The sequence below is a fragment of the Flavobacterium limnosediminis JC2902 genome (assembly GCF_000498535.1).
Classification (GTDB): Bacteria; Bacteroidota; Bacteroidia; order Flavobacteriales; family Flavobacteriaceae; genus Flavobacterium; species Flavobacterium limnosediminis.
Map to the genome: position 1 here is coordinate 1 of NZ_AVGG01000012.1, position 113,354 is coordinate 113,354.

Genomic DNA, 113,354 nt, shown 5'->3' on the forward strand with positions numbered 1-113,354 from the left:
GCCTGAGCAAATTGAGGTACTGCCGGACAATCGATGGTTGATGGTGCTGGTAGCGCCGCAATAACCGGAGCCGTTACATCCTGCACATTAATAGTTTGTGATTTCGTTGATGAATTATTACAGGCATCAGTGGCAGTCCATGTTCTGGTTACAGAATAGGAGCCGGCACATTGTCCGGGAGTTGTCACGTCATTAAAAGTCAATGTGAACGCTGAACCGCAGGCATCTGTAGCCGTTGCCTGAGCAAATTGAGGAACTGCAGGACAGTTTATAGTTGATGGAACCGGTAAATTCGCGATTACCGGAGCCGTTACATCTTGTACATTAATAGTTTGTGATTTGGTTGAAGAGTTTCCGCAGGCATCAGTAGCAGTCCATGTTCTGGTTACAGAATAGGAGCCGGCACATTGTCCAGGAGTAGTTACATCGTTGAATGTTAGTGTGGTGGCAGCACCACAATTATCAGTTGCTGTAGCCTGTGTAAATTGAGGAACCGCCGGACAATTAATGGCTGAAGGAGCTGGCAATGCATCAATTATAGGAGGAGTTGTGTCCTCTATTGTGATAAGTTGTTGATCAGTACCCATGTTACCACAAACATCGGTCAATCTAAATGTTCTGGTAACTACGGTTGGACAACTTCCTGATGCAATATCTTGATAAGTAATTGAATTTAAAGAAGATACATCAACATAGCTTCCTCCAGCTGTCGTAAACTGTTGTAGTGTTATAACAACCGGAGAGGCTGAAAACGGCAATAGTCCTTGCGAAGCCATAGAAGCAGTTCCGCAACCTTCTATAGTTACATCATTGGGAGCATTGACTGAAGGATTACTGGTATCACCTGCTCCGATTACAAACGACTGACTTTTAATACATCCAAAAGCATCGGTTACGGTAAGAGTGTAGGTGCCGGGTGATAAACCTGAAATGTCTTGGGTGGTAGGCCCATTACTCCACGAATAGGAATAAGGAGGCGTTCCTCCACTAACAGTTGCATCGATAGCTCCATCATTCTGATTTGAACAGCTTGCAGAAGTAGCTACCCCTGTTATTGTAATTGGAGCAGGGGGAGTAATGATTTGCGTATAGGTGCTAACGAGATGATTTGGAAGATTTGAATCCGTTACCGTTAAAGTAACTGTATACGGACCTCCGGGATAGGGGAAATTATGCGTTGGATTCTGTAGTGTTGATAATGGAGAACCATCACCGAAATTCCATGAGTAAGTATATGGTTGAATACCACCGGAAGTTTCATCATTGAAAGTTACAACAGATTGATTTCCAGTTGTACAAACAGTGTATGTGTATTCCACAGCTAACGGAGCCGCTACAATCATGCAACTTCCAAATTCACATTGTGATTTACTGTAGGTATTACAAGTGTACGAATTAAGTTCGGGATCGTTTGGACCTCCGTTAGTTTGCCATACAGCTAAAATTCGGCACAAAGCCAATTCTTGACCACAAACCCAATTAAAAGGGCCGTAAATTTGACGCTGACCAGTTCCCGGTGCAACAGTTCCAAGATAAATATTTAAAGGGGTGACAACACCGTCAATAGATAAATCCGCAAAAATACGGGTTTGGCCAATACTGCTGTTGGCATTGGATGTATAATTTAGCATGACATACATTGGCTGACTTGAGCCAGGGGTACAGGTAGTGTTTGATAAAGGGACACCATTGACGTTGGTAAGACTAAGGAAAACCCTGTTTAACGTATAATTATTAGAAGTACAATTAAAGTAATCTTCATAGTAATTGGGAGCAGTACCACATAAACGTAAGTCTGGTTTTTGAGACGTAAACTGAGAAAAAACGTTATTGATTCCTACCAGGAAGAATAACAATAATAAGGTAATTTTTGGTTTCATGGACATTACTTTATTAATTTCATTTTAATAAATCCGTAATTTTGAAATACACTAATTTCAGAGGACAAACCTCTGTTTAGCATTACAAAAGAGTAAGCAAACAGAACCTTGAGCCCTAAAATTTACACGGCAATAAAAATCTGTCGGAAAGAATAGACACGACTCTGCTCTCAATTCTTCAATGAGAACAAAGCACAAGTTGATTGAAAGGTTATTAATAAATCTTGGTGTGGTATTAAGATTTAAAATGACCCGATGATTTCAAACAAAATGTAATTCGATAATTTGTTAAGCCTAAATTATTTAAATAAAATCTTGCATCAATAATAATTGATTACATTTTCGATGAAAGTGAGCGTTTTATCTGTGAATTAACATTTATTTGACAATTCTTCTCTGGCTTTTCTGGATTTTTTTTTCTTACTTTATAAAGCTAAATTGTTAGTTATGAAAAACTTAATTCTCATCCGTCATGCCAAATCAAGTTGGGATACACCACAGAAAGATATAGACAGACCTTTGTCCAGGAGAGGTATCGGAGACGCTCATCTGACTTCTCATGCTGTCGATCAATTTTTACCGAAAACATTCATCGTTTGGAGTAGTCCTGCAAAAAGGGCAAAGGAAACCGCAATAATTTACGCTCAGAATCTGTCCATCCCTTTAGAAACCATATTGTACAAGGAAGATTTATACACCTTCGACGAAAAAAGTTTAGAGAAAATCATAAAAAACTGCGAAAACAAGTATGATAGCCTAATTCTTTTCGGACATAATGAGGCAATCACAAATTTTGTTAATAAATTTGGGGATTGTTACATAGATAATGTTCCCACATCGGGCTTTGTCTCATTAAAGTTTGAAGAAGAAGATTGGAAAAACATACAAAAAGGAAAAATTATAAAGACGATTTTTCCGAGTCAATTAAAATCATGAGCAGTACGCAGGAAAACAGATATATAGACAGAGAAAAAAGTTGGTTAGCCTTTAACGCCAGAGTACTTCAGGAAGCAGCGGATGAAACCGTACCATTACTAGACCGGTTACGTTTTTTAGGAATTTTTTCTAATAATTTAGATGAATTTTTCCGCGTGCGCTATGCCGCTATCCGCAGATTAAATTCGGAAGGTATTTCCGGGGAAAAAATACTCGGAGGAATTTCTGCCGAACAATTACTTAAAGATATTACTGAAATCGTTATTGAACAGCAGTCGGAAAGTTTGAGAACGCTGAGTGTTATCGAAAAAATGCTGGAAAAAGAAAGTATTTTCATCATTAACGAAAATGAAATCAATAAGGAGCAGCAAAACTTTATCAGGGATTTTTTCATTCAGAAAGTCAGCCCCGAACTGGTTACCATTATCCTTAATGATTTGGACGAATTCCCATTGTTAAAAGATACTTCAGGATATTTAGCCGTTAAATTGGTAATGAAACCGAAGCCGCAAAACACAATTCTTTCAAAAATTGTTCAGAAGAAAGAAATGCGTTATGCCGTTATTGAAATCCCTAAAACCATCAACCGTTTCGTGGTACTTCCATCGAGTACAGACAAGCAGTACATTATTCTTTTGGATGATGTTATCCGCTATAACCTGCATAATATTTTTAATATTTTCGATTACGAAAGTATTTCGGCACACATGATCAAAATCACCCGTGATGCCGAACTGGATATTGATGCCGATCTGAATAAAAGTTTCATGGAGAAAATATCGTCGAGTGTAAAAGACAGACGAATAGGGGAACCTGTGCGATTTGTATACGATCAATCCATCGAAAAAGATACCCTGGCTTTTTTCCTTACCCGAATGGGAATTGATGCAACCGACAGTTTAATTCCGGGTGGCCGTTATCATAACCGCCGTGATTACATGGATTTTCCGAATCTGGGACGCTACGATCTATTAAAAAAACAAAATCCACCGTTACCTGTTGTGGGATTAAATCTTGAAGGAAGTATTCTGGAAAAGATAAAACACAAAGATTATTTGATTAATGCGCCTTATCAGTCCTTTTCCTATGTGATTAAATTCCTTCGCGAGGCGGCTTTGGATCCGAAAGTGGTTTCCATTAAAATTACACTTTACCGTCTGGCCAAAAATTCCCAGATAATAAGTTCGCTTATCAACGCTGCAAAAAACGGAAAAAAAGTAGTGGTTCAAATCGAATTACAAGCTCGTTTTGATGAAGCCAGCAATATTTCTTATGCAGAAATGATGCAAACGGAAGGAATCGAACTGATTTTCGGGGTAAAAGGCCTGAAAGTACACAGCAAGATTTGCGTTATCGAACGAATGGAGGAAGGTAAAATCAAGCGTTACGGAATCATTTCCACAGGAAATTTTAACGAAAGCACCGCCAAAGTTTATACCGATGTCACGTTATTTACAAGTCACGTTCAGATTATGCGCGACGTTTCTAAAATTTTCGAATTTTTTGATGTGAATTACCGTGTGTACCGTTACAAGCATTTATTGGTTTCGCCGCATTATACCCGTTCCAAATTCTATAAACTTATTGACACGGAAATCCTGAATGCATCGGTCGGAAGGGAAGCTTTTATAAAGTTAAAAATGAACAGTCTGACCGATTTGAAGATGATTGATAAATTGTATGAGGCCAGCAGAGCCGGTGTAAAAGTACAATTAGTCATAAGAGGAATCTGTTCGCTTATTCCGGGTGTACCGGGCATGAGTGAGAACATCGAAGCCATCAGTATAGTAGATAATTATTTAGAGCATTCCCGATTGTATATTTTTGCCAATGATGGGAATCCGCACATCTATATTTCTTCTGCCGATTTTATGACCCGAAATCTGGATGCCAGGGTAGAAGTGAGTTGTCCGATTTATGATGAAGATATTAAGCAGGAAATGCTGGATACCTTTGAAATAGGATGGAAAGCGAATGTTAAAGCTCGTCTGCATTCCGAAAAATTAGACAATCAGTACAGAAAACAACCTAACGAAAAGATGTTCCGTGCACAACACGAAATGTATAAGTATTACTGCGATAAATTGGAAGTTGTTGCCGAAACAATCTAACTGTTTAAACCGGCCTTAAATTTCTGATTAACAAATAACAGCGTCAATTAAGATGATTTCAATTAAAAAGTATGCAGCTATAGATATTGGTTCCAATGCCATGCGATTGCTGATAATGAATATAATAGAGCAAGAAGGAAAAGAAACGCAGTTCAATAAAAGTGCCTTGATTCGTGTGCCGATCCGTTTGGGACAGGATGCATTTACGGTTGGTGAAATTACGGAGGAGAATATCGACCGGATGATTGACGCCATGAAAGCGTTCAAATTACTGATGAAAGTATATAAAGTGGAACGTTATATGGCATGCGCTACTTCTGCTATGCGTGAGGCTTATAACGGAAAAGAAGTTACTGAAATAGTTAAGAAAAAAGCCGATGTGAAAATCGAAATCATCGATGGTAAAAAAGAGGCGGCCATTATCGCTTCTTCCGATTTACATCACTTCATAAAAACCGATCAAACGTATTTGTATGTGGACGTAGGTGGTGGAAGTACAGAATTCTCGCTGTTCTCCGAAGGAAAAATGATTACCTCAAAATCTTTCAAAAACGGAACCGTGCGTTTGCTGAACAATATGGTAAATGAGGTTGTTTGGCTGGAAATTGAAAAATGGATTAAAACCAATACAGAACCGTATGAAAACGTCACGCTCATCGGTTCCGGCGGTAACATCAACAAGATTTTCAAATTATCCGGAAAAGTACAGGAAAAACCACTGTCCTATATTTACCTGAATGCCGAATACCAAAAACTGAACGCACTCACTTATGAACAACGCGTTGCCGAATTAGGATTAAATACAGACCGCGCCGACGTAATCATTCACGCTTTACGTATTTACTTAAATGCGATGAAGTGGAGTGGTGCAAGAAACATCTACGTACCGAAAATAGGACTTTCCGATGGTGTGGTTAAGGCGATGTACAGCGGGAAAATTTAGTTTTTTTGGAGGTACTGAGGTTCTGAGGTACTGAGGAACTAAGGTTTTAAAGAATACTTGATTAACTGTTAAACAGGTATTTAAGTTTCAGTTAGTAAAATTAAGGTTAACAAAAAAAAACAAAATTTAAAAATACACATGATAAATCTGAAACTATATTTTTCTCTGCCAAAAATGATTAAGTTGTTAATGATATCTGTTCTTATAGTATTGATAGGGCTGTATTGCTTTAAATCGGATATCCATACTGTCAGAATGGTAGGTGTATTGGAGCTTATTTTAGGAGCAGTAACTTTGTTTGTTGCATTGAAAAGCTTATTGGACAAAAATCCACAAGTAGTTATGGATGAAAGTGGAATTATGGATAACAGAATTTTAAAGAATTCAATTGCCTGGCATCAGATACAAAAAATGGAACTGACGGTAGTGAACAATCAGAAGGTTTTAAAATTGAATGTATCTGATAAATTTAAGAATGAAAATTTTAAATGGTTGTTCGCAAAAACAGCTGCGGTAAGGCTCAATCAAAATCCAAAAACCGTATTATTGAACCTCGATCAGTTGAAAATAAATTACAGTACTTTAAACGGGTACTTAGCTTCCAGGGATAGTGATTTTATTCCGAATGATGTAAACAAGAACTTAACCGGCTTGGAAAAATTTCTAAATAAATTGCTTTACTGATTTTGATCATTATATAGCAATTAGGGTATATATAATAAGTTAGCCGTAATTTTAACCCAAAAAAAGGATCTAATTGAAAAACAAGCTATTGAAAGGATTAAAATATTTATGTATCACTTTACTTTTATGTTTACTTTATAGTTTCACCGTCAAAAAATATGACAACTATTCAGGTGAAACATACAATCAATATTGGGAAGAAAATAAAAATTTGTTTGAGTCGGTTAATCAGAATGAAAATTTAACTTTTAGACATTTGGATTATTATATAAAAACAAATGATCTATTTCTTTACGGAGAATTTCACGGAATAAAAGAAACAACAAAGATTGATTTTGAACTCATCAAATATTTCAATAAAAAGGCAGGAATGAAAATTCATTTAGCAGAAATTGATTTTAGTCAAGCGTATTTTCTGAATGAATATTTAAAAAGTGGAAATGAGAAACTAATTGACTACGTTTTAAACAGTTGGATAATATATCATGGACACAATAACCTTGATTACAAAAATAAATGGATTCAAATTTATAAATTAAACGAGGCAAATTCTGAAAATTCACAAATTAAAGTTTATGGAATTGATAAAATTCAAAATATAGATGTTACCAAAAACCACTTAAAAATACTGTTAAGTAAAATAAATCTTTCATCCGACTTTCCAAAAGATGAGAATTTATTTTTAGAATGGGTAAAAGATAAATTACCAAAACTTATTTCTTCAATAAATCTAAATTCGACAAACATAAATTATGCAATAGATATTGAGCATATTAGAAAAAATATAATAGATTATAAAACTACTGCTAGAGAAGATGTAATGTTTTTAAATTTCAATGACTTATATAAAAGATATAATTTTGAAGGGCAAAAAATTTATGGCTATTTTGGTGAAGCACATGTTTTGCAAAAAGAAATGAATGGCAAGAAAGATTTTGGAGCACTTATGCAAAATCAAAATTCACCTGTTAAAAACAAAACATATACTATTATATCCAGATATTTAGACAGCTACATGGATGCTCCTTCTAAATATTTACCTTTCTTTTTAAGAAGCAATAAAGAACACACAAAAACAGGTGTTTCTTGTGACAATACTTTTTCGCTTTATCACTTCGGAATTAGCGATTTAAAAAATGTAACAAATAAAAACACAAATACTTTTTTTGATATAAACAAACCAAAATCACCTTACAAAAAATCATTAAGACTAATTAAAAGCACAGGTTTTTTAAGTCTCATTTCTGGAATGAAAATTACAGATAAAAACACTTCAACGACAGACTATGCTCAAGGAATAATTTTAATAAGAAATTCAGATTGGGCTAAACCGATAAAATAAAAAACTAAGGCTAACAGTGGTTTTGCTAAATTTGGGCTTTAAGGCTTAAAATTATGGTAGTTTTGTATTTGTAAACTTTATCTTAAATTTATACATTTGGCTAATCGTTCCCCAAACTTCACAAAGCCACGGGAAGTTAGCCACAATTAAACCAGAACGAAACCGAATGACAACTTTCCCTGTAATTGCTTCTACATTATCAGAAAAAGATTTAGGCAATTTTATATTAGAAAAATACAACCTAAACAGCAATTTTGAATGTAAATTATTCAGAACTGGAGTAAATCATACTTATTTTATCTCAGACTCAGACACAAAATATGTTGCTAGAGTTTACTGTTATAATTGGAGAAGTAAAACTGAAATCAAAGAAGAATTAGAACTCTTGCAACTACTCAAAAACAACAGCCTTTCTGTTTCATTTCCAATTTCTGATAAAAACGGTGAATTAATTCAAGAAGTTAATGCTCCTGAAGGAATTCGTTATGTTGTGCTTTTTTCATTTGCAAATGGTGAAAAAAAACGATTTATGACAAATGATAATTGCTTTGCTATTGGTTCTCTTATTGCTAAAATTCATAATATAACGGCAAGCAAAAAAATCGATAGAGTGAATTATGATTCTGAAATACTTTTAAAAAAATCATATAACTATTTAAAACCATTTTTCACCGAAGATTTGAGTGAAATGAAATTCTTAAAAGAAATTGGTGAAAAAATATCGAAAACCTTTCAAGAGAGCAATTTAACAGATAACCAAAAAGGAATTGTTCATCTTGATATTTGGTATGACAATTTCAGCATAAATGCAGAAAATGAAATAACGATATTCGACTTTGATAATTGCGGAAATGGATTACTTATTTTAGATGTTGGGTATTTCTGCAAACAATTATTTTTCATTGAACAAGACAAAAATCAATACGAAGTAAAAGTCAAAAGTTTTCTTGAAGGTTACAAAGAATTTAGAGAATTATCAGATAAAGAGGTAAATTTAATCCCAGAAACAGGAGCATCAATTTTTATTTTTTATCTTGGTGTTCAAGCTCAAAGATTTGATTGGTCTAATATATTTCTGACTGAAAACTATCTTAAAATGTTTGTTGGAAGAATAAAAGATTGGGTTGATTATTATGAAATCGAAAAAAATTAACTGCTGCCAACAACGGTTTTGAACACGCGTAGTCATAGAACATCCGGATAGTTTATAGGGACTGAAACTTCATTTTGAACCTTGGGTTTAGTGGTAAAACAAACAAAAAAAATCTCCATCTGCTAAAAAATGATCAGAATCTTAGCAGGTTTTGTAACAGAAGACATGCAAACTATAAATATATCTGCAAAAATTTGATATTTATGGCAAAAAATAAAACAAACGAAACAGAAGCCAATGTAATTGATTTCATCAATTCCTATGTGGATAATGACCAGAAGAAAGAAGATAGTTTTCGCTTAATTGAGTTAATGCGTGAATGGTCCGGATTTGAACCCAAAATGTGGGGGTCAACAATTATTGGATTTGGAAGTTACCATTACAAATATGCAAGCGGACACGAGGGTGATGCCCCACTTATAGGCTTTTCACCACGAAAAGCTGCATTTTCACTTTATGTACATTGTCAGGAACAGGACAGTGAACATTTGTTTAATGAATTGGGAAAATTCAAAATTAGTAAAGCCTGTATTTATGTAAAGAAACTATCAGATATAAATATTCCGATCCTTGAAAAACTTTGCAAGACAACGATTGAATATGTCAAAAAAAATAACGATTGTGCTTGTTAAGGAAATAAAAACCAACAGTCTTGAGTAAGTAGAGATTTTATATTTCATGAAGAAATGAAGACTTACTACGTTCAACCTTTCTTTTCTTTAAAAGAAAAACCTCAGAACCTTAGCTTCTCAGCACCTCAGAACCTTTTCTTCTATACATCCAAATCAAAAGTCTTACGCAACAACTCCATTGCCGGGTTGAGGCTTTTTAGTTTTTCGTATTTTTCCATCGGAGTAAACGCATATTTGGTTTCGGTAACTTCGTTTACGTGAACGTCAATTACGATGTCGTGATTATGCAGTTTTCCGCGCAAGTAGCCTACTAATTCATTTTTGCTGGCATCAAAATCCACTTTTGAGCCTTCATTTGGCAATTCCAGTTTTATGGTAAACCCATCCAAAGTCGGATCGTTGATAAGCATGTAGGTTGCCATGATTTTCTGGCCTTTGTCACTCAGTTTCTGGGCAAAGTTAGTCCATTGCAGCAACATTTCCGTTTCCGTGAAAGGCTCTTTCGGCAACTCATCATAGTGTTTTACATTCGCTTTCTGACTTGCTTCCAGTTCGCGTTTGGCCTTGATACTGGCCAATGATAATGCGGAAACTTTAGGTCCGGTTGAGAGTTCCGACAGGACTACAGGTTTAACTTCAGGGGTGAGTGGTTTGGCAATTTCAACAACAGGTGCCATATTTTGAGAAATAGCATTGTTTTCTGAAACTTCAATTGTACTCGGAATTTGTCTTTCTATAGATTCTGACTGAGTAGTACTAACCGGAATTTCACCCTTAGGTTTAACTTCGGTAATGGAATAAGCAGAATTTCGATAATACGTGGGCGGAATTATAAAGGACTCAGCTTTTTTTTTTCTCCATCAAAAGTGATAGAGGCAAGCTGCATAAGGCAAAGTTCAACCAAAAGGCGTTGGTTTTGCGATACTTTATATTTTAAATCACAATCATTGGCGATTTCAATTCCCTGTAAAAGAAACTCCTGTGATGTTTTTTGTGCCTGTTCACGGTATAAATTCTGAGCATGTTCCCCGGCTTCCAGTAAAATCAAAGTGGCCGGATTTTTACAAACCCATAAATCCCTGAAATGCGAAGCCAAACCGGCTACAAAATGATGTCCGTCAAAACCTTTCGCCAAAATATCATTGTAAGCCAGCAGTAATTCCGGAATCTTATTCTCCAGAATCAAATCGGTTACTTTTATATAATATTCGAAATCAAGTACGTTTAGATTTTCCGTTACTGCCTGACGCGTAAGATTGCTTCCGCAGAAGGAAACCACACGGTCAAATATCGATAAGGCATCACGCATAGCACCATCCGCTTTTTGGGCGATGATATGTAAAGCATCGTCTTCAAAAGTGATATTCTGACTTGCAGCAACTTCCGCCAAATGATCTTTAGCATCTTTAACGGTAATTCGCTTGAAATCAAATATCTGACAACGTGATAATATCGTTGGTATGATTTTGTGCTTTTCGGTAGTAGCTAAAATGAATATGGCATGACGCGGCGGTTCTTCCAGTGTCTTAAGAAACGCATTGAAAGCGGCCTGAGACAGCATGTGTACCTCGTCAATAATATACACTTTGTATTTTCCTGTTTGTGGTGGGATACGAACCTGATCGATCAGATTTCGGATATCGTCAACCGAGTTATTGGAAGCGGCATCCAGTTCGAATACGTTGAATGCAAAATCCTCATACGGATCGTCATAACCTTCCTGATTGATTTTTCGGGCTAGAATACGCGCGCATGTCGTTTTTCCAACACCACGAGGCCCTGTGAAAAGTAGTGCCTGAGCCAGGTGATTATTATCTATGGCATTCAGTAACGTATTTGTAATTGCCTGTTGCCCAACCACGTCCTTAAACGTTTGGGGTCTGTATTTACGGGCTGATACGACGAATTGTTCCATAGATTTTTAATCGATTACAAATATAGAATTTTTGCTGATTTTCTTATTCTGTAATTCGATTATTTGAAGAAAAGTTATTCACAAATCATCAACGGCTTCTTTTTATGGAAAGATCAATTAAAATTTTAGCAGCTTCACTCTCTGAATTTGCCGAAAATCCGGTTACAAAAACACCTTTTTTACCGTTTTTAATCGATTTTATTCCGTAAACCGTAGCTTCATCATCCGGACTACTATCGCCTTCATAGCGGTAAATGTGTACAATTTCATAATTTTCAGGATGGGACACGATATCCTTTTCATTAATGTTGAAATCATGGGTAAAACCATTTTCATTCAATTCGTCCAAAGCTTCGGAAACGGTTGCGTAGTGGTATGTATGAGCCATAATTAGGTGTTTTTGATTAAACATTTGAACAATTGAGTACTAACAATGAGATTTATTGATTTGAATGTGTAAAAATTATTTCCGTTTCCGACTTTCAACTCACAGTCCTTTTCGTGATTTAATAGAAAGTCCTATCAAAAAACGGGCAGAATCAGATTCGGAATTAGCAGCATATCCGGACACGAATACCCCTTTTTTGCCTGATTTGGATTTAATACCATAAACCGTCGCTTCGTCGTCAGGATTGGAATCCCCCTCATAACGATAGATATGTACAATCTCAAAATCATGCGGGTTACTTTTGAATTCACTGTTATTTATATTGAAATCAATGACAAAGCCCAATTCCTTGAGTTCCTGTAATGCCTTGGAAACACTTCCATAATTATAAGTATGTATCATGATTTGAAAAAAATTGGATTTAGGGATATTAAATTTACGATTTTTATCCACTCTTTTTACAGAAACTAATGTTAAAGTGTTTTTGAGAAAATTGATTTTGGCCATTTTTTTATCGTAAGTTTGCAGTGCAGACCGCCTTATCGTCGTCTCGTCTTTTGTGACGAGAGGGAGGAAAGTCCGGACACCAAAGAGTAGCATAGCGGGTAACGCCCGTCCGTCGAAAGGCGAGGACAAGTGCAACAGAAAGTATGTACAGGTAATGCTGTAGTGAAACCAGGTAAACTCTATGCGGTGAAATGCCAAGTATATCAGCATTTAAGGGCGACTCGTCCGTTGTTGAAGGGTAGGCAGCTTGAGTTATTCAGTAATGGATAATCTAGATAAATGATAAGGTATCATCAGTAATGATGAGAACAGAATCCGGCTTATAGGTCTGCATTTTTTATTTTTAATTCCAAACCAATATTTCGGATACTTTCAATGGAGATATTAGCATCATTGCATAAATATTTCCTTAGTTTACTGATATATACATCCATGCTTCTCCCGGAGAAAAAATCATCTGTACCCCAAAGTGATTTTAAAATTTCCTCCCGCTTTAACAGACGGTTTTTATTTTGGAAAAGGAAAAGGAGTAAAGCAGCTTCTTTTTCGGTGACTCTTTGAATTTCGGTATTGAAATGTAACTCGAATCGTAATGTATCAAAAAGATAAGAACCGATTTTAATTTTTTCCGATATTGAAACATCGTTTTTTCCTGTTCTTTTCAGGATATTATTTATTCTTAGAACCAATTCATCCGCTTCAAACGGTTTTACGATATAATCATCAGCGCCGAGTTTTAAACCTTTGATTTTGTCCTCTTTCATTTTTTTTGCCGTGAGGAAGATAAAAGGCGTTTCAGGATTTACTTTAATGATCTTTTCAGCCAGCGTAAATCCGTCTATCTTCGGCATCATCACATCAAAAATACAAATACTGAAAGCCTCATTTTGAAACATCTGCAAAGCTTCTTCTCCGTCTTTTGCCCAAACAACGGTATAACCGTACAATTCAAGATATTGCTTCAGGACAAGTGCAAAATCGGTGTCGTCTTCAGCTAAAAGTATTTTTTTCATAGGAAACTAAATAGAAGGAATGCTTATGGTAAAAGTCGCACCTTTTCCTAAATCACTGATGACTTTAACGGAGCCCTTATGCGCTTTTATAATTTGATCTACATAATAAAGTCCTAAACCCAAGCCTTTTGTATTGTGAAGGTTGCCTTTTTCAACTCTATAGAATTTATCAAATAAAAGGGTATGCTTTTCTTTTGAAATACCAATTCCGTTGTCCTGAATGCTGATTTTAAGGTTATTGTTTTTCAGTGAAGTTGTTATTGATATTTCCGTACAACCATATTTTACAGCATTTTCCAAAACATTGTTTATGGCCGTAGTCAAATGAAATTTGTCAAGATCTAACGAAAGTTCCGGAGTATTGAATACTGTTGAAATTAATGCCTTCGGATGTACAACTTTAAAATCATCAACGATAGTCGTTAAAAATGAATTTAAGTTTATCTTTTCTTTCTGAAGTTCAATTTCATCATGACCTAAGGAATTAGTCATTACCTGATCTATAAGATTCTGTAAACGAATATTTTGACGATTTATCGTATCAAGAACCGCATTGAAGGTGTTCTCATTCTCTTTAATTTCCGGTCTTTCTAAAATTCTAGTGGAAACGGATAGAGTGGTTAATGGTGTTTTCAGTTCATGCGTAATATTGTTGATGAAATCAGTTTTTATATCGCTTACTTTTTTTTGCTTTATCAAAGCTTTGATTGCAATAACAAATAAGCTAATCAAAATAAGCATTGATGCTATTGAGAAGATGAATATCAGAGCCATTCGTTTGAGGATGATTATTTCCCAATTCTCAATCGAGACATAAAGCGTATCTTCCGTAAGTAGTCTGTAAGGAGAATTTATGTGTTGCCTAGTTGTAAAATCACTCGTTGTCCCTACATAACTCCGAACCAGAAAAGCATTGTCAAGCGATTTCAAATTACCGTAAATTTTATTTTTTATAAAAGGTTTTTCAGAAAACAGCGTATCTGTTTTTTGATTGTTACCGTAAATGACAAATTTGTCTAAAACTATGGCAAAATCAATATCATTATCAGGGAATTCCAGTTCAAGTTTACGTTTTAATTTTGATGTCAATTCACCTTTGAAATCATTCTCTAATATTCTTTCTTTTATACTTGACCGGCTTTTTGGATCTGTAAAGTAGTTTTCAGCCAATTCCTTGTAAAGGAGGTCTTTTTTATTGAAAGTAGTAGAATCAATATCGCTGAAATTATTGGTGATTTTTGCTATTTTTTCTTTGACTTCGCCTCGGAATTGGGCTACTTTATAGTCATAAGTGGTTTTAACCAAATAAAATTGTATTGCCGAAAGCGCCACCAGAACAATTGCGGAAAGACCTATTAAAAAATTTACTTTGAGTTTCATTTACCTTATTTCAACATTTCAAAATTAGCTTTTTTATCCAAAAGAAATCTTATTAACCCTGCATTAACCTTCAATTAACTTTCGGTGTGAAACTTTAGAATCAAATTTGCGCTCAAATAAAAATAATGAGAAAGCAAACGATAATTATTCTGGCCTTATTCTTCACATTTCACTTTGGAAACGCTCAGGATTCTTCCAAAAATTTAGAGGAAGTAGTGGTGAAAACAAATCTTAGAACATTTTCGAATAAAAACGGAACGATAAAAATAGATGTGGCCAATTCGGTGTTGAATGGAGTTTCAAATACGCTGGATTTATTAGCTAAATTACCTAAAATTCAGATAAGTCCAAACAAAGAAAATATTACTGTAGCAGGCAAAGGAAGCCCGTTGATTTACATTGATAATCAGAGAGTCGAAATCAATGATTTAAATTCGTTGTCTGTGGAAGACATAAAAACGATTGAAATCATTGACAATCCTTCTTCAAAATATGAAGCTAATGGAAGAGTTGTCGTTTTAATAACGCTAAAACTGAGTAAAAAAGAAGGCTTTAAAATAGTTGTTACTGAAAATGCTTCTTTCAAAAAATATTTCAACAATTATTTTGGAGTCAATTCAACCATCAAGAAGAACAGATTTGAATACAAAGTAAATTTCAATTACAACCAATTAACGCTTTGGGAAAGTAACGGTAATGATTTTACGATTCATAACGAAGGTATTACATCTAATTATTTGACGGAAGCTGTAACCAAAAGACCTCAGTTTATTTTCGGGAGTGGTGTTTTTTATAAAATCAATGAAGACGATTATCTCTCATTCAATTTTAACGGAAATACTCATAAGGATCAATTTGATATCAACACAATAACTTACAATGCGGATCTAAATGCAGAAAACAGCATTGAAACATCAAATGAAAATAAGGAAAAGAGGCAATTTTATAATGCATTTATAAATTACAATCATAAAATTAAAAGTATAGAAGGAATTGTGTTTACCGGATTTCAGTATTCCAATTTCGATAAGAAAATGGAAAGCTTTATTTCCAATAATTATAATGATACTGAATTTGAAATATCGCAAAATAGAGATCAGAAATTCAGTATAACCGTTTTTTCCGGAAGGTTGGATTTTGTAAAAACATTTCGAAATCAAATGAAATTGGAACTCGGAGCACTTTCTTCACAAGCAAATTCGAACTCAGATTTCTTTGCTGAAAATTTTAATCCTCCAAGCACCACAACGTCAAGATATAATTATAAAGAGAAAAACAACGCAGGATATTCACAACTATCCGGAGCGATTAAAAAAATGAGTTATTCTATTGGATTGAGAGGCGAAAATACCGTTATAAAAGGTAAATATGAAAATGAAAACGAACTATCAATCGATAAGGATTATATTAATTTCTTTCCTAAACTGCAACTCGAAATCCCGATTGACAGCACCAAAACAATCACTTTTAATTATGCAAAAAGTATTTTGAGACCCAATTTTTCATCAACGAATCAAATTTCGACTTATATCAATCCGTATTTAGTTTTTACCAATAACATTAATTTGAATCCGACAATTATTGATGAAGTTGCTGTGAGTTTTCAACACAACGAAAAATCGGTAAGGTTGAGTTATAATAAGAAAAAAAATCCTGTTTATTACGGAATTTCATATGATGAAACACAAAATCTTCTAACTTTTAAACCTACGAATTTTGAAAAAGAAACAGGTTTTAATTTAGAGTTTACCTTACCATTTCATTATAAATCCTGGTCAACAACAAACGTTTTGAGTGCGACAATAAATAAAATTGAAGATCCATCAGCTGCAATGATGACTTCAAAACCATACTTGTATTATTATTCCAATCACTCTTTTAAATTACCTAAAGCTATAGAATTGGCTGTAACTGGTTGGGGTTTAACCGAACAAAAAGAAGGTGTTTTTGAAAGGAATGCTTTATTTACGATAGATCTGGCGGTCTCAAAAACTTTTTTAAAACATTTTGATTGTACTTTGAGTTACAATGACATTTTTAAAAAACTGAAATACTATGAAAACTTTACAATGAATTCAATTACTGCTAACGGGAAATATTTTACGGATGTGCACATGCTTTCACTATCGATAAAATATTTCTTTGGAAAGATTAAAAATTCGGAATTTCAGGAAAAAAGTATAGATGAAAATTTAAACAGGATCAAATAGTTAACTGTCAAATTCATCATCGTCATCTTCTTCGTCGATTTCTTCCTCATTTGGTTCAAATTCAAAGAAAGTAAACACGGAACCGCCATAATTTCGGTTAAAGGCGAAGTTTTCCATGTGATCCAGTTTGGTGTGTTTGGAATGTTCAATAACCATCATACCGTCTTCTTCCAAAAGCTCGTTGTCAAAAACCAGTTCAATGATTTTTTCAAATTCTTTTTGCTCCATTCCATAAGGAGGATCGGCAAAAATAATGTCGTAACTCGCTTTGCATTTTTCCAGAAACTTGAAAACATCACTTTTGATAGGTGTAATGTCGAATTCGAATTCCTGTGCAGTTTTCTTGATGAAATTCACACAACCCATATCACCATCAACACTTGTGATGGGTTCACAACCGCGTGATGCAAATTCATAACTTATATTTCCGGTACCGGCGAACAAATCCAGTACTTTTAATTCACTGAAATTGAAATTATTGTTCAGGATATTGAACAACGCTTCTTTAGACATATCCGTAGTAGGACGAACAGGCAGATTTTTTGGCGGACTGATGCGTCTTCCTTTGTATTTTCCGGAAATTATTCTCATGAATTCAATAGGATATAATGTTGTAATGCTTCCGTTTGTGAAAGCGAATAGTTGGTTGCTAAAGCCGAAACATCCAATAATGAAATGTTGCGGATATAGCGGTAGGCGATTTCAAAACATGGATTGTCTTCTGAAATTTTCCCAAGTAAAAATACCGAAACCGTTTCGGGATTCAGTTGCAGTTGTTCCAAGGTAAAAAGCAGGTAGTACACAAAATCTTCCGGGGTTTTGTACTCGAAAGAATTGTATAACAACAACTTTAGATTATGCGTTATAACGATTTCAAAATGAGTTTCCTGCAAATGAACATAAACCTGTTTTTCTTCTTTGTTTTTGGATAAATCCAGTAATCTTGAAACCAAGACAGTATTCACATTTTTATAATCGAATTCCCCAAACTGATCTATCAGAAAGTTGTTTACGTTGACAAACGGTACATGAACGTTATTCATGTCATACGTACTCATTTCGTCGTAAGCAAAGAAATCGGATTCAAAAACTTTGGTATTGTATTGCAGGTAACCGCCCAGAAAATCCTCTTCGAAAAGCGGTTTCGGCACAAACGTACTTAGACTGTTGTCGTGTAATACCATGACTTCATCGTAGGGTTTCGTTAAAGTGGAAAAATCTACAAAAGTGCGCCACAACTGGTCTTCCAGCGATTGTGTATAATTGAATTTCACTTCCTGGATGTCGAGCACATTTCCGTTCAAAGTATCAAAAACGCAAAAAGAAAGTCCGTTCAGGGCAACCTGAACCGATAGTTTTTTATAATTTTTTGAAGCAATTGTAGCTGTAGTCATACGTTTAATCCGATTAAGGCAAATTTACATTTTTTTTCCTGCGGAAACCAAGTTTGTGTTTAAATTCATTGTTATCTTTGAATCGTTGCACCTTGTAATACCTGACAGGTTTTTTAAAACCTGTCAGGTATGGACGTTTAAAAGAAGCTAAAAAGTTTTTCCTTAGCCCTGTCCCGATAGCTATCGGGAGCAACGGTATCCTTTTATCCCGTTTAAAAAAAAACGGGATAAAAGATATAGCGGAAAGCAGGAAAATGGATTAATTCATGCCAAAAGTGATGCTCCAAAAATTCAAAAAAAGAAATGATTTCAGCCAAGTTTTATTCCTTACTCAAACAAAATTTTCCTTTTCAGACGACTGCCAAACAGGATATTTTTTTTCAGCAGATCGCCGAGTTTACCACCAATGAAAATCAGGATGAGATTTTTGTTTTGAAAGGATATGCCGGTACAGGAAAAACAACTGTTATTTCCACCATCGTGAATCAGTTGAAAGACATTAATAAAAAGTATGTTTTGTTAGCACCTACAGGACGTGCGGCAAAAGTAATTGCCAATTATTCCGATAAACCGGCGCATACGATTCATAAGCGCATTTATTTTCCGAAAAAGAGTGGAGGCGGAGTGACATTTACGATGCAGCCGAATAAATTCAAAAACACCATTTTCATAGTCGATGAGGCTTCGATGATTTCGGATTCACCCACAGAATCAAGCATGTATGAAAACGGTTCGTTGTTAGACGACTTGATCATGTATATTTATTCGGGTCACAATTGTAAGATGATTTTGGTCGGAGATACAGCGCAGTTGCCACCGGTGGGAATGGATGTGAGTCCGGCTTTGGACATGAATAAACTTTCGATGAATTACAACATGGAAGTGCCTCATATTGAGCTGGATGAAGTAATGCGTCAGGCTGAAAAATCTGGTATTCTATTCAACGCTACCGAATTGCGGGAAGTTTTAAAATCACAATTTATTGACACGTTTCAGTTTCAGCTAAAGGGATTTAAGGATATCATCCGACTGACCGACGGATATGATATTCAGGATGCGATTCATAATGCTTATTCCAATTACAGCATAGAAGACACTTGTTTTATTGTGCGTTCCAACAAGCGGGCGAACCAATACAATCAGCAGATCCGGATGAAAATCCTGGATAAGGAAAGTGAACTTTCGGCAGGTGATTTTTTAATGGTTGTTAAAAACAATTATTTTTGGCTGAAAGACAATGACGACGCGGATTTTATTGCCAATGGGGATATCATAGAAGTATTGGAAATTTTCCGGTTTGTGGAGCTGTACGGATTCAGATTCGCCAAAGTAAAAATCAGAATGATTGATTACCCGGACCAGATTCCGCTTGAAACAGTTTTAATTTTAGATACTTTGACCAGCGAATCCCCGTCATTAACCTATGAACAATCCAACCTGTTGTATCAGGAAGTGATGAAGGATTATGAAGACGAAACCAGTAAATACCGCATGCTGCAGAAGGTCAAGAGTAATGAATATTTTAATGCGCTTCAGGTGAAATTCTCTTACGCGATAACCTGTCACAAATCTCAGGGTGGACAATGGAATACAGTTTTTATTGAACAGCCGTATTTACCGGATGGCATCGACAGGGATTACATTCGTTGGTTATACACTGCCATTACCCGTGCGAAGGATAAATTGTATTTGATTGGTTTTAAGGATGATAGTTTTGAAAATTAGAAAATAGATGATAGAAAAAGAGAATAGAGTCAAGAAGCAAGATTATTGAGTCAAAAAAAATGACACAGAGATTCACAAAGTTTTTAAAAACCTTAGCGCCTTAGTAACTCAGAACCTTAGCGCCTTATTAAAAAAAAACTCAGTAACTTAGCCACTTTGCAACTCAGCTACTCAAAAAAATGAAAATAATAGCCGTAATTCCAGCCCGATATGCCTCCACACGTTTTCCTGCGAAACTTATGCAGGATTTAGGAGGTAAAACCGTGATTCTAAGAACCTATGAAGCCGCCGTTGAAACCAAATTGTTTGACGATGTTTTTGTGGTAACCGATTCCGATTTGATTTACAATGAAATTGTGAATAACGGAGGGAAAGCCATCATGAGTATAAAAGAACATGAATCGGGGAGTGACCGTATTGCAGAAGCCGTTGAAAACATGGAGGTTGACGTGGTAATAAATGTTCAGGGCGATGAGCCTTTCATCAATAAAAAACCGTTGGAGCAGGTTATTGAAATCTTTAAAAATGATGCTGAAAAGAAAGTCGATTTGGCTTCGTTGATGTTTGAAATCAAAGACAAATCCGAAATTGAAAATCCGAATAATGTAAAGGTTATCGTTGATCAACAGGGATTTGCGTTGTACTTTTCACGTTCGGTGATTCCGTATCCGAGAGAAGAAAATGTGGGCGTTCGTTATATGAAACATATCGGGATTTATGCTTTCCGAAAAGAGGCTCTGATGGATTTTTACAGATTACCGATGTTGGCATTAGAAGCTTCCGAAAAACTGGAGCAACTTCGCTATTTAGAGTACGGAAAACGCATCCGAATGGTGGAAACCGATCACGGAAGCATTGGAATCGATACTTTGGAAGATTTGGAAAAAGCGAGAAAATTGATATCCTAAATGAGTAATTCTGAATATAGTATCCGAATAGCTAAAATAGAAGAGTTTGAATCGATAGGCAAACTGATGGTTCAGGTGTATGCCGCATTGGATGGATTTCCAAAGCCTGACGAACAGCCTAAATATTATGAGTTCCTTGCGAATGTTGGAGAATTAACAAGCAAACCAGGTACTGAAATTTTGGTGTCGGTTTCATCCGATGAGACTATTGCAGGGGCTGTTGTATATTTCGGAGACATGCAATATTATGGTTCCGGAGGGACCGCTACACAGGAAAAAAATGCTGCAGGTTTTCGACTTTTGGCAGTAGATAACAGCGTAAGAGGGAAAGGCATCGGTAAATCGTTGACTTTGGCCTGTTTGGATAAAGCAAAAAATCAGAAGCAAAAACAAATGATAATCCATACGACCAACGCCATGAAACCTGCCTGGAAAATGTATGAGGCGATAGGATTTAAGCGTTCGGAAGATTTAGATTTCAAACAAGGTGATTTGGATGTTTTCGGCTTTCGATTACAGCTGTAACTACTTCAGTTTCTTTATCGTAAACAATTCGTTGTGATCTTCCACTTTCGGATACATTCGTACCGAATAATCACTATTAAATCGTAATCGATAGCTTGCATTTCGCTCTTTGTCCTTTTTATTTAACGTCATGGTGTTGAATAAAATAAATCCGTCAACATTCAACAAAAAATTGATTCGGTTAATAAAGAAATCCTCAAATAAGAAGTTGGGCATTTTGGTATCCTGAAAGATGTCGATGATAATCAGATCGTATTTTTCTTTGGTTTTTAATACGAATTCAAACGCGTCATCGTTTATGATTTTAAGATTCGGAATCTGATTTAATCCAAAATAGGTATTGGCAATTTCAATTACGTTTGGATCCAGTTCCACGCCGGTAATTTCTCCTTTAAATTTGATTTCATCCACCAGGGTTTTAATCACACTTCCACCTGCAACGCCGAGTACCAGAATGCTTTCAAATTTACGAACACGTTCAAAACCAATGTAATGCAATCCTTTTCGTAGAATGCGTTGCAGACTGCCATAAGAATAATTAGTATTTTTAGAGTCCAATACTAACTGCCCGTTGGTCCAGGTTACTTCAAGGCTTTTGTTGATTTCGGAATTTTTTCGGTAGATATTTATAGGTATAAAATAACTCAGAATCTTTTTAATCATCGCGCTTCGCATTTCATTCGTAAATATAATGCTATTTTTGAACCAAAGTTTTTATAATGAAACAAAAAATATACACGTTTATATTCTTCCGATTAATGGGATGGAAAATCACGGGAACAGTTCCGACGGACATTAAGAAATGCGTTATGATCGTAGTGCCCCACACCAGCTGGCATGATTTCTATTTGGGTATTTTTACCCGCGGAATTACCGGTTTGGAAATCAATTGGGTGGGTAAAAAAGAACTGTTCAAATTTCCGTTTGGTGCCTATTTCAAATGGATGGGGGGTGCGCCTTTAGACCGTCAGAAAAATGAGAACAAAGTAGACGCCATTGCCAAAGTTTTTGAAAGTAATGAAGTTTTCAGATTGGCGATAGCTCCGGAAGGCACAAGAAAGAAAGTGACCGAGTGGAAAACCGGTTTTTATTATATCGCACTTAAAGCTAACGTTCCGATTGTACCCGTAGCTTTCAACTGGGGCAAGAAAGAAGTCAGATTGTTTGATGCATTTCAGCCAACTGGAAACAAGGATGCCGATTTTAAAATCCTGCAAAGTAATTTTAAAGGAGTGCTCGGTAAAGTTCCTCAAAATAGTTTTGAACCTGAAGCCTAATTATTCAGGCCTATAGTTCTTAAAAGTTCCGTTTTTATAGAATATGACAATTCGATCAATTTCCAGGTTGTCTTGTACACTGTCCAAATTTCGCGTATTTGAAAAAAAATCTTTTTGATTTTCAAATACGCGATTTTTTTCGATACTTGGTTCAGCGGAAAATAAATCGGGTTGATTTTCATTTTTTATTTCTTCCGATTTGATTTCTGAAAATAGGGTAGCTGTTGGAACCGGATTTTCAATTCTTGAAGATTTCTCAATCATATCACTTTTAGGAAAATCTCCTCTTCCGTTTAAAATCCAATACAGATCCACATCTGGAAATTCCTGAATTATTTTCAGGATAAAATCCAGACTTGGTTTATTTCTGCCGGAGAGTAAGTGAGACAAACTGGAACGCTGTACGCCAATTTTATCTGCAAATCCTGAGGCCGATAAACCGTAATAATCCAGTATTTTTTCAAGCCTTTTTACAAAATCATCAGTGTTTACCATTGTAAATTATATCAATATGAAGTAATGATTACAAATGTAAATAATTTAAATCAATACGCAAATATTACAATTGTAAATAAGTAAAATATATTAATCTAAAACTTAATGTAAATAAATTTAACTTCTTGATTTAATGTATTTTTAAATTAAATATTAACAAATAGATCGACCAAAGGTATCAGTAAATAAAAAGAAAGTTCTTTAAACATAAGTCCTGTTTACAATCGTAAATTTTGATTAATTTTTCAATGTTTACAAATGTAAAAAATAAGATGTTTACTTTTGTAAATAGAAAATTAAGCCATGAATTTTAATAATTTATTTGATACTTATAAAGAAGAGAACCTCTTCGGGAGATATGTTACCAACAAACATATTGAGCCACTTTTAAAAAAACTGAATACTGATTTTGAGGTTTCAGTTTCTGGCAAATCTGTAATGGAAAAACCTATTTATACTATTAAAGTAGGAACCGGAAAATTCAAAATTTACATGTGGTCGCAAATGCACGGTAATGAAGCGACTACCACAAAAGCACTTTTTGATTTCTTTAATCTTCTCAATTCGGATTCGGAATTGGCGACAGATTTAAAAAAGTCCTTTACTTTTTTGTGTATTCCGATATTAAATCCGGACGGAGCGGAGGCCTATACACGTGTAAATGCCAATGAAGTGGATTTAAATCGGGATTCTCTCGACTTAACACAATCGGAAAGCAAGCTGCTTCGTAAAATTTTTGAAGAATTTCAGCCTGATTTCTGCTTTAATCTTCATGATCAGCGCACGATATTTGCCGCCGGAAACACGAATAATCCTGCTACGGTTTCCTTTTTGGCACCATCATACAATGAAGAGCGCGAAATAAATGAGGTTCGTCAGAAAGCAATTAATGTTATCGCTGCCATGAATACCGATTTGCAAAAGCATATCCCTAATCAGGTTGGGCGTTTTGACGATTCCTTTAATATTAATTGTATAGGGGATATGTTTCAGTCGCTTGGTGTACCTACTATTTTATTTGAAGCGGGGCACTTTCAGGATGACTACCAACGCGAAACAACGCGAAAAATGATTTTTATTTCCTATTTATCGGCTTTAAGAGCTGTTTCAGAAAATCGTATTCTTGACAACAAAACTCTTGATTATTTCAATATTCCTCAAAATAAATCTATTTTTTATGACTTTCTTTATAAAAATGTCAAAGTAATTCTTGATAATGCAGAAAAAAGCATTACTTTTGCAGCCCATTACAACGAAATCCTTTTGAACGAAACAATTGCTTTCAAAGCGACTATTCGACAAATAGATGGATTGGAAGATAATTTCGGTCACTATACCTATGATTTCCAAAACCAATTGTTTGAAAATCAGGTAGGTGTTTTACCGCAAGTTGATTCGGAAGCAAATTTTATTATAGGTATGCATAATAAAATCGTTAATGGATTGCTAAAAAAATAATAAATTAATTGTTTTATTGATAAATAATTAATTTTTATTCTTAATTTTGACTTTTTAAATAATATAGATAGATTTTATTATGAGTAAGTTTCGTTTAGATGAAGTAGATCATCAAATATTAGATATGTTAATTGATAATACAAGAGTGCCTTTCACTGATATCGCAAAAAAATTGTTGATTTCGGCAGGAACGGTTCACGTGCGTGTTAAAAAAATGGAGGATGCAGGAATTATCCAAGGTTCTTCTTTAACATTAGACTATGAAAAGCTGGGGTATTCCTTTATTGCTTATGTTGGTGTTTTTCTTCACAACACTTCACAAACTAAATTTGTTTTGGAAAGAATAAATGAAATTCCGTTTGTTACTGTTGCTCACGTTACTACAGGTAAATTTAATATTTTCTGTAAAATCAGAGCTCGTGATACTAAACACGCAAAAGAGGTAATTTACATGATTGATGATATCGACGGTGTATACAGAACCGAGACAATGATTTCTCTTGAAGAGAGCATTAATGATAAAAAACGATTAATGCATACTATCTTCAAGGATATGTAATCGCATGAAAAAATAATAGAACCCGGAGTTAACGCTTCGGGTTTTTTGTTTTAATTTTAACCGTAAATCAAATCTGTAATTTATGAACCCGAAACAACTTACCTCAGACGAATTCGCTCCTTATTACAAAACATACATTGATGCATTGAAAGATGACACTGATTTATTGGATGAATTGGAAATCAGTCTGCATAAAACCATAAAGTTCGTTCAGGATATACCGATGGATAAATTTGATTATCGCTATGCGGAAGGAAAGTGGACAATTAAAGAGATATTGCAACACATTATTGATGCAGAACGGGTTTTTGCTTATAGGGCTTTGCGTTTTTCAAGAAGTGATGAAACGCCGTTACCGGGTTTTGATGAAAATAAGTATGCGGAAGTAGTCAATCCGACAGCCAACAAGCGTCATTTAAAAGATCTGCTTACCGAACTGACTGCTGTGCGCCACGCAACCATAACACTTTTCAAAAGTTTCACGGAAGAGGATTTGCTGAAAAAGGGAATCGCTTCAAATAACCCGATGTCGGTTAGGGCAGTTGGTTTTATTATTATTGGGCACCAAAATCATCATTTGGCTGTTTTTAAAGAGAGGTATTTATAAAATAAAAGAGGAACCCGTCGAGTTCCTCTTTTTGTATTTAATCTTCTTCGTCTGTGTCGTCTTCGTCAACAGGTTCGTCATTTTTATCATCATCTTCTTCATCATCAGCATCGTCTTCGATAGCCAATTCTTTTAATGCGTCTAATGAATCTTCTCCTGCATCGATGTCTTCATCATCTTCGTCAAAATTCTCAATTCTGTCAGCCAATTTCATGCTTACTTTCACTAAGTAGATAGTGTCTTCTGTACGTACTTCCACTGCTTCAATAGTCTCATTCTTAGCGTTTTTAAAACGGACAATATCAGAATCATCATATCCGTCAGGAAACTTCTCAACCAATAAGGTTAAGATCTCATTCGTTAATTTAGCGTAATCTACAATTACTCTTTTCATTCGTTGTGTTTTAATCTTTGTATATGCTCAAATGTAATATCCTAAATTGTATTTTTCAAATAAAAAATCACTTTTTTTTCAAAAAATTACCATCCTAAAATGTAGGCAAACATCAATGGTGCCACGATGGTAGCATCTGATTCCACAATGAATTTAGGCGTAGTTATGTCTAATTTACCCCATGTGATTTTTTCATTCGGAACGGCTCCTGAATACGAACCGTAACTTGTAGTCGAATCGGAAATCTGACAGAAATAGCTCCAAAACGGAACATCGTGCATTTCCATATCCTGATACAACATCGGAACCACACAAATAGGAAAATCACCTGCAATACCACCACCAATCTGGAAGAAACCGATTCCTTTCCCGGCACAGTTTTTAGGGTACCAGTCTGCTAACCACATCATGTATTCGATTCCGCTTTTCATTGTAGTGGCCTTGAATTCGCCTTTGATACAGTAAGAAGAGAAAATATTCCCCATAGTACTGTCTTCCCAGCCTGGAACTACAATCGGAAGGTTTTTTTCTGCAGCAGCCACCATCCATGAATCTTTAGGATCAATTTCATAATATTGTTCCAATACGCCAGAATTGATCATTTGGTACATGAACTCATGCGGGAAATAACGCTCTCCTTTAGAATCCGCATTATTCCAGATGTTAAATAAATGCGATTGTAAACGACGGAAAGCTTCTTCTTCCGGAATACAAGTATCGGTTACACGATTATAATGATTTTCCAATAAATCCCATTCTTCCTGCGGACTCAAATCACGGTAATTCGGAACTCTTTTGTAAGAGTTGTGTGCAACAAGGTTCATGATATCTTCTTCAAGATTGGCCCCTGTACAGGAAATGATGTGTACCTTATCCTGACGAATCATTTCGGCTAATGATTTTCCAAGCTCGGCAGTACTCATGGCACCGGCAAGTGTAATCATCATTTTTCCGTTGTCTAATAAATGCTCCTCATATCCTTTTGCCGCATCTACAAGTGCTGCAGAGTTAAAATGAAGATAATGTTTTTCAATAAACTGACTGATAGGTCCTTTACTCATTTTGGTTCTGTTATGAAATTATTTTTTCTTGTTGTATCCTAAGATTTCTAATACTTCTTCGACTCTTTGCTGTTCTGAGAAAACTTCAGTAGCAAAAATTCCATTTTTATCTTTATCAATAAGAATGTGTTTCGGTTGCGGTAAAATACAGTGGCTCAAACCGCCAAATCCACCAATGGTTTCCTGGTAAGCTCCAGTATTGAAGAAACCGATATATAGCGGTTTTTCTTTATTGTATTTTGGCAGATATACCGCATTCATGTGTTGTTCTGAATTGTAGTAATCATCACCATCACAAGTTAATCCTCCTAAAAGTACGCGCTCATAAGTGTCATTCCATCTGTTTACAGCCATCATAACGAAACGTTTGTTGATAGCCCAGGTGTCCGGTAAAGTTGTGATGAAGGAAGAATCAATCATGTTCCAGTTTTCACGGTCATTTTGTTTCTTCTGATATAAAACCTGATACAAAGCGCCCCCGGATTCTCCAACGGTAAAAGATCCGAATTCGGTAAAGATGTGTGGAACCGGAACTTCGGCTTCATCACAGGCAATTTTAATCTGATTCAAAATTTCGTCAACCATGTATTGGTAATCATAATCAAAAGCCAATGAATTTTTGATTGGGAAACCACCACCGATATTTAAACTGTCAAGTGTAGGGCATTCTTTTTTCAGAGCAATGTACACTTTCATACATTTTAATAACTCATTCCAGTAGTAAGCCGTATCACGAATACCGGCATTAATAAAGAAGTGAAGCATTTTTAATTCCACTTTCTTATTGTCCTGGATTTGTTTACGGTAAAACGGAACAATGTCTTTGTAACCAATCCCTAAACGAGAAGTGTAAAACTCGAATTTAGGTTCTTCCTCAGCCGCAATACGGATTCCGATTTTGAATTTGCCTTCAATTTGCTCCTGTAATAAATCCAATTCTTCAAAATTGTCAATTACGGGAACGGTATTTTTATGTCCGTTGTTGATTAAACGCGCAATGTTTGTAACGTATTGATCACGTTTGAACCCGTTACATACAACAAACGTGTTTTTATTGATTTTTCCTTCCTCCATTAAGCGCTCAATGATATCAATATCAAATGCAGAAGAAGTTTCAAGATGGATATTATTTTTTAAAGCCTCGTTAAGAATAAATTCGAAATGAGAACTTTTGGTACAATAGCAGTAATAATACTTAGCCTCATAATGGTGTTTTTCCATCGCATTTCTAAACCACATTTTGGCTTTATTAATGTTCTCGGAAATTTTAGGTAAGTAAGTGAATTTTAACGGAGTACCGTATTGTTCTACTAATTTCATTAGGTCGATTCCATGAAATTGCAGATTGTCTTTATTTAAAGTGAATTCTTCCTGAGGAAAATAGAATGTTTGATTGATTAAGTCGTAATATTTAGTATTCATCTGAATAATAGGTTGTTAGATTATAAAATTACTATTTTTTATTAAAACAACTTACTTTTCAAACCCTAATATTTGCGTATACTATCTGAAGTTCATCATGTAGTGGATTGGTAAATTCAAAAACATCAAAATTCTGAATACTTTTCACGGAAAAAACAATACGCTGCAAACGCAACAGTAGTCTGCTTTGTCTGTTGTTTCTGTCGGAACGGAATTGTGTATTCTGTGTTTTTTTCATTGGCGCAAATGTAGAAAATAATAAAGCGTATTAAAAAAGATTTTTATAAAAAAATATTAGATTTTATAATCTGCAAAAGCCTTAAAAATAAGCTCATCCGACACAGATTGATTGATTTTTACATCTCCGATTCCGTCTAAGAGTGCAAACTGTACTTTTCCGAATTCATTTTTCTTGTCGTGAATAAGTAAGGTTATGATTTGTTCGATATCCTTCTGTGTGAATTCAACCACGCCGTACATCGCAAGGATAACCGATTTAATCTCGTGATATTCCTCTTTTGAAATTAATTCTTTTTCCATCGAAATATAACTTTCCAAAATCATTCCGACAGCGATTGCTTCTCCGTGAAGCAGCGTGATTTTTTCTTCGTTTTCCAGAAAATAGCTTTCGATGCCATGACCTAATGTGTGTCCGAAATTAAGTGCTTTACGAATACCGTTTTCGGTAGGATCCTGTGAAACGACATTGTTTTTTATATGAACTGATTCATAAATTAAACCATCCAGATCCTCTGTATCTAAGTTATTTAGATTTTTAAATTTGTTCCAATAAGACTTATCCCGAATCAATCCGTGTTTCAACATTTCCGCCAAACCCGAACGCATTTCATTTTGCGGCAAGGTTGCTAAAAACTGTGTATCAATCAGAACAGCTTTCGGAGTGGTAATGGTTCCGATCTGGTTTTTCAGATTCCCTAAATCGACTCCGTTTTTACCGCCAATGGAAGCATCAACCATCGCCAAAAGGGTAGTGGGTACATTTATGTATTCAACACCTCTTTTGAATGTGGAAGCCACAAATCCGCCCAAATCGGTAACAACGCCACCGCCCAGATTAATAATGATACTTTTTCGATCTGCTCCAAGTTCGGTCAAAGCCGACCATATTTCAAAACAGGTTTCAATATTTTTAAACTCTTCACCCGATTCGAATTCGATAATTTCAAGCGGAACTTCAGTGGCTAAATTCGCAAGGAAATTAGGCAGGCAGTAATCACTTGTTTTACTGTCAACAATGATGATTAATTTTGAATAAACGTCCGGATGAAGCGTCGTACTTAAATAAGTATAAATAGAATCATTGAAATAAACCGAATATCCGTTGGCGTTTATGGTGTGCATTTTTTTTCAATTATTGTTAAAGGAAGAGCAAAATAAGGTATTTTTTATCAATTATTCTCAAACCCTGCGTATATTTGTAAGCCGAATTATAAATATACCATGGAAAAAATATTCAACAATACGCAAGTAGCCTTTTCATTAAAAAATAACAGGGAATTAAACAGGGCTCATTTTCTTTTTAAAATGATTGGAAACCCATCATTAGTGAAAATAGGAACTTCGTTAACCAATTTTGCTCTAAATTTTCATCTTCCGGTAGAGGGAATTATCAGAAGTACCGTTTTTGATCATTTTTGTGGTGGTGTCAGCGAAAATGACTGTCTAAAAGTAGTCGATAATATGTATACCAAAAGAGTTTCTTCCGTTCTGGATTATTCTGTGGAAGGAAAAGAAGAAGAGGCTCAATTTGATGCCGCTTTGGAAATGACTTTAAAAACCATTGATTTTGCCAAAGCGAAAGAAGCGATTCCTTTTGCAGTTTTCAAACCAACCGGTATGGGGCGTATTGCTCTGTATGAAAAAATAGGAGAGAAGAAAGAGCTGACGGAAGCGGAAAAAACAGAATGGAACAGGATTGTATCCCGTTTTGAAACTATCTGTAAAACAGCTTTTGAGAAAGATGTGATGATACTGATTGACGCCGAAGAAAGCTGGATGCAGGAAGCTGCTGATGATTTGGTTACCGACATGATGCGTAAATACAACAAAAGCAAAGCTTTGATTTTTAACACATTACAGATGTACCGTTGGGATCGTTTGGATTATCTTAAAAAATTAAACGAACAAGCAAAAGCTGAAGGTTTTCATATCGGAATGAAAGTGGTACGTGGTGCTTATATGGAAAAAGAAGCCGACAGGGCAAAGGAAAAAGGTTATAAGAATCCGATTTGTGCTTCGAAACAGGCTACCGATGATAATTACGACGCTTGTATCGCTTATATGATGGAAAATATCAGTACGATGGCCATTTTTGCAGGAACTCACAATGAATTGAGCTCGTATAAGTTAATGGAATTGATGAATCAGAAAGGAATATCTAAAAACGATAATCGCATCTGGTTCGGTCAGTTGTATGGTATGAGTGATAACATCAGTTACAATTTAGCGGAAAACGGCTATAATGTTGCAAAATACCTGCCTTTCGGTCCGGTTCGTGATGTAATGCCGTACCTTATCCGTCGTGCTCAGGAAAATACTTCTGTTGCCGGACAAACCGGAAGAGAGCTGATGCTTCTGGAAACCGAAAAGAAAAGAAGAAAATTATAAGAATACTGAAAAACTCCGAAGCGATTCGGAGTTTTTTATTTTAAAGATAATTGAACATCATTAACAAAATGATCGGAAAAACAAAGATGTTAATTCCCAGCATCACATAGTTGCTGATGTTCATTTTTTGCAATCCTAAATTAATCAGGTACAAAATGCCTGTTAACACTACTAAATAGAAGATAAATACCAGCCAGTTTCCAATGTTGGTCATCCATCTGAAGTCGTAATATCCTTCATCAATAAAGAATAAAAGCTGAGAAATTAAAAATGAATTAACAGCTGCGTGGCCTAGAGGTTTATTATTCATCAGTATTGTTTTTTGAATACTAACGGAAATTACATAAAATTAGTGCATAAAAAAAGCACCTCAATTAAAGTGCTTAAAATGGTGGTTTTTAAGAACCTTTTTTGCAAACCATTTTTTGCAGGATTTGAAGAAAATTTCAATAAAATAGCCTTGAGAAATCCTTTCTATTTCAATTTGAAAAAAGTAGTTTTGCAACGCTAATTTTTTGTCTTAAACTTACGCTACTGTCACAAGCGGCAAAGCGCGCTGAAAAATATAAATTTCTGACGTTAAATTATATAGAAGTAATGAAAGTCATAATCGCTATTTTGCTCTTAGGCTCGTCATCAACCGGAACAGCTGAGTTTTTTCCTATAAAGAGTAGTAAGGATCAAGTTAAATAAATGGAAGTGAAAAAAGCGGAAAATGAAAGAGTAAACTGGACTATTTGTCCCGAATGTCTGGGACGCGGCAAAAAAAGTCAAAGGCTGAACAAGAAAGTGCGACTCCGCTACCAGATAGCACTCGATCAGTTTGAAAAAACGAAAGGCGAAGGAACAGCTCCAGTTCGTCCTAAGGCTCATCAATCCTTATGTTTGGACTGTACCGGATCCGGACTACTGTCTTCAGTCAGCCATCCTATAACAGATAATGAAAACTATCCGCACGTTGCTATTATTGGCGCTGGTATAGGAGGAGTGGCGCTGGCTGTGGCTTGTTTGCACCGCGGAATCCCCTTTACTCTTTATGAGCGTGATAACAACTTCAATGCCCGATCTCAGGGTTACGGACTCACTTTACAACAAGCTAGTAAAGCGATCGAGGGTTTGGGGATTTTCTCGTTAGAAGAAGAAGTGATTTCAACAAGGCATGTGGTTCATACTACAGAAGGAAAAGTGATCGGTGAATGGGGTATCAGAAAGTGGATGCAGTCAGATGCGAAAAAGTCTCCGAAACGTACAAATGTGCATATCGCAAGGCAATCTTTGCGTTTAGCCTTACTTGAGCAACTCGGCGGACATGATGCGGTACAGTGGGGACACCAGTTAATAGATTTTAAGGAATGTGAGGGCGAGGGTGAAGGAGTTGATCTGACCTTTCAAGTGAACGGGGAGATAAAGAGCGCCAAGGCGGATCTTGTGGTTGGAGCCGATGGTATCCGCAGTTCGGTGAGGAGGTTGTTGATTGGTGAGAATATTACCCCTTTACGTTACTTGGGCTGTATTGTGATATTAGGTATTTGTCCTTTGAAAGCTCTCGGAGATCTTAATACTACTTTATTGGACTCAGCCACTGTATTTCAAACCGCCAATGGCAATGAGCGGATCTACATGATGCCTTATACTTCAGACTCGGTGATGTGGCAACTTAGCTTTCCAATGCCTGAAAAAGAGGCTAAGGCGTTAAGTGCCAAAGGACCTCAAGCACTCAAGGAAGAGGCTTGTCGCAGAACGCAGTGGCATGATCCCGTCCCTCAGATTTTAGCGGCGACTATGGAAGCTCAGATTTCTGGCTATCCCGTGTATGACCGAGAATTACTCAAGTCAGAATTGTTGGAGAAAGGGGGTCAAGTGACTCTGATCGGAGATGCAGCTCACCCAATGAGTCCATTCAAAGGACAGGGTGCGAATCAAGCGCTACTGGATGCGCTCACGCTGGCAAGAGGAATATCAAAAGGATGTAAATCATTATCTCACTGGAGAAAAGTTGGAGTGAGGGAAAGTGTATTAACTGAGTTTGAATCTGAAATGCTAGAGCGTAGTGCCACTAAAGTAAAAGATTCTGCAGAGGCCGCACAGTTCTTACATTCCGAAATTGTGCTTCATGAGGGCGATGAGCCGAGAGGACGATGTCTCAAGAAAAAAGAGACATAAAAACAACTTAAATAGTTAGTTATAAACGATACCAAAAAAGCGTATAAAACGAATTAATACTAAAAGTTGTGGGGAAAATTAAAATATTGATCAAATAAGTTTCGAGCCAAAAAAAAACTCCAAAATCAAATGATTTTGGAGTTTTGTAATTTTTGGTGGGCGATGAGGGGTTCGAACCCCCGACCCCCTCGGTGTAAACGAGGTGCTCTGAACCAGCTGAGCTAATCGCCCCAATAAATGCTTTCAGTTGTTCCTGATTGCGGTGCAAATATACATCAGGATTTTGATTTTGCAAGGGTTTTGATTATTTTTTTATTGTTTTTTGATGTCTTTCAAAACAACTCTTTCGGTATAATTAACCATCTCAACGGTAATAGCTTCATTTTTAGTGTTTTTACCTTCAATGATGTATAACTTCCCTTGTTCGTATGGTTTGTTGCTTTTATCGAAATCGACGTCTCCGTATTGCAGACAATTTTTAACATCTTCAATAGTTACCCATTTTTCACTGAATTTAGCTTCAGCTTCTTTTGAGTAGGAAATGGGCTTGCTTCGCAAATCCTTTAAAACCCTGCAATTTGGCATATAACAAAATTCCGTTTTCTTTTGATTAAAGAAAAACACTAAGAACATACCGCCCAAAAGCAGTCCGAAAAGATAATACGCTAAACGATGTACGAATTTCATGGTAATTAATTTGCTGCAAAAGTAAGCAAACTATCGGCTATTGCCAACTAAAATACAATCAGGTTTATATCTCTGTAGGGAATATTGAACCAATCGGAAATGGATTTATTGGTTAAGATACCGTGATAGAAGTAAACACCGTTTTTTAATCCCCTGTCGCACCGGATTGCCATTTCCAAACCACCATCTTCAGCTATTTTTAATAAGGACGGTGTTATGATATTACTTATCGACATGGAAGCCGTTTTTGAATAACGGGACGGAATATTAGGCACACAGTAGTGAATTACGTTATTCTTGATGAAAGTTGGTTTTTCGTGTGTTGTTATTTCGGATGTTTCAAAGCAACCGCCGGTATCGATACTGACATCAACAATCACCGCACCTTTTTTCATGTGTTCTACCATTGTTTCTGTTACCACAACCGGAGTTCGGTTTTTTCCGCGCATGGCTCCGATTGCAACATCACATCGGCGTAAAGCCTTCAGTAATGATTTTTCCTGAATGGTGGAAGTAAAAATACGTTGGTTTAATGTGTTTTGCAACTGGCGCAATTTCGTAATGGAATTGTCAAATACTTTCACAGTCGCACCTAATCCGATTGCTGTTCTTGCTGCATATTCGGCAACGGTTCCTGCACCAAGAATGACAACTTCTGTAGGACGTATGCCGGTAATATTTCCAAACAACAGTCCTTTTCCGATCGATTGATTAATCATTAGTTCGGAGGCAATTAAAATTGAGGCAGTCCCGGCAATTTCACTGAGTGATTTTACAGCCGGATAAGAACCGTCTTCGTCCTTTATGAATTCGAAAGCTAAGGCTGTTACGCGTTTTTCGGCCAATGCTTCAAAATACGCTTTTTTCTGTGTTTTTAATTGTATTGCTGAAATAAGAATCGTTTGCGGATTCATCATTTCGATTTCACCAAATGTAGGCGGTTCCACTTTAAGAATCATCGGGCAACCGAAAACCTTTTTGGTATCACTTGTAATTTCTGCACCGGCATCACTGTATTCTTTATCCGAAAAACTTGAACTTTCTCCTGCGCCCGCTTCAATAAGAACACGATGTCCATGTGAAGTAAGTGAATTAACAGCATCAGGTGTAAGACAGATACGTCGTTCCTGATAGGATGTTTCCTTAGGAATTCCGATAAAAAGCTCACTCTTGTGTTTTAATATCTCCAACTTCTCTTCTTGTGGCAGCAGCTGGTGTTTGGAAAAAGGGGTTATCGACATGCTTTAGTTGTGTGAATTGTGTACAAATTACGAAATTTTGGCAACATACAACAATCATTTAACAGTCAAATGACGTTTTCCGTTTGGCAAAAGTTTAATGTGTATTGCCGAGTGGTCGAGCGGAATCAGATTTGGTGTTTTTTCCGGCCATTCGATAAAGCACCAGTGTCCTGAGTAGAAATACTCGTCAATTCCCATATCGTATGCTTCTTCCTCCGAATTTAACCGATACAAATCAAAATGATAAATCAAGTCTCCGTTGGCTGCCTTATATTCGTTAACCAACGAAAATGTCGGGCTTGAAGCCATGTGTTTGACTCCGAGATAATGTACAAGGGCTTTAATTAGCGTGGTTTTTCCCACACCCATATCGGCGTGGAAAGTAACCACTTTTTTTATACTGTGCGCGAATATCTGTTTTACAACATCATCAATCTCTTCAAGTGTAAACGTAATTTCCATGATTGTACAGGCTTTTATTTGATTGTAAGAAATTCACAAATCAAATATACCTATTTTGGATTGAAAACCAAGAAGGGTACAATCATTTCTTCCAATGAAATTCCGCCGTGCTGGTAGGTATTACGGTAATAACTTACATAATGGTTATAATTATTCACATAGGCCAGGAACAAATCGTTTTTTGCAAAAATGAAAGAACTGCTCATATTTATGGCCGGTAAACCAATTTTCTTCGGATCCTTCACCGCATAAACGTCTTTTTCCTCATAAGTTAGACTGCGTCCTGTTTTGTAACGTAAATTCAAACTTGTTTGTTTGTCACCGATTACCTTTGAAGGATTTTTACAGTTAATGGTTCCGTGATCAGTTGTTATAATTAACCGGAAGCCCATTTGCTGTGCCTGCTGAATAATTTCAAGCAACGGAGAATTTCTGAACCAGCTCAACGTTAAGGAGCGATAGGCCTTATCGTTAGAGGCTAATTCCTTAACTACATCCATTTCGGTTTTGGCATGGGAAAGCATGTCTACAAAGTTGTAAACGATTGTTGTCAAATCGTTTCCTTTCAACCCTTTGAAGTTGTCGACTAATTTTTTCCCGTCTTTAAAATTGGTGATTTTATAATATTCCTGTTTGATATCGATGCGCAGGCGTTTTAATTGCTCGGTTAAAAACTCGGCCTCAAACATGTTTTTTCCACCTTCATCGGTGTCATTTCTCCAATATTGAGGATAGTTTTTCTCCATCTCCAGAGGAGTTAAACCCGAAAAAATTGCATTACGCGCATATTGTGTGGCGGTTGGGAGAATCGCAAAATAACTGCTCTCCTTTTCAAGTTTGTAATGGTTGTTCACTACGCTTTCAAAGGCTTTCCACTGATCGTAGCGCAAATTATCGATCACAACAAACAAAATGGGTTTGTCTTTTTTCCGGATTTCGGGAACAACCAGTTTTCTGAAGATTTCATGTGAAAGAAAAGGACGGTTTTCGTCAGAAGTGAACCATTTCTCATAGTTTTTCTCGATAAACTTACCGAATTGCGAATTGGCTTCGATTTTCTGACTCTCCAATATTTCCATCATGCTCTGATCTTCGATATTTTCCAATTCGATTTCCCAGAACAACAACTTTTTGTACAGTTCCACCCAATCTTCATAAGTGTTAACCATAGCCATATCCATAGCAATCTTTCTGAATTCTTTTTGGTAATCCAAAGTGGTTTTTTCCGAAATAAGGCGCGAGTGATCCAGGTTCTTTTTTAAACTCAGAAGAATCTGGTTCGGGTTTACGGGTTTTATAAGGTAATCGGCGATTTTGGCACCGATAGCTTCTTCCATGATATATTCTTCCTCACTTTTGGTAATCATAATTACAGGCGTGGCTGATTTTTTCTCCTTAATTTCGGCTAAGGTTTCCAATCCGCTCAAACCGGGCATGTTTTCATCAAGGAATACGATGTCATAATTCTCCTGATCAAACAAATCAATGGCATCCTGCCCGTTATTACAGGTAGTTACGTCATATCCTTTTTTTTCCAGAAATAAGATGTGTGGTTTAAGTAAATCAATTTCATCGTCTACCCAAAGTATTTTGATATCGCTCATAATGATGTGTTCAGTAATTTAATGTTGCAATTTATGTTTTTATCAACGGAATGCGGTTAAAATTATTGTAAAAAAATGTTTGTTATATTTTCCTGAAGCGGTAGTTTTTTTACCATACCGCAGGTTCACCACTGTTTTTTTTATTTGCGATGCGATTATAAACGATGTATTTGTTCAGAAATAACAAAACAGTCAAAGTCCGCTGCAGTACTATCCGTGCTAACTAACTCAAAAGCAATGGATATTTTTTATTGAAGCGGACTTCTTTTAGTTGCGGCATCTTATAAATGTCGACTTGTTATTTCGTCTTCCCTTCACATTAGGGACGGCTTTTTTAACTTCCCGATCAAAAACGTACTGATTTTTTAGTATCTGTGTTTTTCCGTAACCCGTAAACGTTCTGATTAACCAAAGCCAGTAAAGTTACGAATTTTAACATTTTTAAACAATATAAATCATTGTAAAACAACTTGTTGTGTTTCAACTGAATTGAAATTGCTTTTCAAGGATTTTAAATTATAACATTTTACGGTCGATTTGTAAAGAATGTTAGAATAAGATATCTTTGAAAGCACTAATCAAGTCAATCAAATTATAAAATTTATGAAATTAAAACACGTTACGCTACTTGTTGCAGGAACCACTTTGGCTTTAACAAGTTGTAAAAACAACGAAACTTCCGAATTAATTCAACCCGATCCGTTAGCCATGAACCGCGACACGACTCTAAGTCCGGGAGAAGATTTTTTCCATTATGCCAATGGGGGCTGGTTCAAAAAGCATCCAATACCTGAAACCGAAAGCAGTAACGGGATTTTTAGAACCATCGGAGATACCATTAACGCCCAAATAAAAACGATTTGTATTAAATCAGCTGAAGATAAAGATTCTGCTAAAGGAAGCAACAAGCAAAAAATTGGGGATTTCTACGCTTCAGGAATGGACTCTCTTGCCATTGAAAAAGCAGGAATCAATCCGTTAAAAGCTGAAATATCCCGTATCGATGCGGTAAAAGACGCGTCTTCCTTAACAGAAACCATTGCTCACATGCATACCATCGGTACAAGTCCGGCCTTTAATTTTTACTTGGGTCAGGACGATAAAAACAGTACGAAATATGCATTGTTCTTCTCTCAGGGAGGTTTAGGATTAGGTGATCGTGATTACTATTTCAATACCGATGAGCAAACAACAAATATCCGAAAAGAATATGTGAAACACGTTCAGGCTATGCTACAGCTCATTGGTCAGGATAATACTTCGGCAGCTAAAAACGCAGCAACCATCATGAAAATGGAAACCGAATTGGCCACAGCTTCCCGTAAATTAGAAGCACTTCGTGATCCGATCAAAAATTACAATAAAATGTCGGTTGCTCAATTTAAAGCGCTGGCTCCGAATTTAAATGTTGATAAAATGCTGGCTACCATGAAAGTAGCTAAAGCCGATTCTGTAATTGTCGGTCAGCCCGAGTTTTACAAAGGACTGAATCAGTTGGCTAAAAAATACACAATTGAAGACTGGAAAGTATATTTAAAATGGAATTTAATCGACAGTTATGCACCGTATTTAAATAAAGCAATCGATTTGCAGAATTTCAAGTTCTATTCAACAGTAATGAATGGTGTTACCAAACAGAAACCTAGATGGAAAAGGGTAGTGGGACGCACGGATGCTTCATTAGGTGAATTAATCGGACAGGTTTATGTAGATGAATATCTGCCAAAAGGAACCAAAGAAAAACTTTTGGAAATAGGGAATAACATCAGAGACGTTTATGCCGATCATATCAAAAAATTAGACTGGATGAGTCCGGCAACCAAACAAAAGGCTTTGACCAAGCTAAGTAAAATTGTAATGAAAGTTGGTTATCCCGACAAATGGAAAGACATGAGCAGCGTTTCCATCGACAGAAAATCGTATTGTACCAATGTAATGAATACCAACAAATGGGAATACGATTATATGATTGCAAAATACGGAAAATCGGTTGACAGAACCGAGTGGGGCATGTATCCGCAAACGTATAATGCTTACTACAATCCGAGTAATAACGAAATTTGCGTACCGGCCTGTAACATTATCGTTCCCGGATTTGAAGGAAGAATGCCGGATGATGCGGTATTGTACGGAATTATCGGCGGATCGACATTCGGACATGAAATCACTCATGGTTTCGACGATCAGGGAAGTCAGTATGACGAAAAAGGAAACCTTAACAATTGGTGGACTGACGAAGATATGTCAAAATTCAAAGCCAAAACGAAACTGATCGTTGATCAGTTCAATAAATATGAGGTTTTGAAAGGCAAATTTGTAAATGGAGATGCAACACAAGGTGAAAATATTGCTGATTTAGGCGGTGTACTGATGGGGTATGAGGCATTTAAGAAAACAGCTCAATTCAAAAGCAATCAGAAAATTGCAGGTTTGACTCCGAATGAGCGATTCTTTCTTGCCTACGGTTATGCCTGGATGGTAAATGTTAAGGAGGAAGCCTTATCACAACAGATTATGACGGATGTTCACGCGCCGGCGCAATTCAGAATCAACGGACCATTAAGTAATATACCTGAATTTTATACTACTTTCAAAATCAAAGAAGGAGATAAAATGTACCGCCCTGAAAGCATGAGGGTTATGATTTGGTAATTTATTTATGACCTAAGAAAGCCACCTGAAAGGCAACCGTCTGGACACAAATATTTAAATGAAATTTTGGCCACGAATTCACTAATTTGTAAAAATTAATTAGTGAATTTGTGGCTGAATTTTTTAATGAAAATATGAAATCCGTACAAATCTTTTCAATCTGCATAACCTGCACACTATTTTTTAGAGATATGTCCAGACGGTTGCCTTTCGGATGGTTTTTTATATCAGATAAATAAGAAATGAGTTGCCAATGTTAATTTTCTTATATTTGTTTTCAAATAGTATACTGCGTGACTCAGATTAACAAGCTCAAAATATTAAATGACCCTATTTATGGTTTTATAACCATTCCCAATACCTTAATTTACGATTTAATACAACATCCTTATTTTCAGCGATTAAGACGCATTTCTCAGATGGGAATGTCGTATCTCGTTTACCCAGGGGCACATCATACCCGTTTCCATCATGCCTTAGGTTGTTTGCACATTATGCAGAAAGCGGTTCAGACGCTACGTTTTAAAGAAGTTGTGATTTCGGAAGAGGAAGAAAATGCACTTTACATTGCGATTTTATTGCACGATATAGGACACGGACCTTTTTCGCATGCGATGGAACACAGTATCGTGGAAGACGTTCATCACGAAGAAATTTCATTACTGTTTATGAACGAACTGAATCGTGAATTTGAAGGAAAATTATCGTTGGCAATTCAAATTTTCAAAGGGGAATATCATAGAAGATTTATGTTGCAACTCATTTCCAGTCAGTTAGATATGGACAGAATGGATTACTTGAAACGTGACAGTTTTTATACCGGTGTGGCTGAAGGGAATATCAATTCGGAACGACTGATTCAGATGATGCACGTGGTGGACGACGTTTTGGTAATTGAGGAAAAAGGGATTTATTCGGTTGAACAGTTTTTGGTGGCAAGACGATTGATGTATTGGCAGGCCTATCTGCATAAAACCAGTCTGGTGGCCGAATTAACACTAACAAAAATTCTGAAACGGGCCAAAGAACTTACCCAAAAAGGTGAAGTATTGCCTTGCAGTGAACCGTTGCAGTTTTTTATGCAGAATAAAATCACCTTGGACAGTTTTGACACGACAATACGTAAAAAGTTCGCGTTATTAGATGATTTTGATATTGTAAGCGCTATAAAAACATGGCAGTTTCACGACGATTTTGTGCTGTCTTCCTTAAGTAAAATGATCATTAATCGCGATCTACTCAAAATTAAGATGGTGTCGGAAAAAGTAGAGAAGCAACAAATATCTGATTTAAAATCGAAAATGATGCAGCTTCATAATTTAACCGATAAAGAAGCGGAATATTTCATATTCAAAGGAAAAATCAAGAACCAGGCTTACAATAAAACAGGAGAACCGATTCATATTTATAAGAAGGATAAAACCATAGAAGATGTGGTGGAAGCTTCTGATCAGCTGAATTTAAAAGCATTATCGAAACCGGTAACCAAATATTATGTCTGTTTTCCAAAAGTACTCTTGGAAACTTCAGATTTGATTTAATTTTATATTTTTGCACTGATGAAACGAGCTATGTTAAATACAGACATGCAACAAACAGAAATTTGCGCGTTCCGTCTTATACCGATAGCAAATAAAATCTTATAAGATGAAATTTACGGCAGAACAAATAGCAGGTATTTTAGAAGGCGAAGTTGTTGGAAATCCTTCAGCGGAAGTCTTTAAATTGGCTAAAATAGAAGAAGGAACAGAAGGTTCACTGACTTTTTTAGCTAATCCGAAATACCTAAATCACATATACACCACAAAAGCGACCATTACTATTGTAAATTCGACTTTTGAACCTGAACAGGAAATCACAACTACTTTAATTAAAGTGGAAGATGCCTATAAATCCTTTTCAAAACTTCTGGAATACTACAATCAGGTGAAACTGATGAAATCCGGTATAGAACAACCTTCCGTTATTTCTGAAAACGTCGAGTACGGAGAAAACCTGTATTTGGGAAGTTTTTGTTACATCGGTAAAAACGTGAAAATCGGGGACAACGTAAAGATTTATCCAAACAGTTTTATTGGGGATAACGTAATTATCGGCGACAATACCGTTTTGTTTGCCGGAGTCAGAATATATTCTGAAACAGAAATTGGCAAAAACTGTACAATTCATTCCGGTTCCATCATCGGATCGGACGGTTTCGGATTTGCACCACAAGAGGACGGAACTTATTCGAAAGTACCACAAATAGGAAATGTAATCATCGAAGATAATGTAGATATCGGTTCCTGTACCACCATTGACCGTGCTACTTTAGGCTCAACTGTTATCCGAAAAGGGGTTAAATTGGACAATCAGATTCAAATCGCACATAATGTGGAAATCGGTGAAAATACGGTTATTGCATCGCAAACTGGTGTTGCCGGATCTACTAAAATAGGTAAAAACTGCATGATTGGCGGACAGGTTGGTATTGTAGGACATTTAACCATCGGCAATAACGTTAGGATCCAAGCACAATCAGGAGTTGGAAAAAACATAAAGGACGGCGAAGCGATTCAGGGAAGTCCGTCTTTCAATTATACCGATTTCAGTAAATCGTATGTTCATTTTAAAAATCTCCCTAAAATCGTAGACGACATACACAAGTTAAAAAATAAAAAAACTAACTAAACTAAAATAAATAAACCATGGTTAAGCAAACAACCATTAAAAACGAAGTTTCATTAAAAGGAGTAGGGTTGCACACCGGTCAGGAAGTAACCATGACATTTAAACCGGCACCGGTAAACAACGGATTTACATTTGTTCGTGTCGATCTTGAAGGAGAACCTATCATTGAAGCGGATGCCAATTATGTTGTAAATACACAAAGAGGTACTAACCTTGAAAAATTAGGCGTTAAAATCCAAACTTCGGAGCACGTTTTAGCTGCTTTCGTTGGATGTGATGTAGATAACGTTATCATAGAATTAAATGCTTCTGAACCGCCGATCATGGATGGTTCGTCTAAATATTTTGTGGAAGCTATTGAAAAAGCTGGTGTTGTCGAGCAGGAAGCCGAGCGTAATGTTTATGTAGTTAAAGAAGTTATTTCTTATACTGATGAAGCTACAGGAAGTGAAATCACGATTATTCCTTCTGAGGAATACTGCGTCACCGCTATGGTTGATTTCGGAACAAAAGTGTTAGGCACACAAAATGCAACAATGAAGTCCATTGGTGAATTCAAAACCGAAATCGCTGATTGCCGTACCTTTAGTTTCCTTCATGAACTGGAAGGATTATTACAACACGGATTGATTAAAGGAGGAGACTTGAATAACGCTATTGTTTATGTGGATAAAGAAATTTCTACTGAAACGATGGAGCGTTTGAAAGTAGCTTTCGGAAAAGATAACATTTCGGTGAAACCAAACGGAGTTTTAGATAATCTTACATTGCATTATCCAAACGAAGCTGCACGTCACAAATTGCTTGATGTGGTAGGGGATTTGGCTTTAATCGGAACAAAAATTAAAGGAAAAGTTATTGCTAATAAGCCAGGACATTTCGTAAACACGATGTTTGCCAAAAAAATGTCTAAGATTATTAAAAACGAACAGAAAAATCAGGTTCCTGTTTTTGATTTAAACAAAGAACCTTTGATGGATGTGACTAAAATCATGGCGATGTTGCCACACAGAAATCCGTTTTTGTTGGTAGACCGAATTTTGGAAATGTCAGACAGCCACGTTGTCGGATTGAAAAATGTTACGATGAATGAAGAATTCTTCGTAGGTCACTTTCCGGGAGCTCCTGTAATGCCGGGTGTTTTGATTATTGAAGCTATGGCTCAAACGGGAGGTATTTTAATTTTAAGCACGGTTCCGGATCCTGAAAATTACCTGACCTATTTCATGAAAATAGACAACGTAAAATTCAAACATAAAGTTTTACCAGGTGATACTTTAATTTTCAAACTGACATTATTATCTCCGATCCGTCGCGGAATCTGCCACATGCAGGCTAGCGCCTATGCGAACGGAAAGTTAGTTACTGAAGCCGAATTAATGGCTCAAATTGTAAAAAAGAACTAAAAGAAAAATCATGAATCAACCTTTAGCCTATGTTCATCCGGGAGCGAAAATTGCCAAAAATGTGGTAATTGAGCCCTTCACAACCATACATAACAATGTTGAAATTGGTGAAGGAACCTGGATTGGTTCGAATGTTACCATAATGGAAGGCGCTCGAATTGGCAAAAATTGTAATATTTTCCCAGGTGCAGTAATTGCTGCCGTACCTCAGGATTTAAAATTCGGAGGTGAAGATTCACTTGCGATAATAGGTGATAACACCACTGTAAGAGAGTGTGTTACAATTAACAGAGGAACTATAGCTTCCGGTCAAACCAAGATTGGAAAAAACTGTCTGATAATGGCAACGGCTCACATTGCCCATGATTGTCATATCGGCGATAACGCCATTATTGTTAACGGTGTTGCATTGGCCGGTCACGTGACAGTTGGAGATTTCGCTATTATTGGAGGTTTGGCAGCCGTTCATCAATTTATTTCAATCGGGGATCACGCCATGATTTCTGGAGGTTCTTTAGTTCGTAAAGACGTTCCTCCGTTCACTAAAGCTGCAAAAGAACCTTTGTCTTATGTGGGAATCAATTCGGTTGGATTAAGAAGAAGAGGTTTTTCAACAGAAAAAATACGTGAAATTCAGGATATTTACCGAATTTTGTATCAGAAAAATTACAACACTACTCAGGCTTTAGGAATTATTGAAGCCGAAATGGAAGCTACTCCGGAACGCGACGAAATTATATTGTTTATCCGAAATTCGTCTCGAGGTGTAATGAAAGGATATACAGGAAGCATCTAATAAAAAATTAAACAAATAAACACTTTAAAATGGCAAGTACAGCTGATATCAGAAACGGATTGTGTATTAAATTCAACCACGATATATACAAAATTGTAGAATTCCTTCACGTAAAACCGGGTAAAGGCCCAGCTTTCGTCAGAACAAAATTAAAAAGTTTAACTAACGGAAAAGTATTGGACAATACATTTTCTGCAGGTCATAAAATTGACGTGGTTCGTGTGGAAACACATACTTTTCAGTTTTTATATGCCGAAGGGACAGAATTTCATTTCATGAATAATGAAACTTTTGAGCAAATTTCATTAAACAGAGACATTCTTGATGCACCGGATTTATTAAAAGAAGGAACAAACGTAATGGTTCAGATCAATACTGAAACCGATGCTCCATTGGCAGTAGACATGCCGGCTTCTGTAGTATTGGAAGTTACTTATGCTGAACCGGGAGTAAAAGGAAATACAGCAACGAATGCCACAAAACCTGCAACAGTTGAAACAGGAGCTACGGTAAACGTACCTTTGTTCATCAATGAAGGGGATAAAATTAAAATTGATACCGCTTCAGGTTCTTACATGGAGCGTGTGAAAGAATAGTTTGCAGTATTCAGTAATCAGTGTTCAGTTTTTAACCGAATTTGAACACTGACCACTGACTACCGAATTACTGAACACTAAAATATATGAAATTTCACAAAACCCATACTCTTAAGGAAATTGCCGACATTATTCAGTGCGAATATATCGGAGACGAGCGATTTCCGGTTCACGGAATGAATGAAATTCATGTGGTTACACGTGGAGACATTGTTTTCGTAGATCATCCGAAATATTACGATAAAGCGTTGCAGTCTGCAGCAACAATCGTTTTAATTAATAAAAAAGTAGATTGCCCTGACGGAAAGGCTTTACTGATTTCTGATGATCCGTTTCGTGATTTCAATAAACTTACCCGACATTTCAGACCGTTTCAATCCTCCAACGTCGCTGTTTCAGAATCAGCGGTAATAGGAGAAGGAACCATCATTCAGCCGAATTGTTTTATCGGAAATAATGTAGTAATCGGAAAAGACTGTCTCATTCACGCCAATGTTTCCATTTATGATAATACGATTATTGGTGATAATGTGATTATTCATTCCGGAAGTGTTTTAGGAGCCGATGCTTTCTATTACAAAAAACGCTCGGAAGGTTTTGATCAATTGTTATCCGGCGGACGTGTCGTTATTGAAAATAATGTGGGAATCGGAGCGCTATGCACCATAGATAAAGGCGTTACCGGCGACACTACAATTGGTGAGGGAACTAAAATTGACAATCAGGTTCATGTAGGCCACGATACCGTTATCGGAAAAAAATGTCTGATTGCTTCACAAACCGGAATAGCCGGATGTGTTATAATAGAAGACGAAGTGACCCTTTGGGGGCAAGTGGGCACAACAAGCGGAATAACAATCGGAGAAAAAGCAGTTATTTTAGGTCAGACCGGCGTTACTAAATCAGTGGAAGGCGGTAAGACTTATTTCGGAACACCGATTGAAGAATCACGCGAGAAACTGAAACAATTGGCTAACCTCAAAAAAATACCTGAAATACTAAACAAACTGAATAAAAATGAAGGCTAAAGAATTAGTTTCTGAATTTTACCAATCCGATGCCTTGCGAAATCAGGAAATTCTGGAGCGTTTTCTTCATGATGAATTAGAAGTTCACTGGCACAGTTCCAAAGGTTTTCTGAAACTGAATAAAAACGAATTAATCAGTTTTTCGCGTGAAATGGAGCGTTCTTATGCTTCATCGCGAATCGACTTAAGTCACATCATACAGGAAAACGACACGGTTTCAGTACGTTATACGCATTACGCAACACCTATTGAAACTCCATCCGAAGAAACTGTTTTAGCTCATTTTGTTACAATTTGGGAAGTGAAAGAGGGTAAACTTTTTCGCGGTTACCAAATGAGTCAGTTAAGTTAATTTGGGCATAAAAATCTTTGAAAGTTTATACCAAAATTCTTTAGATATTTCTTTCAAAAGTCTATTTTTGCATTACATTTTTAAAAACAACATAAAAAAATATATCATGAGTGTTTTAGTTAATAAAAATTCTAAAATAATTGTTCAGGGATTCACAGGAAGTGAAGGTACTTTCCATGCTTCTCAAATGATCGAATACGGAACAAACGTTGTAGGTGGTGTAACTCCTGGAAAAGGAGGAACGCAACATTTAGACCGTCCAGTTTTTAACACTGTAAAAGATGCAGTGGAACAAGCTGGTGCTGATACTTCCATCATTTTCGTTCCGCCTGCTTTTGCTGCTGATGCGATTATGGAGGCTGCTAATGCAGGAATTAAAGTAATTATTTGTATCACAGAAGGTATTCCTGTTGCTGATATGATTAAAGCTTATGATTACATTAAAGGTAAAGATTGCCGTTTAGTAGGTCCTAACTGTCCTGGTGTAATCACTCCGGGTGAAGCTAAAGTTGGTATCATGCCAGGTTTCGTTTTCAAGCAAGGTAAAGTTGGTATCGTTTCTAAATCAGGTACTTTAACATACGAAGCTGCTGATCAGGTTGCAAAACAAGGATTGGGAGTTACTACAGCTATCGGTATTGGTGGAGATCCAATCATCGGAACTACAACAAAAGAAGCTGTTGAGTTATTAATGAACGATCCTGAAACTGAAATCATCATCATGATTGGTGAAATCGGAGGTCAGTTGGAAGCAGATGCTGCCCGTTGGGTTAAAGCTGACGGAAACAGAAAACCAGTTGTTGGTTTTATCGCTGGTGAAACAGCTCCAAAAGGACGCACAATGGGTCACGCGGGTGCAATCGTTGGTGGTGCTGATGATACAGCGGAAGCTAAAAAACGCATCATGAGAGAAAACGGTATTCACGTTGTGGACTCACCGGCTGAAATCGGTAAAAAAGTTGCTGAAGTTTTAGCCGTTTTGAAATAATTAGCCGTTAAAAATTTATAAAAAATAGTCTGATTTATTATCAGGCTATTTTTTTTATGCTTTTTAATACCAACTATAATAAAACCTAAATCAAAAATGAAGAAACAAATTTTATTGTTATTAACGTTATTGTCAATGGCTGTATCAAATTCCCAAGTATCGGTTAGTGAATCATATAAAGGACGTCTTAAAAAGTTTGATACAGAAGTTTTCAAAAAATTTAAAGGAACAACTACTGTTTTTATCCTTTCGAATGCTTATGACAAATCAGCCTACGAAGCATTATTAAAAAGTGTATGGACGGTTACGCCTTTTGAAGTAGTTTCTCCAAACGATTTTGATTATGTAAATTTCCTTACAGATAAGTATTCATTTGCTCATTTAAGATCTTTTTGTCACAAAAGCCAATCAACATATGATCCTAAAACTGGTCGTCACACAGGCGGCTCTACATTTTTCTTAACAAGTCTTATTGATTTCTATATGCTTGATTTAGATAAAATCAATAAAAAAATAGATAAAATTAAGAATAACGAAGAAAAGCTCTATGATTTAATTTCAGATAACAAGATCGAATTGGGGGCAATTTTCCTTTCAAGCAACACTGAAATGTTGGCTCTGGCCAATCAAAATTTCACTCCCGGCCCCGATTTTGGATCTGTCAGTAAAAGTCGTCCTTATTATTCTGCATATTCAAACAAACTAAATCTGATGGATAGAGAACTATCCGATTATGAAAAAAAGATGCATGCTTTGGTTTATGACAAAAATTCATTTAAAACTTATTCATTAGGTTATTTGAAAAACAGTTTTCAACAAATTAATACATTAATTGATAAAGAGGAATTTGTTTGGGTATATGAGGAAGATTTTAAAACAGATGAGATTAAAAATTTAAAAAATGCTACGCTTTATTTTCCTGAATACATCAAAATAAAATATAAGCCAACTAAATTTATAGATGAAGAATGGGATTCTTCAGAATTGATAGAGATTATTTCAAATTATAATTATAAAAATGAGTTTATCAGTCAGGATGATTTAGATAATAAAATCAAAAATGATGAAGATTTCTATTACTTGAGATTTACAAAAGTAAATAATCAAAAATTTTTCCAAATAGTAAATGGAAAAACTGGAAATGTAATTTACAGTGATTATGCAACGGGTTTAACCGAATATAATATAAAGGAAAAAGACTTTAAAAAATTAAGTAAAGCTATTTTGTAATATTTTCTCACAATAAAAAAACCTTACACTAAGTAAGGTTTTTTTATTTGCATTATGGTTGTGTTGATTCGGTGTCACTTTTTGCTTTTCTCTCTTTCTCTTTTTTGATTTTTTTAATCAAATCATCAATAGACAAGGTGTATTTTGTTTCCAATACAAAGCGATCGATTTTCTGAGGATTATATCTGTCGTCAAAAAAGAAAGACAATCCCACCTTGCTTCCGTACTTGAATCTATAATCACTTCCTATAGTATAGCGTGTTCTGTTATATTTAATCGGGTCGTCATCGGCTAATTTTAAAAAGATCTCAACAGAAACATTAAAGGAAGCCTTTGATTTCGGAACGTTATAATCCAAACCAATCTTTTCACGAAGCATCTGCACCGGCTCTTTGAAATCAGACATGTATCTTTCGTTAAAACTCCCTGTGGAAAATTGGTATTTTATTGCCGAAAACAAACTCAAAGCACCAAAATCCTTATCATATTTTAATGCTGCAAACAATCGATGGGCATCGCTTTCATAGGATGTTGTAAAGCGATAACCCGGTTCAATGCTGAATTCGGGGTTAAAATTATACTTCACGGCAAATTCGGCAGCACTCGATCTGAATTCCTGAAAATCTTTTTGAACGGAATAACGGTATTCACCGGAAATTTTCCATTTGTCATTAAATCGGTAATTTACTGCCGGGATGAAACGGTACTGAAAGTCTGTATAGTTCTGACAAAATCCGTCAAAAGTGATTAGCAGTAAAAAAAATAGAAATAGGGTCTGTTTTTTAATCATCATTGTCTGATTTTGGTAGTACATACTCACTTTCTTTCGCATAATAATATGCTTTTAAAAGCGCGGTGTCCTTTAAATAATCAATGGAAACAATTTCTACTCTGTGGATGTTTAATCCTGTTCTGTCATTTAAATCCAATAATAATTGTTCCTTATATTCGGGTTTAATCCATTCAACTTTATCATAAACTATTTCTTTGGCATTTTCGTTTTTCAAAAAATCCAGACGTTCCAAAAAGAAGGTTAGTAACAAGACTACGAGATTGCAAATTATTAGTATGTAAAAACCACTGTTAATTGTTGCCAGAGAGTTTAACATTCCCAATGCAACACAAACAAAGAAGTAACTCATGTCTTTTATTGAAATTGCTATAGTACGGTATCGGATGATCGAAAACATGGCAAAAAGACCAAATGCAAACCCTATTTTGATTTTTGCCGCTCCGAGCAAAATACATATCATGAAATTCACGATATTAAACAAAATGAATGTGAAAATAAAGTCTTTATTTCTGTGTTTCGGATAATAAATCAGTCCTACAAGTACCAACACTGCGATGAAATCAATCAGTGACCGTATTGTAAAATCATAAAGATTAATGCCTCCTCCTATAACTTCTTCCATTTCCATTATCGCTGTAGTTTATTTATTTTTTTCAGTGTGGGCATAAAGTTATTTTTCTTTACTGTCGGCATTAATGAAATTACGCCATAGATGTATTTACTTATGCTTTGTTCCCTGATATTATTGTATTTCAAACATGTTGTTAACGGGGAGCTTTGTGTGCTTTTTGCTTGTTTTACCTCTACAATTGCAATTTTTTTGAATTTTATATCGTGTTCATCATCAATAAAATGCAAATTCATATCTATCGTAACTCTTTCGGTAAAATGATTGTTCACCAGGGTAATTCTGCTGAAATTATTCTTTAGGATAAGCGTGACTTCATCTATGGCCTTTCTTGAATATTCCCGTATGATATTCTTTCTGACTTCGTCAATATCTGATATCATGTAGGGTAGTTGCTCACGATGTTTATTAGTCCGATCTACTTTCTCCTTTTTTTTAATTTCAAAAAAACACAAATCCGACTCCACATATCGTCTGCTACGCACTTTAATCCTGTTGACGTAACCGTTATGATGATCCCTGAAAAACTGCAGATCAGGAGTGTCAAAATAATTGTTTTCATAAGAAAAAATTCGGACACCGTTGATTTCCAAAACATTATAATGTTCAAGTAAACAGGGAACTATTTTCAGTAAATCTTCCCCTCTGAGCGTGTACTTACAATCCGTTCTGTTTAATAACGAAACCGCATCCAGTTCCGTTAAGGTAACCGAATTAAATAAGGACAGCTGGTTGGTAAATTTCTTAAACATGACATTAGATTTTAATCACAAAATCTTCAAGGACAACATCAGCCTTTCTTGAGGTCACTTCAACTTCTTTTTTTTCAATGAGCTGATCCCAAGGACAATAATCACAATCCCCATAAACCCAAACATCATAACTGCCTTCCTGCAAAAAATCAAATTTGAACGAACCGTCATAAGTAGTGCGAACATCATCATAAAATGAAGTACCTCCACGCGAACTGATGTACACTCTAACATCTCCGAGGTAGCCTTCACTTAAAAGAACCTGGTTCTGATTATAATTCAATGCATAAACTTTACCGGATATGGAAGCCAGGCCCCCATAGCCTTCATCTTTTGAACATGCAACAAATACAACTGTCAATAATAAAAATAGATATTTTTTCATGGTCCTATTTTTTTAATATTTCTGAAAATTAAATTCCTGAAAATCGATACTTTGTATTCAACTTTCTCATATTGAAAAAAAATATAAATCAAAACAGCACCGGGCTAAGATTAATATGCCCTGTTAAAAAGTGTTTTGACAAAAAACAAAGGAGTAAATCTTACATTTTTTTTCATAGTAAAGATAAGTATATAGTTGGTATTTATCAATTTAACCTTTCAAATTGATAAAAAAAACGTTAAAAAGCAACTGTTGTTCTTTTTTCGATTTAGTTTTAATTGAATATTATTTCAAAGCTCAGTTTCTCAAGTATTTTATACGGTTAAACAGAACTTTAACGCCGAAATCATATGCGATTCGTAAGAATAATGTCACTTAATCTAAATTCAAAGATTAAATTAATGTTATGTCAATGTAAATTTAAGGTTAATTTTTCAAGGTCAACTCCAGTTCTTATCATAAAATAAAATCATCAGATTTACTTACTTATTTTGGCTGGAATTGGATTTTTTCAACATCAATAGTTGTTAATAGTTTAAAAGTATTATGATTTTTTTTTAAGTCAAAATAGAATATATTTGAAATCTGTAATTATAAAAACAAAACTAAACTTATACTATGAAATTACTGGAAGGAAAAACCGCTATTATTACGGGTGCTAGTAGAGGAATCGGAAGAGGAATTGCTGAAGTTTTTGCTAAAAACGGAGCTAATGTTGCTTTCACATACAGTTCATCTGCAGCTGCTGCACAGGAATTAGAAAATGAATTAACAGCTTTAGGGGTTAAAGCTAAAGGATATCAATCAAATGCTGCTGATTTTAATGAGGCGCAAAAATTAGTGGATGATGTTATTGCCGAATTCGGAAACGTTGATATTTTAATCAACAATGCCGGAATTACAAAAGATAATTTGTTGATGAGAATCTCGGAAGAGGATTTCGATACGGTTATCGATGTGAATTTAAAATCGGTTTTCAACATGACAAAGGCGGTTCAGAAAATCATGCTTAAAAACCGCGCCGGTTCTATCATCAACATGAGTTCCGTAGTAGGAGTGAAAGGAAATGCAGGACAGACCAACTATGCGGCTTCCAAAGCAGGTGTTATTGGTTTTTCTAAATCGGTTGCATTGGAATTAGGTTCACGTAACATCCGTTGTAACGTAATCGCTCCGGGCTTCATCGAAACGGAAATGACTGCAAAATTAAACGAAGACGTGGTAAAAGGATGGAGAGAAAGTATTCCTTTGAAAAGAGGTGGATCTCCTGAAGATGTGGCTAACGTTTGTGTATTCTTATCATGCGATATGAGTGCTTACGTAACCGGACAGGTTATCAATGTTGACGGAGGAATGCTGACTTAATCATAAGTTATAATTTATGAGTTATAAGTTTTTGCTAACGAATAACCAAATAACCAAATAATCAAAAATGACAACAAGCACAATTTTACTTTTATTGCTATCTGTACTGATTGCTGCTGGTTTGTCGTTTTACCAATACCTTTACAAAGCCAATTACAAGTCAAAACTGCACTTGTTTTTGGCTTTTTTACGTTTTGCATCTTTATTTTTGATTTTCGTATTATTAATTAATCCGATTATTTCCAGAAAAACCTTTGAGACATCCAAAACACCTTTGCCTATTGTGGTTGACAATTCGCAGTCTGTCAAAGAATTGGGGCAGGATAATGTCGCGAGGGAACTTTCCCGAAAACTGGCCGAAAACAGTCAGCTAAAAGCAAAGTATGATGTACAGTTGTATCGGTTTGATGCCGACTTCCAATCGGGTAATGAATTGGATTTTAACGGAAAGCAAACCCATATCGATCAGGTAGCGCAGAATCTGAAACAGTTTTACCGAAGTCAGAATTACCCCGTAGTTTTATTAACAGACGGAAATCAGACAATTGGAAATGATTACGTATACAGTTTTCAGCAAAACACTACGGTTTATCCTTTAGTTTTAGGGGATACAACAACGTTTTTCGATTTAAAAGTCAATCAATTAAACGTAAACAAATATGCTTTCCTGAAAAATAAATTCCCGGTCGAAGTTTTTCTGCAGTATAACGGAACAAAGGCGGTAAACGCCACATTCAGCATTCAACAGGGAAATGCAACCATTCACAAGCAGAATGTTTCGTTTTCGCCGTCTAAGAAAGCGCAAATGATTTCTGTTTTATTAAGTGCAGAGAGAGTAGGAGTACAGACATTTAAAGCCGTAATTTCAACATCAGAAAAAGAAAAGAACAACTATAACAATACCAAAAATTTTGCGGTTGAAGTTATTGATCAACGTTCGGAAATCGCATTAATTTCCGCTATAAATCATCCAGATTTAGGTGCTTTAAAACGCGCAATCGAATCTAACAAACAACGTAAAGTAACCACGATTAAACCAAACGAAATCAAATCATTACAGGATTATAATGTTTTGATTTTGTATCAACCTACAGCCGAGTTCAAACCGGTTCTGGATCAGAATAAAAATCTTGGGTTAAACTCTTGGGTGATAACCGGTACGAGCACCGATTTCAATCTGCTAAACCAATACCAAAATCAGGTTGAGTTTAAGGTTTCTAGTCAGAACGAAGATTATTCCGCCGATTATAATCCGCAGTTTGCTTCTTTTGCCACAGAGAATATCGGTTTTGAACAATTCCCGCCGTTGGAACATCCGTTCGGAACTATAACGATAAAAGAAAACTCCAATCCGCTTTTAAAGGCGAGAATCCGAAACATCGGAACCGAAAATCCATTACTGACATTCTCGGAAAACGGATTGAAAAGAAACGCCTTCCTTTTCGGGGAAAACATTTGGAAATGGCGCATGGAAAGCCATATTAAAACCAAATCGTTTGAGCAATTTGATGTTCTTGCCGATAAAGTGATTCAGTATTTAGCTTCAAATGCGGCTAAAAAATCATTAGTGGTAACACACGAAAGTTTTTACAATTCGGGTGAAACCATAGAAATTTCAGCGCAATATTTCAATAAAAACTACGAGTTTGAGGAGAATGCACGACTTACTATTTCATTACAAAACAAAAAAACAGGAAAATCAAAAAAATACGATTTCCTGAAAGGAACCGGTGAATATAAAGTCAATTTGGACGGACTGGAACATGGAAATTACAGTTTTACGGTAACCGAGAACAATTCAAAATCGAAATATTCGGGCACTTTTGAAGTTTTGGATTTCGAAATTGAAAAGCAGTTTGTAAATCCGGATCTGAATCGACTGAAGCAATTGGCTGCCAATACCAACGGAAAAACTTATTATCCGACTCAAGTGGACGCCTTAATAAAAAGCCTGTTGGAGAACGAGAACTACATTCCGACCGAAAAAGCGGTAATTAAGAAAACTCCGCTAATCGATTGGATTTGGTGCCTTATTATGCTGATTGCCACGCTTTCTCTTGAATGGTTTGTTAGAAAATACAACGGATTATTATAAAAAAGCCGATTCGTAATTGAATCAGCTTTTTTTTATTTCTGATATTTTTTATGTTTCAGCATTTCCGAAGCTGTTTCATAATAAGCAATAGTTTTGTTTTCCAGACTTCTGTTGATGACTTTTCTAGGCTTTTCTTCGTAATGAATCTGAAAGTCATTCGGTAATTTTGTGCTTGGTTGGCTAACCAAGTCAAACTGTTTCACTTTTTTAACCGGTGATATGATGGTTAATATATTGTCTGTAATTAAACCTAAATCCTGATACGTTGCAATAAAAGCCCTTTGTTTGTAATCGGACTTCATGACGTCCTGACCGTAAAATTTACTTTCATAATCAAAATGCAGTAATCCCATAACGGTTGGCATCAAATCGATTTGCGACGTAAGCTTGGTGTTTTTCTCAGGTTTAACAAATCCAGGCGCATAAACCATGGCAGGAATACGGTATTTTTCCATAGGTAATTCTGTTTTTCCTGAGCTTGAAGCACAATGATCGGCAACAATTACAAAAACGGTATTCTTAAACCATGTTTCCTTTTTGGCCATTTCAAAAAACTTATGTAAGGCATAATCTGTATATTTTACACCGCCTTCACGCGATTTGGAATCGGCAGGAATATCAATTTTATTATCCGGAAACGTGAACGGTCTGTGATTGCTGACGGTCATCCAATGATTGAAGAATGGTTTTCCTTTTTTCGCTTCATCATTCATGGTTTGAATTGCCTTCTTAGCCATGTCTTCATCACAAACTCCCCATATATTTTCAAAACTGATTTCATCTGGCCTGAACGATTTTTTGTCTACAACTGTATAGCCGTTACCGGTAAAGAAATCCTCCATATTGTCAAAATAAGCATCTCCACCGTATAAGAAATCAACCTGATAACCTTTCTGTTTAAAAATGCTTCCCGTTGTAAACTTGTTTTTATTGTCTTTACGTTTCACCACACTTTCTCCGGCAGTAGGGGGAATGCACATTGTAACAGCTTCCAGTCCACGAACAGTTCTATTTCCTGTGGCATACAGATTTGTGAAGACTAAGCTTTCATCAGCTAAAGAATCTAAAAAAGGCGTTATGTTTTGTTCGTTACCATACGCTTTCATAAAATCGGCACTCAGACTTTCAACTGTAATTAAAACAACGTTTTTATGAATCTCTTTTTGGTTATCATTAATACTTCTTACGGTTGAAGCTTCCGAAATCAAGGGTATTTCCTGTTTTAACATTTCATAAGCCTTATCTTCAGGCAGTGTTTCATAGAATTTAGTGTAATCCAGTTCACTGTTCATAAACGCTAAATAGAATTTATAAACGCCATTAGCCTGAAGTTCATTGGCGAAAACATTTTGGGAATCTTCGAATTTTGCAAGCGCAGGGATGGTGAATAATGAAATCGCAGACAAAATAGCATAACCACCTGTAATCATCAGTTTTTCAGAAAACGAAGGAAGGTTGTTCAGATAAGACTTTGATTTTTTTACTATCCTATAAGTTGCAATTCCAGCTATCAGTCCAATCCCCGTAAATAAAGGAACTACAGGATATGACTCCATGATATTTCCGATAACGGTATTGGTGTAAACCAGATAATCCACAGCAATAAAATTGTACTTCACACCAAATTCGTTCCAGAAGAAAAATTCGCTAACGGCATTTTGAATGATAATCAATACGAACAAAAAAACGGTTATGGAATAAAGCGCCAATCGCATTTGTCTGCGGTATCTGGGTAAAAAAAGTAACAATCCGAACAAAGCCGTTTTAAGACCGATAAAAGCGATGCCGATAGTAGGAACAACTCCTCCGTATTCATTTAAAACAGTATTTCCGAAAGTAATATAGGATAAAAGTGCCAGGAGCAGTCCGAAAACAGCATAACCCCAGGGTTTCTCGAATTTCTTATCAGAAATAAAAAGGAGATACAGCCACAAAAAAGTTCCTGCCACTATAAACACGAAGCAATCGGACAATATGCCGAAAGTGAAAATTTTTAACAGCGAACCAAATCCGAACGAAGATTGTGTTATGGGATGTAAAAGGAGTATACATCTCAAAATCAGATTCACAATTATGAAAAAGGAACCTAACTTGAAAAAGGGTTTTAATGAACTAAAATATTTCATATCCTAAATTTGTTCCAAAATTAGACACGAATTATTTTCAATTGCTTAAATTTAGCTTAAGAAGATCGATTCACGTCTCTACACTTTTATAAATGGTTAATTTCGTTATATTATTTAAGATTGGTAATTATGAAGATTTTAATTGTTGAAGACGAAGAAGGTATTTCAAACTTTCTGAAACAAGGCCTTGAAGAAGAAGGTTATGTGGTTTTTGTTGCCACAGACGGATTAAAAGCCTTGGAAACAGCTAAAACCGAATCGCCTGATTTAATTCTGCTGGATTGGATGCTTCCACAATTAACAGGGTTGGAAGTATGCAAAGCTATTCGCAAAAAAGACGAAAAGACACCCATTTTATTTCTTACAGCCAAAGATACCGTTCAGGAAACTATTGAAGGTTTACGGTCCGGGGCAAACGATTACATAAAAAAACCGTTCAGTTTCGACGAACTGCTGGAGCGTATTAAAATACATTTCAGAAACGATAACAAATCTGACGTTTTAACATTGGGTCCAATCAGTATAAAAACCCTAAGTCATCAGGTTTTTGTAGCCGATAAGGAAGTAGTTCTTACACAAAGAGAATACGAACTGTTGAAGTACTTAATAGAACGCAAGGGAACCGTTTGTACCCGAAATAATATAATCGAAGATGTTTGGGATATTCATTTTGAGTATGACACGGGGGTAATAGACGTTTTCATGAATGCTATCCGTAAAAAACTCAATTTAAGTAAAGATGTCGAACTGATTAAAACGATCAGAGGCGTTGGTTATATTGCCAACGAAAATTAATTATGTCAAAAACCGAAACAGCAATAAAGGCTACTTATTTCAGTATCATCAGCAATACGCTTTTGGCATTGATAAAAGGAATTTCCGGATATTTCGGTAATTCGTATGCCATGATAGCCGACGCCATTGAATCTACTGCAGATATTTTTGCTTCCTTATTAGTGCTGTTCGGGATCAAATATTCCAATAAACCTGCCGATGAAAATCATCCTTACGGACATGGAAGAGCCGAACCGTTAATTACCTTCATTGTTGTTGGATTTCTGATTACATCGGCTACCATAATCGCCTATGAAAGCATTCACAATATCAATACACCGCATAATTTACCTAAACCATTTACGCTATTTGTTTTGGGTGCCATTATTTTGTGGAAAGAATACTCATTTCAGACAGTACTCAAAAAAAGTAAAGAAACCAACAGCAGTTCTTTAAAAGCAGACGCCTGGCACCACAGAAGTGACGCCATAACTTCGGTGGCCGCTTTTATTGGAATCTCCATAGCGCTTTATTTCGGCAAAGGATATGAAGCTGCGGATGATTGGGCGGCTTTATTGGCTTCGGGCTTCATTCTTTACAATTGTTATAAGATTTTTAGACCGGCGCTCGGGGAAATCATGGACGAACATTTGTACCACGAATTAGAAGATCAAATAAAAAAAGTAGCCGCGACGGTTCCGAATGTCTTAGCCATCGAAAAATGTTTTATCCGAAAAGCAGGAATGAAATACCATGTCGATTTACATCTGATGGTTGACGGCAACAAAACTGTAAAAGAAGGCCACGATATTGCCCATCTTCTCAAAGACACACTTCGCGCAGAGTTAAATGAACTGGGACACGTCCTCATTCATGTTGAACCCGATTTCGAATCCATACACCGCTAAATTATGCTGCCTTTTTCGTTTAAAAACAGAATCGCATTCAATTATATTATCAGTACGGCACTGTTAATTTCGTTTGTATTCATCGTTTTATTTCAAACGGTGAAGTTACAGGTATATAATCACATAAATGAAGATATTGATAATGAAATAGTTAAGCATTTAGGAGAGATTGAAATTGACGATAATGACAACTTCAAAATAAATGTTGACAATTGGCGTGAAAGGGAACACAATACTGTAGATGTGAATCCGGTTTTTGTGGCTTTTCTGGATATGAATAACAAACTGATTGATAAATCACCCAATCTGAAAGGGTTGAAACTTCACTTTTTGGGAGAGCAAAATAATCATGTTTTTGTTGATACTTCATTAAATAATATTCCGATTCGCCAAATTCAGACTGAAATTAAACACGGAAACAAGGTTGTGGGACATTTAATCGTTGCCATGTCACTTGATGATGCCGAAATGGTACTTATAAACCTGAGAAACATTTTATTGATTTCTTTTCCGCTGATTCTATTGGTATTATTCATCATTGCCCGTATTATAGCCGGAAGAAGTATCAAACCTGTGAGTGCCATAATCGAAACTTCTTCTGTAATTACAAAGGATAATCTAAGTTCCCGAATTGAACTGCCCAAAAATAAAGACGAACTTTATCAGTTATCAAAAACGATTAATGAACTTTTAGACCGGATTGAAAACGCAGTGGAACGTGAGAAACAGTTCACCTCTGATGCTTCACACGAATTACGCACTCCGCTAGCGGTAATTAAAGGAACCTTAGAAGTTTTAATACGCAAACCAAGAACGAAAGAAGAGTATACTGATAAAATAAACTTCTGTGTTTCCGAAGTTGACCGTTTGAATAATCTGGTGGATCAGTTACTTTTACTCGCCCGATTTGAAAATCAGAAACAGTTTGCCAAAAGGGAAGATGTACTTCTAAATTCGACTTTCCTTGATATCATTACCCGATTGTCTCCAAAATCCCAAAATAAAAACATCACCGTTACCACCAATTTTCCAAAAGAGTATTATGTAAAAACCGATAATTATCTGTTATCGATAATTGTCGGAAATCTTATTTCAAATGCCCTGAAATACACACCGAAAAACGGAACTGTTTCAATAAACATGTCAACGGAAAACGGAAAAACAGTCTGCAAAATAAAGGACAATGGTATCGGAATTAAAAAAGAGGAATTGGATAAAATTTTTGAACAGTTTTATCGCTCCGACGCATCCGTTCATCCTGAAATAAAAGGAACGGGCCTGGGTTTGTCAATTGTTAAGAAATTATGCCTACTTTTAAGTATCCAAATCGAAATCAGCAGTACAATAAACGAGGGAACAGAGGTTGTTTTAATATTCCCATAAGGTGATGTTAAGACTATCTTAAGTTAACTTTTTTCTTTCATTTTTAAATTTGTTAAAAATTCAACGATGGACAAGATAATTGGTTTCAGCTTAAGAAATAAGTTCATAATACTGCTTTTTACGATAGCGGTATTAGGATTCGGACTGTTTTCCGTTTTCAGAATTTCCATCGGAGCCGTTCCGGACGTTACCAACAATCAGGTTCAGGTAATTACCACTTCCCGCAATCTTTCCACAGAAGACATTGAACAATACATTACTTATCCGGTAGAACTGGAAATGGCAAATTTACCGGGCGTAAAAGAAATCCGTTCGATATCAAAATTTGGATTGTCTGTGGTAACCATAGTTTTCGATGAAGAATCCGGAACCTACCTGCCAAGACAGTTAATCGCCGAAAAAATCAAAACCGCTTCAGAAAAAATCCCATCAGGCTTTGGTGCTCCGGAAATGGGGCCCATTACAACAGGTTTGGGAGAAATTTATCAGTACACGCTTGATGTCAAACCCGAATATAAAAACCAATATTCTGTAACCGATTTGCGTACCATTCAGGATTGGGTTGTGAAACGACAACTCTCAGGAATTAAAGGTGTGGTGGAAATCAATACTTGGGGCGGGTATTTAAAACAGTATGAAATAGCCATCAATTCATCTCGTCTCAAAGCAATAAACATCGATGTAAGCGAAGTATTTACCGCTCTGGAAAACAATAACAGCATTGCCGGAGGTGCTTATATCGAAAAAGAAAATCAGAGCTACTTTATCCGCGGAGAGGGAAAAGTAAATTCCATTGAAGATATTGAGAATATCGTAGTGAAAAATGACAATGGAATTCCGGTTTACATTAAAAATGTCGCAAAAGTACGTTACGGCAGCGCAAATCGTTTCGGAGCCATAACGGCTAACGGTGAAGGCGAAAAAGTACTGGGACAAGTCATGATGCTTAAAGGTGCCAATTCAAAACAGGTAATTGAAGATGTTAAAAAGCGTGTTTCCGAAATTCAGAAATCACTGCCGGAAGGTGTTTACATTAACGGATTTCTGGAACGAAGCGAGTTGGTTGGGAAAACAACGCTTACAGTTGCTGAAAATCTTATTTTAGGATGCCTTATCGTAATTTTTGTGGTGGTACTTCTGTTGGGAAACTGGCGCTCGGGATTGGTGGTTGCCTCAGTTATTCCCCTTTGTTTGCTGTTTGCCATATCATTCATGAATATTTTGGGAATCGATGCGAATCTGATGAGTTTAGGTGCAATCGACTTCGGAATCATTATAGATGGCGCGGTAATTATTGTCGAATTCATAGCGTTTCAGATCAGTCATAAATCGGCTCGTCTGTACCAGCTTTCCAAATCGGAACAACAATCGGAAATTGATCATATCACGCTGAAAAGCGCCTCAAAAATGATGAATTCGGCAATTTTCGGTCAACTTATCATTCTTATTGTATTCATTCCGATTTTATCCTTAACCGGAGTGGAAGGGAAGATGTTCAAACCGATGGCAATGACGTTCAGTTTTGCGTTAATCGGAGCCATGATCTTCTGTTTTACCTATGTTCCCGTAGTTTCCTCTCTGTTTTTGAAACCTAAAGAAGAAAACCCGAAATCCTTTTCCAACCGCTTACTCAATAAATTGAATTCCTGGTACTTGCCCATAATTACCTGGGCCCTAAGTAACACGAAAAAAGTGCTTTATGGTGCATTTGGTCTGCTTTTAATGGCCGCTGGTTTGTTTGCAACCATGGGAGGGGAATTCATTCCGACATTAGACGAAGGAGATTTCGTAATCCAACCTGTTTTAAAAACCGGGACTTCCCTGAGTAAAACGATAGCCACAACGACTAAAATCGAAAAAATAATCCTGAAAAATTTCCCGGAAGTAAGTCAGGTTGTAAGCCGGATTGGTGCTGCAGAAGTACCTACAGACCCTATGAGTATGGAAGAAAGTGACGTAATTGTAAAACTTAAACCGAAATCAGAATGGGTTTCTGCCGACAGCAAAGACGAATTGGCCGATAAAATAAAAGCCGCAATCGAAAAACAAATTCCGAATATCGAAATTGAATTTACACAACCTATCGAAATGCGTTTCAACGAATTAATTTCGGGGACGCGTTCCGATGTTGCGGTGAAAATTTTCGGAGAGGATTTGGAAGTTTTGGCACGCAAAGCAAAAGAAATCGAAAAGGCAATCCGAAATGTGGAAGGTGCATCCGATATTATTATTGAAAAAACGGAAGGTTTACCGCAGATGGCCGTTCGGTTCGACAGAAGTAAAATTGCCCGTTACGGCTTGAATATTTCCGATCTGAATGAAATGATATCGCTTGGTTTTGCCGGAAAAACAGTCGGAAACGTATTTGAAGGTGAAAAACGTTTCGATGTGGTTATTCGTTTGGATAAAACCAACCGTAAGGATATTGAAGATTTACGCAATTTGTATGTTTCTACACCTTTAGACGAACAGATTCCGCTGAGCGAACTGGCGCAGATTAATTACACCGACGGTCCTGCAAAGATTTCAAGAGACAATACACGCAGAAGGATTGTTGTTGGAATCAATGTAAGGAACAGGGACTTACAAAGTGTTGTGGACGATATTCAGAAGAATATAGAAACCAAGGTTAAACTTCCTTCCGGATATCATGTTACGTATGGCGGACAGTTTGAAAATCTTCAAAGTGCCAAAGCGCGTTTAATGATAGCGGTGCCTATTGCATTACTTTTAATATTTATCATGTTGTACTTTGCTTTCGGTTCTGTAAAAGAAGCATTACTGGTGTATTCTGCCATTCCGCTTTCAGCCGTTGGCGGTGTATTGTTTCTCTGGATGCGTGATTTGCCGTTCAGTATTTCAGCCGGGGTTGGTTTCATAGCGCTTTTTGGTATAGCGGTTTTGAACGGAATTGTATTAATTGAACATTTTAAAGAATTAAAACATGAGGGAATTGAAGATATGAATGAACTGATCTTAAAAGGAACCACCGACCGGTTACGCCCGGTTTTATTAACCGCTTCGGCCGCAGCATTGGGTTTTCTTCCCATGGCCATTTCATCTTCAGCTGGAGCAGAGGTGCAACGTCCTTTAGCTACCGTGGTTATTGGAGGTTTATTCACGGCAACTTTACTGACCATGATTGTTTTACCGATTTTATTTAAGGTGTTTGATTCTAAGGAATTCAAAGAACAGAAACGTAAAAAGAAAAACAACAACGTTCTTTCTGTTATTTTACTTTTATTGAGTACATCTTTTGCTTTTTCCCAGAATCCGGCCGAATTAGACAGTTTACTTTCAAAAGCGACAGCAAATAACAAAAGTATAAAAGCAGGTCAGTTGCAGGTAGATAAAGCCAAAGCGAATATAAAATCGGCCTTCACCTTTGATAAAACCAATCTGTATTACAACTATGATGAAAATAATCTGGCTGTCAACAGTTTACCATTGAAAGTTTTCGGCGTACAGCAAAGTTTCGCTTTTCCGACGGTTTACGGGGCTCAGAAGAAACTTTACAAATCGGAATACGAAACAAAGCAATCGGGTTTTGAAATTCAGAAAAACAAACTGGCTCATGGTATCAGCACGGTCTATAATGAAATCGTATTTCTGCAGCATCAGGAAAAACTGTATCACTATCTCGACAGTTTGTATGAGAATTTCTCAAATGCCAGCAACAGAAAATTTGAATTGGGGGAAACCAATTATCTGGAAAAAATTACGGCTCAGGCTAAATTCCGACAAATAAAAACCACGCTTTCCCAGATTGAAAAACAAAAGAAATCCAATTACAAACTGCTACAGTCATTATTGCAATCGGATGAAACAATCACCATCAAAAACAATACAATAACACCAATTCAGACCTCAATCATAAAATCAAATAAAGAACTATATACTTCTTATTTTGAAAACATTACAAAAATTCATGAAAATAATTTGGCATTGCAAAAACAGAATTGGTTACCCGATTTAAACTTTGAATATTTTCAGGGAAGAAACAGCGGTTTATCGCAATCGCTGTATGGATTTCAGGTTGGTGTGGCCATACCGGTTTTGTTTTCGGGGACGGTTGCAAAATCAAAAGTAGCCGAACTGGAATTGCAGAGTTGGGAGCAACAAAGACAAAATGAAGAAGTCAGAATTGAAAAATACATCAGTCAGAAAACCAATGAATTGGAAAAACATGAGGAAGCCATCAAATATTACAATCAGTACGGCAAAAAATTATCGGAAGAAATCGTAAAAGTAGGCACCATGAGCTACAAACAAGGTGAAATTGATTTCTTTCAGTACATACTGAGTCTGGAAAACGCAACAACAATACAAGTTGAATATCTGAATAGTGTACTGCAATTCAATAAAACACAATTGGATATTCAATACCTTAATTTTTAATCAGTTACCAATGAAAAAAAACATACTGACACTACTCGCGGTTTTCGTATTGATTTCCTGCAAAAAAACAGAAACAGCTCCGCAGGAAAATGGGAATAACGGCTTAATTTCGATAACGAAAGAACAGTTTCAATCGGGAGGAATGGAAATTTCCAACCCCACAGAACAGGATTTTAACCTGACTGTTAAAACATCCGGAGAAATCGATGTTCCTCCTCAAAACAGAGCCAAAGTAACCACTTTTTTGGGCGGATATGTAAAATCAACTACCTTATTGGTTGGCGATAAAGTAACCAAAGGACAAGCTTTAGTAACATTAGAAAATACCGAATTTATTGATCTTCAGAAAGATTATCTTGAAGTTGCCGAGCAGATTAATTATCTGAAATCGGAATATGAAAGACAGAAAACGTTGTACAACGAAAAAATCTCTTCGCAGAAAAACTATCTGAAAGCAGAAAGCGATTACCGCAAAACCAAAGCCATGTATAACGGATTAAGGGAAAAATTGTTACTGCTGAATATTAATCCGGCAAACGTCGAACGCGGAAAATTAACTTCGACAATTACGATTTACACTCCGATTTCAGGTGACATAGTGGTTATGAATGTAAATACCGGAATGTTTATAGCTCCCTCGGATGTGATTCTGGAAATCGTTCAAACCGACCATTTACATTTGGAATTGGCTGTTTTTGAAAAAGATATACTGAAGGTAAAAGAAGGGCAGTCCATTAAATTTACCGTTCCGGAAGCTTCAAAAACGATCTTCGATGCGGAAGTGCATTTAGTCGGGAAATCAATAGAGGGAAAAGACCGGACGATTAACGTTCACGGACATTTGTCTGATGACGTAAAACAAAAACTGCTCACTGGAATGTTCGTGGAAGCTCAAATCATAGTGGATTCGAAGAAAGGGCTTGCCATACCGTCCGAAGCTTTAATTACAGAAGACAATAAGAATTTCGTACTTTTATTACACAATGATAATAACAAATCCTATTCGTTTCAAAAGGTAGGAGTGGAAATCGGTGAAAAATCTGAAAAATTTGTCGAAATTATTGCGAACAGTAAAATCAATTCCGAATCAAAACTGCTAACAAAAGGTGTTTTTGATGTAACCAATTAACAACAATTATGGATAAAAAAAAACTAAAAGAACAACTGCAAACCGAAGTGGATACAGCTTTTTTGTACGAAAGCATTGCCAATTTACAGGCAGACGTTAATCTGAAAAAAGTTTTACAAAGTTTATCGCAAATTGAAAAAAATCATGCTAACCATATTCTTGATAAAATGCAGGAGGATGGGATCCATATTACTTTACCGTCGCCCTCGTCACGCGCGAAATTACAATTAAAACTGGGAAGAATTTTTGGTTACAATTCTATTATCGGAAATTTGTCTTCTATCGAAAAACAGTTTGCTGTAAATACAATCAAAAATAAAATTGAAAAAGGGGAGAAGCTAACTGGTTTTGAGCACAGTCATCTGAAAATTATCGAAGCTGTAAATCAGAATTCGTCGTTTAATGTGTCGGGTGGTTTTCTGTCGAAATTTGAAAGCCGACACAAATCGGTAGGAGGTAATGCCCTACGAGCAGCTGTTTTAGGTGCGAATGACGGATTGGTTTCCAATATGAGTTTAGTTATGGGCGTGGCCGGAGCAGCGGTTTCTAACAACACTATTCTTCTTACAGGATCTGCCGGATTATTAGCAGGCGCAATCTCTATGGCTCTTGGTGAATGGCTATCCGTCCAAAGTTCAAAAGAATTATTTGAAAACCAAATCGTTTTGGAAACACAGGAACTGGAAGCGTCCCCGGAAGAAGAAAAAAAAGAATTGGCTTTGCTTTATCAGGCAAAAGGAATGAATTCGGAAGAAGCCATAAAACTTGCCAATAAAGCTTTTGAAACAAATGAAACAGCCATTCAAACACTGATTACAGAAGAATTGGGAATCAATAAAGAAGAATTGAAAGGTTCTGCCTGGGAAGCAGCAATCACTTCCTTTGTACTTTTTGCACTTGGAGCAATAATACCGCTTTATTCGTTCATGTTTCTGGAAGGATCAAATGCGATATATCTAAGCATTGCAAGTTCAGTTGTCGGGCTTTTTGGCATCGGTTCCGCGATTACGTTATTTACCGGAAAAAGTATCGTGTTTTCGGGATTCCGTCAAGTGGTATTCGGACTGGCAGCTGCAGCAGTAACGTACGGTATTGGAGCGCTCATCGGAGTTTCCATGGCTAATTAACAATCAATTATTTACATTACAATTTAGATTGGAAAAATCCCGAATCAGAGAGCAGATTACTTACCCTAATCATATTTTTTCTTCAATTATTATAATTCCGTTACATTGATGATGTGATTTGAATTGAAAAAATACAATATATTTGAATTTCCATTATCAAAATGAATTAAAATTAACCAAACCTATTTAAACTATTCGCTATGAACGACGCGCATTTACACATGTTAGTAAACCATTTTCCAATTATCGGGACCATTTTCGGCCTTGGAATTTTAATTGCAGGAGTATTTTTTAAAAATGATGCAATTAAAAATACGGCCTATATTTTATTTGTTGTTGCCGCCATTTTTGGATTTGCCAGCATGAATACCGGAGAAGGAGCAGAGGAACTTGCAGAAAAACTTCCATCCGTAACCCATGAAATCATACATGAACACGAGGAAATTGCCGAAAAATTAGCACTTGTGCTGTATGCATTGGGAGCGGTTTCATTATTAGGTTTGTTTCTGAACATTAAAAAGCATGCTAAAGCCAATATGATTACTTATTTAGCAATCGTAATTGCTGCTGTCGGTGTATTCTTAGCACAAAAAACAGGAACTACCGGAGGCGAAATCCGTCATACGGAAATCCGTGAAAATGCTGCAGCAATAGCGGGCTCAACTCAGGAAACCACTGAACCTGATCACAATGACAATCACTAAAAAATCACAAATTTTTAAAATATATTTGTTTTTCTGAAAATAAAGACTTTACATTTGCATCATCAAAACAAAAGAAAATGTTTTTAAACCAGTTACATCATCATCATTATTTCTCCGCTCAAGCGAAGTGATAATGGTATGTGTCTAAATCATATATTTTTTAAAACCCGTTTGAGTACATCAAACGGGTTTTTTATTTCTGCTCATTCGTTGTACTCAAGCATTATTCCTAACCAAAATAACAATGAGTACATTAAAAATTGCAATCCAAAAATCGGGACGTCTCAATGAAGACAGCCTTAAAATCCTCAAAGATTGTGGCATTTCGGTAGAAAACGGAAACGACCAATTGAAAACCATTGCATCCAACTTTCCATTGGAGATTTTATTCCTTCGTAATTCAGATATACCGCAGTATCTAATTGATGGCGTGGCAGATATCGCTATCGTAGGCGATAATTTACTGACCGAAAAAGGAGCCGATATCGAAATCACCGAACGATTGGGATTTTCAAAATGCCGTGTATCTGTAGCGATTCCGAAAACATTCGAATACAATAGTATTTCCGATTTAAACGGTTTACGAATCGCAACTTCTTACCCCAAAACAGTTTCGGACTATTTCAAATCAAAAAACATTACGGTCGAATTACACGAAATTTCGGGTTCTGTCGAAATCGCGCCCAATATCGGATTATCCGATGCAATTGTGGACATCGTTTCTACTGGAAGTACGCTTTTTAAAAACAACCTAAAAGAAGTCGAAGTCATTCTGAAAAGTGAAGCCGTTCTGGCAGTTTCACCAAAACTTTCTGCCGATAAAAAAGCAATTTTAGACAAACTCCGTTTCCGTATCCAATCTGTTTTAAAAGCACGAAAATCGAAATACATACTGATGAATGTTCCAAATTCTAAAATTGCAGAAATCAGCGCCATATTGCCGGTTTTAAAAAGTCCGACCGTAATGCCGTTAGCGGAAGAAGGCTGGAGTAGTATTCATTCGGTTATCAACGAAGAACTTTTTTGGGAAGTCATTGACCAACTCAAAGCAGCCGGCGCGGAAGGCATTTTAGTTTGCCCTATTGAGAAAATGGTTTTATGAGAAGAAGAGAGAAGAGACAAGAAGCAAGAGACAAGAAACAAAAGACAAGAGTAAAGAATATAGAGAATAGAAAATAGAGAATAGATGAACAAAATAATAAATCCGAATGTGTGCGAATGGGCGACACTCACACAACGACCAACCCAAAGTTTCGCAGCTATAGAAGAAACAGTGAAGGGAATTTTTAAGGAAGTCCAACAAAAAGGGGATAGGGCCATAACAAAATACACATCTTTTTTTGACGGAATTGCGATTCAGAATATAAAAGTTTCAGGGGCTGAAATTAAAGAAGCAGTTGCAAGTGTTCCTCAGGAATTAAAAGATGCGATACTGATGGCAAAATCAAATATCGAAGCTTTTCACAGTGCTCAAAAAACGGAACGCATTGAAATTGAAACAATGGAAGGTGTTTCGTGCTGGCAGGAAAAAAGACCGATTCAAAAAGTCGGACTTTATATTCCAGGAGGTTCAGCGCCACTATTTTCAACGGTATTAATGCTTGCGATTCCGGCACAACTAGCCGGTTGCAAAGAAATCGTATTGTGTTCGCCACCGGATAATGAGGGCAAAATTAATCAGGCGATTTTATTTGCCGCTGATTTATGCGGTGTCACTCAAATTTTAAAAGTGGGAGGAATTCAGGCTATTGCGGGAATGACATTTGGAACAGCAACCGTACCCAAAGTTTATAAAATATTCGGCCCAGGAAATCAGTTTGTAACCGTTGCGAAACAAGTGGCAACGCAATTCGGACTCGCAATCGACATGCCGGCCGGACCTTCTGAATTATTAGTGGTTGCAGACGATTCTGCTATTGCGGCTTTCGTAGCTTCCGATTTACTAAGTCAGGCGGAACACGGTGCCGACAGTCAAGTGGTTTTGGTTACAACTTCCTTAAAATTACTTTCCGCTGTTGAAAAAGAAGTCGAAAAACAACTGGAAAAGCTTCCAAGAAAGGCAATTGCAGCCAAAGCAATCCAAAATTCAAAATTAATCTGTTTTGAAAATAAAGAGCTGGCTTTAGATTTTATTAATGAATATGCGCCTGAACACTTTATTATTGCCACAAAAAATGAATCATTCTATGTGAATGGAATTCAGAATGCCGGTTCGGTTTTCATCGGAAATTACACTCCGGAAAGCGCCGGAGATTACGCTTCAGGAACCAATCACACGTTGCCAACAAACGGCTATGCCAAAAATTACAATGGTGTAAATCTGGATAGTTTTTTGAAAGCGATGACCTTTCAGAAGATTTCCAAAAAAGGCATTCAAAATATCGGAAAAACAATTGAAATCATGGCGGAAGCGGAAGGTTTACAAGCGCACAAAAATGCGGTAACGCTTCGTTTAAACAGTTTAAAGCAATAAGAAAATGAATTTAGAAAAATTAATCCGAACCAATATAAAAGCAATGCAACCGTATTCTTCAGCACGTGATGAATTCACGGATTTTGATCAGAAAATGATTTTTTTGGATGCGAATGAAAGTCCGTTCGAAAATGGTGTAAACCGTTATCCGGATCCGCAACAGCAAGCGATTAAATTAGTTTTGGCGGAACAGAAATCTGTGAATCCGAATCAGATTCTGTTGGGAAACGGCAGCGATGAAGTGCTGGATTTAATATTCAGAGCGTTCTGCGAACCGAATCGTGATAATGTGATTACGCTTCCGCCAACTTACGGAATGTATGGCGTTTTGGCTAATCTGAACGCCATTGAAAATCGTGAAGTTTTATTATCATCCGATTTTCAGCCGGAAATTGAACGTATTTTGGAGAAAGTCGATGCAAATACCAAAATGATTTTTCTGTGTTCCCCGAACAATCCCACGGGAAATTCCTTTTCCGATGAAAGTATCGTAACTTTATTAGAGAATTTCAACGGTTTGGTGGTTTTGGACGAAGCGTATATTGATTTTTCCGAAAAAGAAAGTTGGCTGACAAAACTCAACGACTATCCGAATTTAATCATCACACAAACGCTTTCCAAAGCCTATGGTTTGGCCGGAATCCGAATGGGAATTCTGTATGCTGCACCAGAGATTATCACTGTTTTAAACAAAATAAAACCGCCTTACAATCTGAATGTTTTATCACAGCAAAAGGCGCTAGAAGTGCTGTCTGATGGAAAATTAATTAAAACCAAAACAAATTTAATTAAAGGAGAAAAAAGAAACTTACTTAAACAATTACTTGAAGTGAATTTTATTCGAAACGTTTATCCGAGTGAAGCTAATTTTATTTTGATAAAAGTAGACGATGCTAATACGAGATACAATCAGCTGCTAGAAAAAGGCATCGTGGTTCGCAACCGAAACAATCAGCCGCTTTGTGAAAATTGCCTGCGTATTTCCATCGGAACACCGGAAGAAAATGAATTTTTAATCAACATACTAAAAACATTGTAATGGCTCAGAAAGCAGTATTCATAGACAGAGACGGAACGTTGGTTTTAGAACCGGACGATTATCAGGTAGACAGTTTATCCAAATTGGAATTCTATCCTGAAGTGTTTCAATATCTGTCAAAAATTGCAGCAGAATTGGATTTTGTAATCGTCATGGTAACCAATCAGGATGGCTTGGGAACAGTCAATTATCCGGAAGAAACTTTTTGGCCTGTACAGAATTTCATCCTTAAAGCGTTTGAAAATGAAGGAATAAAGTTTGCAGAAATTTTCATAGACCGAAGTTTTCCCGAAGACGATTTACCCACAAGAAAGCCTAAAACAGGAATGCTTACAAAATATCTGAACAATCCCGATTATGATTTGGAAAACTCTTTTGTTATTGGTGATCGTCTAACGGATGTTGAATTAGCTAAAAATCTTGGTGCTAAAGCGATTTTCATTAAAAACGAAGATGATTTAGGCGGAAATGAAATCGCTTCTTCGGCAGAAGAATTAGTCCCAACCATTGCATTGACAACAACTTCCTGGAAAGCGATTTATGAATTTTTGAAGTTAAAAGAACGTTCGGCGTCCATTATTCGTAAAACCAATGAAACGGATATTTCCATTACGGTAAATTTAGACGGCACCGGAAAAAGCAACATTAATACAGGTTTAGTATTTTTCGATCATATGTTAGACCAAATTGCGCGCCACGGACAAATCGATTTGGATATTCAGGTGAAAGGCGATTTAGAAGTAGACGAACACCACACGATTGAAGATACAGCAATTGCTTTAGGAGAAGTGTTTGCCAAAGCTTTAGGAAATAAGCTCGGAATCGAACGCTACGGATTTTGCCTGCCTATGGACGATTGTTTAGCACAGGTCGCTATTGACTTCGGAGGCAGAAATTGGCTCGTTTGGGAAGCCGAATTCAAGCGTGAAATGATTGGCCAGATGCCAACGGAAATGTTCTTTCACTTCTTTAAGTCATTCACTGACGGAGCGAAAGCCAATCTGAATATCAAGGCCGAAGGAACCAACGAACATCATAAAATTGAAGCTGTTTTTAAAGCGTTTGCCAAAGCAATCAAAGCAGCTGTAAAACGTGATACCGAAAAAATGATTCTGCCATCGACTAAAGGAATGTTATAAAATGAAAATAGCTATTATAGATTACGGAGCCGGAAATGTACAAAGTGTTCTGTTTGCCTTGGAACGATTGGGTTTTCAGGGAATACTCACCGATGATTGGAATGAAATAAAAACAGCTGATAAAGTGATTTTTCCGGGTGTGGGCGAGGCGGGTACCGCTATGAAAAAACTGAGCGATAAAGGATTAGCAGCTTTAATTCCGACATTAAAACAACCGATTCTAGGAATTTGTTTAGGTATGCAATTGATGTGCAAAAGTACGCAAGAAGGCAACACCAAAGGATTAGGTATTTTCAATGTGGAGGTAATCAAATTCACGAATCAGGTGAAAGTTCCGCAAATGGGTTGGAATATGATTTATAATTTGCAATCGCCTTTATTTGAAGGAATTCAAGAAGAGGAGTTTATGTATCTGGTACACAGCTTTTATGCTTCAAAATGCGATGAGAGTATTGCCACAACCAATTATGAAACAGAATATTCATCGGCGTTGCAGAAAAACAACTTTTACGGCGTACAGTTTCACCCTGAAAAAAGCGGAACCGCAGGAGAACAAATTTTAAAGAACTTCCTTCAACTAACCACCGATTACTAACAACTAACGACTAATTTAATGAGAATCATCCCTGCCATAGACATCATCGACGGAAAATGCGTCCGTCTTTCAAAAGGTGATTACGAAACCAAAAAAATCTACAATGAAAATCCGCTGGAAGTAGCCAAATCATTTGAAGCCCACGGAATAGAGTATCTACATTTAGTTGACTTAGACGGTGCCAAATCGAATCGGATTATCAATTACAAGGTGTTGGAACAAATTGCGACCAAAACCAGTTTGAAAATTGATTTCGGAGGTGGATTAAAATCGGATGAAGATTTGAAAATTGCCTTCGAATCAGGTGCAAACCAAATTACCGGAGGAAGTATAGCCGTAAAACAACCGGAAATTTTTAAAAACTGGATTGAAAAGTTCGGTGCAGAAAAAATCATATTAGGTGCTGATGTCAATAACGAAAAAATAGCCATTTCCGGTTGGCTTGAAGAATCACAAGAAGATTTGGTTCCGTTTATTCAAAAATACCAACAATCCGGAATTCAATATGTGATTTGTACCGATATCGCTAAAGACGGAATGTTGCAAGGTCCATCGTTCGATTTGTATCAGAAAATTTTAGCGCAAACGAATGACATAAAACTCATTGCTTCCGGCGGAATTTCAACTTTTGATGAGTTGCCCAAATTAGCCGAAATAGGCTGTGAGGGAACCATTATCGGAAAAGCGATTTACGAAGATCGAATAACATTGAAACAACTGAAGAATTTCATCTTAAACTTTTAAAATGCTCACAAAAAGAATTATTCCCTGTCTCGATATCAAAAACGGAAGAACCGTAAAAGGTGTGAATTTCGTCGATTTGAAAGATGCCGGAGATCCGGTGGAATTAGCAAAAAAATATACCGAAACCGGAGCAGACGAACTGGTTTTTCTGGATATTTCAGCCACCGAAGAGCGCCGTACCACATTGGTTGATTTGGTTCGGAAAATAGCTGGTGCGATCAATATTCCATTTACGGTTGGTGGCGGTATTTCATCTGTGGAAGATGTGGATATCCTACTTAAAAACGGTGCTGATAAGATTTCCATCAATTCATCGGCAGTAAAAAATCCAAATCTGATAAATGAAATTGCATCTAAATACGGAAGTCAATGTGTCGTCGTTGCGATAGATGCCAAACAAATTGAAAACAATTGGATGGTGCATTTGGTTGGAGGCAAAGTTGCTACAAAATTGAACCTGTTTGATTGGGCAAAAGAAGTGGAACAAAGGGGAGCGGGAGAAATTCTCTTCACATCCATGAACAACGACGGAACCAAAAATGGTTTTGCCAATCAAGCTTTAGCGAAACTGTCCGAAACCGTTAATATTCCAATAATTGCTTCGGGAGGCGCCGGTTCGATGCAACATTTCGCAGCTACTTTCATTGATGGCAAAGCCGATGCAGCATTGGCGGCGAGCGTTTTTCACTTTCAGGAAATAGAAATTCCGGAATTGAAACAGTTTTTAAGGAGCAAGAAAATAGATGTCAGAATATAGAAAACAGAAGCAAGAAGCAAGAGGCAAGAAGCAAGAGGCAAGAGGCAAGAATTAAGAAAATAGAATTAAGAAAATGAAAATAGATTTTACCAAAAATACTGATGGTTTAGTGCCAGCCATTATTCAGGACAGCGAAACTAAAAACGTACTGATGTTGGGCTATATGAATCAGGAGGCTTTGAATAAAACTTTAGATACAAAAAAAGTAACCTTCTTCAGCCGAACAAAGAAGCGCTTGTGGACAAAAGGCGAGGAGAGTGGCAACTTTCTAGAGCTGATTTCGATTGCGGAAGATTGCGACAACGATACGCTTTTAGTAGGCGTTCGACCTACGGGAGCTACTTGCCACACCGGTTCAGATACATGCTGGCAAGAACCTAACAATCTGGATTATGGATTTATATCGAAATTAGAAAAAACAATCAAAAATCGAAAAGAAAATACGAATACTGAACAAAGTTATGTTGTCTCATTGTTTGAAAATGGAATCAATAAAATTGCTCAAAAAGTTGGGGAAGAAGCGATAGAAGTCGTGATTGAAGCGAAAGATAATAACGACGATTTATTCTTAAGTGAAAGTGCCGATTTACTGTTTCATTATCTGATATTATTACAGGCCAAAGGATTTCAATTAAATGATGTCGTAAAAGTATTGCAATCGAGAGAAAAATAATTTTCAGGAATTCTCAAAATAGTGTACTTTTAAAATAAAAAATGATTTCAAAAGCCGAACTGGATTTTCTTTCCGAATTAAAACAAAACAATAACCGCGAATGGTTTGCCGAGAATAAAAAGCGATTTGAAAAACATCAGAAAGAAACGAAGCTTTTTTTTACCGAAGTGGGTGAACAATTAGGGAAACAAGACGGAATTGAGCAAGTCCAGATTTTCAGAATTTATCGTGATGTACGTTTCTCTAAAGACAAAGCGCCTTATAAAAACCATTTCAGCGTTCATTTTTCGCGTACAAAACCGATGCTTCGAGGTGGTTATTATCTGCATATCGAACCCGGCGGAAGTTTTGTAGGAGGCGGTTTCTGGGATCCGAATACTGAAGACTTAAACCGAATTCGCAAAGAATTTGAAATGGATGATGAAGAAATCCGTTCCATTATCGCCGACAACACTTTCAAGAAGTTTTTCGGTGAACTGAAAGGTGATGAATTAAAAACGGCTCCGAAAGGTTTCGATAAAACCCATCCGGCCATTGATCTGATCCGGAAAAAACAATATCTGGTAACAAGAGCATTCACGGATAAAGAAGTTTTATCGCCGAATTTCCAGCAGGAAGTTTTGGATACCTTTAAAGCCATGCGGCCTTTCTTCGATTATATGAGTGATGTACTGAGTACCAACCTTAACGGAGAAAGCATATATTAAAAAAAGCTGTCGGTTAAGACAGCTTTTTCGTTTGTGGTATTGGTTCAAAAAGGGTTAAAATTATTCTTGTTCTAAAATCATAACCTGACTTTTCAGTCGCTCGATCAGCATGTTCATCATGCGTTTATTGATGTTTGAGGAATTTTTGATGTATTCCTGATATTCTTCCACAGTAAAAAGTCCGATGATGATGCCTTTTAATGAATTTCGGAACTTAATATCGCGTTGAATCACATTTTCGATGTATGCCATTTTTTTCTCGGGAGTCAGCGAAAAGAAAACCTTCTTCTGCTTCACAGCGTAATTCATGAAAACATGAATGAACAGTTCGTTTTGTAAAACCAAAATGGGGCGCAAGATTCTGTTTTGAAAAATTTCTTCGGCAGAAGACTGCTCCGTAATTGCTCCAAGGGGCTCGCCTCTCAGATCAATAAGAAAAGTGTCGCGATTTTCCATTTTTTTTATTTTAAATTTACGAAATAAGAAACGGCCTTAGTTGGCAACCCAAAAAAAGTTATTAATAGTTTATTGTTGAAAACCCAGTTTATGAGAACTTCAAAAATATTTGTGACCGTCGATGCGGTTATCTTCCGAAAAAGCACAGATTACGAATTGCTTTTAATCAAACGGAAAAATGAACCTTTTAAAGATTGTTGGGCGTTGCCGGGCGGATTTGTGGATGAAAATGAAGATTTAAAAGTGGCTGCCATCCGTGAATTGGATGAAGAAACACAAATAAAAGTTACTGATTTGGAACAGATTGGTGCTTTCGGAACTCCTTTTCGTGATCCGAGAGGACATATGATTTCTGTTGCTTATTTCGGAACAGTTCCTTCGGATACTGTAGCTATTGCAGCGGATGACGCTAAAGAAATCGGCTGGTTTGCTGTAAAAGATTTGCCAAAATTAGCATTTGATCATTTGGATATTGTAACTTTGACCCTACAAAAAATAAAACTATGAACTACCAAACCAGAAAATGGGTAAGACCGGAAGATTTAAACGCAAACGGAACCTTATTTGGAGGAAAATTATTATCGTGGATTGATGATGAAGCTGCTTTGTATTCAATCATTATCTTAAAGAATAACCGGATTGTAACCAAATTCATGTCGGAGATCAATTTCATGAGTTCGGCTCGTCAGGGTGATATTATTGAAATCGGGTTGGATGTCGTTAAATTCGGAAAAACCTCGATTACGATGCGTTGTGAAGTCCGCAATGTGATGACCAAAGCCGTGATTATCACTGTGGATGCCATTACGATGGTAAATTTAGATAGTTTCGGACAGCCTGCCATTCACGGAAAACTGAGCGCGGAAGAATATTAATATTCTATTTTAATCGCGCCGGTTTCGTTAATTTCCATATCAAAATATCGGACAGAAGCTAAAATATGATCAAAAATATCGGCCATAATGTGTTCGTATTCCACCAGACGTTTGTCGTTAACAAAAGCATAGATTTCCAATGGCATTCCGTTTTGTGTAGGCTGTAATTGTCTGCACATAAACAACATGTCTTTATTTATTCCCGGATGATTAGCAATGTAACGGTCAATGTATTTTCGGAAAACACCAAAATTGGTTAAGTTTCGTCCGTTTATTAAAACCGATTTATCAATGTTATGGGATCTGTTGAAATTATCAATATCCGTCTGACGATGGTCAAGATAAGGGGCTATCAACTGTATTTTTTTCAGATTATCAATTTCTTCCTCATTCAGAAAACGAATACTGCTGGATTTTAAAAGAATCGATCGTTTTAAGCGCCTTCCGTCTGAATCCAGCATACCGCGCCAGTTTTTAAACGAATCGGAAATCAGGAAATAAGTCGGAATCGTGGTAATGGTATTGTCGAAATTCTGCACTTTTACCGTTGCCAGGTTGATTTCGATTACATCACCGTCGGCACCGTATTTTTCCATGGTAATCCAGTCGCCGATGCGAACCATATCGTTCACCGTAACCTGAATACTGGCAACAAATCCCAGAATTGTATCACGGAAAATCAAGATGATTAAGGCAGAAATAGCTCCGAAAGTGGCTAAAAGCTGTTCTAACCTCAAATTAAAAAGAATCAGGATAAAATAGACGATGCCATAAACCCAAAGTGTAATCATGATTACCTGAATATAGCTGTCGATAGGCTTGTCCCTAAATTTCGGCTGATCTTTTAAATAATCCTTAAGCGAATTGAAGATACTTCGGATAATCCAAAGTGACAGAATTATGATGTAAAATTTGACTCCCTTAGTAAATAAGCCTTCCCAATACACAAATTCTTTAAGGATAATAGGAACGGTTTTGTATACAAAGGAAAGCGTAAAAAGATGCGCTACGTATTTTGCCGTTTTATTGGCAACCAGAAAATCATCAAAAGTTGATTTGGTTCTTTCGGCTACAATAGCCATCAGGATAATTAATACTTTTTTGAAAAGATAATCTATAATATAAGCAACCACGACGAGAACCGCAATATTAACAGCTAAGTTAATGTAGTCCGCCATCGTATCGCTAAAATCCCATGATTTTAGAAGTTTATGTGCCCAATTGAAGATTTTCATACCCTAAATTAAAGTATTTTTTTCTCAACATAAAAGGTTCCGAACGGAATTACCGATGCAATACAAACCTGAAAGTACTTTTTCCATGACCAGTTGTCTTCCATTTTGAACATTGTTGCCAAAACTACGTAAGCTACGAAAAGCAGTCCGTGTGCCATTCCAACAGGGAAAAGAAGCGTTTTGTACAAATCGATATTTGTCGGTTTCAGGAAAAGCATATTGCTGAACAAAACTATAAGAGAAATTCCTTCCAATAAAGCGACAATTTTAAAAATACGTGTCATATTAATAAGGTATTGAAAATTAAATACTTAAATGTTTAACTAACTCAACGTTTTAGATTTTCATCATAAAACAGTCCAAATGTAGCGCAGAAATTAAAGAAAAGCCACATTTTAACTAAAACTTATAAAAAAACTACGCATAAAGCGTAGTTTCGGTATTCTATAAAAAAGAGTAATCTTATTAATTAGTATGCCATAAAAGACTTGTTGTATTCTCTTAAATCGGCTACATTATTCTTGTTATTTAAATCAAGGAACAATGAAATCAGGTATTCTAAACTCTCCATATTCGTGGTTTCTTCCGTTATATTGGTAGAAGTACCGTCAAATCCTTCAATTGGTTCATCGTCCGGAATGGCGATAAAAAAGCCGTTATTGTTTTCAATATGCTCATAGGTTAAACGAATAGCCTTAACCAATACAGGATTTTGTTCTTCAAGAGCATATTCTCTTAATTTTTTTAAATCTGTAATTAATGTTTCGGCATTAAATCCGTTTTTGAATAAATCAAGCTGGATTTTATTGATTAATTTTTGTGCAGTTGGGTTTTCCACGGTAATTTGTTGATTAGTTAAGAACTTGAAATCGGTTTGCAAAAATAAACTTTATTCTCTTTTTTGAAATAAAAAACACTCATTTATTTTTCATAATCTGCTATTTACTGATTATTACACCAATAGTCCTTTTAAAATCGGGAACAGACTGCATTTCATCGGTGTTTTTTTTTATTCAACTGATTTAACATTCTATCGCATATGTAAGAAAAAAGTTTAACTTAAATTTGTAGTATTCAATAAATTGAATCAGATTCATGCAGTAAACCACAGACTGTATTTAGTTTCAAAAACGACCCTGGAACAACGGTACTTCATTTTTATGAAGCAGTGTTTTTCTATTACCAATGAGAATAAATAGTTTTTGAGATGGCTAAAAAATACGATGTCCTGATGATTCTGGAAGGAACTTATCCTTATAATGGTGGCGGTGTTTCCACATGGTCGCATATGCTTTGTAACGAGGTGAAAAATGCGAATTTCATATTATACTCCATTAATGCCCAATACGAAAGCAAATCCCGATACGAACTAAGCAGTAGCGTAAAACAGATTGTCCAGGTTCCGTTATGGTCTCCTCTTGAGCCACAGGAAATGATTAACTACGGAAAACATTTTCATACAATTGTTGGCGAAAAAGAGGAACTGGATGAGAAAATAATCGAAGAAAAATTTGTTCCCATTTTCAGAAAAATGATTACAAACATTTATTCAGACACCCGCAAGGCTGAAGATTTTGATGTAATTATCTATACCATGTGGCAGTTCTTTCAACTGCATGATTACAAAAAAACAATGCAGAGTATGGTGGTATGGAGAACATTTTGCGACTTGGTTGTGGAATTAAGCAAAAACACGAAAGAAGAAGCCACACTAAATGACCTTACTTTCGGAATGCGCTGGATCTATCGTTTTTTAATTCCGCTTACCATAGATGTCCCAAAAGTAGATATTTCGCATTTAACCATTTCCGGTTTTCCCGTAATCCCTGCTTTAGTCTTGAAATACAAATACAATACCCCAATGATTGCTACGGAACACGGAGTGTTTATCAGGGAACGTTTATTGGCCATAAATTCTTCCGAATACTCGTATTTTTTAAAAAAACTGCTTATAAAATTTTCAGAAAGCATCACGGAATTGGTCTATTATAAATCAGATCTGATTCTATCCGTAAATAAATTCAATATAAGTTGGGAAAAAATATACGGTGCCAATCATGACATTATCGAGGTGATTTATAACGGGATAGACCACAATCTGTTTGTTCCTTCACCAAAACCAGAAGCTACAAGGGATGTGCCCACAGTTGTTGCCGCAGCCCGTATATTCGATTTAAAGGACATCATCACCATGATAAAATCCTGTGGTGTCGTTAAAGAAAAAATCCCTAATGTTCAATATTTGGTTTATGGTGACAAAAACGCAGTTCCCGAATACACCAGAGAATGTGAAAAGCTGATAATGGAAATGGGTCTGCAAAACAATTTCAAAATAGCGGGGTTTCATAACAAACCCCATGAACTGTTTTGTGAAGGGGACATTTCCATCCTTACCTCAATCTCGGAAGGATTTCCGTACACAGTTCTGGAATCCATGAGTTGCGGAATCCCGGTAGTTGCCACCGATGTGGGAGGAGTTACCGAAGCCCTTGATGAAAATTGCGGATTTATATGCAAACCGAAAGCATACAGGGAAATAGGAAATTGTGTTATTAAACTGTTAGAAAACAAAGAACTGAGAGAGAAGATGGGGGTGAATGCGAGACGCAAAGTGACCGAAAATTTCACTATAGAAAAATTCATACGAGAATATGAAGAAGCCTATGAGAAAGTAATGCATACCGCCGTTGCACAAGATAATTCAAAAAATATTTATTACCAACTAGCAGAAAGAAAAGCTATGGAAGCCTCATAAATCGAAGCATAATGAATAAACACGATCAAAATATAGAGAATCTTATAAATGCCATTAAGGATAAGATTGGAAAACCTGTGAGCAATAGGGTAGTGGCCGCTACTATTGAATCATTAGGTATTCGTGACATTGATACGATGCCTGATTTCGGTTCCGCTTCCATAAGAGCCCTTGCGGATTTGGTTTACAATAAAATGATTACTGCACCGGATTATAATTCGTTGAAAAACAAAAAGGAATCGGAACTTGAGATGTCTTCAGAAACAAAAACTTTCCAGGTTTCGGATTATTTACCGATAAAGTTGCGGATTCTCGCCAAATACTATCCTTTGGGGATTTTCCACCTAATGCCTGTATTTGTTCAGATTCTGGCTATTGTTCTTTTCGGATATTCGCTGTGGACCTACATCGGCTTTAACCATATGCAATCCACCGCCGTTGTTTTGGGCGTAATTGTAGGATTGATTACCACCGGAGGTTTTGTTCAGGTAATTGGAAGACAGGCTTCATTTTATTGGAATTATGAAGATTACAGTCTGACACATAAAACCATAAATTATCTGGTTTTAATGGGCATAAAATGCATTTTTGTAGTGTTGTTCACCATTTTTTGTCTGAATTTTTTCTTTCATGTATATCCCAACAAATTACTCTTGATTTTATTCATGTATGCATTCTTAATAGGATGCCTGCTCCTTGTAATCGCACCGTTGCATACCATAAAACAACGATGGTTTATATCAGTAGCTATTTTTTTAGGAACAGTCATTGCCATTTTGCTTAAAAAGTATACCCTAATGTCAATCTATCTTACGCATTGGACCGGAATCAGCATAGCAATTATTTCTGCGGTAATCTATTTACAGTATTTTTTTAAAAACAAAATTGACAAGTACCAGATTGACTGCAATATGGAAATTCAGACTCCGGTAATGATTTATAAGAATTACTATTATTTTTTTTACGGTTTACTGGTTTATGTTTTCATTTTTATCGACCGTATTTTAGCCTGGTCCGTGGATGTGAGCGGTACAATTCCGTACATGGTGTATTTTGAAAAAAATTACGAATTGGGTATGGATATGGCTATTCTGGTTTTTCTGCTGCTTTCAGGAGTTTTGGAATACAGTTTGGCCGCATTTTCAAAATTTATCGACCTTGGTCAGAAAAACACCTCCTACAGTTCTCCGGATAAATACAACACCGGACTTTATAAAATGTATTGGCATCATATCGGTTTACTTTTCCTGTCGGCCATTTTAATTTTCATACTGATTTACTTTATGATTACTGCCTCTTGGGGATATGAAGCTCATTTCAGGGAAGTGTTTGAGGAATTAAGTTTTAAGGTTTGTATTATTGGAGGGATCTCCTATTTTTTTCTTGCCTGGGGGATGTTGAACACTTTGTATATGTTCACACTCAATCAACCGGTTAAACCTTTACGGGCAATAGTTCTTGCATGTCTGATAAATGCTGTGACAGGATTTTTACTGAGTCGTTTTATTTCCTATGAATACAGTGTTGGAGGACTTCTGTTTGGGTCTTTAACTTTTATGTTGTTAACATTAAAAGAAAATATCCAATTTTTCAAAAATTTAGACTATTACTATTATGCAGCATATTAAACTCTTTTTCTGTGTCCTTCCTACATTAATAGGACTTGAGCTTTTCGCAAATACTGATGAGAAGTCTCGTGTTCTTTTTTGTTACGGTAAATTGAATCCGACCGAAATAAAAGGGTTTGATTATGTTATTCTTGAATCTAAAAATTACAATGCATCCGATATCAAAAAAGTCAAAAGTCTCAACGGGAAAGTTTTGGCGTACATCAGTTTGGGTGAAATCAACAGCCAAGCCAGATATTACGAACAATTGAAAGACCTCACATTGGGTAAAAATGAAAATTGGGACAGTTATTATTTAGACCTGAGATCGGAAAAAACTTCAACCATACTGTTTTCAATCATTGAAAAAATATTAGCTGACGGTTATGATGGTTTATTCCTCGATAATATCGACAATTTTACCATTTACGGATTTCAGAAGGATCAGAAAAATGAAATTGTTTCTTTCATGAAAAAATTAAAATCCATTTATCCGCAGCATTTTATCCTGCAGAATGCCGGCATTGAATTGGTTCCGGAAACGGCTGGATATATTAATGGAGTAGTAGTAGAATCGGTAGCCAGCGACTACACTTTTGCAGACAATAAATACAAACTGAGAGATGAAAATGAATATACGGAATACGTCAGAAAACTCAATTCGCTGAGAAAAAAATACAATTTTCCAATAATTCTGGTGGAATACGCAGATACTGTAAAGTTATACAACGACATAAAAAAAAGAATCTCAAGAACCAATTTTCTGTATTTCATAGGAACAATCGATCTTCAGAGTTTACCAAATTTCACTAACTAATTAAAGATATGATAATTTCAAGTTACATAATTACCGGATTTGTGAGGCTGTGTCTCATGGTGCTTTTTTTGTTCTATCTGAACAGAAAAATAATTACCTATTCAAAATCTGTAAATTATTTTGATTTTATCGCCAAACAATGGTTCAAGTATGGAAGTATGTTGATCTTAATTATTTTCTGCCTTGTCCAGATCGGAATTTACAATTTATCAAATACGTTAATCATACTATTCGGAATCTTTATAATCGATTATTTCGGAATTAAGGGATTGCCTAATTTTATAAACGTCACATCACAAAAAATCAAGAAAAATATATTTGAACTTATTCAGAACATAGAACTTAAAAAACCGCTTAGCTTTTTTATTTTGCCACGCTCAAATCCGAAAGAACGCAACAACAGGCTCTGGTATCTTTTTCTGCTCTCAACTGTTGGTTTGGTAACATTTTTCAGTCGTTCTATCTTTTATCCTTTCGATATGTTTTCATTATCAGGCTCATGGATTTCAGATTTAGAAAGCGTTATTGATTTCGATTCACAAAGATGGTTTACCAACGAAATAGCCCCCGTTGGAGAGCATGCCTTAATTAATTTTTACGGAAAATTTGTAAGCGTCACACCAGAAGTTGCCCTACAGTCCTCAGGGATTTTGGAAGCAGTTTTAATAAGTGTTCTACTATTTTGGGTGGTAAACAAAATCTCCAATTCTAAAATAATTGCACCACTTCTGGCATCTCTTTTTTATGCTGTAAGTTATACCATATTACCGGTAAACCTGAGTTATATTTTACAGCATCAATCCCTTTATCTAGCAATAGCTCTCGCGCTTCCGGCTATGGTTATCTATTTGAAACCCGGATTTATGCACACCAGTAACCGGAATTGTTTTATAAACTACATAATGGCATTTACCGCAATCGGTCTTATTGATATTTTTACCCTAATCGTATTGGTTTTTCCTTTCCTGATTATCGGGTTGATAACATCTTCTCTTAAATATAAGATCTCAAATTTAATTGCCATTGCGGCATATATAATCTCTATCGCGATTCTTTGGGGAATTTACGGTATTGCATGCTTTCATTTCAGCGATGATTTCCTTTTGTTTTTACATTCCGGACTGATGTCAGTAAGCTCCTATACGTACTTTTCACATCTGATAGTTTCCTACGATAAACTGATGGTATTTTACCTGTATTTGAGTTATTTCTGTATTCTTATCTGTCTCCTTCTGATCTTTATCAAAAAAGAAAAATGGAATGCTGCCTTGTGTTTTCTGTTGTATTTCAATTTTTTGGTTATGCTTTCAAAAGTGTATAACGACTGGATTGATACTGATTTGATTAAGCTGTCATTAGGTGTTTTTATCCCTATTTTATTAGGAATTACTACTTCTATAATAATCAGGTTTGTCTATGTTTTTTACTCAAAAATAGAGGTCATAAAACCGGTATTTGCAGTTATACTGATTGCTGGGGTTCTTTATTCCGCTGTTCATTATCAGGGTAAGGAATACAAAAAACTTCACCGGACAGACAATATTCCGAAGGAGCTGATTAACGTTTATGAGAAAATAACAGCGAGTTATTTTCCTTTATCCTATGCCGTTGTAAACGATTACACTACCCAAGCAATAAGTTTAAACAAACACTTTTTTATTCATTACACCGACTTTAATGAGAGTTATCTGAAAAGGGATTCCATTTATTTTAAAAACAGAAAGAGTAAAATATTTCTCAAAAACAACCCGGAATATGTACTACCGGAAAGTATCTTGGTATTTGTCTACAAAAAAGGGGATGACAAAACCAATCGCATCATAGTCAATGTCGAAATAACGCCTGTTATACTTTCAAAACTTAAAATACTCAAAAAAAGAGGCCGGGAAATAAATGTCTACTATGAAAGCGATCTTATTAAAGTTTTTGAGATTGTAAACACCCCGAAACAAAGTAAAACAGATGATTTAATTTTCTAAACTATGAAATATAATGCTAAATATATCTCATTGAGACTTCGTGCTTTGTTTGCATTATTTATAATTGCAGCCGCTTCCGGTTGTATGAAAATTGATGAACTTACAGGATTGGATGGTCTCAATAAAAGAAACCGTGAATTATCGCTTCGAAAATATTCGGGAATACCTTTAAATTTACCTCCGTTGGTACTTTATATTTCAGATAAAGGAGATCATGAAAGTCTTTTGCTGAACGGAAATTTGCGTAAAGTTTGTGATTACACGAAGATACCTTACCGCACCATCACCTTGGAAGAATGGAATAAAGAACCTAAAATTGATCCGTCTGTTCGTGTCCTGAGTGTCCTGAACACAAAAAAACTTAATAATAACAGTGTCCCTGTTCTAATTGATTTCGTAGCCCGGGGAGGAACATTATATTTACCCTTTGGAAGTGAAGACAAACGACTTTCCTTTTTAGTCGGAATGAAGCCCGATAACGATTACGAAACCGATGCAGAAGCAGCCGGAATTCTTCACAAAACACCTTTTTTACCCGGCTATAAGAACATGTCTCATAATAAAGACCTTGTTTTTTTTGGATTAAGGGGTAAGACTTTTTCAGATAAAATAAAGATTCATGCAACGGCAATCAATAATCCAACGTATCCGGTAATAACGGAAAACAGCATTGGTAAGGGAAAAGTAATCTATTACAATTCAACCTACTTTTTTATTAAGGAAGACCGTGGTTTACTGCTTTCGGGTATTTTAAAAGGATTGGAAGGGATTCCGTACCCGGTGGTTAACGCAGGAGTTATCTTTCTGGATGATTTCCCGGCCCCTTTGTACGATATTAAAAGAGAACCTGTCGCATCAGAAATGAATCTTTCCATAACCGATTATGTACAGAGGGTATGGTGGCCGGATCTGTTAAAAATGGCAAAAAAGTTTGATATCAAGTATTCTGCCATGACAACTTTTGATTACAACGTCAATACAAAACCTCCATTCTTATTCAGAGAGTGGGATGCAAAAAAAGTAATTATCAATAATAATGAAGTGGGTTTAAGCACCTGGCTGGTTGACGATGTTCTGAAACACGGGCATGAATTAGCTTTTCACGGCTACAATCACGTTTCACTTTTGGTTTCCGACTGGAAAAACCCTGATTTCATGGTAACTTCGCTGAAAGCCGCTGAAAAAAAATGGGAGGTAAATGAATTTGGGGATCTGCCGGTAACCTACGTTCCTCCTTCAAATTATATTGACAGGGTAGGGTTGAAGCAGTTGAAAAAAGGGATGCCATCCATAAAATTCATGTGCAGTATTTTTGTTGGTGACAAACAAAACGGAGGAGCACGCGAATTTGATTTTGATCCGTATGAACCGGAACTCTTCGACTTTCCAAGAATTTCCAGCGGATTTTATGTAGATGATGACCTAAAGTATTTAATGTATTCCATGTATATGTACACCGGAATCTGGTCGCATTTTTTGCATCCGGACGATATTTACCAAATTCATGACAAATCAAATAAAACAGGTGGTACTTATGATTTACGGAATTATGATAATCTTGGTTGGTATAAAACACCTAACAGTAACCGGGCCATGTTGCCGGAATTTGATAAACTGCTGACAACCCTGAGAACTGATTTTCCGCTGATCCGGTATATGGATGCACGTGAAAGCGGCTTGATAACCAATGATTGGAGAGCTTCCTATTTTAATCATAAATCGGTAAACGGAATGTATATTGTTGAAAAATTAAAACCTGAAGAATCAAATTACAGCGAACAGGATTGGTTTGTATATGGAAGCAATGAAAAAGCAACACGCATTGAAAATCAGCTGAAAAGACAAGGTGCCAACTTTAAAAAAGTACCCTATCTGGAAGGTTATCTCTATTCAGTAAGAACCAGTAAGCCTAAATTGATTATTCCCGATTTTAAGGCAGATCTGGAAGCATCAAATTTAAATTTAGTAGCGGAAAAAGTAAATAAAGACTATCAGAGCTTTTTGGTAGAAGTAAAACGATTACTGAAAGAAGCCAATTGGGTTGATGATTCTGATGAAAAGTTTGCATTAGAATTAGCTCAATTGAGAAAAAGAATGCTTTCGGAACCAAAAATAAATCCCGAAGTATGGAACAAATACACCGAATACCTTTCCTGGGATGACAGGGCAGAAGAGGTATGGAAAATGTTGGAAGATCATTGCATCAAATATCCTTATCCTGAAAACATAATGTATTCCAAAGAATTAAGCAAAGTTATATATTATCCGAATGACCTGATACAGGAAAAATGGATGAGCGCGCAAATGCTGGTTACACCAAACGATGCCGAACTGCTAAACAATTACATTGCCTATTTCTACACGGCCGAAAATCAGGAAAAAATAAGGACCGCACTGATTAACTTACTCAAAGTGGATACATCACAGGAGAGTTTTATAAAATATATTGATTATCTGATAAATTATGAGCCGCAAAATGCAATTCCTGAACTCAACAAAATAAAACCATCGGAAGAATATAAAGAACTGGCTACAGCAATAGCCTGGATTTATGGCGATAATAATGAATTTCAAAAAGCTTATGATTGGTCAGCGTACAGTTCTGAAATTGATTTTTACAGCAGAATGCAATGGCTGATCGAATTGAAGGAATATCAGAAATTAATAAGTGATTATAATGACTATATTGAAAAAAATCCTGATGATTACAGGGTTAGGGCTCAGATGAGCATAGCCTATCACGATATGGGAAAATTTAAAGAATCATGGATACTGGCCAACGGATTACCAGAAGAATCAGCAGATAAAGAAACGATCCAAAAAATGCTTAACACCGATGTAGTGTATGAGGAGAATGCCATTCAGGATGATCTGATTGCCAATTATCCGGATTTATTTTATCCTGATGTGCTAAAACAACTGATTCGGACAAATCGTCTGGAATACGGAAATTTCTTCAAATATGATACCGATTTACAAACTAACCGGGATAACCTTTCGGCTTTCCAAAATGTTTTATCATATAATCGATATGATAAGAAGAAAAATCTGCACGGTTTTGGATTTACCTACAGTTCAATGTACAGAGTTGAATACGACATTCCCGATTATGATGACAACGTAACACATGATGTGTTCGGTATACAGTATCAGTTTAATAGTCCGAAATCGTTTGAAAAACTACAATATTGGTCAAGTTTACGATACGAATACAGCCTTCTTGAAAAGTCTTTTTTCCAATTTGGCGCAGGTGTTAATTATTCGAAAAACAAAAGTTACTCTTCTGCGGAGTTCAGGGTTGCTCCTGTGGAAAACGGGCCATCACACAGTAAAAGCATTTATCGTTGTCAGCTGAATCTTTATGAGGATTTTCATATTTTCAAATATTTCAATATTACTTTATCACTTGAAGGTAATTATTACAATGAAAGCGAAAAGCTCAATGAAGACTTTTATGTAGATGAAACCTATGAGGTAAGTGCAACAGGAAAACTCATATTTAACCGTTGGATGGAAAAAAAACACAGGTTCCTGCCCTTTGGTGAAGGAACCAAGACTAAGGCATCTTTTGGAATATCAACAATTCCGTTATCTACGGGATATCCTTACTGGATGATTGACAAGCGCTTTTTTATAGGTGGCGGTTTGGGATATGCCATTGGAAAAGCAGAGGACGATTTTAATATGAGAGTGGAAGGAGGCTGGTTTTATGATGATTATGCCGATGAATTCACCCGTTTTGTAGGAAACCTTAATTATCAGATTTTTGATTATACCGCAATTACAGCTTTGTTTGAATTTTTTCTTCAGGATAAATTTTATTCAAATTCATTACAGTTGGGCGTAAAGTATAATCTGAAACGAAAACAAAAAAAATAGGAACCGTTTTACAACGATTCCCATTTTCAATCAACTAATAAAAAAAATATGAAAGGTTTAGTGTTTTACTACAATACGTCTCGTATCATTTTTTTGTCCGTTTGAAATTTTGATATAGTATACTCCGTCACTCAAACTTTCTGTATTAATAGTCAGTTTAGTAGGCGTTGTTACTGAGTTTACATTGATTTTCTGACCCAATGAGTTGTACATTCCGATAGCATACTGATCTGCAGCTTCCATTTCAACAAATATCTCAGTATTTGCAGGGATTGGATAAACCGATGCGTTAACCGTTAAAGAAGTATCATTGTTTCCTAAATTTTGACCCACATTTACAGTAGCGTTCAGGTTGTTATATCCTGTTGCTGCTTCCCAAATGTTCGCATTAGCCATTCTGATTGCATATTCAGGACGTGCACTTAACCCAGAGGTAGCATCCGGCATGTATAAATACAAACGGTAAGACCCCTGAACCATATCTGTTGGCAATGTAATAGTTTCATTAACAGTTGTTTCCGCCTGACTTGTCCATAATCTCGGATCGCTTGTCAAAGCTTTGGTATACACTGCATTAGTTACCGTATTTTTGAAAACGATATACGCTGTTCTTTGGTTGTAAGGCGTTGCATAACCTGTATTTTTAACTTTAAAGTTAACATTCATTGTAGCTCCAATATTGGCTGCCTGTGGGAAAGCCCCGTTAACCAATTCAAAACGGTATCCTAATTTGTTTTTGATATCAGGTAAACATCCGTTAGATGAAAAACCGCTGATAACCGAAGCATTATAATCAACATTCAGATAAGACCAGTGGAATTTCTGCATTTCCTGTGTAGCGGTACCACATCCTGAACGAGGCTCGTTAACAGCACAAGTTTCTCCACCCATAGCAAGGAATTTAGTTTCCTGCTCTAAATACGGATATTCAGAGGATGTATTGGTATAGGTTCCGAAATCGGTTGAACTCGAAAGGAAACAGTCGTTATGGTGCGCCAATCTTGAAAGGGTAGAACCGTTGTAAGCCTGACCTTGTGTAAGTGCTGAAGTTGTTGAATACGTAGCCTGTTTTAATTTAGGCGTTCTGATCTGTACCATTCTTGATGAAGGCAAAGCGCTTAACAAACCGTCAACAACAGCTCTTCTGTTTGCATAATCGGATGATGTTGGTGCCATTCCGAAATGATCTGTATAATACCATTCTCCCCAAGACCCGATGAATCCGGCCTGCATAACGGCAATCACATCCACGTTATTCTGAAGTAATGGTCTAACTTGTTCTATATGAGCTAATATCTGCGCTTTTGAAGCATCTCGTTGTCCGGCTGCATCCGTATCAGAATAAGCAAAACGTACGATACATTTAATACCCGCATTTCTGATGGCATTAAAATCCGCCTGCATTTTGTTTAGGTAATCCTGAGAGATGGCAGAGGTTCTGAAATTTTCAAGATAGAATACACGCAGAATCAGGGTAATTTTTTCGTTGTTTCTGTAGTTAGTCAAGGTAGCCTGACTTAAGCTTGAATATCCGGTTGAGTGTGTTTCTGTGTGGTGGTATAAACCACGCTCCGGATTAGAGAAATTTTCCGATGAAGTAGTGTAGGTTACGTTAGTAGTTTGGGCAAAACCGATAACCGAAAACAGTAAGGCTAAGTTTAAAATGATCTTCTTCATAAATCTTTCTTTTTTAGTTGTTAGTGCGATGAGTTATTTGAATTGTAACTCGTTGCAAATCTATATGTTAGCTTCAAATAAAAAAACTAAATTATCGTTAAAATACACTTTTTGTCGACCAAATACACAATTCAACCGTTTTTATAAGTTTATATCTACAGAATCGAATTTATTGAGTCGGAAAATACCTCATTATACAAAATAAACAAATACTTAACTCATTAATTTACAATTATTTAAGTAGGAATTGTAGTAAAATTAAGTTTTTAAATCGTCGGATATCGGCAAAGTGCATTTTTTTATCGATGAAATGCATACTGAATTACTGTTTTTTGAAGCATAAAAAATGATGAATATTTTTTCTGTACCATGACACAAACACTTATAACACATTAATTATCAGTAAATTGAAACTCAAAAACGCTAAACATGGTTATGAATAATACAAGACATATTAAAATTAGTATGAAGCAATTATTGAGTAAGTAAACTAACATATTATAAGCAGCTGCTAAGAAAAACGGAATATTTTTTAAGCATATTAGCCGGTAGGTTATTATAGAATTAGATCAATAAAATTTATTCAACTGAATGGTAATCAACTATCACTACTATTTGAGATCTTCTTTTGAACTATAATGTACATTATGTAAAATAGAAATTATTAAAATGATACTATTCTATTGCGAAAACTTCCTAACTTTGTCAAAATCATAAGTAAACCCTTATATGCTTTATATACTCTTAAGTATTTGTTGTAGTGTTTCCGTTGCTATACTCCTTAAAATTGCTCGTCGTCATGAAATAAACATTCAGCAAAGTATTAACTGGAATTATTTAGCTGCGCTAATTCTTTGTTTTGTATCATATTATCCGGATGTATCGGTTATAAATAATTCAGCGCCATGGAAATTCTATTTTCCCTTAAGCGTATTATTGCCAACTATATTTCTTTTTATGGCAGCTTCCATAAAAAACATTGGTATCGTAAAAACCGATATTGCACAGCGCTTATCTTTATTTATTCCAATATTGGCTGCTTATTTTATTTTTCATGAAAATATCAGCCTGATGAAATTCATAGGCATTGGTATCGGATTTACGGCAATATTTTTGACACTGAGCCGAAAATCAGAACCTTCAGACGAAAATAAAAACTGGATCTTTCCTTTAATTGTTTTATTAGGTTTCGGAATAATTGATGTTCTTTTTAAACAAATCGCTTTATCTAAGGAAATACCATTTACGACATCGCTATTTTTTATTTTATGCGGAGCGTTTTGTATTGCTTCTTTAATCACGGCATATTCCGTAATTTTCAAAAAACGAAATTTATCATGGCGCAATTTTTTCTTCGGAATTATACTCGGAATCTTCAATTTCGGGAATATCTTATTCTATTTAAAAGCGCATAAAGCATTGGCAGACAGTCCTTCAACCGTATTTGCCGCGATGAATTTCGGTGTTATAAGTATCGGCACCATCATTGGAGTAACCGCGTTTAATGAAAAAATAACTAAAATAAATTACATCGGAATTGCGTTTGCTCTACTGGCTGTAATCATAATAACCCTTTCACAATTGTACGGTTATTAAACTTTAAGGTTCACTCCTTTTGAAATATGCTATTTTTTATTATTTTTAGGGAATTATTATTCATTCCGTTATAATTAATTTCTTACGGTTATTTTGTTGGAAATGAACTGGTAAATACTTTAAATTTGTTATGAGAAACCCTATTGCAGAGCGAATTGCCGATTTTTTGAAGCATTATCCGCCTTTTACAAGCTTAACCTATCAGGAACTGGTAACAATTTCCGAACAGGTAAAAGTGGTGTATTTGGAAAAAAATCAGATTCTGTTTAAAATCGGAGACCCCACCCACTCCTCTTTTTATGTGGTGGCTTCCGGTGCAGTCGGGCTTTCGGTGATTTCTGATGCCGAAGAAACCCTGATCGATAAATGTGATGAGGGAGATATTTTAGGATTGCGACCGTTTTTCGCTAAAAACAACTACCTGATGACTGCAAAATCAAGGGAAGACTCTATAATTTATGCCATTCCCATTGAAGTTTTCAAACCTTATGTTACGGGAAACAGCAGCGTATTAAGTTTTCTGTTGGAGAGTTTTGCATCCAACACCAGAAATCCTTACGATAAAGACCATCGCGGAAAACTGATTTCAGAAAACGTACTGTTTAATGAACAGAGCGCAACCGACATTCAATATTTCCAACCCATAAAATATACTAAAAAGCCAATTACTGCCAGTTCAAATGATATTGTAAAATATATCGCCCAAACCATGACCAGCAGACAGATTGGAAGCGTAATTATTCAGGAGAATCAAATGCCGATCGGAATTGTTACCGATAATGATTTGCGCTCGAAAATTACCACAGGACTGTTTCCCATTGAGGTTTCGGTCGATAAAATAATGACCGTTCCGGTTGTTACCGTTCCCGAGGATATTTCCATTGCTGAAGCTCAAATGATGATGCTCAAGCACAATGTCGCCTATTTGTGTGTAACAAGGGACGGAACAGAAAAAAGTGCGATTTCCGGAATTATTTCAGAACACCATGTTGTTGCGGCTCAAGCCAATAACCCAGGCGTACTTTTGAAACAGATCAAACGTGCCGAACGTTCCAAAGATCTTAAGATTGTACGTGATAAACTGACCGACCTGATCCAGAATTCAATTGACCGAAATATTCCGATTTCGCATATCACCAGTGTAGCTTCAGAAATCACGAGTGCAATAACAAAAAGAGCTATAACACTTGCTATTGAAAAAGAAGGAACTCCACCTGTCCGTTTTGCGTGGTTTAATCTCGGAAGTCAGGGAAGAAAGGAACAGCTTTTACTGACCGATGTAAATAATTCATTGGTTTTTGAAGATGTCCCGGCTGAACAATATGATGAAGTGAAAAAATATTTCCTGCGAATGTCAGAACGTGTTTTGGAAACTTTTGAGAAAATTGGTTACGAAAAAAGCGAACAGGGACTTAATGCCAACAACGAGCTGTGGTGTAAATCATTGACCGACTGGATAAAACAATATAATACTTGGATTAATACTCCAGGTGAAAAAGGAATTCACACAAGTTCGATTTTCTTTGATTACGACTTTATTTACGGAGATCCTTTCCTTGAAAAAACTCTAACCGAAGAGATTTTTTCCAAAACAGCAAACAACCAATTGTTTTACGCTTTTTTAGGTACCGATGCTATCAAAAAACCGGCTCCACTAGGTTTCTTCAGACAGTTTTTAGTGGAACAGGATGAGGAACACAAAGATACTTTTGACATTAAAAACAGAGCCATAACTCCTTTGGTGGATGCTGCCCGTGTTTTTGCCATCAGTAAAGGAATAAAAGGGATCACCAATACCTACCAGCGTTTCAAAAAGTTAGCCGATCTGGAACCTCAAAATGCCGATCTGTATCTGGAATGTGCAGAAGCTTTCCATACATTGCATTGGTTCAGAACCGAAGATGGCCTGAAAACAGATTCCAACGGAAGTTATCTCAATATCGAAGAACTCACCAAAGTTGATAAAGTAAAACTTAAGAACTGCTTTCAGCCTATCAACGACATTCAGGATTTAATTAAAAACCGTTTTCAATTAACTTATTTTACATAAACTATGCTGGATTGGTTAAAAGGCAAAGGGGATCCGTCGTTTTGGAAAGCGTATTTGGATAGTTTTGAAAAAGACAATCTAGATACTCCGGTGCGCTATGTGATTTTTGATTGTGAACGAACCGGTTTGGACTGGAAAAAAGACAGTATCTTATCCCTCGGCTGTATCGGAGTTACCAGCGATCATATAGAAATCAAAGACTTTTTTGAAGTTTTTATCGAAAATAAAAATGAAGCGCACCAAAATGAAGCTGTCGAAAAACTCTTTAAAGCACATTCTCACCAAACCGTTTCCGAATCCGAGGCGATGATGCAATTCCTGAATCATATCAAAAACAGCACTCTTGTCGGTCACAATACAAATCTTGATATCGAAATGATTAATCAGGCTTTAAAAAGAATGAATCTTGGTAAACTAAAAAATAATGTTCTGGATATCAACGTAATGTACCAGCGTTTTAAAAACCTGCCTGAAGATCAACATCATACCTTAGAAGAATTGTGTGACTTGTTTAAAATCAGAAAAAGTCACCGACATACCGCTTCAAACGATGCTTATGTAACAGCTTTATTGTTTTTAAAACTGAAGAGAAAACTAAGAATGGTTTAATTTGATTTTCAGACAAATATCTTACAGACTATTTTAAAAACGTAGATTCCACATATTTACACGGACTAGTCTGCGTAAATATGTGGAATCTGTATTTGATTTTTATAAAACTGTTTAAATCCCATTTAATTGGAATCGTCACCTTTTTTATCAGATTCTTTCATCCTTAATCTCATCTACAATTTCAGGATTCAACAAAGTCGACGTATCTCCGAAATTTGAAAAATCACCTTCAGCTATCTTACGCAGAATTCTTCGCATAATTTTTCCCGAACGGGTTTTAGGCAGACCACTCACAAACTGAATCTTATCTAACTTTGCAATCGGTCCGATATGACTCGAAACGTGCTCGTTAATTTCTTTAGTCAAATTATCACGATCCCGGTATTCCCCTATTTCTTTCAGGATAATGAAACCGTAAAGTGCATTCCCTTTGATATCATGAGGAAAACCAACAATAGCCGATTCTGCAACTGCCGGATGTTCATTAATAGCATCTTCAATGGGAGCCGTTCCTAAATTATGTCCGGATACAATCACCACATCATCTACCCTTCCGGTAATTCTGTAATACCCCACTTCATCGCGAAGCGCACCATCACCTGTAAAATATTTTCCAGGGAAAGCAGAGAAATATGTGTCCTTGTAACGCTGATGATCACCCCAAATTGTTCTCGCCATCGATGGCCACGGAAATTTAATACACAAACTTCCAACAACCTGATTTCCTTCAATTTCATTTCGCAATTCATCCATTAAAACCGGTTGAATTCCGGGTAACGGCAAGGTAGCATAAGTTGGTTTTGTCGGCGTTACAAAAGGAACAGGAGAAATCATGATGCTTCCTGTTTCGGTTTGCCACCAGGTATCCACAATCGGGCATTTTTTCTTTCCAACATGATCGTTGTACCAGTGCCAAGCCTCTTCATTTATGGGTTCTCCAACCGAACCAATTACTTTCAACGTAGATAAATCGTATTTATCAACCCATTCGTCACTTTCCTTCGCTAATGAACGAATTGCCGTTGGTGCGGTGTAAAACTGAGTCACTTTATGTTTGTCAATCACCTCCCAGAAGCGTCCGAAATCCGGATAGGAAGGAATGCCTTCAAAAATTATGGTTGTGGCTCCGTTTAACAGCGGTCCGTATAAAATATAGGAATGTCCTGTAATCCAGCCAATATCAGCAGTACACCAGAAAACATCATTTTCTTCGTGGTTAAAAATATTTTTAAAAGTATAGGCTGTCTGAACCATATACCCAGCAGTAGTATGCAGCATTCCTTTCGGTTTTCCGGTTGAACCGGAAGTATAAAGAATGAACAACGGATCTTCGGCATCCATGATTTCAGCTACGTTATTCGGAATTGCTGCATCTAAAAGAGGTTGTAACCAATAATCCCTCCCCTCTTCCATGTTTACAGTCGTATTCGTTCTTTTAGCCACCAATACTTTTTCAACAGTCGGACATTTTTCCAAGGCTTCATCGATGATTCCTTTCAAATCAATGGATTTATTTCCTCGGAAACCACCATCGGAAGTAATTACCATTTTACATTCGCAGTCATTAATTCTTGAGGTAACCGCAGAAGCAGAAAATCCTGCGAAAATCACGGAATGTATGGCTCCGATTCTCGCACAGGCCAATATGGCAACAGCCAATTCCGGAATCATCGGCAGATAAATACAAACCCTGTCCCCTTTTTTAATTCCCTGTTCGCGAAGTACGTTAGCCATTTTAGCTACACGGCTGTACAATTCGTTATAAGAAATGTGCAGTGCTTTTTCATCGGGATTGTTCGGTTCGAAAATGATGGCGGTCTTATCGCCACGCTTTGCCAAATGCCTGTCGATACAGTTTTTGGTGATATTAACTTTAGCATTAACAAACCATTTAACGTCTGCTTCGCCCATATTAAAATCAACCACTTTATCCCAGGCCTGATACCAAATAAAGTTTTCTTCCGCTATTTTTCCCCAGAATTTCCTCGGTTCGCGAATGGATTTTTTATAATGCTTGAAGTATTCTTCTAAATTTTTGATTTTATAATAACCCATAGAAATTACATTTTATTTTTGTCGTATTCACCATTTAATGCAAAGTAACCGAAAATTGCCAAACCTGAAACTATCAACGGTGTTAATATGAATAAAATTATTATTCCGAAAACCAAATCGTCCTGTTTACCCGAATTCAGTTTGGGCAATCCGAAATCCATAATACAGAAATAAGCGGCGGCAACTGAAAGTAACAACCAAAGTACACCCAATAATCGTTTTAAAAGATTCATAATTTCTGTTTTAAATTTAATTTCTCTTTTTATGATCCAGATAAACTAATCCGATTATCAGACTCAGGGAAGCTACAATAATGGGATACCACAATCCCTCGAGATAAAATTCGGGATTTCCTTTTTCTTTCGCGTTGGTTACCAGATAAGTCGAAATAGCCGGCAGCAATCCACCAAAAATTCCATTACCAACGTGATAAGGCAGTGACATCGATGTATAGCGGATTCTCGTTGGAAACAATTCCACCAGAAAAGCGGCAATCGGACCATAAACCATAGTTACAAACAGCACCTGAATCCACACCAAAAATATTAACCACCATTTGTTTTGTGGAGAAACGGTTATACTGGTTGACTTTGTTTCCGGCGCAATATTTTGTTTATTCAGATCCGTAGAAACGATTTTCGTCGCTCTTGTACCGTCCTCGTAATCATAGTAAAAAGTCGCCAATGAAATATTCTTTGCAGCATTCAAATCGGCATAACTTTCGGTTTTTATAATGGTTTTATTACTGACATTAACCGTTTCGTACATTGTTTTATATATCGGTCGATACAACAATACAGCTAACAACATTCCGGCCATCATGATTTTTTTCCTTCCGATTTTATCACTCAGCCAACCAAAGAAAACAAAGAAAGGAGTTCCTAAAAGCAATGCAATACCCAAGAGTGTATCAACCTGAGAACTCTCAACATTCATCACGGTTTTCATGAAGTTCATGGCATAAAACTGTCCGGTATACCAAACCACACCCTGACCCATTGTTGCCCCAAACAACGCCAGAAGAACAAACTTTAAATTGTATTTATGTCCGAAACTTTCCTTTAACGGATTTTTGCTTGTATTTCCTTCAGCTTTTGCTTTTGCGAATTCAGGTGATTCACTCATTTTCTTTCGGATGAGATACGAAACATACACCATGATGATAGAGATCCAGAAAGGAACACGCCAGCCCCAAGTATCGAAAGCTTCCTCTGAAAGCAGTGAACGTGTTATTAAAATTACCATTAAAGAAACGAAAAGACCTGCAGTGGCTGTGGTTTGTATCCATGAAGTCCAATAGCCTCTTTGATGAACGGGCGCATGTTCGGCAACATAAGTAGCAGCGCCTCCATATTCTCCTCCCAGTGCCAAACCTTGTAACAGCCTTAAAATCAACACCAATAACGGAGCTAAAAAACCAATGGTTTCATAACCGGGAATACATCCGATTAAAAACGTGGCTCCTCCCATAAGCAATAAAGTTGCCATAAAAGTGTATTTCCGTCCAATCAAATCGCCAAGTCGTCCAAAGAACAAAGCTCCGAATGGCCTGACTACAAACCCGGCAGCAAATGTTGCAAGGGTTGATAAGAAAGCGGCTGTAGGATTATCGGAAGGAAAGAATTTTGTTGAAATAACAACGGCCAAACTTCCGAAAATGTAAAAATCATACCATTCAATCAACGTGCCCATCGACGAAGCAGAAATAACTTTCCAAATTCCTTTGGTATCTGTTTTTACCATAATAAAGATTTGTAACTAAAATACAAAAATTCTTTAATTATTAATGAAATCATCTGTGGTGTAATTACAAATAATTTATTTTATTTGTACAAACAACACAAAATGCATTTTAACCCTGAAATAATTGACCAGAAGGCAACCTATAAATTATTGACCGGTGCCGTAATTCCGAGACCAATCGGCTGGATTTCAAGCATCAGTGAAGATGGGATTCTAAATCTGGCTCCGTTTTCTTTCTTCAATGCCGTAGGTGAAGATCCGCCGCATATAATGTTTTCAACGGTTCGTCCCAACAATTCCAATAAAGATACACTGAACAACGTTTTGGCTACAAAACAATTTGTGGTGAATATGGTCGTGGAAGATATCGTAGAACAAATGAACATCACTTCACAATCAGTGGAATCACATATTAACGAATTCGAACTGGCCGGCCTCACTCCCATTCCATCACTGAAAGTAAAAGCACCAAGAGTAAAAGAAAGTCCGATAACAATGGAATGTGAATTGGTACATCATTACACCTTAGAAGACAACAAGTACGGCGGTGCCACAATTATCGTTGGTCGTGTTGTAATGTTTCACGTAGACGAAAGTGTTTTGCTGGACGATTTCAAAATCAACATGGAAACCTATAAACCGGTAGCACGTCTGGCGGGTTCCAATTATTCCAAATTAGGAGAGATTTTTTCAATCAAAAGAACATAAACTTATGAAGTCTGAAAAATTAGAAATCAACTGTGCCATGCAAATCGGAAAACCGGTTAACGAAGTTTTTGAAGCCATCGTAAATCCGGAGAAAATGACTAATTATTTCATTTCAGAAAGCACCGGAATGATGGAGGAAGGCAAAGAATTGATCTGGAAATTTCCCGAGTTTGATTTCGAATGTCCGGTTCGTGTTGGTAAAATCGAAAAAGACCGTTACATTTCCTATTATTGGGAAAATAGCGGAGCCGAATTATTAGTTGAAATGACATTGACAGAAAGAGAAAACAATACAACATTGGTTTCCATTTCCGAAAAAAGCATGGAAAATGATGAAAAAGGCTTAAAATGGCTTTCCGGAAACTCCTTTGGCTGGTCCAATTTTCTGGCGTGCTTGAAAGCGTATCTCGAATACGGAATTAACCTCAGAAAGGGAGCTTTCGATTTCATGAAAAAATAATTATATCATTTCCGATTTTAAAATCGAATTAAATAAAATTAAAAACCGAGGCAAAAACACTTCAAAACAAATGTTTACGCCACGTTACTTTAAAATATGAAAATAACAGTTATAGGCGGTGGTCCGGGCGGACTTTACTTTTCAATCCTTACCAAAAAAGCAATGCCGCATTGCCAGATTGATGTTTATGAGCGTAATAAAGCCGATGACAGTTTCGGTTTCGGAGTGGTTTTTTCCGATGAGACATTGGGCGAATTCCTTACGCGTGATACACAATCGTATGAATTAATCCGAAGCAAATTCGCTTATTGGGATGATATTATCGTGGCAAGAGACGGTGAAAATGTAAATGTTGCAGGAAACGGATTCTGCGGTTGTTCCCGTAAAACATTACTGCAATTACTACAACAACGCTGCCGTGAAGAAGGTGTGAATTTGCATTTTGAACAGAATGTAGACGATCTTACACAATTTAAAGACAGCGATGTAATTGTTGCCTGCGACGGAATCGGAAGTGCAATCCGCACGGAGTTCGCAACAGATTTCGGCACTAAAGTCGAATTACAGAAAAATCGTTTCGTTTGGTTAGGCTCCACAAAACCATTGGATGCCTTTACTTATTTTTTCAGAACAACTCCTTATGGAACCATCGTGGCACATACCTACCAGTATGAAGCCGGAATGAGTACTTGGATTTTCGAATGTTCTGATGAAACCTGGAAAAACATCGGATTTGAAGTCGAAAATGAAGCAACCACGGTTGAGAAATTAACAGAAATCTTCAAAGAAGAACTTGATGGACATCCGTTAATCACAAATAAATCACATTGGCGTCAGTTTCCTCACGTAACTAATGAAAAATGGCATCACAACAATATCGTTTTGTTGGGAGACGCTAAAGCTACGGCTCACTACTCCATCGGTTCGGGAACAAAACTGGCTATGGAATGTGCTATTGCGCTTTCGGATGCTATTGTTGACAATCAAAACGATGTTCAGACCGCTTTTTTACAGTATGAAAAAGCAAGAAGAAACCGCGTGGAAATGATCCAATACGCCGCAAAAGTATCTCTGGATTGGTTCGAGCACATGGACAGACATATTCAGCATCCTTTTTATCAGTTTGCTTTCGGGGTAATGACCCGTGCCAAAAAAGTGACTTATGAAAATTTAGCGATTCGTGACGCTTCTTTCACCGATAAGGTTTTAACCGAATTCAATACAATCAATAAAACCGAGAACAAAGCTACTCCTGCAGCATTTACTCCTTTTACACTTCGTGAAATGACGTTGCAAAACCGAATTGTAATGTCACCAATGGGACAATATTCTGCCGAAAACGGCCTCGTTAACGACTGGCATTTTTCGCATTATACGACAAGGGCGTTAGGTGGTGTCGGATTGATTTTGGCAGAAATGACAGCTGTTTCAGAAACCGGAAGAATCACTTTAGGTTGTGCAGGCATTTACACTAAAAAACAAGCGGTTAACTGGAATAGAATCACCGATTTTATTCATCAGAATACCCAAACAAAAATAGGAATTCAGTTAGGGCATTCCGGACGAAAAGGCGGAGCTAAAAAACCTTGGGAAGGTGCGCATCCTTTAGAACAACAATGGGAACTACTTTCGGCATCGGCAATTCCGTTTAAGGAAGGAATGGCTGTTCCGAAGGAAATGAATTTAACTGATATGAATCAGATTGTTTCCGAATTTGTTCAGGCTACTAAAAATGCCGATGAAGCCGGTTTCGATATGATTGAATTACAAGCACACCATGGATTTTTACTGGCTTCTTTCCTATCGCCTTTAACAAATATCCGAACCGATGAGTTTGGTGGTAATATCGAGAATCGATTAAAATTCCCAATCCGCGTATTTACCGAAATGCGAAATGTGTTCCCGCAAAGTAAACCAATGTCGGTTAGAATTTCTGCAAGTGATTGGGCCGAAAACGGAATTTCAGATGACGATGTTATCGCAATTGCCGAAGCATTCAAAAATGCCGGTGCAGACATCATCAGTGTTTCTACCGGAAATACCGTGGCGAACCAAAAACCACAAACGGGAAGAATGTGGCAAACGCCTTTTTCCGATATGATCCGAAACAGCGTTCATGTTCCAACGATTACAGCAGGTTATATTCAGGATATTGATCAAATCAACACAATCATTCTCAACGGAAGAGCTGATTTGGTTTCTCTGGGCCGACCTTTATTGATTGATCCGAATTTTGTTCGAAACGCACAAGCTTACGAAGGTTTTCAGCCTACCGATATTCCGAAACAATACATGGCAGGAACTTCGCATTTGTATCCGTTAAAAACTTCGGAACGAAAAATGATGGAAGGAATGAAAAAAGCATTAAAACCAGAAAGCCACAAGAAAAGCTAAATGAAAAAGATAGCTTACATATTTCTTTTTTTGCTTCATTTTTCAGCTTATTCACAGAAAAATGAGGATGTGATCGCTAGTGGAAATTCGAAACTGCACTATAAAACTTTCGGTTCAGGAAAACCTATCTTAATCATCAATGGAGGACCGGGAATGAATTGTGAAGGTTTTGGCTATCTAGCTGAAGAAATTTCCAAATTCGGTTTTCAGACCATTATTTATGACCAAAGAGGTACCGGAAAATCAGTTGTTGAAAAAATAAACGACGAAACGATTTCCATGGATTTAATGGTTGACGATATGGAAAACCTGCGAAAACATCTGAAAATAGAAAAATGGACCATTCTCGGACATTCATTCGGAGGTATGTTGGCTGCATATTATGCAACGAAGCATCCTCAAAATATCGACAAAATGATTTTTTCGTCTTCGGGTGGTGTCAACATGAATTTCACGAGTTACGGTCAGCAGCGCCTGAATGCTAATCTGACGAAAACTCAAAAAGACAGTATGAATTACTATCAAAGTAAAATGGATAAAGGTGATAATTCATTGGAAACAAAAAAACAGAGAGCAAAATATTTAGCCAATGCATATGTTTATGATAAAAAAAACGCGCCAATCATTGCTGAAAGACTTATTCATGTGAATTTCGACGTTAATGGTATCGTATTTCAAAGTCTGATTAAAAACAATTTCGACTGTTCCGAAAAGTTCGGAAATTTCCATAATTCTGTTTTGATCCTTCAGGGAGAAAACGACATTATCAGCATTGATACGGCAAAGGAAATAGAAAAAGCCTTTCCGAATTCGCAATTGATTGCTTTACCAAATTGCGGACATTACGGATGGCTGGATGCCAAAGAAATGTATTTCAACGCCTTAAAGCAGTTTTTAAAAACTAAAACCAATACAACCAAAAATTAACTACCAAGTTACCCAGCATTATAAAATGAAACATTACGAAGATAATTTTGCTCACGAAAGTTTACCGCATCCGGATTTACAGCCGGAATATGCATTTTTAGAGTTACCCCAGTTTCAGCATCCCGATATGCTGAACTGTGTGGACCGTTTATTGGATTATCACATCAGAAACGGTAATGGCGATGCGGTTTGCATTCATACTTTTGAAGAAAAGTGGACATACAATGACTTGTACGAAAAGGCAAACCAGATAGCACATGTTTTGACGGAAGATTTAGGTTTGAAATCAGGAAACCGCGTGTTAATTCGTTCTGCCAACAATCCAATGATGGTAGCGTGCTGGTATGCTGTGCTGAAAGCCGGCGGAATCGTCGTGGCAACCATGCCTTTATTGCGTTCCAAAGAATTGACAACAATAATTGAATGTGCCGAAATTTCACATGCTTTTTGTGACAGTTCGTTAGCCGAAGAAATGCAATTGGTACAATCTTCTTTTTTAAAGAAGACATGTTACTATAACAATTCAGATTTGGAAAACCTGATACAGGAGAAACCGAAAACATTCAACAATTATCACACTAAATCAGACAGCGTTGCACTGATTGGGTTTACCTCAGGAACAACAGGTTTACCTAAAATGACAGCCCATTATCACAGAGACATTTTAAATATTTGCGAAGCGTTCCCGAAATTTTCACTGCAACCGACTAAAGACGATATTTTCACAGGAAGTCCCCCACTCGGATTTACCTTTGGCTTGGGTGGATTGGTTTTGTTCCCGATGTATTTCGGAGCCTCTACTTTTTTAATCGAAAAACCGAGTCCCGATTTACTTTTACAAGCCATTCAGGAACATAAAGTATCCATTTGTTTTACAGCACCAACCGCCTGGCGTGTCATCACTACAAAAGTCAAGGAATATGATATTTCCAGCTTACGCAAATGTGTTTCTGCCGGAGAAACCCTGCCTTTAAAAGTCTGGCAAGATTGGTATAACGAAACCGGATTAAAAATCATCGACGGTATCGGCGCCACTGAAATGCTTCACATTTTCATTTCTTCCAACGAAGACAATATGGTACCTGGCGCAACAGGAATTGCGGTAACCGGATACGAAGCAAAAATCGTTGACTTACAAGGAAATGAACTTCCAAGAAATGAACCGGGTCGATTAGCCGTTCGCGGAATTACAGGCTGCAAATACCTGAACCGTGAAGACAAACAACGTGATTATGTGGAAAACGGTTGGAACATTACCGGTGATGTTTTCCGTCAGGATGAAGATGGTTATTTCTGGTTCGTAGCTCGTGGCGATGACATGATTATTTCTTCAGGTTATAACATCGCTGCCATTGAGGTGGAAAGCGTACTTTTAACCCACGATGAAATTCTGGAATGTGCTGTAGTGGGATTACCTGATGAAGAACGCGGAATGTTGGTTTGTGCGCATATTGTTTTAAAAGAAAAACATAAAGCAACGGATGAATTAGCTAAAGATATTCAACAGTGGTTCAAGGAAGTAGCTGCTCCATACAAATACCCAAGGGTAATAAATTTTATTGATGTTTTACCTAAGACTGAAACAGGAAAAATACAACGATTTAAATTGAAAAATTAAACACAGATTTCGCAGATTGACACCGATTTAATTTGTGTAATTCGTGGCTAAAAATAAAAACATGAGTAATTTTTTTATAAAAGAAGAAAAAATCCGTTTCCAGCATATTGATTATGCGGGAATTGTTTTCTACCCAAGATTCCTTGAAATGCTTAACGGCATTGTGGAAGACTGGTTTGAAGAAGCTTTAGACCGACCGTTTTCCAAAATGCATGAAACAAACGGTATTCCGACAGTCGATTTAAAAGTGCAATTCAAGAAAGCAGCTCGATTAGGCGAAACCTTAACCAAAAAACTTTGGGTGAAAAAATTAGGCGATTCTTCTATTCTTTGCGGATTCCGTTTTGAAGACGAAAACGGAAAAACCTGCGTAGAAGGTGAAGTAACTTTAGTGAACGTACATATCGCTGAAGATCGTCACACGATAAAAGCAGAATCCTTTAATGAGGAAATGAAAACCAAAATTACCAAATATCTAATCGAAAATTCCAATTAATTTTTGATTTTTAAATAACTAACTTTGTGTGCCTCAGAGATTTTCTTTGAGAGACTTTGTGAAATAACTAAATTATGGAGTTTAAAAAATTTAAAGCCGCTACCGTTCAGACGTCGCCCGTTTTTCTAAATGTGGAAAAGACGATTGAAAAAGCGATTTCATTTGTAAAAGAAGCTGCTTCCAACGGTGCGGAACTAATCGCTTTTCCGGAAGTTTTCGTTGCGGGTTATCCGTATTGGAACTGGATCATGACACCGGTTCAGGGCAGTAAATGGTACGAAGAATTGTATAAAAATTCGGTTGCCGTTGATGATGAAGCTATGCAACCTTTATATCAGGCCGCAAAAGAATACAATATCCATATCGTTATGGGAATTAACGAGCGTGGTAAAAGCTACGGCGAAATTTACAACACCAACTTAATCATTGACAATACCGGAACGGTTATCGGGAAACACCGAAAACTGGTGCCAACGTGGGCTGAAAAACTGACATGGACTTCCGGAGACGGTTCTTCCTTGAAAGTATATGACACCGAAATTGGTCCGATCGGAACTTTAGCTTGTGGCGAAAACACCAATACTTTGGCACGTTTCACCCTACTTTCCCAAGGCGAACTGATTCACATTGCGAATTACATTTCCTTACCGGTTGCACCGCCTGATTATAACATGGCGGAAGCAATTAAAATCCGTGCAGCAGCACATTCCTTTGAAGGGAAGTTATTTACCATCGTTTCGTGTTCTACGATTTCAAAAGAAATTATGGATGCGTTGCGTGACGATGTTCCGAATGTGGATGAATTGCTTACGCGTAAAAACTCGGCTTTCTCGGGATTTGTGGGTCCGAATGGCGCTGTTATCGGTGAGCCGTTAATTGATGAGGAAGGAACCGCTTATGCCGAAATTGATTTGCAGAAATGCATTCAACCTAAGCAAATGCACGATATTTTAGGACATTACAACCGTTTTGATATTTTCGATTTGCGTGTGAATGTGGCTCCTACGAGAAAGATTACGTTTATTGACAATCACGAGGAGTTTAATAAGAGATAAATTAGTCGTTAGTGATTAGTCGTTAGTGATTAGTCGTTAGTGATTAGTCGTTAGTTGTTAGTAATTAGAAAAATCAGATTGAACAGCTAACAAAGTCTCTGAGGGACAAAATATTTACAGAAGACGACATTTTTATAGAAAAATCAGATTGAACAGTTAGCAGAGTCCCGGAGGGACGGCATATTTATTTATAGACAACAAGAAAGCGAAAAGACGGCTTTTTAGCCCTGATTGGAGTGATATCTTTTATACCTGACAGGTTTTAAAAACCTGTCAGGTATAAAAATAAAACGGAAAGCAGGAATATGGATTGCAAAAAAGCCCGAGCCATTCGCTTCAAAAAAATAAAAATTATGGAAGATAAATATTCAGATGACCAGATTGGTCGCGCAAGAGTACAAACCTCTCCGGAACTGGAAGCTTATTATAAAGAATTAAGCAATCTTGGAGCCGGTGCCTTATGGACAGTTGCCAACGATATTGAGCCTTGGGAGCCGCGTTCTTCCTCTGTTCCGATGCTTTGGAAATATGAGGATTTGCGTTCTTTGGTTTTAAAATCATCCGAATTGGTTACCCCGGAACAGGCGGGTCGTCGTGTGGTTTATTTGGTAAACGACAACCGTAAAGACGTGAGTGCTGCCGTGGGATGGCTGTACACCGGAATTCAGGTTACGCGTCCGGGTGAAAGTACGTCGGCGCACCGTCACAGAGCTTCTGCCCTGCGTTTTATCATGGAAGGAAGTAAAGGCTATACTGTAGTGGACGGCAATAAAATCATGCTGGAAGTTAATGATTTCGTAATTACCCCGAATTCGACCTGGCATGAACACGGTGTGGAAGCTGATGGAGAAACCTGTATTTGGCAAGATGGCTTGGATATTCCTTTGGTAAATGCGTTGGAAGCCAATGATTATGCGGTTTATGACGGAAAGCAACCTTTGGTTTCTCCGGTAAATCATTCGCCAATGACTTATGGTGGAACCGGATTAATTCCTGCCGATAAAGAATGGAACAAACCGTATTCACCTTTGTTTAAATATTCATGGAAAAATGTTTATCCGGCTTTATTGGAAGTGGCCAAAGTTAATGAAGGTTCGCCTTTTGACGGGGTTATCATGCAGTATTCCAATCCGTTAACCGGTGGTCATGTAATGCAGACCATGGGCGCTTCAATGCAATTATTACCCGCAGGTTTTAAAGGAAAAGCGCATAAACACACAGGTTCTTTTGTATATCAGTGTGCTAAAGGTCACGGATACACCATTATTAACGGAAAACGTTTTGACTGGAAAGAAAGAGATATTTTCTGCGTACCTTCATGGGCTTGGCACGAACACGTGAATTTATCCGAGACCGAAGACGCTTGTCTATTCTCTTTCAACGACTTACCGGTGATTGAATCATTGGGATTGTATCAGGATAAAGAATATACCGAGAACAACGGGCATCAGAATTTGGTTTAAAAAGCAAGAAGCAATAATAAAGAGAATAGAAAATAGATAACAGACTGAAAAACTTAGCAACTCAGTTACTCAGAAAATCAGCAACTTAAAAGAAAAAATGAAACTACTTACTTACAGAACAAACGATTCGGAATCAAGATTAGGGTTTATTCATAATAACCGCGTGGTGGATATGGAAGATTTTGGAGGAATTCATAACTTCCCGCTTCCTAACGACATGTTGGAATTAATCGATATGGGATTTGAAGTTATTGCAGAAATCAATGAAATGATTGGAAATACAAGAGAAATTGATTTTGAAATGATTTCTTTTCCAATGAATGCCATTACGATTCTTGCACCTATTGAAAAACCGAGAAAAAACATTATCGGAATCGGATTAAACTATACAGAGCACGTAGCGGAAAGTGCGCGTACTTTAGATACTTCGAACGAATTACCGCAACAACCTGTAATTTTCTCCAAACCGCCAACAACGGTTACCGCTACCAATACTGAGATTTTACACAATCCGAAACTGACACAACAATTAGACTGGGAAGTGGAATTGGCTGTTATTATTGGAAAAGAAGGGAAATATGTTCCGAAAGAAAATGCAATGGATTATGTTTTCGGATACACTGTTATTAATGATATTTCTGCGAGAGATTGCCGTCGTTCCGGACAATGGATTGTTTCCAAAGGTCAGGATACTTTCGCGCCAATGGGCCCGGTTTTGGTTACAAAAGACGAAATCGAAGATCCGCACAACCTGAATTTATCGTTGAAACTAAACGGAGTTGAAAAACAAAGTTCAAATACTAAATTCATGTTGTTCAACATCAATGATTTGATTAACGATTTGAGTACGGTTTTCACACTGGAACCTGGCGATATCATTGCAACGGGAACTCCGGCTGGTGTTGGTGCAGGAAGAAATCCGCAGGAATGGATGTGGAATGGTGACGTGGTGGAAGCTACTGTGGAAGGAATCGGAACGATTGTGAATACGATTAAGGAGATTTAGTTTTCAGTCACAGTCACAGTGTTCTGTTTTAGGCAATCAGTTAGTGACTTTGCGAACGACTTTGCATCTTTGCATTTAAATAACCATAAAAATGAATTTAGTTTTTAGTATTCAGCTAAAGACTTTGCGAACCTTGCGAAAACCTTTGCGTCCCGATAGCTATCGGGATTGCGGTTAAATTTTAAAAAAATGAAAAAGTACAGAATAGGACAAATAGTTCCGTCGTCAAACGTAACGATGGAAACAGAAATACCAGCCGTTTTCCGTTCCCGTGAAACTATTTTACCGGAACGTTTTACCTTCCATTCCAGCAGAATGCGAATGAAAAAAGTAACCAAAGAAGAATTGGAAGCCATGGATGCCATGAGTTTGAAATGCGCACAGGAATTATCTGATGCACATGTTGACGTAATGGGATATGCGTGCTTGGTGGCAATCATGAGTATGGGGCGCGGTTATCACTGTGTTTCGGAAGTGAATTTACATCAGGAAACCATCGCCAACGACTTCCCTACTCCAATTGTAACTTCTGCCGGTGCGTTGATTAACGGATTGAAAGTGTTAGGTGCAAAAAAAGTGTCTATTATTACTCCGTATATGCGTCCGCTTACCGATATGGTTGTGGATTATATTGAACACCAGGGCTTTGAAGTGGTGGATTCCATTGCTTTGGAAATCCCTGATAATTTAGAAGTTGCCGCTCAGGATCCGATGAATTTGTTGGAAATCTACAAACGATTGGATTTAACAGGTGTGGATGTTTTGGTAGCTTCTGCCTGTGTGCAGATGCCTTCTTTGGAAGCGATTGACCTGATTCAGAAGGAAATCGGAATTCCGGTTACTTCCGCAGCGGTTTGTACAACTTATGAAATGATGAAGAAACTAGGCATAGAAGCAAAATCTGCAATTGGCGGAGAATTACTTAGTGGGAAATACTAATTAAAAAAAGAGTTTCGTTTGAAACTCTTTTTTTTTATCTCTTAACAAACTTAGACGTAAATATAGAATTCTCTGTTTTGACTTTAAGCAGATAAACTCCGCTTGAAAAATCACTGACATCAATCACATCATTATTCAATCCGTCGAAATCAATTTTTTTCATGGTAACGTCGAAGACCTCAAGTTCATCAATATCGATTTCATTCATATTGTTTGGGAACTGAATATACAGATTATCCGTAACCGGATTTGGGTAAACCCTCATGTCTGTATTGTTAAATTCGGAACTTGAAAGCCTTGAGGAATTGAGACGGATAATGTTATTGACAAGCATTCCGTTAAATTCGGTAAAATATCCGACAAGTATAATTCTGCCGTCAGATTGAACCGCTGTATCAGTCACATAATCGTTAGTACCTGTTCCGGGACTGAAAGTATCATCAAATAAACCATCAGCGTTTAACCTTCCTATTCCGCGGAAATCATAACCGTAATAGTCGAAACATTCGGAACCCCGTATTATAATTTTACCGTCGTCCTGTAAAGCCGAAGGAAAAACCCGCAAAACACAATCATCAGTATACGGATGTGGCTGAAAAACATTCATTATATTCCCGTTAGGATCCAATCGTACAAAATTATACCCAATTATATCGTTCGTATCTGAAAGCACCTTGAAAGGCCACCCTATCAATATGTTGCCGGTTTTTTCAACAGTCAAAAATTTAGGATTCCATGTATCACCGTTGGTCCAATCTATATTTTCAGGTTCGTAAAAATTCGAGTCCAATTCTCCTTCAGAATTCATTAAAAAAATTCTTCTCACATTTCCCTGTATGCTCACATTACCAACTGCCAGAATTCTGTTATCGGTCAACAAAACCATATTCGACAATACACTTCCTCCCCCTATACCAAATGAAGATAAATCAATCGGTGAACGGAAAAAAGGATCTACATCCCCGTTGGAATATAATCGTACAATTCCCCGCAAAAAACCACCACCAATCAGAATTTTGTCATCCGGCTGAACTACAACGGTCTGAATATTTCGCACGGGTGCTTTAGAAAAAGACGTATCCAATGACCCATCTTGATTTAACCGGGCCAAATTTCCTGTAGCAGCCAGATTTCCTGTAACAGTGTTTTCCAATCTATCAAAGTTTCCGCAAATTATAATCTTCCCGTCCGATTGGAGTGCTATCATTTTCACCTCGGGATAAACAGTTACACCAATACCGGATGCAAAATCCAAATCATAAGAACCGTCCGGATTTAATCGGTTTATTTTCGTCGATTCAACGAAACCGCCACCCCCAGTGAATCGCTCAACCAAAATTATTTTTCCATCGGGTTGCAATTTCAAAATTGTTTCCGGACTAACTTGCCCCTGAACATTAAAACTTATGTCTAAAGAACCATCCTGAGCATAAATAACTAACGAGGCAAGAAAACTGATCAGGAATATAATTTTTCTCATAACGCTAATTTTTAAAATTAAACAATCAGGAAAAATTTGAGGTGTATAAAGTTACGACTTAATAGCTTTTATCTTAAATCAAACATTGCCTTTTAACTACTTAATTAACTAATAATTAGTAATTTAACAGTAAAATCATTCTGAAAACCCAATTCTGAAACAAACCCCTTCAATGTTACTCGAAACTATTATATTTCTTTCCTTATTGGCCTTTTCATGGTGAAGTAAATGGTATTGCAAAATGGATTTCTTTTTAAGAAATTTTATGTCTGTGATAGCGTTCGATTACTGAAAATCAACATAGATTTTGATATAGCTCCACTCTCAACTTTAATAAAGTAATTTTTTCGACATCAAAGAAATTACATAGTATCTACCTTATACATTGCTAAAATTTAAACATAAAAAAAGCTACAACTCTTATCGTTGTAGCTTTTTTATTGTTGAAACACTATTGCTCAAAGTCTCCGACTCTCAGCTGTCCTGATAAAATTCAGTTTACTAACTCAAAAATTAGAACGGCATTAAGATTACGTTGATACGTAAGTCTTGTGTAGTTCCATTGGTTTCGTTCAAAAAGATATCCAAAGATGAAGAAGTAACATTTAAGATTACAGGCGTCTCAACATCATTGTCATCGTCTGCAGTACCAAGACTAACAAGACTGACCATCGGTATAAAATTTGTATTGCCCTGATCTGCGAAATTAACTGTGATGGTTGAAGAACTTCCGCTGTTTGATTTGCTTGCGAAAGCTATATCTCCACCTACTGCCGTACTGATGCCGGAAGCGACATCACCTATCAGAACATAACCTGAAGTAATTTTATTCCAAGAAGCATTACCGTTTCCGTCAGACATCAGTACTTTTCTGTTACCTTGGGTACCGTCTGCAATCCTAATATTTCCTTCAACATCTAACTTTGCATCAGGACTATTTGTTCCGATACCGATACTGCCACCGTTGTTGAAAAGATTGTTGTTATTGGTTACCCAATAACTACCATTCCAATAAGGGGTATTTCCATACTGTGTGCCACTGGTCAAGAGACCTGCCGGACCTTGTGGACCCATTGGACCCGTTGCTCCATCTAATCCGTCATTTCCTGCCGGACCTTGAGGACCCATTGGACCTGTTGCTCCATCTAATCCGTCATTTCCTGCCGGACCTTGAGGACCCATTGGACCTGTTGCTCCATCTAATCCGTCATTTCCTGCCGGACCTTGAGGACCCATTGGACCTGTTGCTCCATCTAATCCATCATTTCCTGCCGGACCTTGAGGACCCATTGGACCTGTTGCTCCATCTAATCCGTCATTTCCTGCCGGACCTTGAGGACCCATTGGACCTGTTGC

99 protein-coding genes, 1 tRNA gene, 1 other RNA gene and 2 pseudogenes are annotated in these 113,354 nt (G+C 36.7%); 66 read left to right on the forward strand and 37 right to left on the reverse strand.

All coding sequences use genetic code 11. The features are described from left to right. Positions 1-1,880: HYR-like domain-containing protein (locus FLJC2902T_RS10130; protein WP_162147684.1), on the reverse strand; the 1,880-nt coding region annotated here is incomplete at its 3' end. A 447-nt stretch (positions 1,881-2,327) separates the two neighbouring features. Between FLJC2902T_RS10130 and FLJC2902T_RS10135 the strand changes: the two genes are divergently transcribed. The 7 genes from FLJC2902T_RS10135 to FLJC2902T_RS10165 all read left to right on the forward strand — a co-directional run bounded on the left by FLJC2902T_RS10135 (position 2,328) and on the right by FLJC2902T_RS10165 (position 9,681). Beyond that, on the forward strand, positions 2,328-2,816 hold the full coding sequence (locus FLJC2902T_RS10135; RefSeq protein WP_023579692.1) for a SixA phosphatase family protein: 489 nt from the start codon (positions 2,328-2,330) through the stop codon (positions 2,814-2,816). Then, on the forward strand, positions 2,813-4,927 hold the full coding sequence (ppk1, locus tag FLJC2902T_RS10140; RefSeq protein ID WP_035678330.1) for a polyphosphate kinase 1: 2,115 nt from the start codon (positions 2,813-2,815) through the stop codon (positions 4,925-4,927). Before FLJC2902T_RS10135 ends, ppk1 begins: the two co-directional genes overlap by 4 nt. Positions 4,928-4,979: 52 nt before the next feature. Beyond that, positions 4,980-5,870 carry a Ppx/GppA phosphatase family protein gene (locus tag FLJC2902T_RS10145; protein ID WP_023579694.1) on the forward strand — a complete coding sequence of 297 codons (891 nt, stop codon included), beginning with the start codon at positions 4,980-4,982 and terminating at the stop codon, positions 5,868-5,870. A 174-nt stretch (positions 5,871-6,044) separates the two neighbouring features. Next, complete coding sequence (locus FLJC2902T_RS10150) at positions 6,045-6,554, forward strand: STM3941 family protein (RefSeq protein ID WP_155958891.1); 510 nt, start codon at positions 6,045-6,047, stop codon at positions 6,552-6,554. A 73-nt stretch (positions 6,555-6,627) separates the two neighbouring features. After that, on the forward strand, positions 6,628-7,896 hold the full coding sequence (locus FLJC2902T_RS10155; protein ID WP_035678296.1) for a TraB/GumN family protein: 1,269 nt from the start codon (positions 6,628-6,630) through the stop codon (positions 7,894-7,896). 166 nt (positions 7,897-8,062) lie between these two features. After that, the gene (locus FLJC2902T_RS10160) at positions 8,063-9,049 is read left to right on the forward strand and encodes a phosphotransferase (protein WP_023579697.1); all 987 of its coding nucleotides are present in this window, start codon (positions 8,063-8,065) and stop codon (positions 9,047-9,049) included. A 203-nt stretch (positions 9,050-9,252) separates the two neighbouring features. Beyond that, positions 9,253-9,681 carry a DUF1801 domain-containing protein gene (locus FLJC2902T_RS10165; protein ID WP_023579698.1) on the forward strand — a complete coding sequence of 143 codons (429 nt, stop codon included), beginning with the start codon at positions 9,253-9,255 and terminating at the stop codon, positions 9,679-9,681. 140 nt (positions 9,682-9,821) lie between these two features. Here FLJC2902T_RS10165 and FLJC2902T_RS10170 read toward each other — a convergent pair whose 3' ends face one another. From FLJC2902T_RS10170 to FLJC2902T_RS10185, 4 genes are all read right to left on the reverse strand, one after another. After that, positions 9,822-10,358 carry a hypothetical protein gene (locus FLJC2902T_RS10170; protein WP_023579699.1) on the reverse strand — a complete coding sequence of 179 codons (537 nt, stop codon included), beginning with the start codon at positions 10,356-10,358 and terminating at the stop codon, positions 9,822-9,824. Between the two features lie 152 nt (positions 10,359-10,510). Further along, entirely contained in the window at positions 10,511-11,596 is a 1,086-nt protein-coding gene (dnaX, locus tag FLJC2902T_RS10175) for a DNA polymerase III subunit gamma/tau (RefSeq protein ID WP_023579700.1), read from the reverse strand. Positions 11,597-11,684: 88 nt separating this feature from the next. Beyond that, the gene (locus tag FLJC2902T_RS10180) at positions 11,685-11,984 is read right to left on the reverse strand and encodes a hypothetical protein (RefSeq protein WP_023579701.1); all 300 of its coding nucleotides are present in this window, start codon (positions 11,982-11,984) and stop codon (positions 11,685-11,687) included. A gap of 99 nt (positions 11,985-12,083) precedes the next feature. Next, positions 12,084-12,386: a hypothetical protein gene (locus tag FLJC2902T_RS10185; protein ID WP_035678338.1), complete on the reverse strand. Its 303-nt coding sequence runs from the start codon at positions 12,384-12,386 to the stop codon at positions 12,084-12,086. 124 nt (positions 12,387-12,510) lie between these two features. Between FLJC2902T_RS10185 and rnpB the strand changes: the two genes are divergently transcribed. Further along, an RNA gene (gene rnpB / locus FLJC2902T_RS15865) (RNase P RNA component class A) lies at positions 12,511-12,830 on the forward strand. Here the strand turns inward: rnpB and FLJC2902T_RS10190 are convergent. Both FLJC2902T_RS10190 and FLJC2902T_RS10195 read right to left on the reverse strand, forming a co-directional pair. After that, positions 12,827-13,504 (reverse strand): annotated as a pseudogene (locus FLJC2902T_RS10190) (response regulator transcription factor); the annotation flags it as partial. The gene rnpB and the pseudogene FLJC2902T_RS10190 overlap by 4 nt on opposite strands. 6 nt (positions 13,505-13,510) lie before the next feature. After that, positions 13,511-14,884: a sensor histidine kinase gene (locus tag FLJC2902T_RS10195; RefSeq protein ID WP_023579704.1), complete on the reverse strand. Its 1,374-nt coding sequence runs from the start codon at positions 14,882-14,884 to the stop codon at positions 13,511-13,513. 125 nt (positions 14,885-15,009) lie between these two features. On the opposite strand from FLJC2902T_RS10195, the gene FLJC2902T_RS10200 reads away from it, so the two are divergent. After that, positions 15,010-17,094 (forward strand): outer membrane beta-barrel protein, encoded by a 2,085-nt coding sequence (locus FLJC2902T_RS10200; RefSeq protein WP_023579705.1) that lies wholly within the window; start codon positions 15,010-15,012, stop codon positions 17,092-17,094. Here FLJC2902T_RS10200 and rsmD read toward each other — a convergent pair whose 3' ends face one another. Both rsmD and FLJC2902T_RS10210 read right to left on the reverse strand, forming a co-directional pair. Continuing rightward, positions 17,095-17,685, reverse strand: a complete 591-nt coding sequence (gene rsmD, locus FLJC2902T_RS10205) for a 16S rRNA (guanine(966)-N(2))-methyltransferase RsmD (protein ID WP_023579706.1) — start codon at positions 17,683-17,685, stop codon at positions 17,095-17,097. Then, a complete protein-coding gene (locus tag FLJC2902T_RS10210; protein WP_035678298.1) occupies positions 17,682-18,488 on the reverse strand; it encodes a DUF3822 family protein in 807 nt (268 codons plus the stop codon). Before FLJC2902T_RS10210 ends, rsmD begins: the two co-directional genes overlap by 4 nt. Positions 18,489-18,791: 303 nt before the next feature. On the opposite strand from FLJC2902T_RS10210, the gene FLJC2902T_RS10215 reads away from it, so the two are divergent. The 3 genes from FLJC2902T_RS10215 (at position 18,792) to FLJC2902T_RS10225 (ending at position 21,646) form a co-directional block, all read left to right on the forward strand. Continuing rightward, positions 18,792-20,213: an ATP-dependent DNA helicase gene (locus tag FLJC2902T_RS10215; protein ID WP_023579707.1), complete on the forward strand. Its 1,422-nt coding sequence runs from the start codon at positions 18,792-18,794 to the stop codon at positions 20,211-20,213. Between the two features lie 179 nt (positions 20,214-20,392). Beyond that, positions 20,393-21,121 (forward strand): 3-deoxy-manno-octulosonate cytidylyltransferase, encoded by a 729-nt coding sequence (gene kdsB, locus FLJC2902T_RS10220; RefSeq protein WP_023579708.1) that lies wholly within the window; start codon positions 20,393-20,395, stop codon positions 21,119-21,121. Continuing rightward, positions 21,122-21,646, forward strand: coding sequence for a GNAT family N-acetyltransferase (locus tag FLJC2902T_RS10225; protein ID WP_023579709.1), 525 nt, complete (start codon positions 21,122-21,124; stop codon positions 21,644-21,646). Here FLJC2902T_RS10225 and FLJC2902T_RS10230 read toward each other — a convergent pair whose 3' ends face one another. Further along, a complete protein-coding gene (locus FLJC2902T_RS10230) occupies positions 21,647-22,309 on the reverse strand; it encodes a spermidine synthase (RefSeq protein ID WP_023579710.1) in 663 nt (220 codons plus the stop codon). A gap of 56 nt (positions 22,310-22,365) precedes the next feature. Here FLJC2902T_RS10230 and FLJC2902T_RS10235 point away from each other — a divergent pair, with 56 nt between their 5' ends. Continuing rightward, positions 22,366-22,923, forward strand: coding sequence for a 1-acyl-sn-glycerol-3-phosphate acyltransferase (locus tag FLJC2902T_RS10235; protein ID WP_023579711.1), 558 nt, complete (start codon positions 22,366-22,368; stop codon positions 22,921-22,923). Here the strand turns inward: FLJC2902T_RS10235 and FLJC2902T_RS10240 are convergent, their stop codons facing one another. Then, entirely contained in the window at positions 22,924-23,418 is a 495-nt protein-coding gene (locus FLJC2902T_RS10240; protein ID WP_023579712.1) for a helix-turn-helix domain-containing protein, read from the reverse strand. It lies immediately after the preceding gene. Positions 23,419-23,721: 303 nt separating this feature from the next. On the opposite strand from FLJC2902T_RS10240, the gene FLJC2902T_RS10245 reads away from it, so the two are divergent. The 3 genes from FLJC2902T_RS10245 to FLJC2902T_RS10255 all read left to right on the forward strand — a co-directional run bounded on the left by FLJC2902T_RS10245 (position 23,722) and on the right by FLJC2902T_RS10255 (position 26,042). After that, positions 23,722-24,876, forward strand: coding sequence for a M14 family metallopeptidase (locus FLJC2902T_RS10245; RefSeq protein ID WP_023579713.1), 1,155 nt, complete (start codon positions 23,722-23,724; stop codon positions 24,874-24,876). 79 nt (positions 24,877-24,955) lie between these two features. Beyond that, positions 24,956-25,435 (forward strand): Lrp/AsnC family transcriptional regulator, encoded by a 480-nt coding sequence (locus tag FLJC2902T_RS10250; RefSeq protein ID WP_023576701.1) that lies wholly within the window; start codon positions 24,956-24,958, stop codon positions 25,433-25,435. 82 nt (positions 25,436-25,517) lie between these two features. Beyond that, positions 25,518-26,042, forward strand: a complete 525-nt coding sequence (locus FLJC2902T_RS10255) for a DinB family protein (protein ID WP_023579715.1) — start codon at positions 25,518-25,520, stop codon at positions 26,040-26,042. A 37-nt stretch (positions 26,043-26,079) separates the two neighbouring features. Here FLJC2902T_RS10255 and FLJC2902T_RS10260 read toward each other — a convergent pair whose 3' ends face one another. The 5 genes from FLJC2902T_RS10260 to aroB form a co-directional block, all read right to left on the reverse strand. Next, complete coding sequence (locus tag FLJC2902T_RS10260) at positions 26,080-26,436, reverse strand: hypothetical protein (RefSeq protein WP_023579716.1); 357 nt, start codon at positions 26,434-26,436, stop codon at positions 26,080-26,082. An 86-nt stretch (positions 26,437-26,522) separates the two neighbouring features. Then, complete coding sequence (locus FLJC2902T_RS10265; RefSeq protein WP_023579717.1) at positions 26,523-27,497, reverse strand: deoxyhypusine synthase family protein; 975 nt, start codon at positions 27,495-27,497, stop codon at positions 26,523-26,525. 18 nt (positions 27,498-27,515) lie between these two features. Continuing rightward, on the reverse strand, positions 27,516-28,919 hold the full coding sequence (locus FLJC2902T_RS10270) for a type III PLP-dependent enzyme domain-containing protein (protein WP_023579718.1): 1,404 nt from the start codon (positions 28,917-28,919) through the stop codon (positions 27,516-27,518). A 58-nt stretch (positions 28,920-28,977) separates the two neighbouring features. Continuing rightward, positions 28,978-29,157: a hypothetical protein gene (locus FLJC2902T_RS10275; RefSeq protein WP_023579719.1), complete on the reverse strand. Its 180-nt coding sequence runs from the start codon at positions 29,155-29,157 to the stop codon at positions 28,978-28,980. Positions 29,158-29,213: 56 nt separating this feature from the next. Then, the gene (gene aroB / locus FLJC2902T_RS10280) at positions 29,214-30,281 is read right to left on the reverse strand and encodes a 3-dehydroquinate synthase (RefSeq protein WP_023579720.1); all 1,068 of its coding nucleotides are present in this window, start codon (positions 30,279-30,281) and stop codon (positions 29,214-29,216) included. A 99-nt stretch (positions 30,282-30,380) separates the two neighbouring features. Here aroB and FLJC2902T_RS10285 point away from each other — a divergent pair, with 99 nt between their 5' ends. Next, positions 30,381-31,547, forward strand: a complete 1,167-nt coding sequence (locus FLJC2902T_RS10285; RefSeq protein WP_023579721.1) for a proline dehydrogenase family protein — start codon at positions 30,381-30,383, stop codon at positions 31,545-31,547. Positions 31,548-31,587: 40 nt separating this feature from the next. On the opposite strand, the gene FLJC2902T_RS10290 is transcribed toward FLJC2902T_RS10285, so the two are convergent. Next, positions 31,588-31,857 carry a hypothetical protein gene (locus FLJC2902T_RS10290; protein WP_023579722.1) on the reverse strand — a complete coding sequence of 90 codons (270 nt, stop codon included), beginning with the start codon at positions 31,855-31,857 and terminating at the stop codon, positions 31,588-31,590. Between the two features lie 383 nt (positions 31,858-32,240). Here FLJC2902T_RS10290 and FLJC2902T_RS10300 point away from each other — a divergent pair, with 383 nt between their 5' ends. After that, a complete protein-coding gene (locus FLJC2902T_RS10300) occupies positions 32,241-33,710 on the forward strand; it encodes an FAD-dependent oxidoreductase (protein WP_023579724.1) in 1,470 nt (489 codons plus the stop codon). A gap of 153 nt (positions 33,711-33,863) precedes the next feature. On the opposite strand, the gene FLJC2902T_RS10305 is transcribed toward FLJC2902T_RS10300, so the two are convergent. The 5 genes from FLJC2902T_RS10305 to porX all read right to left on the reverse strand — a co-directional run bounded on the left by FLJC2902T_RS10305 (position 33,864) and on the right by porX (position 37,704). Beyond that, a tRNA-Val gene (locus FLJC2902T_RS10305) sits at positions 33,864-33,941 on the reverse strand. 81 nt (positions 33,942-34,022) lie between these two features. Then, on the reverse strand, positions 34,023-34,397 hold the full coding sequence (locus tag FLJC2902T_RS10310) for a DUF4258 domain-containing protein (protein WP_023579725.1): 375 nt from the start codon (positions 34,395-34,397) through the stop codon (positions 34,023-34,025). Between the two features lie 47 nt (positions 34,398-34,444). Further along, complete coding sequence (locus tag FLJC2902T_RS10315; RefSeq protein ID WP_023579726.1) at positions 34,445-35,638, reverse strand: alanine dehydrogenase; 1,194 nt, start codon at positions 35,636-35,638, stop codon at positions 34,445-34,447. Between the two features lie 54 nt (positions 35,639-35,692). Continuing rightward, positions 35,693-36,100 (reverse strand): tRNA (adenosine(37)-N6)-threonylcarbamoyltransferase complex ATPase subunit type 1 TsaE, encoded by a 408-nt coding sequence (gene tsaE, locus FLJC2902T_RS10320; RefSeq protein ID WP_023579727.1) that lies wholly within the window; start codon positions 36,098-36,100, stop codon positions 35,693-35,695. A gap of 50 nt (positions 36,101-36,150) precedes the next feature. Next, positions 36,151-37,704 carry a T9SS response regulator signal transducer PorX gene (porX, locus tag FLJC2902T_RS10325; protein ID WP_023579728.1) on the reverse strand — a complete coding sequence of 518 codons (1,554 nt, stop codon included), beginning with the start codon at positions 37,702-37,704 and terminating at the stop codon, positions 36,151-36,153. Between the two features lie 603 nt (positions 37,705-38,307). Here porX and FLJC2902T_RS10330 point away from each other — a divergent pair. The 10 genes from FLJC2902T_RS10330 to FLJC2902T_RS10375 all read left to right on the forward strand — a co-directional run bounded on the left by FLJC2902T_RS10330 (position 38,308) and on the right by FLJC2902T_RS10375 (position 49,422). Then, on the forward strand, positions 38,308-40,356 hold the full coding sequence (locus tag FLJC2902T_RS10330; protein WP_023579730.1) for a M13 family metallopeptidase: 2,049 nt from the start codon (positions 38,308-38,310) through the stop codon (positions 40,354-40,356). Positions 40,357-40,649: 293 nt separating this feature from the next. Beyond that, on the forward strand, positions 40,650-41,897 hold the full coding sequence (locus tag FLJC2902T_RS10335) for an HD domain-containing protein (protein ID WP_023579732.1): 1,248 nt from the start codon (positions 40,650-40,652) through the stop codon (positions 41,895-41,897). Between the two features lie 106 nt (positions 41,898-42,003). Next, on the forward strand, positions 42,004-43,026 hold the full coding sequence (gene lpxD / locus FLJC2902T_RS10340; protein ID WP_023579733.1) for a UDP-3-O-(3-hydroxymyristoyl)glucosamine N-acyltransferase: 1,023 nt from the start codon (positions 42,004-42,006) through the stop codon (positions 43,024-43,026). Positions 43,027-43,043: 17 nt separating this feature from the next. Then, positions 43,044-44,432 carry a bifunctional UDP-3-O-[3-hydroxymyristoyl] N-acetylglucosamine deacetylase/3-hydroxyacyl-ACP dehydratase gene (locus tag FLJC2902T_RS10345; protein WP_023579734.1) on the forward strand — a complete coding sequence of 463 codons (1,389 nt, stop codon included), beginning with the start codon at positions 43,044-43,046 and terminating at the stop codon, positions 44,430-44,432. Between the two features lie 10 nt (positions 44,433-44,442). After that, positions 44,443-45,228 (forward strand): acyl-ACP--UDP-N-acetylglucosamine O-acyltransferase, encoded by a 786-nt coding sequence (gene lpxA, locus FLJC2902T_RS10350; RefSeq protein WP_023579735.1) that lies wholly within the window; start codon positions 44,443-44,445, stop codon positions 45,226-45,228. 29 nt (positions 45,229-45,257) lie between these two features. Further along, positions 45,258-45,824, forward strand: coding sequence for an elongation factor P (efp, locus tag FLJC2902T_RS10355; protein ID WP_023579736.1), 567 nt, complete (start codon positions 45,258-45,260; stop codon positions 45,822-45,824). A gap of 86 nt (positions 45,825-45,910) precedes the next feature. After that, positions 45,911-46,852, forward strand: coding sequence for a UDP-3-O-(3-hydroxymyristoyl)glucosamine N-acyltransferase (locus tag FLJC2902T_RS10360; protein WP_023579737.1), 942 nt, complete (start codon positions 45,911-45,913; stop codon positions 46,850-46,852). Further along, positions 46,842-47,204, forward strand: coding sequence for a nuclear transport factor 2 family protein (locus FLJC2902T_RS10365; protein WP_035678307.1), 363 nt, complete (start codon positions 46,842-46,844; stop codon positions 47,202-47,204). The genes FLJC2902T_RS10360 and FLJC2902T_RS10365 overlap by 11 nt, the downstream gene beginning before the upstream one ends. A 106-nt stretch (positions 47,205-47,310) precedes the next feature. After that, positions 47,311-48,192: a succinate--CoA ligase subunit alpha gene (gene sucD, locus FLJC2902T_RS10370; protein ID WP_035678340.1), complete on the forward strand. Its 882-nt coding sequence runs from the start codon at positions 47,311-47,313 to the stop codon at positions 48,190-48,192. A gap of 96 nt (positions 48,193-48,288) precedes the next feature. After that, complete coding sequence (locus FLJC2902T_RS10375) at positions 48,289-49,422, forward strand: hypothetical protein (protein WP_023579739.1); 1,134 nt, start codon at positions 48,289-48,291, stop codon at positions 49,420-49,422. A gap of 52 nt (positions 49,423-49,474) precedes the next feature. Here the strand turns inward: FLJC2902T_RS10375 and FLJC2902T_RS10380 are convergent, their stop codons facing one another. From FLJC2902T_RS10380 to FLJC2902T_RS10395, 4 genes are read right to left on the reverse strand one after another with little or no spacing between them, the layout of a single operon-like run. Continuing rightward, on the reverse strand, positions 49,475-50,254 hold the full coding sequence (locus FLJC2902T_RS10380; RefSeq protein ID WP_081712555.1) for a DUF2490 domain-containing protein: 780 nt from the start codon (positions 50,252-50,254) through the stop codon (positions 49,475-49,477). Further along, entirely contained in the window at positions 50,205-50,843 is a 639-nt protein-coding gene (locus FLJC2902T_RS10385) for a DUF4956 domain-containing protein (protein WP_051364367.1), read from the reverse strand. Before FLJC2902T_RS10385 ends, FLJC2902T_RS10380 begins: the two co-directional genes overlap by 50 nt. Next, positions 50,843-51,595, reverse strand: coding sequence for a polyphosphate polymerase domain-containing protein (locus FLJC2902T_RS10390; protein ID WP_023579742.1), 753 nt, complete (start codon positions 51,593-51,595; stop codon positions 50,843-50,845). Before FLJC2902T_RS10390 ends, FLJC2902T_RS10385 begins: the two co-directional genes overlap by 1 nt. A gap of 4 nt (positions 51,596-51,599) precedes the next feature. After that, positions 51,600-51,980, reverse strand: a complete 381-nt coding sequence (locus FLJC2902T_RS10395; protein ID WP_023579743.1) for a hypothetical protein — start codon at positions 51,978-51,980, stop codon at positions 51,600-51,602. A 618-nt stretch (positions 51,981-52,598) separates the two neighbouring features. Here FLJC2902T_RS10395 and fabG point away from each other — a divergent pair. Both fabG and FLJC2902T_RS10405 read left to right on the forward strand, forming a co-directional pair. Continuing rightward, positions 52,599-53,345, forward strand: coding sequence for a 3-oxoacyl-[acyl-carrier-protein] reductase (fabG, locus tag FLJC2902T_RS10400; protein WP_023571356.1), 747 nt, complete (start codon positions 52,599-52,601; stop codon positions 53,343-53,345). 67 nt (positions 53,346-53,412) lie between these two features. Further along, the gene (locus FLJC2902T_RS10405) at positions 53,413-55,440 is read left to right on the forward strand and encodes a hypothetical protein (protein WP_023579744.1); all 2,028 of its coding nucleotides are present in this window, start codon (positions 53,413-53,415) and stop codon (positions 55,438-55,440) included. A gap of 32 nt (positions 55,441-55,472) precedes the next feature. Here the strand turns inward: FLJC2902T_RS10405 and FLJC2902T_RS10410 are convergent, their stop codons facing one another. Beyond that, positions 55,473-57,566, reverse strand: a complete 2,094-nt coding sequence (locus FLJC2902T_RS10410; RefSeq protein WP_023579745.1) for an LTA synthase family protein — start codon at positions 57,564-57,566, stop codon at positions 55,473-55,475. Between the two features lie 129 nt (positions 57,567-57,695). On the opposite strand from FLJC2902T_RS10410, the gene FLJC2902T_RS10415 reads away from it, so the two are divergent. The 16 genes from FLJC2902T_RS10415 (at position 57,696) to FLJC2902T_RS10490 (ending at position 76,116) form a co-directional block, all read left to right on the forward strand. Further along, positions 57,696-58,361 (forward strand): response regulator transcription factor, encoded by a 666-nt coding sequence (locus tag FLJC2902T_RS10415; RefSeq protein ID WP_023579746.1) that lies wholly within the window; start codon positions 57,696-57,698, stop codon positions 58,359-58,361. 2 nt (positions 58,362-58,363) lie between these two features. After that, positions 58,364-59,248: a cation diffusion facilitator family transporter gene (locus FLJC2902T_RS10420; RefSeq protein ID WP_023579747.1), complete on the forward strand. Its 885-nt coding sequence runs from the start codon at positions 58,364-58,366 to the stop codon at positions 59,246-59,248. Positions 59,249-59,251: 3 nt separating this feature from the next. Then, positions 59,252-60,631 carry a sensor histidine kinase gene (locus tag FLJC2902T_RS10425; protein ID WP_023579748.1) on the forward strand — a complete coding sequence of 460 codons (1,380 nt, stop codon included), beginning with the start codon at positions 59,252-59,254 and terminating at the stop codon, positions 60,629-60,631. A 66-nt stretch (positions 60,632-60,697) separates the two neighbouring features. After that, positions 60,698-65,029, forward strand: a complete 4,332-nt coding sequence (locus FLJC2902T_RS10430) for a CusA/CzcA family heavy metal efflux RND transporter (protein ID WP_023579749.1) — start codon at positions 60,698-60,700, stop codon at positions 65,027-65,029. Between the two features lie 10 nt (positions 65,030-65,039). Continuing rightward, positions 65,040-66,158: an efflux RND transporter periplasmic adaptor subunit gene (locus FLJC2902T_RS10435; protein ID WP_023579750.1), complete on the forward strand. Its 1,119-nt coding sequence runs from the start codon at positions 65,040-65,042 to the stop codon at positions 66,156-66,158. An 8-nt stretch (positions 66,159-66,166) separates the two neighbouring features. Continuing rightward, complete coding sequence (locus FLJC2902T_RS10440) at positions 66,167-67,285, forward strand: VIT1/CCC1 transporter family protein (protein WP_023579751.1); 1,119 nt, start codon at positions 66,167-66,169, stop codon at positions 67,283-67,285. A gap of 200 nt (positions 67,286-67,485) precedes the next feature. After that, positions 67,486-67,989 (forward strand): DUF2231 domain-containing protein, encoded by a 504-nt coding sequence (locus FLJC2902T_RS10445; protein ID WP_023579752.1) that lies wholly within the window; start codon positions 67,486-67,488, stop codon positions 67,987-67,989. A 244-nt stretch (positions 67,990-68,233) separates the two neighbouring features. Beyond that, entirely contained in the window at positions 68,234-69,091 is an 858-nt protein-coding gene (hisG, locus tag FLJC2902T_RS10450) for an ATP phosphoribosyltransferase (RefSeq protein WP_023579753.1), read from the forward strand. 84 nt (positions 69,092-69,175) lie between these two features. Then, the gene (hisD, locus tag FLJC2902T_RS10455) at positions 69,176-70,462 is read left to right on the forward strand and encodes a histidinol dehydrogenase (RefSeq protein WP_023579754.1); all 1,287 of its coding nucleotides are present in this window, start codon (positions 69,176-69,178) and stop codon (positions 70,460-70,462) included. A 4-nt stretch (positions 70,463-70,466) separates the two neighbouring features. Beyond that, complete coding sequence (gene hisC / locus FLJC2902T_RS10460; protein WP_023579755.1) at positions 70,467-71,501, forward strand: histidinol-phosphate transaminase; 1,035 nt, start codon at positions 70,467-70,469, stop codon at positions 71,499-71,501. Next, positions 71,501-72,640, forward strand: a complete 1,140-nt coding sequence (hisB, locus tag FLJC2902T_RS10465) for a bifunctional histidinol-phosphatase/imidazoleglycerol-phosphate dehydratase HisB (protein ID WP_035678315.1) — start codon at positions 71,501-71,503, stop codon at positions 72,638-72,640. The genes hisC and hisB overlap by 1 nt, the downstream gene beginning before the upstream one ends. Before the next feature lies 1 nt (position 72,641). After that, complete coding sequence (gene hisH / locus FLJC2902T_RS10470; protein WP_023579757.1) at positions 72,642-73,235, forward strand: imidazole glycerol phosphate synthase subunit HisH; 594 nt, start codon at positions 72,642-72,644, stop codon at positions 73,233-73,235. Between the two features lie 18 nt (positions 73,236-73,253). Continuing rightward, complete coding sequence (gene hisA / locus FLJC2902T_RS10475) at positions 73,254-73,979, forward strand: 1-(5-phosphoribosyl)-5-[(5-phosphoribosylamino)methylideneamino]imidazole-4-carboxamide isomerase (RefSeq protein ID WP_023579758.1); 726 nt, start codon at positions 73,254-73,256, stop codon at positions 73,977-73,979. Position 73,980: 1 nt separating this feature from the next. Further along, complete coding sequence (gene hisF / locus FLJC2902T_RS10480) at positions 73,981-74,736, forward strand: imidazole glycerol phosphate synthase subunit HisF (RefSeq protein ID WP_023579759.1); 756 nt, start codon at positions 73,981-73,983, stop codon at positions 74,734-74,736. A 73-nt stretch (positions 74,737-74,809) separates the two neighbouring features. Continuing rightward, positions 74,810-75,409: a bifunctional phosphoribosyl-AMP cyclohydrolase/phosphoribosyl-ATP diphosphatase HisIE gene (gene hisIE / locus FLJC2902T_RS10485; RefSeq protein ID WP_023579760.1), complete on the forward strand. Its 600-nt coding sequence runs from the start codon at positions 74,810-74,812 to the stop codon at positions 75,407-75,409. Between the two features lie 41 nt (positions 75,410-75,450). Then, positions 75,451-76,116, forward strand: coding sequence for a DUF2461 domain-containing protein (locus FLJC2902T_RS10490; RefSeq protein ID WP_023579761.1), 666 nt, complete (start codon positions 75,451-75,453; stop codon positions 76,114-76,116). Between the two features lie 60 nt (positions 76,117-76,176). Here FLJC2902T_RS10490 and FLJC2902T_RS10495 read toward each other — a convergent pair whose 3' ends face one another. Beyond that, a complete protein-coding gene (locus FLJC2902T_RS10495) occupies positions 76,177-76,572 on the reverse strand; it encodes a hypothetical protein (protein ID WP_023579762.1) in 396 nt (131 codons plus the stop codon). A gap of 90 nt (positions 76,573-76,662) precedes the next feature. Here FLJC2902T_RS10495 and FLJC2902T_RS10500 point away from each other — a divergent pair, with 90 nt between their 5' ends. Then, positions 76,663-77,079 (forward strand): NUDIX domain-containing protein, encoded by a 417-nt coding sequence (locus FLJC2902T_RS10500; RefSeq protein WP_023579763.1) that lies wholly within the window; start codon positions 76,663-76,665, stop codon positions 77,077-77,079. Then, positions 77,076-77,447 carry an acyl-CoA thioesterase gene (locus tag FLJC2902T_RS10505; protein ID WP_035678318.1) on the forward strand — a complete coding sequence of 124 codons (372 nt, stop codon included), beginning with the start codon at positions 77,076-77,078 and terminating at the stop codon, positions 77,445-77,447. The genes FLJC2902T_RS10500 and FLJC2902T_RS10505 overlap by 4 nt, the downstream gene beginning before the upstream one ends. Here FLJC2902T_RS10505 and FLJC2902T_RS10510 read toward each other — a convergent pair. The 3 genes from FLJC2902T_RS10510 to FLJC2902T_RS10520 form a co-directional block, all read right to left on the reverse strand. Continuing rightward, on the reverse strand, positions 77,444-78,682 hold the full coding sequence (locus FLJC2902T_RS10510; protein ID WP_023579765.1) for a mechanosensitive ion channel family protein: 1,239 nt from the start codon (positions 78,680-78,682) through the stop codon (positions 77,444-77,446). The genes FLJC2902T_RS10505 and FLJC2902T_RS10510 overlap by 4 nt on opposite strands. A gap of 8 nt (positions 78,683-78,690) precedes the next feature. After that, positions 78,691-78,966 carry a DUF3817 domain-containing protein gene (locus tag FLJC2902T_RS10515; RefSeq protein ID WP_035678321.1) on the reverse strand — a complete coding sequence of 92 codons (276 nt, stop codon included), beginning with the start codon at positions 78,964-78,966 and terminating at the stop codon, positions 78,691-78,693. A gap of 185 nt (positions 78,967-79,151) precedes the next feature. Next, complete coding sequence (locus tag FLJC2902T_RS10520) at positions 79,152-79,520, reverse strand: hypothetical protein (protein ID WP_023579767.1); 369 nt, start codon at positions 79,518-79,520, stop codon at positions 79,152-79,154. A 369-nt stretch (positions 79,521-79,889) separates the two neighbouring features. On the opposite strand from FLJC2902T_RS10520, the gene pelF reads away from it, so the two are divergent. Genes pelF through FLJC2902T_RS10545 form a run of 5 tightly spaced genes read left to right on the forward strand, consistent with a single transcriptional unit; the run spans position 79,890 to position 89,719 of the window. After that, the gene (gene pelF / locus FLJC2902T_RS10525; protein ID WP_023579768.1) at positions 79,890-81,437 is read left to right on the forward strand and encodes a GT4 family glycosyltransferase PelF; all 1,548 of its coding nucleotides are present in this window, start codon (positions 79,890-79,892) and stop codon (positions 81,435-81,437) included. Positions 81,438-81,448: 11 nt separating this feature from the next. Continuing rightward, positions 81,449-83,065: a hypothetical protein gene (locus FLJC2902T_RS10530; protein WP_023579769.1), complete on the forward strand. Its 1,617-nt coding sequence runs from the start codon at positions 81,449-81,451 to the stop codon at positions 83,063-83,065. Further along, on the forward strand, positions 83,052-83,861 hold the full coding sequence (locus tag FLJC2902T_RS10535) for an endo alpha-1,4 polygalactosaminidase (protein ID WP_035678324.1): 810 nt from the start codon (positions 83,052-83,054) through the stop codon (positions 83,859-83,861). Before FLJC2902T_RS10530 ends, FLJC2902T_RS10535 begins: the two co-directional genes overlap by 14 nt. Positions 83,862-83,869: 8 nt before the next feature. Beyond that, entirely contained in the window at positions 83,870-85,840 is a 1,971-nt protein-coding gene (locus FLJC2902T_RS10540; protein ID WP_155958893.1) for a hypothetical protein, read from the forward strand. Between the two features lie 3 nt (positions 85,841-85,843). Next, positions 85,844-89,719 (forward strand): DUF2194 domain-containing protein, encoded by a 3,876-nt coding sequence (locus tag FLJC2902T_RS10545; RefSeq protein ID WP_081712556.1) that lies wholly within the window; start codon positions 85,844-85,846, stop codon positions 89,717-89,719. Between the two features lie 57 nt (positions 89,720-89,776). Here FLJC2902T_RS10545 and FLJC2902T_RS10550 read toward each other — a convergent pair whose 3' ends face one another. Then, entirely contained in the window at positions 89,777-91,396 is a 1,620-nt protein-coding gene (locus tag FLJC2902T_RS10550) for a T9SS type A sorting domain-containing protein (RefSeq protein ID WP_023579773.1), read from the reverse strand. Positions 91,397-92,125: 729 nt separating this feature from the next. On the opposite strand from FLJC2902T_RS10550, the gene FLJC2902T_RS10555 reads away from it, so the two are divergent. From FLJC2902T_RS10555 to FLJC2902T_RS10565, 3 genes are all read left to right on the forward strand, one after another. Next, positions 92,126-92,992: a DMT family transporter gene (locus tag FLJC2902T_RS10555; RefSeq protein ID WP_023579774.1), complete on the forward strand. Its 867-nt coding sequence runs from the start codon at positions 92,126-92,128 to the stop codon at positions 92,990-92,992. Positions 92,993-93,122: 130 nt separating this feature from the next. Continuing rightward, the gene (locus FLJC2902T_RS10560; RefSeq protein ID WP_023579775.1) at positions 93,123-95,042 is read left to right on the forward strand and encodes a DUF294 nucleotidyltransferase-like domain-containing protein; all 1,920 of its coding nucleotides are present in this window, start codon (positions 93,123-93,125) and stop codon (positions 95,040-95,042) included. Positions 95,043-95,045: 3 nt separating this feature from the next. Continuing rightward, positions 95,046-95,651, forward strand: coding sequence for a 3'-5' exonuclease (locus FLJC2902T_RS10565; RefSeq protein WP_023579776.1), 606 nt, complete (start codon positions 95,046-95,048; stop codon positions 95,649-95,651). Positions 95,652-95,801: 150 nt separating this feature from the next. Here the strand turns inward: FLJC2902T_RS10565 and acs are convergent, their stop codons facing one another. From acs to FLJC2902T_RS10580, 3 genes are read right to left on the reverse strand one after another with little or no spacing between them, the layout of a single operon-like run. After that, positions 95,802-97,709, reverse strand: a complete 1,908-nt coding sequence (gene acs / locus FLJC2902T_RS10570; RefSeq protein WP_023579777.1) for an acetate--CoA ligase — start codon at positions 97,707-97,709, stop codon at positions 95,802-95,804. Between the two features lie 5 nt (positions 97,710-97,714). Then, entirely contained in the window at positions 97,715-97,942 is a 228-nt protein-coding gene (locus FLJC2902T_RS10575; RefSeq protein WP_023579778.1) for a DUF6814 family protein, read from the reverse strand. 16 nt (positions 97,943-97,958) lie between these two features. After that, positions 97,959-99,452, reverse strand: coding sequence for an MFS transporter (locus FLJC2902T_RS10580; RefSeq protein ID WP_023579779.1), 1,494 nt, complete (start codon positions 99,450-99,452; stop codon positions 97,959-97,961). Between the two features lie 102 nt (positions 99,453-99,554). Here FLJC2902T_RS10580 and FLJC2902T_RS10585 point away from each other — a divergent pair, with 102 nt between their 5' ends. From FLJC2902T_RS10585 to FLJC2902T_RS10630, 10 genes are all read left to right on the forward strand, one after another. Next, entirely contained in the window at positions 99,555-100,160 is a 606-nt protein-coding gene (locus tag FLJC2902T_RS10585) for a flavin reductase family protein (RefSeq protein ID WP_023579780.1), read from the forward strand. 4 nt (positions 100,161-100,164) lie between these two features. Then, on the forward strand, positions 100,165-100,620 hold the full coding sequence (locus FLJC2902T_RS10590) for an SRPBCC domain-containing protein (protein WP_023579781.1): 456 nt from the start codon (positions 100,165-100,167) through the stop codon (positions 100,618-100,620). A gap of 96 nt (positions 100,621-100,716) precedes the next feature. Next, positions 100,717-103,014: an oxidoreductase gene (locus FLJC2902T_RS10595; RefSeq protein WP_023579782.1), complete on the forward strand. Its 2,298-nt coding sequence runs from the start codon at positions 100,717-100,719 to the stop codon at positions 103,012-103,014. Further along, on the forward strand, positions 103,015-103,941 hold the full coding sequence (locus FLJC2902T_RS10600) for an alpha/beta fold hydrolase (protein ID WP_023579783.1): 927 nt from the start codon (positions 103,015-103,017) through the stop codon (positions 103,939-103,941). Between the two features lie 25 nt (positions 103,942-103,966). Next, positions 103,967-105,559 carry an AMP-binding protein gene (locus FLJC2902T_RS10605; protein WP_023579784.1) on the forward strand — a complete coding sequence of 531 codons (1,593 nt, stop codon included), beginning with the start codon at positions 103,967-103,969 and terminating at the stop codon, positions 105,557-105,559. Between the two features lie 61 nt (positions 105,560-105,620). Further along, entirely contained in the window at positions 105,621-106,055 is a 435-nt protein-coding gene (locus FLJC2902T_RS10610) for an acyl-CoA thioesterase (RefSeq protein WP_035678329.1), read from the forward strand. Between the two features lie 74 nt (positions 106,056-106,129). Then, on the forward strand, positions 106,130-107,110 hold the full coding sequence (locus FLJC2902T_RS10615; protein WP_023579786.1) for a carbon-nitrogen hydrolase family protein: 981 nt from the start codon (positions 106,130-106,132) through the stop codon (positions 107,108-107,110). Between the two features lie 353 nt (positions 107,111-107,463). Then, positions 107,464-108,573, forward strand: a complete 1,110-nt coding sequence (locus tag FLJC2902T_RS10620; protein WP_035678353.1) for a cupin domain-containing protein — start codon at positions 107,464-107,466, stop codon at positions 108,571-108,573. A gap of 97 nt (positions 108,574-108,670) precedes the next feature. Continuing rightward, entirely contained in the window at positions 108,671-109,579 is a 909-nt protein-coding gene (locus FLJC2902T_RS10625; protein ID WP_023579788.1) for a fumarylacetoacetate hydrolase family protein, read from the forward strand. Between the two features lie 189 nt (positions 109,580-109,768). Further along, positions 109,769-110,518, forward strand: coding sequence for a maleate cis-trans isomerase family protein (locus tag FLJC2902T_RS10630; RefSeq protein WP_035678355.1), 750 nt, complete (start codon positions 109,769-109,771; stop codon positions 110,516-110,518). Positions 110,519-110,552: 34 nt separating this feature from the next. On the opposite strand, the gene FLJC2902T_RS10635 is transcribed toward FLJC2902T_RS10630, so the two are convergent. Both FLJC2902T_RS10635 and FLJC2902T_RS15860 read right to left on the reverse strand, forming a co-directional pair. Beyond that, on the reverse strand, positions 110,553-111,998 hold the full coding sequence (locus tag FLJC2902T_RS10635) for a T9SS type A sorting domain-containing protein (RefSeq protein ID WP_023579790.1): 1,446 nt from the start codon (positions 111,996-111,998) through the stop codon (positions 110,553-110,555). Between the two features lie 513 nt (positions 111,999-112,511). Beyond that, positions 112,512-113,354, reverse strand: a pseudogene (locus FLJC2902T_RS15860) (collagen-like protein); the annotation flags it as partial.

Coding starts and splice junctions, on each gene's coding strand:
- FLJC2902T_RS10135 (WP_023579692.1), top strand. CDS start 2,328: ATGAAAAACTTAATTCTCATCCGTCATGCCAAATCAAGTTGGGATACA.
- ppk1 (WP_035678330.1), top strand. CDS start 2,813: ATGAGCAGTACGCAGGAAAACAGATATATAGACAGAGAAAAAAGTTGG.
- FLJC2902T_RS10145 (WP_023579694.1), top strand. CDS start 4,980: ATGATTTCAATTAAAAAGTATGCAGCTATAGATATTGGTTCCAATGCC.
- FLJC2902T_RS10150 (WP_155958891.1), top strand. CDS start 6,045: ATGATTAAGTTGTTAATGATATCTGTTCTTATAGTATTGATAGGGCTG.
- FLJC2902T_RS10160 (WP_023579697.1), top strand. CDS start 8,063: ATGACAACTTTCCCTGTAATTGCTTCTACATTATCAGAAAAAGATTTA.
- FLJC2902T_RS10165 (WP_023579698.1), top strand. CDS start 9,253: ATGGCAAAAAATAAAACAAACGAAACAGAAGCCAATGTAATTGATTTC.
- FLJC2902T_RS10170 (WP_023579699.1), bottom strand. CDS start 10,358: ATGGCACCTGTTGTTGAAATTGCCAAACCACTCACCCCTGAAGTTAAA.
- dnaX (WP_023579700.1), bottom strand. CDS start 11,596: ATGGAACAATTCGTCGTATCAGCCCGTAAATACAGACCCCAAACGTTT.
- FLJC2902T_RS10180 (WP_023579701.1), bottom strand. CDS start 11,984: ATGGCTCATACATACCACTACGCAACCGTTTCCGAAGCTTTGGACGAA.
- FLJC2902T_RS10185 (WP_035678338.1), bottom strand. CDS start 12,386: ATGATACATACTTATAATTATGGAAGTGTTTCCAAGGCATTACAGGAA.
- FLJC2902T_RS10195 (WP_023579704.1), bottom strand. CDS start 14,884: ATGAAACTCAAAGTAAATTTTTTAATAGGTCTTTCCGCAATTGTTCTG.
- FLJC2902T_RS10200 (WP_023579705.1), top strand. CDS start 15,010: ATGAGAAAGCAAACGATAATTATTCTGGCCTTATTCTTCACATTTCAC.
- rsmD (WP_023579706.1), bottom strand. CDS start 17,685: ATGAGAATAATTTCCGGAAAATACAAAGGAAGACGCATCAGTCCGCCA.
- FLJC2902T_RS10210 (WP_035678298.1), bottom strand. CDS start 18,488: ATGACTACAGCTACAATTGCTTCAAAAAATTATAAAAAACTATCGGTT.
- FLJC2902T_RS10215 (WP_023579707.1), top strand. CDS start 18,792: ATGATTTCAGCCAAGTTTTATTCCTTACTCAAACAAAATTTTCCTTTT.
- kdsB (WP_023579708.1), top strand. CDS start 20,393: ATGAAAATAATAGCCGTAATTCCAGCCCGATATGCCTCCACACGTTTT.
- FLJC2902T_RS10225 (WP_023579709.1), top strand. CDS start 21,122: ATGAGTAATTCTGAATATAGTATCCGAATAGCTAAAATAGAAGAGTTT.
- FLJC2902T_RS10230 (WP_023579710.1), bottom strand. CDS start 22,309: ATGATTAAAAAGATTCTGAGTTATTTTATACCTATAAATATCTACCGA.
- FLJC2902T_RS10235 (WP_023579711.1), top strand. CDS start 22,366: ATGAAACAAAAAATATACACGTTTATATTCTTCCGATTAATGGGATGG.
- FLJC2902T_RS10240 (WP_023579712.1), bottom strand. CDS start 23,418: ATGGTAAACACTGATGATTTTGTAAAAAGGCTTGAAAAAATACTGGAT.
- FLJC2902T_RS10245 (WP_023579713.1), top strand. CDS start 23,722: ATGAATTTTAATAATTTATTTGATACTTATAAAGAAGAGAACCTCTTC.
- FLJC2902T_RS10250 (WP_023576701.1), top strand. CDS start 24,956: ATGAGTAAGTTTCGTTTAGATGAAGTAGATCATCAAATATTAGATATG.
- FLJC2902T_RS10255 (WP_023579715.1), top strand. CDS start 25,518: ATGAACCCGAAACAACTTACCTCAGACGAATTCGCTCCTTATTACAAA.
- FLJC2902T_RS10260 (WP_023579716.1), bottom strand. CDS start 26,436: ATGAAAAGAGTAATTGTAGATTACGCTAAATTAACGAATGAGATCTTA.
- FLJC2902T_RS10265 (WP_023579717.1), bottom strand. CDS start 27,497: ATGAGTAAAGGACCTATCAGTCAGTTTATTGAAAAACATTATCTTCAT.
- FLJC2902T_RS10270 (WP_023579718.1), bottom strand. CDS start 28,919: ATGAATACTAAATATTACGACTTAATCAATCAAACATTCTATTTTCCT.
- FLJC2902T_RS10275 (WP_023579719.1), bottom strand. CDS start 29,157: ATGAAAAAAACACAGAATACACAATTCCGTTCCGACAGAAACAACAGA.
- aroB (WP_023579720.1), bottom strand. CDS start 30,281: ATGCACACCATAAACGCCAACGGATATTCGGTTTATTTCAATGATTCT.
- FLJC2902T_RS10285 (WP_023579721.1), top strand. CDS start 30,381: ATGGAAAAAATATTCAACAATACGCAAGTAGCCTTTTCATTAAAAAAT.
- FLJC2902T_RS10290 (WP_023579722.1), bottom strand. CDS start 31,857: ATGAATAATAAACCTCTAGGCCACGCAGCTGTTAATTCATTTTTAATT.
- FLJC2902T_RS10300 (WP_023579724.1), top strand. CDS start 32,241: ATGGAAGTGAAAAAAGCGGAAAATGAAAGAGTAAACTGGACTATTTGT.
- FLJC2902T_RS10310 (WP_023579725.1), bottom strand. CDS start 34,397: ATGAAATTCGTACATCGTTTAGCGTATTATCTTTTCGGACTGCTTTTG.
- FLJC2902T_RS10315 (WP_023579726.1), bottom strand. CDS start 35,638: ATGTCGATAACCCCTTTTTCCAAACACCAGCTGCTGCCACAAGAAGAG.
- tsaE (WP_023579727.1), bottom strand. CDS start 36,100: ATGGAAATTACGTTTACACTTGAAGAGATTGATGATGTTGTAAAACAG.
- porX (WP_023579728.1), bottom strand. CDS start 37,704: ATGAGCGATATCAAAATACTTTGGGTAGACGATGAAATTGATTTACTT.
- FLJC2902T_RS10330 (WP_023579730.1), top strand. CDS start 38,308: ATGAAATTAAAACACGTTACGCTACTTGTTGCAGGAACCACTTTGGCT.
- lpxD (WP_023579733.1), top strand. CDS start 42,004: ATGAAATTTACGGCAGAACAAATAGCAGGTATTTTAGAAGGCGAAGTT.
- FLJC2902T_RS10345 (WP_023579734.1), top strand. CDS start 43,044: ATGGTTAAGCAAACAACCATTAAAAACGAAGTTTCATTAAAAGGAGTA.
- lpxA (WP_023579735.1), top strand. CDS start 44,443: ATGAATCAACCTTTAGCCTATGTTCATCCGGGAGCGAAAATTGCCAAA.
- efp (WP_023579736.1), top strand. CDS start 45,258: ATGGCAAGTACAGCTGATATCAGAAACGGATTGTGTATTAAATTCAAC.
- FLJC2902T_RS10360 (WP_023579737.1), top strand. CDS start 45,911: ATGAAATTTCACAAAACCCATACTCTTAAGGAAATTGCCGACATTATT.
- FLJC2902T_RS10365 (WP_035678307.1), top strand. CDS start 46,842: ATGAAGGCTAAAGAATTAGTTTCTGAATTTTACCAATCCGATGCCTTG.
- sucD (WP_035678340.1), top strand. CDS start 47,311: ATGAGTGTTTTAGTTAATAAAAATTCTAAAATAATTGTTCAGGGATTC.
- FLJC2902T_RS10375 (WP_023579739.1), top strand. CDS start 48,289: ATGAAGAAACAAATTTTATTGTTATTAACGTTATTGTCAATGGCTGTA.
- FLJC2902T_RS10380 (WP_081712555.1), bottom strand. CDS start 50,254: ATGCGAAAGAAAGTGAGTATGTACTACCAAAATCAGACAATGATGATT.
- FLJC2902T_RS10385 (WP_051364367.1), bottom strand. CDS start 50,843: ATGGAAATGGAAGAAGTTATAGGAGGAGGCATTAATCTTTATGATTTT.
- FLJC2902T_RS10390 (WP_023579742.1), bottom strand. CDS start 51,595: ATGTTTAAGAAATTTACCAACCAGCTGTCCTTATTTAATTCGGTTACC.
- FLJC2902T_RS10395 (WP_023579743.1), bottom strand. CDS start 51,980: ATGAAAAAATATCTATTTTTATTATTGACAGTTGTATTTGTTGCATGT.
- fabG (WP_023571356.1), top strand. CDS start 52,599: ATGAAATTACTGGAAGGAAAAACCGCTATTATTACGGGTGCTAGTAGA.
- FLJC2902T_RS10405 (WP_023579744.1), top strand. CDS start 53,413: ATGACAACAAGCACAATTTTACTTTTATTGCTATCTGTACTGATTGCT.
- FLJC2902T_RS10410 (WP_023579745.1), bottom strand. CDS start 57,566: ATGAAATATTTTAGTTCATTAAAACCCTTTTTCAAGTTAGGTTCCTTT.
- FLJC2902T_RS10415 (WP_023579746.1), top strand. CDS start 57,696: ATGAAGATTTTAATTGTTGAAGACGAAGAAGGTATTTCAAACTTTCTG.
- FLJC2902T_RS10420 (WP_023579747.1), top strand. CDS start 58,364: ATGTCAAAAACCGAAACAGCAATAAAGGCTACTTATTTCAGTATCATC.
- FLJC2902T_RS10425 (WP_023579748.1), top strand. CDS start 59,252: ATGCTGCCTTTTTCGTTTAAAAACAGAATCGCATTCAATTATATTATC.
- FLJC2902T_RS10430 (WP_023579749.1), top strand. CDS start 60,698: ATGGACAAGATAATTGGTTTCAGCTTAAGAAATAAGTTCATAATACTG.
- FLJC2902T_RS10435 (WP_023579750.1), top strand. CDS start 65,040: ATGAAAAAAAACATACTGACACTACTCGCGGTTTTCGTATTGATTTCC.
- FLJC2902T_RS10440 (WP_023579751.1), top strand. CDS start 66,167: ATGGATAAAAAAAAACTAAAAGAACAACTGCAAACCGAAGTGGATACA.
- FLJC2902T_RS10445 (WP_023579752.1), top strand. CDS start 67,486: ATGAACGACGCGCATTTACACATGTTAGTAAACCATTTTCCAATTATC.
- hisG (WP_023579753.1), top strand. CDS start 68,234: ATGAGTACATTAAAAATTGCAATCCAAAAATCGGGACGTCTCAATGAA.
- hisD (WP_023579754.1), top strand. CDS start 69,176: ATGAACAAAATAATAAATCCGAATGTGTGCGAATGGGCGACACTCACA.
- hisC (WP_023579755.1), top strand. CDS start 70,467: ATGAATTTAGAAAAATTAATCCGAACCAATATAAAAGCAATGCAACCG.
- hisB (WP_035678315.1), top strand. CDS start 71,501: ATGGCTCAGAAAGCAGTATTCATAGACAGAGACGGAACGTTGGTTTTA.
- hisH (WP_023579757.1), top strand. CDS start 72,642: ATGAAAATAGCTATTATAGATTACGGAGCCGGAAATGTACAAAGTGTT.
- hisA (WP_023579758.1), top strand. CDS start 73,254: ATGAGAATCATCCCTGCCATAGACATCATCGACGGAAAATGCGTCCGT.
- hisF (WP_023579759.1), top strand. CDS start 73,981: ATGCTCACAAAAAGAATTATTCCCTGTCTCGATATCAAAAACGGAAGA.
- hisIE (WP_023579760.1), top strand. CDS start 74,810: ATGAAAATAGATTTTACCAAAAATACTGATGGTTTAGTGCCAGCCATT.
- FLJC2902T_RS10490 (WP_023579761.1), top strand. CDS start 75,451: ATGATTTCAAAAGCCGAACTGGATTTTCTTTCCGAATTAAAACAAAAC.
- FLJC2902T_RS10495 (WP_023579762.1), bottom strand. CDS start 76,572: ATGGAAAATCGCGACACTTTTCTTATTGATCTGAGAGGCGAGCCCCTT.
- FLJC2902T_RS10500 (WP_023579763.1), top strand. CDS start 76,663: ATGAGAACTTCAAAAATATTTGTGACCGTCGATGCGGTTATCTTCCGA.
- FLJC2902T_RS10505 (WP_035678318.1), top strand. CDS start 77,076: ATGAACTACCAAACCAGAAAATGGGTAAGACCGGAAGATTTAAACGCA.
- FLJC2902T_RS10510 (WP_023579765.1), bottom strand. CDS start 78,682: ATGAAAATCTTCAATTGGGCACATAAACTTCTAAAATCATGGGATTTT.
- FLJC2902T_RS10515 (WP_035678321.1), bottom strand. CDS start 78,966: ATGACACGTATTTTTAAAATTGTCGCTTTATTGGAAGGAATTTCTCTT.
- pelF (WP_023579768.1), top strand. CDS start 79,890: ATGGCTAAAAAATACGATGTCCTGATGATTCTGGAAGGAACTTATCCT.
- FLJC2902T_RS10530 (WP_023579769.1), top strand. CDS start 81,449: ATGAATAAACACGATCAAAATATAGAGAATCTTATAAATGCCATTAAG.
- FLJC2902T_RS10535 (WP_035678324.1), top strand. CDS start 83,052: ATGCAGCATATTAAACTCTTTTTCTGTGTCCTTCCTACATTAATAGGA.
- FLJC2902T_RS10540 (WP_155958893.1), top strand. CDS start 83,870: ATGATAATTTCAAGTTACATAATTACCGGATTTGTGAGGCTGTGTCTC.
- FLJC2902T_RS10545 (WP_081712556.1), top strand. CDS start 85,844: ATGAAATATAATGCTAAATATATCTCATTGAGACTTCGTGCTTTGTTT.
- FLJC2902T_RS10550 (WP_023579773.1), bottom strand. CDS start 91,396: ATGAAGAAGATCATTTTAAACTTAGCCTTACTGTTTTCGGTTATCGGT.
- FLJC2902T_RS10555 (WP_023579774.1), top strand. CDS start 92,126: ATGCTTTATATACTCTTAAGTATTTGTTGTAGTGTTTCCGTTGCTATA.
- FLJC2902T_RS10560 (WP_023579775.1), top strand. CDS start 93,123: ATGAGAAACCCTATTGCAGAGCGAATTGCCGATTTTTTGAAGCATTAT.
- FLJC2902T_RS10565 (WP_023579776.1), top strand. CDS start 95,046: ATGCTGGATTGGTTAAAAGGCAAAGGGGATCCGTCGTTTTGGAAAGCG.
- acs (WP_023579777.1), bottom strand. CDS start 97,709: ATGGGTTATTATAAAATCAAAAATTTAGAAGAATACTTCAAGCATTAT.
- FLJC2902T_RS10575 (WP_023579778.1), bottom strand. CDS start 97,942: ATGAATCTTTTAAAACGATTATTGGGTGTACTTTGGTTGTTACTTTCA.
- FLJC2902T_RS10580 (WP_023579779.1), bottom strand. CDS start 99,452: ATGGTAAAAACAGATACCAAAGGAATTTGGAAAGTTATTTCTGCTTCG.
- FLJC2902T_RS10585 (WP_023579780.1), top strand. CDS start 99,555: ATGCATTTTAACCCTGAAATAATTGACCAGAAGGCAACCTATAAATTA.
- FLJC2902T_RS10590 (WP_023579781.1), top strand. CDS start 100,165: ATGAAGTCTGAAAAATTAGAAATCAACTGTGCCATGCAAATCGGAAAA.
- FLJC2902T_RS10595 (WP_023579782.1), top strand. CDS start 100,717: ATGAAAATAACAGTTATAGGCGGTGGTCCGGGCGGACTTTACTTTTCA.
- FLJC2902T_RS10600 (WP_023579783.1), top strand. CDS start 103,015: ATGAAAAAGATAGCTTACATATTTCTTTTTTTGCTTCATTTTTCAGCT.
- FLJC2902T_RS10605 (WP_023579784.1), top strand. CDS start 103,967: ATGAAACATTACGAAGATAATTTTGCTCACGAAAGTTTACCGCATCCG.
- FLJC2902T_RS10610 (WP_035678329.1), top strand. CDS start 105,621: ATGAGTAATTTTTTTATAAAAGAAGAAAAAATCCGTTTCCAGCATATT.
- FLJC2902T_RS10615 (WP_023579786.1), top strand. CDS start 106,130: ATGGAGTTTAAAAAATTTAAAGCCGCTACCGTTCAGACGTCGCCCGTT.
- FLJC2902T_RS10620 (WP_035678353.1), top strand. CDS start 107,464: ATGGAAGATAAATATTCAGATGACCAGATTGGTCGCGCAAGAGTACAA.
- FLJC2902T_RS10625 (WP_023579788.1), top strand. CDS start 108,671: ATGAAACTACTTACTTACAGAACAAACGATTCGGAATCAAGATTAGGG.
- FLJC2902T_RS10630 (WP_035678355.1), top strand. CDS start 109,769: ATGAAAAAGTACAGAATAGGACAAATAGTTCCGTCGTCAAACGTAACG.
- FLJC2902T_RS10635 (WP_023579790.1), bottom strand. CDS start 111,998: ATGAGAAAAATTATATTCCTGATCAGTTTTCTTGCCTCGTTAGTTATT.